This window comes from Noviherbaspirillum sp. (genome assembly GCF_036563305.1).
Lineage (GTDB): Bacteria > Pseudomonadota > Gammaproteobacteria > Burkholderiales > Burkholderiaceae_D > Noviherbaspirillum.
This window is the reverse complement of record NZ_DATCMQ010000014.1, coordinates 172286-282384: the sequence shown is the minus strand read 5'-3', so window position 1 is coordinate 282384 and position 110099 is coordinate 172286. Positions and strand designations below refer to the sequence as shown.

112 protein-coding genes and 1 pseudogene (2 of these 113 running past the window's edge) are annotated in these 110099 nt (G+C 67.0%); 35 read left to right on the top strand and 78 right to left on the bottom strand.

Going from position 1 to position 110099, the window contains the following annotated elements:
* The 4 genes from VIM12_RS14160 to VIM12_RS14145 all read left to right on the top strand — a co-directional run.
* Positions 1-476: the 3' portion of a DUF2938 domain-containing protein gene (locus VIM12_RS14160; RefSeq protein ID WP_331942307.1), read on the top strand. 19 nt of this gene lie to the left of the window's left edge; 476 of the gene's 495 nt are visible here — the last part of the coding sequence; its start codon lies beyond the left edge, outside the window; its stop codon occupies positions 474-476.
* Positions 477-523: 47 nt separating this feature from the next.
* Positions 524-1120 carry a flavodoxin family protein gene (locus VIM12_RS14155; RefSeq protein WP_331942306.1) on the top strand — a complete coding sequence of 199 codons (597 nt, stop codon included), beginning with the start codon at positions 524-526 and terminating at the stop codon, positions 1118-1120.
* Complete coding sequence (locus VIM12_RS14150) at positions 1117-1377, top strand: DUF2798 domain-containing protein (RefSeq protein WP_331942305.1); 261 nt, start codon at positions 1117-1119, stop codon at positions 1375-1377. Before VIM12_RS14155 ends, VIM12_RS14150 begins: the two co-directional genes overlap by 4 nt.
* Before the next feature lie 67 nt (positions 1378-1444).
* A complete protein-coding gene (locus VIM12_RS14145) occupies positions 1445-1636 on the top strand; it encodes a hypothetical protein (RefSeq protein WP_331942304.1) in 192 nt (63 codons plus the stop codon).
* A 56-nt stretch (positions 1637-1692) separates the two neighbouring features.
* On the opposite strand, the gene VIM12_RS14140 is transcribed toward VIM12_RS14145, so the two are convergent.
* Positions 1693-2349: a DUF1028 domain-containing protein gene (locus VIM12_RS14140; protein ID WP_331942303.1), complete on the bottom strand. Its 657-nt coding sequence runs from the start codon at positions 2347-2349 to the stop codon at positions 1693-1695.
* A gap of 456 nt (positions 2350-2805) precedes the next feature.
* On the opposite strand from VIM12_RS14140, the gene VIM12_RS14135 reads away from it, so the two are divergent.
* A complete protein-coding gene (locus VIM12_RS14135; RefSeq protein WP_331942302.1) occupies positions 2806-3159 on the top strand; it encodes a hypothetical protein in 354 nt (117 codons plus the stop codon).
* A gap of 200 nt (positions 3160-3359) precedes the next feature.
* Here the strand turns inward: VIM12_RS14135 and VIM12_RS14130 are convergent, their stop codons facing one another.
* Entirely contained in the window at positions 3360-3602 is a 243-nt protein-coding gene (locus VIM12_RS14130) for a DUF1488 family protein (protein WP_331942301.1), read from the bottom strand.
* 691 nt (positions 3603-4293) lie between these two features.
* Here VIM12_RS14130 and rnk point away from each other — a divergent pair.
* Positions 4294-4698 (top strand): nucleoside diphosphate kinase regulator, encoded by a 405-nt coding sequence (rnk, locus tag VIM12_RS14125; protein ID WP_331942300.1) that lies wholly within the window; start codon positions 4294-4296, stop codon positions 4696-4698.
* Between the two features lie 199 nt (positions 4699-4897).
* Here rnk and VIM12_RS14120 read toward each other — a convergent pair whose 3' ends face one another.
* From VIM12_RS14120 to VIM12_RS14105, 4 genes are all read right to left on the bottom strand, one after another.
* Positions 4898-5263 carry an HPF/RaiA family ribosome-associated protein gene (locus VIM12_RS14120; RefSeq protein ID WP_331942299.1) on the bottom strand — a complete coding sequence of 122 codons (366 nt, stop codon included), beginning with the start codon at positions 5261-5263 and terminating at the stop codon, positions 4898-4900.
* Between the two features lie 210 nt (positions 5264-5473).
* A complete protein-coding gene (locus VIM12_RS14115; protein ID WP_331942298.1) occupies positions 5474-6982 on the bottom strand; it encodes an ankyrin repeat domain-containing protein in 1509 nt (502 codons plus the stop codon).
* A gap of 101 nt (positions 6983-7083) precedes the next feature.
* The gene (locus tag VIM12_RS14110) at positions 7084-7566 is read right to left on the bottom strand and encodes a CBS domain-containing protein (protein ID WP_331942297.1); all 483 of its coding nucleotides are present in this window, start codon (positions 7564-7566) and stop codon (positions 7084-7086) included.
* A 456-nt stretch (positions 7567-8022) separates the two neighbouring features.
* The gene (locus tag VIM12_RS14105) at positions 8023-8718 is read right to left on the bottom strand and encodes a haloacid dehalogenase type II (RefSeq protein WP_331942296.1); all 696 of its coding nucleotides are present in this window, start codon (positions 8716-8718) and stop codon (positions 8023-8025) included.
* Between the two features lie 251 nt (positions 8719-8969).
* Here VIM12_RS14105 and VIM12_RS14100 point away from each other — a divergent pair, with 251 nt between their 5' ends.
* A complete protein-coding gene (locus VIM12_RS14100) occupies positions 8970-10376 on the top strand; it encodes an App1 family protein (RefSeq protein ID WP_331942295.1) in 1407 nt (468 codons plus the stop codon).
* Positions 10377-10437: 61 nt separating this feature from the next.
* Here VIM12_RS14100 and VIM12_RS14095 read toward each other — a convergent pair whose 3' ends face one another.
* Together VIM12_RS14095 and VIM12_RS14090 are read right to left on the bottom strand one after the other, a co-directional pair.
* Positions 10438-11436, bottom strand: a complete 999-nt coding sequence (locus VIM12_RS14095; protein ID WP_331942293.1) for a tripartite tricarboxylate transporter substrate binding protein — start codon at positions 11434-11436, stop codon at positions 10438-10440.
* A 37-nt stretch (positions 11437-11473) separates the two neighbouring features.
* On the bottom strand, positions 11474-11965 hold the full coding sequence (locus VIM12_RS14090) for a DUF3237 domain-containing protein (RefSeq protein WP_331942292.1): 492 nt from the start codon (positions 11963-11965) through the stop codon (positions 11474-11476).
* A gap of 178 nt (positions 11966-12143) precedes the next feature.
* On the opposite strand from VIM12_RS14090, the gene VIM12_RS14085 reads away from it, so the two are divergent.
* Positions 12144-12941: a helix-turn-helix transcriptional regulator gene (locus VIM12_RS14085; RefSeq protein WP_331942291.1), complete on the top strand. Its 798-nt coding sequence runs from the start codon at positions 12144-12146 to the stop codon at positions 12939-12941.
* Positions 12942-12989: 48 nt separating this feature from the next.
* On the opposite strand, the gene VIM12_RS14080 is transcribed toward VIM12_RS14085, so the two are convergent.
* The 5 genes from VIM12_RS14080 to VIM12_RS14060 form a co-directional block, all read right to left on the bottom strand.
* On the bottom strand, positions 12990-14831 hold the full coding sequence (locus VIM12_RS14080; RefSeq protein WP_331942289.1) for an adenylate/guanylate cyclase domain-containing protein: 1842 nt from the start codon (positions 14829-14831) through the stop codon (positions 12990-12992).
* Positions 14828-15688, bottom strand: a complete 861-nt coding sequence (locus VIM12_RS14075; RefSeq protein ID WP_331942288.1) for a hypothetical protein — start codon at positions 15686-15688, stop codon at positions 14828-14830. The genes VIM12_RS14080 and VIM12_RS14075 overlap by 4 nt, the downstream gene beginning before the upstream one ends.
* Before the next feature lie 275 nt (positions 15689-15963).
* Entirely contained in the window at positions 15964-17409 is a 1446-nt protein-coding gene (locus tag VIM12_RS14070) for an efflux transporter outer membrane subunit (RefSeq protein ID WP_331942287.1), read from the bottom strand.
* An 8-nt stretch (positions 17410-17417) separates the two neighbouring features.
* Positions 17418-20579 (bottom strand): efflux RND transporter permease subunit, encoded by a 3162-nt coding sequence (locus tag VIM12_RS14065; RefSeq protein ID WP_331942286.1) that lies wholly within the window; start codon positions 20577-20579, stop codon positions 17418-17420.
* Positions 20580-20594: 15 nt separating this feature from the next.
* Positions 20595-21893, bottom strand: coding sequence for an efflux RND transporter periplasmic adaptor subunit (locus VIM12_RS14060; protein ID WP_331942285.1), 1299 nt, complete (start codon positions 21891-21893; stop codon positions 20595-20597).
* 957 nt (positions 21894-22850) lie between these two features.
* Here VIM12_RS14060 and VIM12_RS14055 point away from each other — a divergent pair.
* The 3 genes from VIM12_RS14055 (at position 22851) to VIM12_RS14045 (ending at position 26998) form a co-directional block, all read left to right on the top strand.
* The gene (locus VIM12_RS14055) at positions 22851-23852 is read left to right on the top strand and encodes a transglutaminase family protein (protein WP_331942284.1); all 1002 of its coding nucleotides are present in this window, start codon (positions 22851-22853) and stop codon (positions 23850-23852) included.
* Positions 23853-23999: 147 nt separating this feature from the next.
* Entirely contained in the window at positions 24000-25181 is a 1182-nt protein-coding gene (locus tag VIM12_RS14050) for a GGDEF domain-containing protein (RefSeq protein WP_331942283.1), read from the top strand.
* A 671-nt stretch (positions 25182-25852) separates the two neighbouring features.
* On the top strand, positions 25853-26998 hold the full coding sequence (locus VIM12_RS14045) for a glycosyltransferase (RefSeq protein WP_331942282.1): 1146 nt from the start codon (positions 25853-25855) through the stop codon (positions 26996-26998).
* Positions 26999-27064: 66 nt separating this feature from the next.
* Here VIM12_RS14045 and VIM12_RS14040 read toward each other — a convergent pair whose 3' ends face one another.
* Together VIM12_RS14040 and VIM12_RS14035 are read right to left on the bottom strand one after the other, a co-directional pair.
* Positions 27065-28006: a LysR substrate-binding domain-containing protein gene (locus tag VIM12_RS14040; protein WP_331942281.1), complete on the bottom strand. Its 942-nt coding sequence runs from the start codon at positions 28004-28006 to the stop codon at positions 27065-27067.
* 326 nt (positions 28007-28332) lie between these two features.
* Entirely contained in the window at positions 28333-28515 is a 183-nt protein-coding gene (locus VIM12_RS14035) for a hypothetical protein (RefSeq protein WP_331942280.1), read from the bottom strand.
* Positions 28516-28889: 374 nt separating this feature from the next.
* Between VIM12_RS14035 and VIM12_RS14030 the strand changes: the two genes are divergently transcribed.
* Genes VIM12_RS14030 through VIM12_RS14020 form a run of 3 tightly spaced genes read left to right on the top strand, consistent with a single transcriptional unit; the run spans position 28890 to position 30473 of the window.
* Positions 28890-29591: a pirin family protein gene (locus VIM12_RS14030; RefSeq protein WP_331942279.1), complete on the top strand. Its 702-nt coding sequence runs from the start codon at positions 28890-28892 to the stop codon at positions 29589-29591.
* A 34-nt stretch (positions 29592-29625) separates the two neighbouring features.
* Positions 29626-30039, top strand: coding sequence for an OsmC family protein (locus VIM12_RS14025; protein WP_331942278.1), 414 nt, complete (start codon positions 29626-29628; stop codon positions 30037-30039).
* The gene (locus tag VIM12_RS14020; protein WP_331942277.1) at positions 30036-30473 is read left to right on the top strand and encodes a hypothetical protein; all 438 of its coding nucleotides are present in this window, start codon (positions 30036-30038) and stop codon (positions 30471-30473) included. Before VIM12_RS14025 ends, VIM12_RS14020 begins: the two co-directional genes overlap by 4 nt.
* Positions 30474-30634: 161 nt before the next feature.
* Here VIM12_RS14020 and VIM12_RS14015 read toward each other — a convergent pair whose 3' ends face one another.
* From VIM12_RS14015 to VIM12_RS13985, 7 genes are all read right to left on the bottom strand, one after another.
* Positions 30635-30898, bottom strand: coding sequence for a hypothetical protein (locus tag VIM12_RS14015; RefSeq protein WP_331942276.1), 264 nt, complete (start codon positions 30896-30898; stop codon positions 30635-30637).
* 71 nt (positions 30899-30969) lie between these two features.
* Positions 30970-31473: a carbon monoxide dehydrogenase subunit G gene (locus VIM12_RS14010; RefSeq protein WP_331942275.1), complete on the bottom strand. Its 504-nt coding sequence runs from the start codon at positions 31471-31473 to the stop codon at positions 30970-30972.
* The gene (locus VIM12_RS14005) at positions 31460-32707 is read right to left on the bottom strand and encodes a VWA domain-containing protein (RefSeq protein ID WP_331942274.1); all 1248 of its coding nucleotides are present in this window, start codon (positions 32705-32707) and stop codon (positions 31460-31462) included. The genes VIM12_RS14010 and VIM12_RS14005 overlap by 14 nt, the downstream gene beginning before the upstream one ends.
* On the bottom strand, positions 32704-33624 hold the full coding sequence (locus VIM12_RS14000; protein ID WP_331942273.1) for a MoxR family ATPase: 921 nt from the start codon (positions 33622-33624) through the stop codon (positions 32704-32706). The genes VIM12_RS14005 and VIM12_RS14000 overlap by 4 nt, the downstream gene beginning before the upstream one ends.
* Positions 33625-33645: 21 nt before the next feature.
* Positions 33646-34443, bottom strand: coding sequence for a xanthine dehydrogenase family protein subunit M (locus VIM12_RS13995; protein ID WP_331942272.1), 798 nt, complete (start codon positions 34441-34443; stop codon positions 33646-33648).
* Between the two features lie 10 nt (positions 34444-34453).
* On the bottom strand, positions 34454-36862 hold the full coding sequence (locus VIM12_RS13990) for a xanthine dehydrogenase family protein molybdopterin-binding subunit (protein WP_331942271.1): 2409 nt from the start codon (positions 36860-36862) through the stop codon (positions 34454-34456).
* Between the two features lies 1 nt (position 36863).
* On the bottom strand, positions 36864-37340 hold the full coding sequence (locus VIM12_RS13985) for a (2Fe-2S)-binding protein (RefSeq protein ID WP_331942270.1): 477 nt from the start codon (positions 37338-37340) through the stop codon (positions 36864-36866).
* A 348-nt stretch (positions 37341-37688) separates the two neighbouring features.
* On the opposite strand from VIM12_RS13985, the gene VIM12_RS13980 reads away from it, so the two are divergent.
* Positions 37689-38723, top strand: a complete 1035-nt coding sequence (locus tag VIM12_RS13980) for an XdhC family protein (protein ID WP_331942269.1) — start codon at positions 37689-37691, stop codon at positions 38721-38723.
* Between the two features lie 31 nt (positions 38724-38754).
* On the opposite strand, the gene VIM12_RS13975 is transcribed toward VIM12_RS13980, so the two are convergent.
* Positions 38755-39600 carry an AraC family transcriptional regulator gene (locus VIM12_RS13975; protein WP_331942268.1) on the bottom strand — a complete coding sequence of 282 codons (846 nt, stop codon included), beginning with the start codon at positions 39598-39600 and terminating at the stop codon, positions 38755-38757.
* 205 nt (positions 39601-39805) lie between these two features.
* Between VIM12_RS13975 and VIM12_RS13970 the strand changes: the two genes are divergently transcribed.
* The gene (locus tag VIM12_RS13970; RefSeq protein WP_331942267.1) at positions 39806-41413 is read left to right on the top strand and encodes a methyl-accepting chemotaxis protein; all 1608 of its coding nucleotides are present in this window, start codon (positions 39806-39808) and stop codon (positions 41411-41413) included.
* Between the two features lie 62 nt (positions 41414-41475).
* Here VIM12_RS13970 and VIM12_RS13965 read toward each other — a convergent pair whose 3' ends face one another.
* Positions 41476-41754, bottom strand: a complete 279-nt coding sequence (locus VIM12_RS13965; protein WP_331942266.1) for a hypothetical protein — start codon at positions 41752-41754, stop codon at positions 41476-41478.
* 152 nt (positions 41755-41906) lie between these two features.
* Positions 41907-42728 (bottom strand): PRC-barrel domain-containing protein, encoded by an 822-nt coding sequence (locus VIM12_RS13960; protein ID WP_331942265.1) that lies wholly within the window; start codon positions 42726-42728, stop codon positions 41907-41909.
* Positions 42729-42984: 256 nt separating this feature from the next.
* Between VIM12_RS13960 and VIM12_RS13955 the strand changes: the two genes are divergently transcribed.
* The 3 genes from VIM12_RS13955 to VIM12_RS13945 all read left to right on the top strand — a co-directional run bounded on the left by VIM12_RS13955 (position 42985) and on the right by VIM12_RS13945 (position 45223).
* Positions 42985-44007, top strand: a complete 1023-nt coding sequence (locus tag VIM12_RS13955) for an Ldh family oxidoreductase (protein WP_331942264.1) — start codon at positions 42985-42987, stop codon at positions 44005-44007.
* A 93-nt stretch (positions 44008-44100) separates the two neighbouring features.
* A complete protein-coding gene (locus VIM12_RS13950; protein ID WP_331942263.1) occupies positions 44101-44667 on the top strand; it encodes an NAD(P)H-dependent oxidoreductase in 567 nt (188 codons plus the stop codon).
* Positions 44668-44674: 7 nt separating this feature from the next.
* On the top strand, positions 44675-45223 hold the full coding sequence (locus VIM12_RS13945; protein ID WP_331942262.1) for a GNAT family N-acetyltransferase: 549 nt from the start codon (positions 44675-44677) through the stop codon (positions 45221-45223).
* A gap of 438 nt (positions 45224-45661) precedes the next feature.
* On the opposite strand, the gene VIM12_RS13940 is transcribed toward VIM12_RS13945, so the two are convergent.
* From VIM12_RS13940 to VIM12_RS13900, 9 genes and pseudogenes are all read right to left on the bottom strand, one after another.
* Positions 45662-46453, bottom strand: a complete 792-nt coding sequence (locus VIM12_RS13940) for a MetQ/NlpA family ABC transporter substrate-binding protein (RefSeq protein WP_331942261.1) — start codon at positions 46451-46453, stop codon at positions 45662-45664.
* 20 nt (positions 46454-46473) lie between these two features.
* Positions 46474-47133 (bottom strand): methionine ABC transporter permease, encoded by a 660-nt coding sequence (locus tag VIM12_RS13935; protein ID WP_331942260.1) that lies wholly within the window; start codon positions 47131-47133, stop codon positions 46474-46476.
* Positions 47133-48140 (bottom strand): methionine ABC transporter ATP-binding protein, encoded by a 1008-nt coding sequence (locus tag VIM12_RS13930; protein WP_331942259.1) that lies wholly within the window; start codon positions 48138-48140, stop codon positions 47133-47135. The genes VIM12_RS13935 and VIM12_RS13930 overlap by 1 nt, the downstream gene beginning before the upstream one ends.
* Before the next feature lie 401 nt (positions 48141-48541).
* A complete protein-coding gene (locus VIM12_RS13925; RefSeq protein ID WP_331942258.1) occupies positions 48542-48817 on the bottom strand; it encodes a DUF5985 family protein in 276 nt (91 codons plus the stop codon).
* Complete coding sequence (locus VIM12_RS13920) at positions 48817-49074, bottom strand: DUF5985 family protein (RefSeq protein ID WP_331942257.1); 258 nt, start codon at positions 49072-49074, stop codon at positions 48817-48819. The genes VIM12_RS13925 and VIM12_RS13920 overlap by 1 nt, the downstream gene beginning before the upstream one ends.
* 1 nt (position 49075) lies before the next feature.
* Entirely contained in the window at positions 49076-49459 is a 384-nt protein-coding gene (locus tag VIM12_RS13915) for a hypothetical protein (RefSeq protein ID WP_331942256.1), read from the bottom strand.
* A complete protein-coding gene (gene otsB / locus VIM12_RS13910; RefSeq protein WP_331942255.1) occupies positions 49456-50232 on the bottom strand; it encodes a trehalose-phosphatase in 777 nt (258 codons plus the stop codon). Before otsB ends, VIM12_RS13915 begins: the two co-directional genes overlap by 4 nt.
* 172 nt (positions 50233-50404) lie before the next feature.
* Positions 50405-52051, bottom strand: a pseudogene (locus VIM12_RS13905) (alpha,alpha-trehalose-phosphate synthase (UDP-forming)); the annotation flags it as partial.
* A gap of 488 nt (positions 52052-52539) precedes the next feature.
* The gene (locus VIM12_RS13900; RefSeq protein WP_331942254.1) at positions 52540-53622 is read right to left on the bottom strand and encodes a mechanosensitive ion channel family protein; all 1083 of its coding nucleotides are present in this window, start codon (positions 53620-53622) and stop codon (positions 52540-52542) included.
* On the opposite strand from VIM12_RS13900, the gene VIM12_RS13895 reads away from it, so the two are divergent.
* Positions 53622-53786: a hypothetical protein gene (locus VIM12_RS13895; protein WP_331942252.1), complete on the top strand. Its 165-nt coding sequence runs from the start codon at positions 53622-53624 to the stop codon at positions 53784-53786. The genes VIM12_RS13900 and VIM12_RS13895 overlap by 1 nt on opposite strands.
* 349 nt (positions 53787-54135) lie before the next feature.
* A complete protein-coding gene (locus tag VIM12_RS13890; RefSeq protein ID WP_331942251.1) occupies positions 54136-54324 on the top strand; it encodes a hypothetical protein in 189 nt (62 codons plus the stop codon).
* Positions 54325-54641: 317 nt separating this feature from the next.
* Here the strand turns inward: VIM12_RS13890 and VIM12_RS13885 are convergent, their stop codons facing one another.
* A complete protein-coding gene (locus tag VIM12_RS13885) occupies positions 54642-54878 on the bottom strand; it encodes a hypothetical protein (RefSeq protein WP_331942250.1) in 237 nt (78 codons plus the stop codon).
* Between the two features lie 1022 nt (positions 54879-55900).
* Here VIM12_RS13885 and VIM12_RS13880 point away from each other — a divergent pair.
* Complete coding sequence (locus tag VIM12_RS13880; protein WP_331942249.1) at positions 55901-57805, top strand: hybrid sensor histidine kinase/response regulator; 1905 nt, start codon at positions 55901-55903, stop codon at positions 57803-57805.
* A 41-nt stretch (positions 57806-57846) separates the two neighbouring features.
* On the opposite strand, the gene VIM12_RS13875 is transcribed toward VIM12_RS13880, so the two are convergent.
* On the bottom strand, positions 57847-58626 hold the full coding sequence (locus tag VIM12_RS13875) for an MBL fold metallo-hydrolase (RefSeq protein ID WP_331942248.1): 780 nt from the start codon (positions 58624-58626) through the stop codon (positions 57847-57849).
* Between the two features lie 89 nt (positions 58627-58715).
* On the opposite strand from VIM12_RS13875, the gene VIM12_RS13870 reads away from it, so the two are divergent.
* Positions 58716-59690, top strand: coding sequence for a GlxA family transcriptional regulator (locus VIM12_RS13870; protein WP_331942247.1), 975 nt, complete (start codon positions 58716-58718; stop codon positions 59688-59690).
* Positions 59691-59815: 125 nt separating this feature from the next.
* On the opposite strand, the gene VIM12_RS13865 is transcribed toward VIM12_RS13870, so the two are convergent.
* A complete protein-coding gene (locus VIM12_RS13865) occupies positions 59816-60208 on the bottom strand; it encodes a VOC family protein (protein ID WP_331942246.1) in 393 nt (130 codons plus the stop codon).
* A gap of 92 nt (positions 60209-60300) precedes the next feature.
* Positions 60301-61143 (bottom strand): archaetidylserine decarboxylase, encoded by an 843-nt coding sequence (asd, locus tag VIM12_RS13860; protein WP_414691790.1) that lies wholly within the window; start codon positions 61141-61143, stop codon positions 60301-60303.
* Positions 61144-61350: 207 nt separating this feature from the next.
* On the opposite strand from asd, the gene VIM12_RS13855 reads away from it, so the two are divergent.
* Positions 61351-61815, top strand: a complete 465-nt coding sequence (locus tag VIM12_RS13855; RefSeq protein ID WP_331942245.1) for a hypothetical protein — start codon at positions 61351-61353, stop codon at positions 61813-61815.
* A gap of 125 nt (positions 61816-61940) precedes the next feature.
* Positions 61941-62435, top strand: coding sequence for a DUF3016 domain-containing protein (locus VIM12_RS13850; protein ID WP_331942244.1), 495 nt, complete (start codon positions 61941-61943; stop codon positions 62433-62435).
* A 200-nt stretch (positions 62436-62635) separates the two neighbouring features.
* On the opposite strand, the gene VIM12_RS13845 is transcribed toward VIM12_RS13850, so the two are convergent.
* The 3 genes from VIM12_RS13845 to VIM12_RS13835 form a co-directional block, all read right to left on the bottom strand.
* Positions 62636-62989: a CzcE family metal-binding protein gene (locus VIM12_RS13845; RefSeq protein ID WP_331942243.1), complete on the bottom strand. Its 354-nt coding sequence runs from the start codon at positions 62987-62989 to the stop codon at positions 62636-62638.
* Between the two features lie 216 nt (positions 62990-63205).
* A complete protein-coding gene (locus VIM12_RS13840; protein ID WP_331942242.1) occupies positions 63206-64084 on the bottom strand; it encodes a PhzF family phenazine biosynthesis protein in 879 nt (292 codons plus the stop codon).
* Positions 64085-64115: 31 nt separating this feature from the next.
* Positions 64116-64526: a DoxX family protein gene (locus VIM12_RS13835; protein WP_331942241.1), complete on the bottom strand. Its 411-nt coding sequence runs from the start codon at positions 64524-64526 to the stop codon at positions 64116-64118.
* Positions 64527-64714: 188 nt separating this feature from the next.
* Between VIM12_RS13835 and VIM12_RS13830 the strand changes: the two genes are divergently transcribed.
* Positions 64715-65608: a LysR family transcriptional regulator gene (locus VIM12_RS13830; RefSeq protein ID WP_331942240.1), complete on the top strand. Its 894-nt coding sequence runs from the start codon at positions 64715-64717 to the stop codon at positions 65606-65608.
* Positions 65609-65656: 48 nt separating this feature from the next.
* On the opposite strand, the gene VIM12_RS13825 is transcribed toward VIM12_RS13830, so the two are convergent.
* From VIM12_RS13825 to VIM12_RS13810, 4 genes are all read right to left on the bottom strand, one after another.
* Complete coding sequence (locus VIM12_RS13825; protein WP_331942239.1) at positions 65657-66373, bottom strand: hypothetical protein; 717 nt, start codon at positions 66371-66373, stop codon at positions 65657-65659.
* Positions 66374-66508: 135 nt separating this feature from the next.
* A complete protein-coding gene (locus VIM12_RS13820) occupies positions 66509-67435 on the bottom strand; it encodes a hypothetical protein (RefSeq protein WP_331942238.1) in 927 nt (308 codons plus the stop codon).
* Between the two features lie 32 nt (positions 67436-67467).
* A complete protein-coding gene (locus VIM12_RS13815; protein WP_331942237.1) occupies positions 67468-68355 on the bottom strand; it encodes a crotonase/enoyl-CoA hydratase family protein in 888 nt (295 codons plus the stop codon).
* 74 nt (positions 68356-68429) lie between these two features.
* On the bottom strand, positions 68430-69407 hold the full coding sequence (locus VIM12_RS13810) for a nitronate monooxygenase family protein (protein ID WP_331942236.1): 978 nt from the start codon (positions 69405-69407) through the stop codon (positions 68430-68432).
* A gap of 542 nt (positions 69408-69949) precedes the next feature.
* Between VIM12_RS13810 and VIM12_RS13805 the strand changes: the two genes are divergently transcribed.
* Positions 69950-71284, top strand: coding sequence for a polysaccharide deacetylase family protein (locus VIM12_RS13805; RefSeq protein ID WP_331942235.1), 1335 nt, complete (start codon positions 69950-69952; stop codon positions 71282-71284).
* Positions 71285-71714: 430 nt separating this feature from the next.
* Here the strand turns inward: VIM12_RS13805 and VIM12_RS13800 are convergent, their stop codons facing one another.
* Entirely contained in the window at positions 71715-73100 is a 1386-nt protein-coding gene (locus tag VIM12_RS13800) for a tetratricopeptide repeat protein (protein WP_331942234.1), read from the bottom strand.
* A 333-nt stretch (positions 73101-73433) separates the two neighbouring features.
* Here VIM12_RS13800 and VIM12_RS13795 point away from each other — a divergent pair, with 333 nt between their 5' ends.
* On the top strand, positions 73434-74684 hold the full coding sequence (locus tag VIM12_RS13795; protein ID WP_331942233.1) for a putative Na+/H+ antiporter: 1251 nt from the start codon (positions 73434-73436) through the stop codon (positions 74682-74684).
* Here VIM12_RS13795 and VIM12_RS13790 read toward each other — a convergent pair.
* The 7 genes from VIM12_RS13790 to VIM12_RS13760 form a co-directional block, all read right to left on the bottom strand.
* A complete protein-coding gene (locus VIM12_RS13790) occupies positions 74681-75979 on the bottom strand; it encodes an MFS transporter (RefSeq protein ID WP_331942232.1) in 1299 nt (432 codons plus the stop codon). The two genes, VIM12_RS13795 and VIM12_RS13790, sit on opposite strands and share 4 nt — an antisense overlap.
* Positions 75966-77012, bottom strand: coding sequence for a MerR family transcriptional regulator (locus VIM12_RS13785; RefSeq protein WP_331942231.1), 1047 nt, complete (start codon positions 77010-77012; stop codon positions 75966-75968). Before VIM12_RS13785 ends, VIM12_RS13790 begins: the two co-directional genes overlap by 14 nt.
* Positions 77013-77143: 131 nt before the next feature.
* Positions 77144-78124: a tyrosine-type recombinase/integrase gene (locus VIM12_RS13780; protein ID WP_331942230.1), complete on the bottom strand. Its 981-nt coding sequence runs from the start codon at positions 78122-78124 to the stop codon at positions 77144-77146.
* Positions 78125-78232: 108 nt separating this feature from the next.
* The gene (locus VIM12_RS13775; protein ID WP_331942229.1) at positions 78233-79258 is read right to left on the bottom strand and encodes an SDR family NAD(P)-dependent oxidoreductase; all 1026 of its coding nucleotides are present in this window, start codon (positions 79256-79258) and stop codon (positions 78233-78235) included.
* Positions 79259-79325: 67 nt separating this feature from the next.
* A complete protein-coding gene (locus tag VIM12_RS13770) occupies positions 79326-79970 on the bottom strand; it encodes an SGNH/GDSL hydrolase family protein (RefSeq protein ID WP_331942228.1) in 645 nt (214 codons plus the stop codon).
* A gap of 360 nt (positions 79971-80330) precedes the next feature.
* Positions 80331-81674, bottom strand: coding sequence for an NADP-specific glutamate dehydrogenase (gene gdhA, locus VIM12_RS13765; protein ID WP_331942227.1), 1344 nt, complete (start codon positions 81672-81674; stop codon positions 80331-80333).
* Between the two features lie 106 nt (positions 81675-81780).
* Positions 81781-82599 (bottom strand): helix-turn-helix transcriptional regulator, encoded by an 819-nt coding sequence (locus VIM12_RS13760; protein ID WP_331942226.1) that lies wholly within the window; start codon positions 82597-82599, stop codon positions 81781-81783.
* Between the two features lie 112 nt (positions 82600-82711).
* Between VIM12_RS13760 and VIM12_RS13755 the strand changes: the two genes are divergently transcribed.
* Positions 82712-83359 carry a universal stress protein gene (locus VIM12_RS13755; protein WP_331942225.1) on the top strand — a complete coding sequence of 216 codons (648 nt, stop codon included), beginning with the start codon at positions 82712-82714 and terminating at the stop codon, positions 83357-83359.
* 96 nt (positions 83360-83455) lie between these two features.
* Here the strand turns inward: VIM12_RS13755 and VIM12_RS13750 are convergent, their stop codons facing one another.
* The 3 genes from VIM12_RS13750 to VIM12_RS13740 all read right to left on the bottom strand — a co-directional run bounded on the left by VIM12_RS13750 (position 83456) and on the right by VIM12_RS13740 (position 85030).
* Positions 83456-84448, bottom strand: a complete 993-nt coding sequence (locus VIM12_RS13750) for an alpha/beta hydrolase (protein ID WP_331942224.1) — start codon at positions 84446-84448, stop codon at positions 83456-83458.
* 97 nt (positions 84449-84545) lie between these two features.
* On the bottom strand, positions 84546-84776 hold the full coding sequence (locus tag VIM12_RS13745; protein ID WP_331942223.1) for a hypothetical protein: 231 nt from the start codon (positions 84774-84776) through the stop codon (positions 84546-84548).
* 74 nt (positions 84777-84850) lie between these two features.
* The gene (locus tag VIM12_RS13740; protein WP_331942222.1) at positions 84851-85030 is read right to left on the bottom strand and encodes a hypothetical protein; all 180 of its coding nucleotides are present in this window, start codon (positions 85028-85030) and stop codon (positions 84851-84853) included.
* 262 nt (positions 85031-85292) lie between these two features.
* Between VIM12_RS13740 and VIM12_RS13735 the strand changes: the two genes are divergently transcribed.
* From VIM12_RS13735 to VIM12_RS13715, 5 genes are all read left to right on the top strand, one after another.
* The gene (locus VIM12_RS13735; RefSeq protein ID WP_331942221.1) at positions 85293-85532 is read left to right on the top strand and encodes a hypothetical protein; all 240 of its coding nucleotides are present in this window, start codon (positions 85293-85295) and stop codon (positions 85530-85532) included.
* A 1-nt stretch (position 85533) separates the two neighbouring features.
* Positions 85534-85953, top strand: a complete 420-nt coding sequence (locus VIM12_RS13730; RefSeq protein ID WP_331942220.1) for a hypothetical protein — start codon at positions 85534-85536, stop codon at positions 85951-85953.
* Positions 85950-88307, top strand: a complete 2358-nt coding sequence (sctC, locus tag VIM12_RS13725) for a type III secretion system outer membrane ring subunit SctC (RefSeq protein ID WP_331942219.1) — start codon at positions 85950-85952, stop codon at positions 88305-88307. The genes VIM12_RS13730 and sctC overlap by 4 nt, the downstream gene beginning before the upstream one ends.
* 103 nt (positions 88308-88410) lie before the next feature.
* A complete protein-coding gene (locus VIM12_RS13720) occupies positions 88411-89148 on the top strand; it encodes an SLATT domain-containing protein (RefSeq protein ID WP_331942218.1) in 738 nt (245 codons plus the stop codon).
* A gap of 325 nt (positions 89149-89473) precedes the next feature.
* A complete protein-coding gene (locus VIM12_RS13715) occupies positions 89474-90388 on the top strand; it encodes a hypothetical protein (protein ID WP_331942217.1) in 915 nt (304 codons plus the stop codon).
* A gap of 20 nt (positions 90389-90408) precedes the next feature.
* Here the strand turns inward: VIM12_RS13715 and VIM12_RS13710 are convergent, their stop codons facing one another.
* From VIM12_RS13710 to VIM12_RS13645, 14 genes are all read right to left on the bottom strand, one after another.
* Positions 90409-90744 carry a hypothetical protein gene (locus VIM12_RS13710; RefSeq protein WP_331942216.1) on the bottom strand — a complete coding sequence of 112 codons (336 nt, stop codon included), beginning with the start codon at positions 90742-90744 and terminating at the stop codon, positions 90409-90411.
* 134 nt (positions 90745-90878) lie between these two features.
* The gene (locus VIM12_RS13705) at positions 90879-92261 is read right to left on the bottom strand and encodes a vWA domain-containing protein (protein WP_331942215.1); all 1383 of its coding nucleotides are present in this window, start codon (positions 92259-92261) and stop codon (positions 90879-90881) included.
* Between the two features lie 28 nt (positions 92262-92289).
* Positions 92290-92844 (bottom strand): TadE family protein, encoded by a 555-nt coding sequence (locus tag VIM12_RS13700; protein ID WP_331942214.1) that lies wholly within the window; start codon positions 92842-92844, stop codon positions 92290-92292.
* A 38-nt stretch (positions 92845-92882) separates the two neighbouring features.
* Positions 92883-93368, bottom strand: coding sequence for a TadE/TadG family type IV pilus assembly protein (locus tag VIM12_RS13695; protein ID WP_331942213.1), 486 nt, complete (start codon positions 93366-93368; stop codon positions 92883-92885).
* A complete protein-coding gene (locus VIM12_RS13690; protein WP_331942212.1) occupies positions 93365-94357 on the bottom strand; it encodes a LytR C-terminal domain-containing protein in 993 nt (330 codons plus the stop codon). Before VIM12_RS13690 ends, VIM12_RS13695 begins: the two co-directional genes overlap by 4 nt.
* A 33-nt stretch (positions 94358-94390) precedes the next feature.
* Positions 94391-95332: a type II secretion system F family protein gene (locus tag VIM12_RS13685; protein ID WP_331942211.1), complete on the bottom strand. Its 942-nt coding sequence runs from the start codon at positions 95330-95332 to the stop codon at positions 94391-94393.
* Positions 95333-95354: 22 nt separating this feature from the next.
* Complete coding sequence (locus VIM12_RS13680; protein ID WP_331942210.1) at positions 95355-96314, bottom strand: type II secretion system F family protein; 960 nt, start codon at positions 96312-96314, stop codon at positions 95355-95357.
* An 11-nt stretch (positions 96315-96325) separates the two neighbouring features.
* The gene (locus VIM12_RS13675) at positions 96326-97693 is read right to left on the bottom strand and encodes a CpaF family protein (protein ID WP_331942209.1); all 1368 of its coding nucleotides are present in this window, start codon (positions 97691-97693) and stop codon (positions 96326-96328) included.
* A gap of 25 nt (positions 97694-97718) precedes the next feature.
* Entirely contained in the window at positions 97719-98918 is a 1200-nt protein-coding gene (locus VIM12_RS13670) for an AAA family ATPase (RefSeq protein WP_331942208.1), read from the bottom strand.
* A 36-nt stretch (positions 98919-98954) separates the two neighbouring features.
* On the bottom strand, positions 98955-99242 hold the full coding sequence (locus tag VIM12_RS13665; RefSeq protein ID WP_331942207.1) for a pilus assembly protein: 288 nt from the start codon (positions 99240-99242) through the stop codon (positions 98955-98957).
* A 14-nt stretch (positions 99243-99256) separates the two neighbouring features.
* Positions 99257-100816 (bottom strand): type II and III secretion system protein family protein, encoded by a 1560-nt coding sequence (locus tag VIM12_RS13660; protein ID WP_331942206.1) that lies wholly within the window; start codon positions 100814-100816, stop codon positions 99257-99259.
* 83 nt (positions 100817-100899) lie between these two features.
* A complete protein-coding gene (gene cpaB, locus VIM12_RS13655) occupies positions 100900-101757 on the bottom strand; it encodes a Flp pilus assembly protein CpaB (RefSeq protein WP_331942205.1) in 858 nt (285 codons plus the stop codon).
* Positions 101758-101812: 55 nt separating this feature from the next.
* Positions 101813-102427: an A24 family peptidase gene (locus VIM12_RS13650; protein ID WP_331942204.1), complete on the bottom strand. Its 615-nt coding sequence runs from the start codon at positions 102425-102427 to the stop codon at positions 101813-101815.
* Between the two features lie 87 nt (positions 102428-102514).
* Positions 102515-102739, bottom strand: coding sequence for a Flp family type IVb pilin (locus VIM12_RS13645; protein WP_331942203.1), 225 nt, complete (start codon positions 102737-102739; stop codon positions 102515-102517).
* A gap of 686 nt (positions 102740-103425) precedes the next feature.
* Here VIM12_RS13645 and VIM12_RS13640 point away from each other — a divergent pair.
* Positions 103426-104373 carry a T3SS effector HopA1 family protein gene (locus tag VIM12_RS13640; protein ID WP_331942202.1) on the top strand — a complete coding sequence of 316 codons (948 nt, stop codon included), beginning with the start codon at positions 103426-103428 and terminating at the stop codon, positions 104371-104373.
* Between the two features lie 34 nt (positions 104374-104407).
* Here the strand turns inward: VIM12_RS13640 and sctU are convergent, their stop codons facing one another.
* The 8 genes from sctU to VIM12_RS13600 all read right to left on the bottom strand — a co-directional run.
* Complete coding sequence (sctU, locus tag VIM12_RS13635; RefSeq protein WP_331942201.1) at positions 104408-105508, bottom strand: type III secretion system export apparatus subunit SctU; 1101 nt, start codon at positions 105506-105508, stop codon at positions 104408-104410.
* A gap of 15 nt (positions 105509-105523) precedes the next feature.
* Positions 105524-106321: a type III secretion system export apparatus subunit SctT gene (gene sctT, locus VIM12_RS13630; RefSeq protein ID WP_331942200.1), complete on the bottom strand. Its 798-nt coding sequence runs from the start codon at positions 106319-106321 to the stop codon at positions 105524-105526.
* Between the two features lie 28 nt (positions 106322-106349).
* Positions 106350-106613, bottom strand: coding sequence for a type III secretion system export apparatus subunit SctS (gene sctS, locus VIM12_RS13625; protein WP_331942199.1), 264 nt, complete (start codon positions 106611-106613; stop codon positions 106350-106352).
* 27 nt (positions 106614-106640) lie between these two features.
* Positions 106641-107297, bottom strand: coding sequence for a type III secretion system export apparatus subunit SctR (gene sctR, locus VIM12_RS13620; RefSeq protein ID WP_331942198.1), 657 nt, complete (start codon positions 107295-107297; stop codon positions 106641-106643).
* The gene (locus VIM12_RS13615) at positions 107290-108534 is read right to left on the bottom strand and encodes a FliM/FliN family flagellar motor switch protein (protein WP_331942197.1); all 1245 of its coding nucleotides are present in this window, start codon (positions 108532-108534) and stop codon (positions 107290-107292) included. The genes sctR and VIM12_RS13615 overlap by 8 nt, the downstream gene beginning before the upstream one ends.
* 24 nt (positions 108535-108558) lie before the next feature.
* The gene (locus VIM12_RS13610) at positions 108559-109077 is read right to left on the bottom strand and encodes a hypothetical protein (RefSeq protein ID WP_331942196.1); all 519 of its coding nucleotides are present in this window, start codon (positions 109075-109077) and stop codon (positions 108559-108561) included.
* A gap of 133 nt (positions 109078-109210) precedes the next feature.
* Positions 109211-109705 (bottom strand): hypothetical protein, encoded by a 495-nt coding sequence (locus VIM12_RS13605; RefSeq protein WP_331942195.1) that lies wholly within the window; start codon positions 109703-109705, stop codon positions 109211-109213.
* Positions 109702-110099, bottom strand: the 3' end of a protein-coding gene (locus tag VIM12_RS13600; RefSeq protein ID WP_331942194.1) for a FliI/YscN family ATPase. 982 nt of this gene lie beyond the right edge of the window; only the last 398 of its 1380 coding nucleotides appear in the window; its start codon lies beyond the right edge, outside the window; its stop codon occupies positions 109702-109704. Before VIM12_RS13600 ends, VIM12_RS13605 begins: the two co-directional genes overlap by 4 nt.

Sequence of the window (110099 nt, the reverse complement as noted above, 5' to 3'; positions counted from 1 at the left end):
TTGCAAGAACCGTCGTCGTCGGAATCGGCGCCACCGCGGTCATGGATGCCTGGCTCATGCTGTTACAGCGCATGGGCATCCAGACGCTCAATTTCGCGTTCATCGGCCGCTGGGCCGGGCATCTGTTTCGCGGCAGGTTCGCCCATGAAGCAATCGGCAAGGCCGCGCCCATCCCCGGTGAACGCGCCCTCGGGTGGCTTACCCATTACCTGGTCGGCATCGCGTTCTCCGGTGTGCTCGTCGGCCTGCAGGGCGCTGGCTGGCTGCGGCAGCCGGCATTGCTGTCGGCACTCGTCCTGGGCGTTTGCACAGTAGCGGCGCCCCTGTTCGTCATGCAGCCGGCGATGGGCATGGGTTTCGCCGCGTCAAGGACACCGGCCCCCTTCAGGAGCCGCGTGCGCAGCATCGCCAACCACGCCGTCTTCGGCCTGGGCCTCTACCTGTCCGCAGTCGTCACCGAATGGATTTCCCGGTGACGACGCTTCCCCCTTTGGAAATCAATATCCTGCATGGAGCTGGAACAATGAAGAAAATTGCCGTGATTTACCACAGTGCCCACGGACACACTGCGCACATTGCCCGACATGTCATGGACGGTGCGGCGAGCGTCCCGAACACCGAAGTGTATTTGCTGGAGGCCGAGGAACTGGCAAAGACCCCTGACGCGCTGGTCGGCTTTGACGGCTACCTGTTGGGATCGCCCACCTACCTGGGTGGCGTGTCGAGCCAGTTCAAGGCATTCATGGATGCGACAGGACGCCTGTGGCGCACGCAGCGACTCAAAGGCAAGCTCGCGGCCGGCTTCACGGTCTCGTCCCTGCCGGCCGGCGACAAGCAGTCGACGCTGCTATCGATGTTCGTGTTCTGCATGCAGCACGGGATGCTGTGGGCCGGCAATCCGATCCTGCCCGAGCAGCATGCCGGCGTGCCGTACGAAGAGGCCGCCAACCGGCTTGGATCATGGGCTGGCCTCATGGCCCAGGCGGCGCACGGCGGCGCGGCGGACGCGTTCACGAAGGGCGACATCAAGACCGCGCGCATGTTCGGGGCGAATTTCGCGGCAACCCTGCACAGGGTCGACGGCGTCGCTCCCCGCAGGCTGCAGGGGGCGGTCGCATGATCCCGGAGAAATACGCAACCTTGCTGTTCGGCGCGATTCTTTCGGGACTGATGTCGCTGCTGGTCTCCGGCATCTCGACGTTCCGCGCCACTGGCCTGTCGGATGGCTTTCCGGCGCTGTGGCTCGCCGCCTGGCTGACCGCCTGGCTGGTGGCGTTTCCGGTCGTCGTATTCGTTGCACCGCTTACCGGCAAACTGGTGCGTCGCCTGACCGCGAAAAGGCATTCCGCTTCGCATCGCCAGGAACAGCGCGAATAGGCGGCCGGCCGCTCTCCCCGATCGCGCGTACCGAAACGTCGACACTCTCCGTCAGGCAAACATGCACATGCTGATTCCCCTCCTTTTCGCGCATGAGCGCCGGGCCTTGCGCGAGGCGCTGCGGCGCGACGAATGCCGGGAGCTGCGGCGCGCCGGATCCGATCCCGCGTGGGCGGACTGGCACAGGCAGAACGCGAGACTGTCACGGCGCCTCGCCGAGCTCATCGATACGGATCCAGAGCCGACCGATTCCGCATGATCCAGCCAGGTATGCCGCGGGACCCGTCGCTCCCGCGGCATGCTGTCGGGCGTAGCTCAGGGCAGCGGAATGTCGCTGCGTTTCGGCAGCGCCAGGACGTTGGGCAGGATTTTTTCACGGTACACCCGGAACAGGCGCTGCAGTTCCCGCATGGGCGCAGGGTGATCGTCTATGCGAATGTCGCACAGCGCGTACTCCTCCGCGCCGAATACCAGGACATTGACCGACCGCTCGCCGTGGGTGTCGCCCCCGGCTTCGTCCCCCCGCAGCAGTGCCAGGGTCAGCCGCTCCGAGAGGTCGAGGTGTTCCGTCTCGTGCATGGACGCCAGCGCCCTTTCCAGGACCTGGGGCCCGGCGAGCCGGTTGCCCTGGACGCAGCAGGCGCGTCCGGACAGATGGCCTGCCCAAGGGATGTTCTCGTCACCGGTCCAGGCGGCCGTGCTCCCGTCCCGGTCCACGATGCCGACCTGGCGCCTGCTCGCTGCGGCGTCGGTCGCGAGGACGCGCTGCAGGGTCTCCATGGCAGGCAGGCCCCGCTCCATCAGGCGCAGGCCGTCGTAGGCAAGGTAGGGATTGGTGCTGGCCTGCGATGCAATCGCCCCGACGCGGGGCACGGCGTGGCAGGCCAGCTTTCCAACCGCCTGCACCGCCGTCGCGGCGGCGACGCCCACCTCCCCTGTGCGGGCACAACGGGCGACGATCGATAAGGTCATGGCAGCTCCGCGGCAAGTAGGCAATAGGATCGCGTGCCGGCGCTGCCGTTCGGAAGCTTGACCGGAATCAGCGGGGCAATGACTTTCGTCTGCATGCACCGGGAATCGCCCGGCCGAACAGTGGCGGGTACCGGCCCAACCGACGCGGCAACAGGTATTGCCCGGGTTCGATCGGGTTACACGCGCCGTCGGGGCGACGGCTATTCTCTCTTTTCACAATCGGCCATCGCATGGGAAGCGTTGCCCGGCGCCCTGTTCGCATTGCAACAGATTGCGCGGCCAGCGACGCCGGCGGCCGGCCCTCCGCAAGTCCATGTCGGACAGTGAAAGTACCTACGGCCGAGAAACATCGTCGGACGGCAGTGTCAATCGAGGAACGGAAGGGACAGGCCCAAGTGGCGTCGCAGGCACGCGCAATGCATGTCCCGGGCAACATGTTCACGACGAGGAGAAACCATGCCAGCAGGAGCCAACCCGAAGCGCGAGCGCGAATACGGCAAGCTCGCACGCCGCTTCCACACGGAGCATCGCTACCCGGGACGCGAGGAGGAAGTTGCCGCGCGCATCGTCAACAAGCAGCGCTCGAGCTACGGCGAATCCAGCGCCGAGAAAAGAAAGGAAAAACAGGGCAAGTCGCCGGACCGTGGCCTGCCCGTCGCCGGTTACCAGAAGCTGACGATCGCTCAGGCCGCCGGAAAGCTCGACGGCCTGTCGGCGGCGCAGATCCGGAAAGTTCGGAACCATGAAAGCCGGCACAAGAACAGAAAGGGCATGATCGCCCTGCTCGACCGCCTGCTGGCGCGTCACTGAGCACATAGCGACGGGAGGCTCCGCTCCATGCGATGGCGCGGCGATTCCCTCGACTCCGGCAGGCATGGCGATCGCCGCTCATGATGTGCCCTTTCGAGGCGGGTGTTCGACCGCCCGCGCGAGCATCGTAGCCGTCCCTTGCGTCGCGGGGCAGCGTCAGGATTGCATTGCCTCGGCCCAGTCACCCCGGAGACATGTGCTCAGTGCAGCATGATCGTGCCCTGCACCCCGGCCTTGATCCGCGCGATGACCTCGCCCTGGATATAAAACCGATTGTCTTCAAGCACACCGACCAGGTCCATTGCCGCGGCGGCGCCGTACCGCTCCTGCAGATGCGCGCGGAAGACCTTGCAACGCCGCTCTGCGCCATCAACGAGCACCGGGAACACAACCGCGTCGTCGCTCAGGTCGTATCTCGACCTGTTTGGAAATTCAATCTCCATGGCAGCTCTCCTTCATACGGACCGTTAAGGACTCAATCTGAAATCTCCTCCGAAGATTGGTTCCGATGTCCGCCCTCGATTCGATCCCGGGCACGAGACAAGATGCACGGAAGAAAAGCCGCGCCTGGCGCCCGGCAGGAGTACCGCAGTGCAATCATCGCCCGCGGGCCCGCTTCCGCACGACGTACCGTGCGGTCCGTCCGGCAGCGGTGCGTGCGTGGGGCACGGATCCGCACGTTGACGGACCGGGCAAAATCTATATACTCGGGACCGTATCTACACTGCCTCTGCCCGCCATCACGTGAACAGCCGCTGCCATTCCATGAATCGCATGCGTTCATCCCCGACCAGGGGAATGACGGGTCTTTTCGCGCCCTTCGTTTCCACCCGCATCCGGCCTGTTGCCGCTGCAACCGGTTCGACCGTGCACATGCGGCACGTCCACTCGTCCACTCGGGACCTCGCCTGCCTCACTTCTGGCTCGGCGAGCACCTGAGAACGCTGCAGATCTCGACGTCCTCCCCGAGCCACACTCCAGCCATTCCACCAGCGCCGTGACCGCACGCAGCGCGACCAATGAAGTAGCAATGTCCCATGGCGCGAAGACGGCTGCCAGCCTTCCGGTTCCAGGACCAGCAAAGAAGGACCATGCGCCGTTCGCCACCCGGCATAACCAACGTGAGAGCAAACAATGCAACCCAAAATTGTCGTATCGATCCGAGACCTCGAGCGCCTTGAAGCGATGGCGGATGCCCTGCCTGCTTCCGCCCCCGGCAAGGATGCCCTTTTGAACGAACTTGCGCGCGCCGAAATCGTGGAAGACGACGAAGTGCCGGCGACCGTCGTGAAGATGCACTCTGCCGTTCGTTTCAGCATGGACGGATCGGGAGAGGAATTGATGCTGTCCCTGGTCTATCCGAATGAAGCCGGCAAGCACCCGGACACGATTTCGATACTCTCGCCGGTCGGCACCGCCTTGCTCGGCATGGCTGCCGGCGAATGCATCGAATGGCCGAAGCCGGATGGCGGCTTGGTGAACGTCCGCATTCTGCAGGTACACGACCCGCTGGAGAGCGCCTGCGATTCGCCGCCCTGATGCGCGATCCCGGCAATGCCGGATGCACGTATTGCTTGCGGCCCGTCGGGGCGGCATTGCAGATGTCGGCGGCTGTCTCCGCAGCTTCTGCTTGCCGCCGGTACCGCCCTGGTTTTACCCCCGCTTCCCAATGAAAAAGCGGCCCTGAGGCCGCTTGATGGTTGATTGCGGGTGGATCCGCTTCGACACCGGCGCCCGTTCAGGCTAGCGCCGGCAACGGCGGCTGCGCGAATCGCGCTTCTTTCATGCCTTGCTGGCGCTGCTTGCGCCGGCGCTTCAGCATCTGTGTCGCCCGGTACGCCGCCTTCCTGACCGCGCAGTCGACAGCGGCATAGAAATTTTCCTCGACGTCCTTGACGACGATCTCGGCGTGACCCGGGATGGATACCGATACCTGGCACAGCTTGTCGCGCCCGCCGCGGGGACCGTTCAGGTCGCTCAGCCGCACGGTGACCGTGGCGATCCTGTTGCGCGCAAAGGAAAACGCGAAACTGATGCGTCTTGCGAGGTAGTCCTTCAGGGAAGGCGAAGTCATGAAGCTGGACGGGCTCAAGTCGATTCTCATGCGTTCCTCCGTATGGAAAGGGCCGGGGTCGACCCAGCATCGATTGTTCCATGTCACGGTGGATCGCGCTCTCGCTTTTACCTGAAGCTTCAATCGAAAAACGCGGTGAATTCCAGGACGGAAGGACCACAGGGAAAGAGAGCGCACCGTGTCTGACGCGCCAGCAACCGCCAGGGCTGCCGGGAGGCGTCGCGGCGCCTCCGCTTCATGTCAGTTGGACGGATTGCCCGGCGACGCAATGCCGTGGCGCTCCCTGGCTGCGCCAAGCAGTGCAGCAAGATCCTCGTCGCCCGCAACCGCTTCGGGCGTATCGCCATCCCGGTCCAGCTGATCGAGCGAGGCGCCTGCAGTCACCAGTTCGCTTGCGACGCCGGCGCAGCCAAACATGGATGCGAAATGCAGCGGCGTGTAGTCGTCCTGGTCGGTCGCATTCACCCTGGCGCCCGCCGCCAGCAGCATCCGCACCACTTCCACGTGCCCTTCCGCTGCCGCCAGATGCAGTGCGCAGCAGCCTTCGTCGTCGCATTTGTTGGGGTCGGCGCCGGCACCGAGCAGCAGATGGACGCCCTGCGCGTCTCCGGCGGCGGAAGCCAGATGCAGGGCAGTCAGTCCGCCATTCTCCGTCGCATCGAGCCTGGCGCCCGCCTGCAGCAGCAGGCGCAGTGCATCGCGCCGTCTTTCGCTCGCGGCGACATGCAACGGCGTGCAACCCTGGTCGTCCCTGCTTTCCAGGTCCGCGCCGGTGTCGAGCAACATCTGCAGCAACGCGGTGTCGTCGATGCCGGCGGCAAGATGCAGCGCGGAGCGTCCGCCGGCGCCCGGGCATGACGGCACGGCGCCGGCATCGACCAGAAGGCGGGCGGTGGTCAGCTGGCCATTGCCCGCCGCGATATGCAGCGCGGTCCACCCGCGCGCGTCCGCTGCGGCGACGTCGCTGCCCGCTTCGAGCAGCGCCTGCGCCACCCCCTGGTGTCCGGCGCCCGCGGCAATCTGCAGCGCCGTCATCCCGTTGGCGTCGGTCGCCGCCACATCGGCGCCCGCACGGAGCAGGCGCTCCACGGAGGTGGCGTGCCCGTAGCGCGCTGCCCAATGCAATGCGCTGTAGCCCAGTTCGTCGCGACAGCGGATGTCACTGCCCGCTTCCATCAGCAGGGCGATGACGTCGTCGTGGCCGTTGCCGGCGGCGAGCAGCAGCGGCGTCATCCCGTACCGGTCGACGTCGGCGACGCCGGCGCCATGTGAAAGCAGCAGGCGAACCACCTCGCCATGGCCGTTGTTGGCCGCCGCATGGAGCGGCGTCATGCCGTCGGCTTCCCTGGTACGGACGTCGCTGCCCGCCTGCAGCAGCAGCTCCGCAATGCCGAGGTGTCCGCCATTCGCCGCATAGATCAGCGCAGTGGCGCCGTTCGCATCCCGGTCAGCCACGTCCGCCCGCGCCGCCAGCAACGCAGCAACGCCTCCCTGATTGCCGAGATTGGCGGCAATCGTCAGCGGCGTGCTGCCGTCCCTGGTCTTGACGTCCGGCTTGGCCCCGTATTCCAGCAACGCCGCCACCGCATCGCCGTCCGCGCACCCGGCGCAACGATGCAGCATGTGCCAGCCTTCCTCATCCACGGCGTTCGCATCCGCGCCCCGGCGCAGGCACTCGCGCACCCCGTTGCCGTTGCACTGGTCGATGGCGTCGATCAGCGCGCCGTTCATCTCATTCGCAGTTTCCATTTCCGACCTGATAGTGTTGATTGAGCGATGGGCAGCGGCAGCCTGCTCCCCCATCATGGGCCCACGCTTCCGCGCGCGGCGACGAGCACAGCTCGCCTGTATCAGAACTTGCCGTCCGCGCTGCTGGTCGCCGCCTTGTGGCCGAGGCTCTGCGCCGTCAGCACCTGCTCGGTCCCGAACGTGTCTTCGATTTCCTTCCGTATTTCCTCGGAAAAACCGGCGACACGTTGCGCCATGTCAGCCATCGTCACCATGCCTTGCAGGCGCATGTTCCGGTCGAGCACCGGCACATGCCGGACCTTGTGCGAAGCCATCAGCTTCGCCACTTCCTCGGACGTCTGATCGGCAAAGCAGCAGGGCGGCGCCTCGGCCATGACGTCCGCCACGAGCAGCGTGCCGGACGCGCCCCGTGCCGCATCGGGGTCGATCGCCTCCTCGGTGATGATCCCGACGAGGTGCCCGTCGTCGCAGACGGGAACCGCCCCGATATCGACGCTCCGCAGCGCGCCGATGACATCTTCCAGCCTGCTTTGCGGCGTGGCAGTGGCCACGTTGTAGCTCATGATTTCCGATACTTTCTGCATATGCTTTTCCTGTGCTGAATATCGCGCGCCACCGGCGCGAAGCGCGATGGTGCCGCTTGACGCCGCCCGGGCGCTGCCGTTCCGTTGCAACTGCAAAACAGATCGCATCGCGTCGCGTCTGCCGCTAGCGGTTTTTCGCCTGCAGAGAACGTTCGCTGATGGTTTGCACGCGCCTGCGCTGCGACGACATTGCCTTTGCCGCTCGCTTGGAGGGAGGGAATGACGACGCTGCGTCCGCTGGGGGAAAGCAGGAAACGGTCCCGCTCTCAAGCGAACTTGCGGAAGAGAAGGATTGCGCGGGCAGCGGTGAGGAGGACGCGGGGAAACCGCAGGCCGCGACGGCAGCGCGCCTTACCGGAGCGACCGGAAAGTGTTGCCGGAGATTGCCGGAATGCAGGCGAGGCCGGCGCCCGGGCTCCCCGCGCGCCCGGTCCTGTCCACCACGGCGGATGCGGGTCAGGCGTCGAGCTGGTCGGCGAGTGCGGTGATGGCACTTGCGTGCAGGGTGTTCAAGCCGTTGTCCGAGACATCCTTGGCGCGGTGGGGACCAAATTCCGCCGGGCGCTGGATATAGGCCGTCTGCAGGCCGCACTTGCGGGCGCCGGCAAGGTCTTCCTGGTGCGCGGCCACCATCATCACCGACGAAGGCGGGATGCCGAAGATCTGGCCGACGCCGAGATAGACCGCCGGATCCGGCTTGTACTTGCGGAAGATTTCGGCCGACAGGATGCAGTCCCATGGCAGGCGCCCATGCTTGGCCATGTTGGCGAGCAGGCCGATGTTGCCGTTGGACAGGGTACAGATCATGTACTTCGCCTTCAGGCGCTGCAGGCCCTCGACGCTGTCCGGCCACGGGTCGAGCCGATGCCATACGTTGTTCAGGTCCAGGATCTGCGCCTCGTCCAGGTTGTCCACCTTGAACCGCTGGAGCAAGTCGCGCAGGATCATCAGGTGCAGTTGGTCCACCGTCGTCCAGCCCAGCTCTCCAGCCATCACGCGCCGCATGGCCTGGGGATAGCCTTCGCGCCAGGCGAGCGCGAACGCATCGGCATCGACCTGGGGGCAAACACGCTTCACCGCCGCCGAAACCGGGCCGTACCAGTCGACCACCGTGCCGAACACATCGAATGCGAGAACTGCGGGTTTGTTCATCCCTGCTCCTTGTCTGGTTGCCGTCGCCGCGGCGGCTTGGGCTACCGGAACGGTAGCATGGAAGCCGGACAAGCGTTGCCGCCGGCTGTCCGTTGGCGCAACCCGCCTTCGTCAGCGATCGACCCGCCGCGATTCATCGTCGCGGGGCTCCCGTTGCGCGCCCTGCCGCTGCTCAAGGATGGCGCGCGACGCCGGAATTCGCTACCCCTGAACGCATCTCATCCCTTGTATTGGCTCCCTGACTGGCGGCGATGACTTTTTTGATTCTTACGAGGAAGGGTTTTGAGGAATGGCGCCGGCAGCCGGGACACAGGCTCGTGGTGAACCGCAACCTGCTCGACGATGCCGAACTGGAAGGCTTGCGCGCCGCCGGGATCGACGTCCATGTCCTGCCGCAACGGCTGGCGCCGGACGATCTCGGCGCCATCGAACGGACGCTGCGCAAGCTGAAGCCGATACAGCACGACGCCGTCTGGGTCGAGCGCCCCGCGGTGCCGCAGCAGGAGGATGCGCCGGAAGCCGCCGCGCGCCCGCCGGCAGCGCGGCCTCAGGCCAGCGCGGCAGCCCGTTACTCGCTGCGGGCGCTCCAGCACCTGAAGCGGCTGGCGGCTGCGGGCGGCAAGGCGCTGGTCATTCCCTACATGGGCTTCGGCACGCCGGACCGGCTGTTCCTCCAGGGACGGGTATTGCGGGACGAAGGTTTCGCGACGCCGCGACCCGATGAAAAGCCCTGGCGCAACATCGTCGAGCTGTCCAAGCGCATCGGCTCGGACGAGGTGCCCGGCGCGCGCCTGCTTGCCCGCTTCGACGGCGTCGAGCAGGAACTGGTGACGGACGCGGGCGGCTATTTCCAGGGTGAGCTGGTCCTGCCGCGCCCGCTGCAGCAGCCCGGCTGGCACGGGGTCGACCTCGAGCTGGTTTCGCCGCGGCCGCGCGGCGCAATGACCGGCGCGGTGGCGCAAGTGCTGGTGCCGCCGCCGACCGCGCGCTACGGCGTGATCAGCGACATCGACGATACCGTCCTGTGGAGCAATGTCACCAACAAGCTGCGCATGCTGACCATGCTGGCGATCAGGAACGCCCATTCCCGCAAGCCGTTCAAGGGGGTGACGGCGCTGTATGCCGCGCTGCGCGACGGCATCGGCGGGGACGAAGGCAATCCCGTGTTCTACGTGTCCAGCAGTCCCTGGCACCTGTACACCCCGCTGGTGGATTTCTTCCAGGCGCAGGACATTCCGCTCGGGCCATTGATGCTCAAGCAGCTGCGGCTGCGCACCATGTTCGGCGCCGGCCGCCATCACGGCCACAAGCTGGAGAACATCGAGCGCATCATGAGGATCTATCCGGATCTGCCGTTCATCCTGATCGGGGACAGCGGCCAGAAGGACCCGGAGATCTACCGCGAGGTCGTCGCCCGGCACCCGGGACGGATCAGGGTGATCTACATTCGCAGCGTCAATCCGGATCCCGAACGCATTGAGGCACTGGACCGGCTGATCGATGAAGTGCGGGCATCGGGTACGCAGCTGGTGCTGGTGCCGGACAGCGAATACGCCGCGGCCCATGCCGCCGCCGAAGGCCTGATCCGTCCGCTGGAGATGCTCGCGGTACGGGTCGACAAGCAGGCGGACGAACGCCAGGCGGCGCCGCCCGCGTAGGACGGGCAGTGCCTGTGGCGGCGGCCGCCCGGCGCCGCCATTGCCGGCGGCAATCCCGACTTTATTCCTGGGCCTTGAATCCCGTCGCCTTGACCACCTTTTCCCAGCGCGCGATATCCTCGCGCAGCAGGCGGTCGAGCTCCTGGCGGTTGCTTCCCGCGACGCGGAAGCCGGCGCCCTGCAGGCGCTCGCGCACCTCCGGCGACTTCATCGCCTCGACGGTTGCGCGGCTGAGCGCATCGAGCACTTCGCCAGGCGTTCTTGCGGGTGCGTGAAGAGCGAACCAGGCGCCGAATTCCACCGAGGGGTAGCCCTGCTCCCGCACCGTCGCGACGTCGGGCAGCATGCTGGAGCGCGCCGGGCCGGAAGTGGCGAGGGCGCGCAGCTTGCCGCCCTTCACGTGCGGCGCGACCAGCGCCAGCGTGCCGAACAGGCCCTGGGTGTCGCCGGCAATGATGCCGTTCATCGCATCACCGGTGTTCTTGTAGTGCACAGGCTCCGCCTTGAGCTGGATCGCGTCCGCCAGCATGGCGATGCCGAAATGGCCCGGTGTGCCGGCGCCGAAGGTGCCCATGAACACATTCTTCTGGGACTTGCTCCAGTCGGCGTATTCCTTCAGGTTCTTCACCGGCAGCGACGCCGGCACCACGAACGCGAAGTCGGACGTGACCAGGTGGCTGACCGAGGCGAAATCATTCACCGGATCGAAGCCGAGCCGGGTGTAGGTGCTGGGGGCGATGGCCATGCTGCCCACTTCGCCCAGCAGCAGGGTGTAGCCGTCGGGTGCCGCCTTGGCTGCTTCGCGCGCCGCGATCAGCCCGGCCGCGCCAGGCTTGTTGTCGACCACGAAGCCTTGCCCCAGACCTTCCTGCAATTTCTGCGCGACCACCCGCGCCACCAGGTCCGGCCCGGTGCCGCTCGGGAAGCCGACCACGATGCGCACCGGCCGCGCCGGATAGGCCTGGGCGAATGCCGCGCCCGTGCCCGCCGCCATCAGCAGTGCCAGCGCGGCTTTCCCCAGCATCCGCCTGCCTGCGTTCAAACGTCCTTGATTTCCCATGTCTGTCTCCTCGCTATTGTCGGTGTATGAAACCTGGTCAGAGCACCAGGAAGACATCGATCCTGGCGGCGCCAGCGGTACGCGCGCCGTGGCCGATGGCGATCGCCGAGTTCAGGTGGCGCCAGCGCGCCGCGCCGGTCTGGAAGGTGATCGCGGTGCGGAAATAGTAGGCGTCGGGCGCGACCGGCTCGCCCGCCGCCAGCCGGCGCATCACGTCGGGAGGGCCATGGCGGTAGCCGTTGCTCTGGATCTCGACCAGCGCGCCGTCCTCGGTCCTGAGCACATAGTGCGCGGCAATATCGAGCGTGCCGTCGGCCCGCTGCAGCTGCCAGTCCACCCCTCCGGCCAGCACCTCGCCGCGCATCTCGGCGCCTTCGACCTCGCCGCCGGTGATCGGCACGTAGCGCCGCTCGCCGTGCGCCGCGGGACCAAGGCTGACGACCTGGTCGACGCGCGCGGTGATGCGGCACAGGTGGCGCAGCGCCGGGGCGGCTGCCGGGGCCTGCTTGTCCTGCGGATGGAATTCCATTAATGTCCCCGTGTAGTCCGAAATCGACCCCGGCGCGACCCCGGCGCCGCCGGGATTCTGTTGCGCCGACTCTATCGAGGGGTTTGTGGCACCGGTTCTTGTGCCTGCCATCATAGAAGCAGCCGCGACGATTGGCTGTCCTCCCCGAAGAGGACAGCCCTTGCCCTGCAAACACCTGATGAACGCGTGGACCCTGGCACAGGAAAGACCGGCCCCCGAGCTGGCGCTCGACGCGCTGTCGCAGATCATTGCGCATATCGGCACGCCGTTATTCCCCTCCCGCGCGCTCACGACGATCAACCGCGCGCTACCCGCCGGGTCATGGAGCGTCTACCGGACAGCGGCGGCGACCCGCCCGGTCTGCTACCTGTCCGACAGCTACCAGCGCGCCGACACCACCGGCCTCTGCTTCCGTGCCTACCGCGACGGCCTGTATCGCGAGGACCGCACCTTCGACGCCCTCGGTGCGGACGAACTCGGCATCCTGCACCTGACGGCGGGCGAGGTCAGGCATCCCGAGCACCGGCGGCTGATCTACGAGCATCACCGGCTGCGCGAACGGCTGTCCGCGGCGCGCCGCGACAGGGACGGCGGCATCCTCACGGTCAACCTCTACCGGCACGACGACCAGCCCGGTTTCCGTGATCGCGACCTGCGGCTGTTCGAGGCGATGGCAGGCGGACTCTTCGCGACGGTCGAACGCCAGATCGCCCTGTGCCCCGGCGCGGCGGACCAGGCGATGCAACGGGACGCGGCGCTCCGGCGCATCGCCCCCGGCATGCCGCCGCGCGAGGTGGAGGTCTGCCTGCGCCTGCTGCGGGGCATGAGCCACGACGGCATCGCCTGCGACCTCGGCATCAGCGCCACTACCGTCAAGACCTACCGCAACCGGGCCTACGCGCGGCTGGGCATCCACCGCACCAATGAATTGTTTGCACTCGTGACAGGCGGCCAGGGATTGCGCGTGCAAAGCTGAACAGGCCGGGGCGGCAGCGCAGCTGCTAGGGCCGGCCGGCCCCGGACATCACGGGCGAAACGCTTGCCCGCTTCCGGCGGAAGCCGGACCCCAGCCGAACACATGCATCGGCGAACGGCCGCGCACGTTCCGCGTGCCGAGGTCGGCCATCCCCTGGGGGAATCCCAGCGCGGCGGCCACCGCGTGCGAGCACACCAGCGGGAAGCCGACGTCCTTGCTCATGCCTTCCAGCCTGGACGCGGCATTGATCGTATCCCCGATGGCCGAGTAGTCATGCCTCTCCCGGGACCCGACGTGGCCGACGATGGCCTCGCCGACGTTGAGGCCGATGCCGATTTCCAGCTCGCGCCCGCCTTCTTCCTGCAGTGCGCGGTTCAGGGCCGTCAGCGCGACCAGCATGCGCTGCGCGGCGGCGAATGCCTTCGCACTCGGGTTATCCATGGACTTGGGGGCGCCGAAGAGCGCCATGATGCCGTCGCCCATGAAGCAGCTGATGGTGCCGTCCTCGGCATGTATCGCCTGCGTGACCGCTTCGAAATACCGGTTGAGCAGGCGCATGACCGCCTGCGGGGGCAGGATCTCGCTCAGCGTCGTGAAACCGCGCACGTCCGCGAACATGACGCAGACCCGGCGCAGTTCGCCGCCCGGTTCGCCGGCAATCCGGCCCGCCAGGATCTCCTCCATCATCTGCGGGCTGACGTAACCCGCGAAGGCGCGGCGCAAACGCCGGCGCTCGCGGATCTCCAGCAGCGACTCGACAACCCAGCGCCCGGACAGGGCCAGCAGCGTCGCGGCGATCGCCGCGGAGGGATCGATGCGCCATCCCGCGTGCAGCATGCCTGCACCGATCCCCAGGATCGCTGCGACGGCAAGGATGCAGGCTGCAACGGCGGGCACCAGCCGCAGCGCGGGGAACCACAGCAGGCCCGCGGCGAGGCACAGCGCGACGGCAGCCGCGGCAGGCGCGGGACGCACGACGGCGTGGTTGACCAGCGTCGAGAGCATCTGCGCCTGGATCATCACGCCGGGCACCTGCAATCCGTTGTCGCGCTCCCAGGGCGCAAGATTGATCGGCTGGAAATGCCGGTCCTCGTAGCGCAACACGCTGCCGAGCAGGACCGGACGCCCCTGGAACGCCGCGCGCAGGGCGTCGTGCTCGCCACGGGCGAACCAGTCGATGACCTGCTGCAGCGGGACGTAGCCGGCGGGCGGCGCGAGCGCATAGCTGATGCCACCCGCGGCCGGCGCCACGCCCATGCCCAACGCCATCCGGCCCGCCAGGCTGGCTACCGGCCGCCCGCCGGCGTCGTGCGTATCCGGCAGCCGCCGCACGATGTTGTCGTCGTCGATGGGGAGCAGCACATAGCCGAAGGCGCCGGCGCCGGCGATGGCGGCATAGGGCGGGTGGATCCTGCGCGCGGCCCCGGTCTCGTCCAGGGTCAGTCCGAGGACCAGCGTCGTGCCGCTGCGCGCGGCGAGCAGGCCCTCGAGCAGGCGCCTGTCATACCCCGGCAGCAGCCAGTCGAAGGAACGGTCAGGCAGGACCACGTCGAGACCGACGACCGCCGGTTGCGCGACGGCCATCGCTTTCAGGAATTCGCCGAGATGCGGATGCCACAGGGCCAGCGGCTCCCTGAAGCGGCTCACCGTCTCTTCATCGATGCCGACCACCACCACCGGTTGGTCCGGCACACGGGGAAGGAATTTCGCCAGGACGCGGTTCTGGAAATCGCGGACGGCGAGGTCGAGTGCGGCACCCGCGCGCGAGGCGCCGAACAACGACGCGAGGAGGACGACGGCGAGGAAGCCGAGCACCAGGGACCGGCGAGGAAGCCGATCCGCCCTGCCGAGGGAAAGGTCGCTGCCGGCGGCGCCCCGGTCCCGGTTCACCGGGACCACTTTGCCCGCAGCATCGCATCCTGCGGACGGGCGGCGGACAAGGCCTTCCACTCGGCCGTTGCCTCGGCGGCCAGGCCGGCGTCCTCGAGCAGCAGGGCGTACAGGAGGCGGTCGGAAAAGCTGGCATCCCTGCCCGGCTTCAACTGGACCAGGCGCTGCCTTTCGCCGGCTGCGCCAAGCGTGAAGCTGCTCGTCACGCGGCCTGCGCCGCCCTCGTCCCCAGGCGCGATGCTCCAGCTGTAGGTCTTGCCGGGGACGAGCGCAACGTCGGGCGGCAAGGTATAGCTTGCCCCGGTCACGCTGGCGCTGGCAAGGACCTGCATATCCTCGGCGCGCAGTTCGAATGCGACCGTGCGGACGTTCTCCGGCAGGTCCCACCGGAATTCGGGCCGGGCGTCGAGCGTCTTCTGGCGCGGCGCGATCTGTCGCAGCCGCTCGCCGGCGCCGCGCATCACCACCGCGCCCTGCACCACCCGCCCGCCCTGGGTGTCGAGACGGCCGCCGGCCGAGGACAGCAGCGATGTCCTGCTGGCGAGCTTGCCATTGCCGGAGAAGACAGGAAGATGGACGCCGACGGCGACGCGGCCGGATCCGATGATGCGGAACTCATGGCCCGATCCGACGTACACCAGGGTCAGGTCCGCGCCCTGCTCGAGGACCAGTTCTGCCCCGGCCGGCAGTTCATCCAGGATGCCCAGGGGCCTAGCGGGCGCCTGCGACGCGAAAGACGCCCTGCCCTTCAGGTCCGTCACCATGGCCACGGGAACGGCCGCTGCGGCATGTGCGAGCGCGCACGACAAGGTGATCCATACGAGCAGCCTGCCGGCGAGATGCCATGGTGAGCGCATCGGTCTTACCTCCCGAGTAGATGAGCGTGTTTGTGTTCCTGATGCCTGCGGGTGCGACGGGCCGCCCGCGCCCCGCGCGCCGCAGCTGACGATCGCAGGCGATGGCATTGTGCATTCCACCAGGAAATTTGTCCACGCGCGGCGGCCGGCAGCCGGGGTCCCGGCATGACGGGAAGCTGTCCTGGCAAGGGGGAAAAAGGCGTGCGCCTGCGGGAACCGGCGCGCGGCTGATCGAGGGCCGGCTTCCGGCCGCTCGCCCGCCGGAGGCCGGCGTTTCAGCTGCCGGCCGGCAGGTCCGTCATTTCGCCACCGAAGACCTTCCACAGCGTGACGCGATTGACCTGCTCGGCCAGGCGCAGGGTGATGAGCGCCTGCTGCGCGGCATACAGGTTGCGCTGCGCGTCGAGCACCGTCAGGAAGTCGTCGGTGCCCGCCTTGAAACGCGCCTCGGAAAGCTGGAAGGTCCTTTCCGTGGCCGCGATCACCCCCTGCTGCGCCGCGATGCGGCGGTCCCACTGGGCGCGGTCGGCAAGCACGTCGCTGGCCTCCCTGAACGCAACCTGCACCGCTTTCTCGTACTGCGACACCGCGATGCGCTGGTTCGCCTCGGCCACGCGCACATTGGCCCGGTTGGCCCCGCCGTCGAAGATCGGCAGCCGTACCAGCGGGACAAAGCTCCAGGTCCGGTTGCCGCTGCCGAAGAGCTGGTCCAGTTCACGGCTCCCGGTGCCGATGCTCCCGGTCAGGCTGATGGACGGGAACAGGGCGGCGCGCGCCGCGCCAATGTTGGCCTGCATGCTGCGCAGATTGTATTCGGCCGCCTGCACGTCCGGCCGGTGCAGCAGCACGGTCGAGGGCAATGCAGCCGGCACCGCGCGCAGCGCGGCGACTTCCTGGGCGTCGGACAGCGTCGACACGGCGGGCAGCAGTTCCGGCGGCAGCGGGCCGCCCACCAGCAGCTGCAGCGCGTTCCGGCCGCGGGCAACCTGCGCCGTATAGTTGGCGACCTCGCCGCGCGCGGCCTCCACCGTCGTCTGGTTCTGGGCAAGCACAAGGCCCGAGGCGGCGCCGAGTTCATGCATGCGGGTCACCAGCGCGAAGGCCTTTTCCCGGCCTTCGAGCGTGTCCCGGGCCAGCTGCAGCCGCGCCATGTCCGCCGCCAGCGTCAGCCAGGCTGAGGCAACGTCGGCGACCAGGCCCAGTTGCACATTGCGCTGGTTCTCCTCCGACTGCAGGAAGGCCTGCAGCGCCGCTTCATTCAGGTTGCGCACCCGTCCCCACAGGTCGATCTCGTAGCTGGCGAATCCCAGTTGCGCCGTGTACTGGTTGTTGACGCCGGCCTGGCCGCCGGTCGAAAGGTCCGCCGCGTTGCGGCTGCGGCCGGCCTGGGCCTGTGCGCTGATCTCCGGCAGCGTCTCCGCGCGCACGATGCCGTACTGGGCCCGCGCCCGCTCGATGTTGGCGATCGCCACCCGCAGGTCACGGTTGTGCGTCAGCGCCAGCGCGACGACGTCGCGCAGTTGACCCGCGCGGATCCATTCGAGGGCGCGGGCCGCATCCAGGCTCTCCGGGTTCGCGACTGCCGGCGAGCCGGCCGCCGCGATCTCGTTGGGCACCGGCAGCGCGGGCCGCTGGTAAACCGGCGCCAGGTTGCATCCGGCAAGCACGCCGGCCACCAGCGCGGCGGCGGCCAGCCGGCGGGACAGGACGATATTCTTCATGGCGGCGTTCACGCTGCGCCCTCCGCGACGGCCGGCGCCGGCTTCGCGGATGCCGGCTTGGCGCTTGCGCGGCTGCCGAACCAGCTTCGCACGACCAGGAAGAAGACCGGCACCAGGTAGAGGCCGAGCACGGTCGACGCCACCGTCCCGCCGAGCACCGCGGTGCCGATGGCGTTGCGGCCCGCTGCCCCGGCACCGGTACCGACCGCCAGCGGCACCACGCCGAAACCGAAGGCGAGCGAGGTCATCAGGATCGGGCGCAGGCGCAGCCGCACCGCCTCCAGCGTGGCGTCGAACAGGTTCTTCCCCTGTTCCTGCAGCTGCACCGCAAACTCGACGATCAGGATCGCGTTCTTGGAAGCCAGGCCGACGGTGGTGATCAGGCCGACCTGGAAATAGACATCGTTCGTCAGTCCCCGCGACCAGGTCGCGAGCAAGGCGCCCACGACCCCGAGCGGCACCGCAAGCATCACCGACAGCGGCACGGTCCAGCTTTCATACAGGGCCGCAAGGCACAGGAACACGAACAGGATGGAAATCGCATACAGCATCGGCGCCTGCGCACCGGCCTGGCGTTCCTGCAGCGAGGCGCCGGTCCACTCGTAGCCAATCCCGGCCGGCATGGTCCTGAGGATGTCCTCCACCACCTGCATCGCCACGCCCGAGCTGACCCCGGGAGCGGCCGCGCCGACGATCTCGTACGACGGGGCGCCGTTGTAGCGCATCAGCTGCGGCGAACCGTAGGTCCAGTAGGTCCTCGAGAAGGCGCTGAACGGCACCATCTCGCCGTTCCGGTTGCGCACTGTCCACTTGCCGACGTCCTGCGGCAGCATGCGATGCGGCGCATCGCCCTGGATGTACACGCGCTTGACGCGGCCATTGTTCAGGAAGTCGTTCACGTAGGTGCCGCCCATGGCGCTCGACAGCACGCTGTTGATGTCGTTGTACGACAGGTTGAGCGCGGCCGCCTTGCGGTCGTCAATTTCCAGCCGCAGTTCGGTGGCGTCGTCGAGGTTGGTCGCGCGCAGCCCGGTCAGTTCGCTGCGCTGACGGGCCTCCGCCAGGAACTTGTCCTTGGCGGCCAGGAGCGCCTCATGCCCGACGCCGTTGTTGTCCTTGATCATCAGATTGAAGCCCGCGCTCGCACCCAGGCCGCGTACCGCCGGCGGCTGCGACACGACGATGCGTGCGTCGCGGATCGCCGCCAGTTCCCGGTTGGCCCGCTGCGCGATCGCCGCCGCCGACTGCTCGGCGCCGGGGCGCTCGCCCCAGGTCTTGAGGCGGATGAAGCCGCGCGCCGAGCTCTGGCCGCCGTCAAGGCCGGCCACCTGGTTGAAGCTGACGACTTCCGGCTGCGCCTGGAAGTAGCGATTGACCTCGGTGAGCACATCCTGCAGCCGCGCGTTCGATGCGCCGGCGGGCAGGTTGACGTTGATGCGCAGGTAGCCCTGGTCTTCCACCGGCAGGAAGGACGTGGGCAGGCGGCCGATGATGAGGGCGACTGCGGCGCAGATCGCAAGGAAGATCAGCAGCATGCGCTTGGTCCGCCGCAGCGCATAGCCGACCCCGCCCTGGTACCGCAGCGCGGCGGCATCGAAATTGCGGTTGAACCAGCCGAAGAAGCGCGCCGGTATGGCACGCCATCCGGTCGCCGGGGCGGCATGCTGCGCCGGCGGCTTGAGCAGCGTCGCGCACAGCGCCGGCGTCAGCGTCAGCGCGACAAAGACCGACAGGGCCATCGATGCCACGATGGTGATGGCGAACTGGCGGTAGATGACACCGGTGGAGCCGCCGAAGAACGCCATCGGCACGAACACCGCCGAGAGCGTCACGCCGATGCCGATCAGCGCCGGGGTGATTTCCGCCATGGACCTGCGGGTGGCTTCCTTGGCCGGCATGCCGGTCTCGTGCATGACGCGCTCCGCGTTCTCCACGACGACGATGGCGTCGTCCACCAGGAGACCGATGGCCAGCACCATGCCGAACATGGTGAGGGTATTGATGGAGAATCCGGCGGCCGACAGCACGCCGAAGGTGCCCAGCAACACCACTGGCACCGCAATTGCCGGGATCAGCGTCGCGCGCAGGTTCTGCAGGAAGATGAACATGACCAGCACCACCAGCACCATCGCTTCACCGAGGGTGTACACGACTTCCTTGATCGAGGCGCGTACGAACGGGGTGGAGTCGGAACTGACGATGTAATCCAGGTTGTTCGGGAAGTTCGGCTTCATCTCCGCCAGCTTGGCCGCGACCGCATCGGACACCGCCATGGCATTCGCTCCGTCGGCGAGCGTGATGCCCAGTCCCGCGCCCGGAATGCCGTTGAGCTTCGAGGTCACCGCCAGGTTGTCCGGCCCCAGTTCCACCCGCGCCACGTCCTTGACGGTGACGACCGCGCCGTCGGTGGCGGTCTTGAGCACGATGTTCTCGAACTGCTCCACCGTCTTCAGCGTCGTGCGCGCCGTGATCGTCGCGTTCAGCTGCTGGTCGTTCACCGCGGGAAGCGCGCCGAGCTGGCCGGCAGAGACCTGGACGTTCTGCGCATTGAGCGCGGCGACGAGGTCCGACGGCATCAGCTGGAATTTCTCCATCTTCGCCGGGTCGAGCCAGATGCGCATTGCATAGTAAGTGCCGAAGACGTTGACGTCGCCGACGCCGTCGATGCGGCCGATCACGTCCACGAGGTTGCTGTTGATGAAGTCGCCGACGTCGACCTGCGTGACCTCGGGATCGCGCGAGAAGAAGCTGTACGTGACGAGGAACTCCTGGCCGCCCTTGTTCACGAACACGCCGCGGGCCTTGACCGCATCCGGCAGCCGGTTGGTCGCCGCCTGCAGCTTGTTCTGCACCTGCACCTGCGCGACGTCGATGTTGGTGCCTGGCGCGAAGGTCACCGTGATGCGGGCCCGGCCGGAGGAATCGCTGGTCGACGACATGTAGATCATGTTGTCGATACCCTTGAGCTGCTGCTCGATGATCTGCGTCACCGAGTTCTCGACGGTCTCCGCCGATGCGCCGGTGTACTGCGCCGAAATGGTCACCTGCGGCGGCGCGATGTCGGGATACTGTTCAAGCGGCAGCGTGAAGATGGACAGCGCCCCTGCCAGCATGATGATGATCGAGATTACCCAGGCAAAGATGGGGCGGTCGATGAAGAACTGTGCCATGCGTTTTCCGCCTCCTTATTTGTAGCTGGAGGCATTGGCGCCGGCATCCGGCGCGACCGCCGGCCGCTTCTTGCTGTCGCTTTCGCCGCCCTGCTCGCGGGTCTCGGCACGGGCGCTGGCGTCGACCATCCGGACCGCGACCTTGTCGCCGGGCTTGATGCGCTGGAAACCGTCCACCACCACCTTCTCGCCCGCCCGCACGCCGCTCTCGGCCAGCCACTTGTTGCCGATGGCGCGCGTCACCTGGACGTTGCGCTTCTCGATCGTATTGTCCGGGGTGACGACCATGATGCTTGCGCGACCGGCGGCGTCACGGATCACCGCCTGCTGCGGGATGAGCAGCGCGTCGCTGGCCAGGCCGGTCGGCAGGCTGGCCTGGACATACATGCCCGGCATCAGGACGTTGTCCGGGTTCGCCACCTCGGCGCGCAGCGTCACGGTCCCGGTGGTCTCGTTGACGATCACACCGGCGAAGCGCAGCCTCGCCTCATGCGGATACTCGCTGCCGTCTTCCATGCGGATCCGGACCTTCATCTGGTCGGCATCGATCTTCTGGTACCGGCCGGCCTTCCAGTCGCGTTTCAGCTGGATGAGCTCGCTGCTGGACTGGGTGAAATCGACGTACATCGGGTTGAGCTGCACGATGGTCGTCAGCGGCGTCGCCTGGTTCGCCGTCACCAGGGATCCCGGCGTGACCGTCGACAGGCTGACGCGGCCGGAAATCGGCGCCTCGATCCGGCTGTATCGCAGGTTGATGCGCGCGGTCTCGAGGTTGGCCCGCGCCATGCCGACATCGGCCTTTGCCTGGAGCGCGGCCGCCTGGCTTTCTTCGTAGGCCTGCCTGCTGATCGCGTCGATCTTCACCAGCTCGGCGTTGCGGCGCACCATCGCCTCCAGCGTGCGCTGGCTGGCCTCGGCCTTGGCCAGCGCCGCCACCGCGCTCGACTCCGCGGCGCGCGGCAGGGCGGGATCGAGCTGATACAGGGGCTGGCCCTGCCTGACCATGTCGCCCTCGGTGAACAGTCGCTTCTGGATGATGCCGGAAACCTGCGGCCGTACCTCGGCGGTAAGAAACGAGCGCGTGCGGCCGGGCAGCACCGTCTCCAGCTGCTGGCTTTGCGGCTGCAGGGCGACGGCACCGACTTCCGGCAAGGCCTTCGCCGCCGGCTTGTCATCCTGGTTACCGCTGCCGCATCCCGCCAGAATCAGCGCAAGCACCGCACCCGACAGCCACGCCTTTGACGTGTGCAGGATGCCGGTACGGGAAGCAGCGAGGAAGAACCCGGCGGAGGACGGCGTGATTTCAATGTTCATTGTCGACAGGTGGATGCGATGGGTGAGCGGTTTGCACGATCCGGCATTCCTGCGGCAGCCGGCTTCGTCGAAGCAGGACGTCCAGTGGAAGCGCCGATGGTCTGATTGATTATGACGGGCGATGCCGGTCCGGGCCTTCCGTGGCCGGCGCCGCGGGAACGGCAGGCGGGGAGGAATCCCGGCGCGGCGGAGTGGCAGGCGAACGGCGCCGCGGCAGGAGCGCCAATGGGGTGGCTGTCCCGCGGTCGCGGATGTTCCGCCTGCGGGCCGCCGCGTTCTTTCTCAACTGCCTCGATGATGCGCAACAGGTCTTCCATTCATGCTCTTGAATGTCCGACCGCTTGTGCTCAGCCGGGTTGAATGCGGAGTGTGTGGAGATGCCGGTCGGCGCGATGGATGCCGTACCGGTCGGGTCCCGCGGCCTTCGTCCACCAGCCGGGCCATGCCAATCCGGCAACAGGGGCTCCGCCTTGTGGCAAGCGGGGAGAGTACCTGCCGCGATCCATGTTTTCAAGGCGCGTATTGTAGCGCCATGTAGCAGCAGGTAGTCCAATGTAGCGGCGCGTCGCGGCGGCTGCTTTGCCGGCAGCGGCGAAAGGATGCGCACCCGCTTCCCACGCCGCCGCCGGGCGCCGGCGCGACCGGCGATCCGTACCCGTCGTTCCTGCCACCGGACCCCGCCTGCAAAGGGATGGTCTGCGGGTCGGTGCCTTCGCTGCAATTGCAGCCGCAAGGGGAACGCCTGCATGAATCTCCCTGCCGCGTGCGCGCCGGCGGCAACCATTGTCAGGATTTCATGTCCTAACTGGTATCACGCATTAAACAAGGCCGGCCGGTCGACATGCCGCCCGCGGACAAGCAATCGCCGCACTCCAGCCGCTGGCGCCCGCCGGAGTCCGTGGCCGGAGGACGGCGCGGCCCGGCCTGGTCGCCAAGAACCAATGAAGAAGGATTTGAATGCAATTGAAGTCTTCCGCCGAGCGCCTGCGCAGGACCCGACATAACCCGAGCGTGCTTCGGCCCGGAAATGAAGAACCGGCCCCCGCAAATGCGCTGACCATTGCCGCAGGATGCGAACTGGTCTATGCCGTCGAGGTTCCTACGTCGATACTGCTGCTGATCCAGCCACGCCCGCATCGGCTCCAGAAGATTCTGACGCAATCCGTCGCTGTCGACACCGGGCTCCCGGTCAGGCGCTATCGCGACACGTTCGGCAACGACGTCCTGCGTACCACGCTCCGCCCGGGACAGAACCGGATCCGCCACGAAGCCGTCGTGCTGGTGCCGGATGCGGCGGACGGTGTCGGTTCCTCGGACTCGGGGGAGCGGATGGACCACCTCCCATTCGAAGTCCTTCGCTACACGATGCCAAGCCGGTACTGCGAATCCGACAACCTGACCGACCTTGCCACGGCCCTGTTCGGGGGCATGCCGCGCGGCGCGGCGCAGGCGCAGGCGATTTCGTCCTGGGTCCACCGGAACATCGAATACCGTTGCGGCGCGGGTTTCCCCCACCTGTCGGCACAGGAAGTCCTGCGGCGCGGCTACGGCGTGTGCCGCGACCTGGCGCATGTGATGATCGCGCTCTGCCGGGCGCTCGATCTTCCTGCCCGCTACATTGCCGGCCACATCCCCAAACTGGACGACAACCGTGCGGAAGACGGCAGCGACATGGGGACGGATTTCCATGCCTATTGCGAGGTCTACCTCGGCGGCCGCTGGCTGACCTTCGACCCCCGCCATGACCGGCCGCTCAAGGGAAGGATCAAAATCGCGCAGGGCATGGATGCGGTCGATACCGCCATCGCGACGATGTATGGCACGGTCCGGACGCTGGAATACCGGGTGTGGTCGAGGCAGGTCGATGCCGCCGTTGCCCAGGCCGATGGCGTGCCGCTCGCCGATGCCTGTGCGAACGCGCCAGGACGCCCGGCCGACGCCCATCTGGCAACAAGCTGAGCCGGCCTGACGCCCGTGCCCGCCGCAGCACTCGCGGGCATTCCCGGGAATGGGAATAGTCCCGCTGGCTGCGGTATTCCGGCAACTTCCGGTTTCCTTCATGCAATAGCTGCGCTATGCTGGCGTGTCCTCAACACTTTGCCCGCCATGTTCAGCACGAAGGAAATCCTCCTCATTTCCGCGCTCCTGTGTTTCGTCATGTTTCTCGTGATGTACGCATTCCGCGGGAACGGCATTCGGGGCACAAGCGAACTGCTGCTCGCCAATGTGCTGGGGATGTGCACCTTCGTCCTCTACGCCTTCGGTCGGGAGCTGCCCGACTGGATCGCCTACGAGGGGGCCAATGCGTTCTATGCCGCGGCAGGCGCCGCAGCCTTCGTTGGCTACCGGCGCCTGATGGGCCGCGGCGTTTCCCTTGCAGCGGTCGCCGTCACCGTCGTGCTGATGACCGCGTCGATCTGGTTCTTCCGGCATGTCTGGGATTCCTTTGCCTGGCGCTCCGTTGCGGTGTCGCTCTACCAAGCCGGGCTCGCCGCCGGCGTGGCGCTTGCGGTCGCGACCGCCCATCCACGGTACCGGCCTTCGACCTACACACTGGGCTTCATCCTGTCGATGTGCGCGGCGATCGGCGTCGGCCATGCATACCGGGGCGCCCTGTTCATTTTCGGCGGCAGCGTTCCCGGCTCGCTGCTCGAGCCCTCGGGCTGGAATCACCTCTTCCTTGCGGCGGGCGCCTTCTCCCTGCCGGTACTTACCCTCGGCGGCCTCCTTGTTGCGCATCGCGAGATCGTGACCCTTGCGGAGCATGCCGCAAACCGCGATTTCCTCACCGGCGCCTGGTCGCGCCGCGCATTCTTCGAGGTCGGCGAACGGGAAGTCGCGCGGTCGGCGCGGAACGGCAGGCCAATGAGCGTGCTGTTGCTGGACCTGGATCGCCTCAAGGAACTCAACGACACCCACGGCCACGCCGCAGGCGACCAGGCGCTGTGCGTCTTTGTCGACACCGTGTCCAGGGGAATCCGCGACATCGACTGCTTTGCCCGCCTGGGCGGGGACGAGTTCGCAGTGGCCCTTCCCGAGACCGACCTCGCCGGTGCCATCCTCGTGGCCCAGCGCCTGCGCGCGGATATCAACGACCGGATGAAGGTGCCGGGTTGGCCGAACGTCACCGCCAGCATCGGCATCGCGCTGCTGCGTCCCAGCGAGACGCTCAATTCCCTGCTGCATCGCGCGGACCGGTCGCTGTATGAAGCCAAGGCCGCGGGCAGGAATCAATTCGTGGTCGAAAACATCGTCGTGCCGTTCCGCCCGCATTCCGCCAGCGCGTGACCGGCATGTGGCGCCAGGCAATACCGCACGCCCGGGCACGGCGACTTTCCTTCCGAACCCGGTTGCGGGACTGAAACCAGGGGCCTGCCGGTTCCGCTATCGAGCCTGCAGACGCGAGCAATGGTCGACGCCGCTTGCACCCGCTTTTTCAGCGCTGGCCGGCAATATCACGGCATCTAGATCTCGTCCCCGATCAGGCCTTTCGGCAACTCCTCCAGCGGCGCGGGCGCCGCTTCCCATTGCTCGTACAGCATATCGGCAGTTGTGTGATCCATCATGGCTTTGCTCCTTTTTAACATACCGGCATCAGGAAGCAGATTGCGTGCCGCACCGCACAATGCGTTGCTGGCCGCCTCTACATTGGGCTATCTTGCCAAGATCGCGGCAAGAATGCTGCGATGCGCAAGAATTACAACCCCGTTGGTAACATTGACGCGCGCGCCATTCGGCTGCTCTTGCCGCAAGGGATTTTGCAAAGCGGGGTTGCGCACGAACCGGTCGCACCGGTGTTCCTCGCCGTGCACTGCTTTTCCAGCCGGTACCGGAGCGACGCAATCCTACGCAAGAGGAACGCGCCTGCCGCCAGCGCATCCGCATGGCAAAGAATGAACAAAGCGGAGGCCGCCCCCTCAAACCTTTGCCAGTTCGTCAACCATTCACGCAGGGGTTTTATGGATTCAATCGTTGTCTTTTCCCATTTGCGCTGGGACTTCGTCTATCAGCGTCCACAGCACCTGCTGTCCCGTCTTGCGAAGCATTTCCGCATCGCCTTCATCGAAGAGCCCGTCCATCAGCCAGGAGAGGCGACCCTCACCACATACAGTCCCATCCCGAACGTCACCATCTACCGCCCCAACACGCCCGTACCCGAGCCCGGCTTCGCCGACGAACAGCTGCCGGCTCTCCGAAAACTGCTGTCGACCATCGATGCGGCGCGCGGTGCGCCGATCGTGTGGTTCTACACCCCGATGGCCTTGCCCCTTCTGGATCTTTTCCAGGCGTCGGCGGTGGTCTATGACTGCATGGACGAACTCGCCTCCTTCAAGAATCCGCCGCCGCAGCTGCTTCCCAGGGAAGACCAGCTTCTCGCGCGGGCCGACGTGGTGTTTACCGGCGGCGCGAGTCTCTACCGGGCAAAAAAGGACCGCCATCACAACGTGCACTGCTTCCCGAGCAGCGTCGACGTCGCGCATTTCCGGCAGGCGCTGGACAGGAACAGCGCGCACCCCAGCCAGGTCGACCTGCCCCGGCCGCGCCTTGGCTACTATGGGGTCATCGACGAACGCCTGGACCCGGAGCTCGTCGGCGCGGTGGCCGCCGCCCATCCCGACTGGCAGATCGTGCTGGTCGGGCCCGTCGTCAAGATCGATCCCGGGATCCTGCCGAGGATGAACAACATCCATTACGCAGGACAGCAGTCCTACGCCGACCTGCCGAAATTCCTCGCCGCCTGGGATGTCTGCCTGATGCCGTTTGCGCTCAATGCATCCACGCGTTTCATCAGTCCGACGAAGTCGCTCGAGTACATGGCCGCGGAACTGCCAATCGTCAGCACGCCGGTGCAGGACGTGGTGGACTCCCACGGCGACGTGGTGGAGATTGCCGCGCAGCCGGAACAGTTCATCGCGGCGTGCGAGAAGATGCTCGCGCTTCCTGCGGCCGACATGCTCAACAAGGTCCGGACCATGCGGGCAAAACTGGCCCGCACCTCCTGGGATGCGACCGCCGAGGCGATGCGGATGCAACTGGGACAGGCAGGCGGCACCGTGCGGCAGTCCCTCGGCGGCGCGTCGGCCGGCAAAAGTTCCGGCCACTGACAGCGGCTGCCGGGAACAACGATGCCAGGCGCCCGGTGCCGCCACGCCTCGACGCCCATTGCGTCGTCAGTGCGGGCGGCGCGTTTCGTCAAAACGCGGGAGCAAGGTGGCGAAGCGCGCCGGATCCGCGTACCGCTTCGCGCGTTGCAGCCACCACGCCAGGGCGGCGCCCTCTTCGCCGGTACGCCAGGCAAGATGGAATGTTTCGGGCGGCTTCGGCTCCTCCACCTCGAGGGCGACCAGCGCGCCAGACGCCAGCGCGGCGCGCGCGCACTGGACCGGAAGGAACCCGACGCCGAGGCCGGACAACTGGAACAGGTACTTGGTGTGCATGTCGGGAACGGTCAGCGTGTCCTGTCCCCACAGGAGGCCGATGGTCCTGGCCGGGCTCCTGCGACCTGAATCGGCGACCGCAACCGCGCGATGACGATGCAGGTCTTCGCGCCGCAGCCGCCGCCCGACCGATGCGAGCGGATGAGACGGCGCCACCGCGAAGACGAAATCGATACTGCCGAGTATCGCAGTCTTGTATCCTCCGCCCGCCGGCCCGTCGCCGGCCGCCCCGACAAGCAGGTCGACCCGGCGATCGAGCAGGGCTTCCCAGGGCCCGGTCAACGCCTCCTGGGCCACCTTCAGCCGGGTGTATTCCGCGGCCGCATAGAACGCCGCGATGTCGTCGCCGAGCGCCGCGGGCGACAGCAGCGAATCCATGCCGATGGCGAATTCGGTTTCCCAGCCCGAGGCCACGCGCCGCACCCGCGACTCCAGGTCGCCCGCGGCGCGCAGGAGATGCCGCCCCTCCTTGAGCAGCTCCTTGCCGGCGGGCGTGAGGGTGACCTTCGGCCCTGACCGCACAAACAGCGCGACACCGAGGTCCTCCTCCAGCTTGCCGACTGTATAGGAGATGGTCGACGGCACGCGGAAGATCTCCTTCCCGGCCGCAGAAAACGAGCCGAGCCGGTCGATGGCGTCAATGATCTGCAGGGCTTCGAGCGTCAGTTTCAGCATGGTGGCGGCAAGGTGGCGGCATCCCCGGCACCGATCGGGGCGGCGGGTCGCGCCATTGTAGAGCATGCTCCGCATGCGGCGTGACGGCCTTGAGATGGCGCCCCGGAAGTGCGCCGACCACGCGGACGTGTCCCCGCTCACCTGAAGCCGACCGTCCTGCGGCGACGCCGCGGGTCAATCGTGGCCGGCACCCGGCAGGTCAGGCACGAGGAAAGGCGGGTGTTCCGCGACGCGCACCTTGTCGCGGATTTCCTCGTACCGCTGCGGCGCCAGACGGCGTCATGCAATCGTCCTTTTCCAGGCGTGGGAGCCCGGGCCGCCCCCTCTTACTTGCTCTCGTCGTCAAGCTTGTGTCCCAGGTACGCGAACTGGGGATCGGCCGCGCGGGTGATGCCGCAGACGGGACAGGTGATCACCCCCGGGGTCACTCCCGGCGCGAAGGCCGGATTGCACTGCTCCAGCATGTATGCCTGTCCGCATCCGGCGCATTTTTCGACACGAAGCGACATGAGTCTCCCTGTTGTTTTTGTTTTATAACGGAACGCCTCCTACGGTACGGCCAATTCGCCTTCAGAGACATCCCATGACTATGGGATATGTCGCGCCCGGCAAGCTTGGCATCCGAAACATCCTGCTCCCCGCGTCGTCCGTGCTGCACCGCGCGCGTCCGTGACCATCCCGACGCCGCCAGTGCGATTCGCCCTCCGACAAGCGATTGTCGAATTTTTCGAATATTAGAACGGAATCTTTCCGTTTTTCCCACGCGGGTATCCTTGCCATAATGTCCCTGCTGACCGAAGAACGGCGGCGGGAAGCCGAAAGCGACCGAGAAAAGGCGCGGCACGGCTATGTCGAATAAATTGTATTAAACCAGGAGAAAAACATGCTCGAAGTCCGTAAAAGCACCGAACGCGGCGCCGCCAATCTGGGATGGCTCGACTCCCGCCACAGCTTCTCCTTCGGCGAATACCATGACCCGCGTCACGTCGGCTTCGGTCCACTGCGCGTCATCAACGAGGACAGGGTGCAGCCTTCGCAAGGCTTCGGCACGCACGGCCACCGCAACATGGAAATCATTTCCTATGTCCTCGATGGCGCGCTGGAGCACAAGGACAGCATGGGCAACGGCTCGGTGCTGCGGTACGGCGACGTGCAGCGCATGAGCGCAGGTTCCGGGGTGCGCCACAGCGAATACAACCACTCCGCCGCCGAGCAGGTGCATTTCCTGCAGATCTGGATCGAGCCGAACCTGCAGGGAACGGCGCCGTCCTACGCCGAACGCCATTTCGACACCGCGTCGAAGAAAGGCCGCCTGCGCCTGGTCGTTTCTCCCGATGGACGCGACGGTTCGGTGCCGGTGCTGCAGGACATGTCGATGTTTGCGTCGATACTGGACGGGGAGGACCGGGTGGAACACCGGCTTGCACCCGGCAGGATCGCCTACGTGCACGTGGCGCGGGGCGAGGTGGAGGTCAACGGGGTCGCCCTGGCATCCGGCGACGCGCTGAAGATCAGGAACGACGCGCTGGTCACGCTCGGCAATGCCCGGGCCGCGGAGATCCTCCTGTTCGACCTGCCGCAATGAATGCCCGGCGCGAAGCAGATCGCGCCGGATCAACATGAACAATGCTGTCGACAAGGAGAAGAACATGGAAGTCAGAGTGCATCGTGGCGAGGGAAAACTGCAGCATGTGATCGAGATGGGGACCCACAGGGTGCTGACGGACGAACCCGTCGAACTCGGCGGAGAGGACACCGGCCCGGCGCCGTACGACCTGCTCGCGGCGGCGCTGGCGGCATGCACGGCGATCACGGTCACCATGTATGCGCGTCGCAAGAGCATGGACCTGCGGGACATCGACGTCCGCGTCGGGCACCGGCAGCAGGATGGCGTCTTCATGCTCGAGCGGCGCATCAGCTATCTCGGCAACCTGAGCGCGGACGACAAGCAGCGCCTCGACGTGATCGCGGAGAAGTGCCCGGTGCACAAGACGCTGTCGGGACAGATCCGGATCGTCACGGAGGCGCGATGAACAAGGTCATGGCGCCCGCACACGCGACCGATCCGGAAGGCCCGGCGACGTCGGCCGCGCCTGCTGCGCTGACGCATCTCACCGTCCGCCTGCGCGCGCTGCACAAGGCGCTGCTCGCCGTAACGCGGCAACGATACGAGGCCGAATGGGGTCCGGTGGACAACGGCGGCTTGCTACAGCTGCTCACGCGTCATCCTGATTTCCGATGGCTGAATGCGCTGACGGTATTCATGGCCGAAGTCGACGCCTTGCGCGACAGGGGAAGTGCGACCGATGCCGAGGCGCGCGGCATGATCGCGCGGGCCCGCGCCCTGTTCTGGCCCCAGGGACGGCAGGAGGCCGCGTTTGCCGTCACCTACCGGTCCTTGCTGCAGGATGCGCCGGCGCTCGTGTTGGAGCATGCTTCGCTGAAGCGCTTGCTCGAGGCAGGTTGAAGCGGTCCGGGGCGCGGGCCGCGCCGCCGCGCCGCACCAGGGTGTGTTTGCGTAGCGTCGCGAGCAGGCCCGGATTTGCGCGGAGGAGCGCACGCGTACGCGTGGTACGCGGAGCACCGCAGGCGCGAAGTCGGGTCGCGCGGCAGCTTGCCGGACACAGCCTAGCCGAACGCGGGCCGCTGCACGCCATCCGTCTGCTTGCAGCTGGGACAGGTGATCACGATGCCGCCGAGGACATTGGCAAGGCTCTTCTCGGCCGCGCCTTCCGTCGCGGCCCAGGTCTCGCCGCACTGCAGGCACTGCACCATGGCTGTGGTCACGGCCTTCTGATCGCTCTCGGCGGTACCGTCCTGCCCTCTCTCCCCGGATGGCATCTCGCGCATCTGCACATCCCAGACCTTGAATCCTTTCGCTTCGCCTGTCATGTCCTGTCTCCTTGTCGTGCGGTGAGTGTGCTTTCTGCGGCAAGGCCTGCCGGCGCTTTCCCGCCCTGCCATCAGGGCGGCGAGCCCGGTCCCGCGGGAAGGCCCGCGGACGCCTGCCCGCGCGCCGGAGCCGCGTCCCCCTGCAACTCCCTGGCGAAATTGGCGAAGAAGTCGTTCGCCATCTTGTTCGCGGCGCCGTCCACCAGGCGCGAGCCGATCTGGGCCAGCTTGCCGCCGATCTGCGCCTTCGCGGTGTAGGCCAGGCTGGTGGCGTCCCCCTCGGGCGACAGGCGGACCTTCGCCTCGCCCTTGGCAAAACCGGCCATGCCGCCCTGCCCCTCGAAGTTGATCGTGTAGGATTCGGGCGGCCGCATGTCGAGCAGCTGGATCTTGCCGGCGAATTTCGCATTCACCGGGCCGATCTTCACGGACATCGCGACCTTGTACTGGTTCTCGCCGTCCGGTTCGATCGCCTCGCAGCCGGTGATGCAGGCCTTGAGCAGTTGCGGATCGTTGAGGGCGGCCCAGACCCGGTCCGGGTGGGCGGGCACGATCTGCACGCTAGACATTTCCATGGCGGACTCCGAGGTGAGGACTTCGATTGGCCGGCGCGGGGCGCCGGTCGCCGGCGGCGCCCAGCAACGCGCCGAGACGGGTCAGGCTGTCAAGGTCGTGGGCGGGCAGGAACACATCGACATGCGGCAGCATCGCGCGTATCCCGGCGGGCTTCGGCGCAAAGCCGGCGAAACGCAGCAGCGGATTGATCCACAGCAGCCGGCGGCAGGACAGGTGCAGGCGTTCCATCTCCGCGCCGAGGCCCTGCGCATCCTCGCTGTCCAGGCCGTCGGTGATCAGCAGCACCACGGCGCCCTGGCCAAGCAGGCGACGCGACCAGCAGCGGTTGAACTCCTGCAGGCAGGCGCCGATCCGGGTACCGCCGGCCCAGTCGGCCACCTGCGACGACACCTGGCCGAGCGCGACATCGACGTCGCGGTCGCGCAGCGGGCGGGTGATGTTCGACAGGCGCGTGCCAAACAGGAAGGCGTGCACCCGGCCGCCTTTGTTGGACAGTGCATGCACGAAGTGCAGCAGCATGCGCGAATAGCGCTCCATCGAGCCCGAGATGTCGCACAGGACTACCAGCGTTGCCTGCCGCCGGCGCGGCGCCCGGTGGCGCAGCGCAACCAGGCTGTCGGGACAACGCACGCTGTCCCGCAGCGTGGCGCGCAGGTCGACATCGCGGCGACGGCGCGAGGGCCGCGCGCGGCGGGCAGGGATCTCCGGCAACGGCATGCGCAGCGATGCCAGCATGCGCCTGGACTCAGCCAGTTCCTCCGCGCTCATCAAGGCGAAGTCCCTGGACTGCAAGGCCTCGCGCGGCGACATCGTCATGGCCGCGTCGAGCGCAAGCTCGGGCGGCAGTTCGTCGACCCGGGGGACGGCGCCTGTCGCGCCCGGCAGCAAGGCTTGCGCAATCCGCGGCGAGACCGGCGGCTTCGCTGCCTCCGCTGCGCGCACCCCGCTCAGCAGGTCGCGCAGGCCGGCCGTGCGGCGGTCGCCGGCGGGCGTGCGCCAGAACAGGTCGAATGCCTGGTCGAACAACGCCTGCTGCTCGCGGCGGACGACCAGCACCGTCGACAACGCATGATAAAAATCATCACGGCGTTCCAGGCCGACGGCCTCCAGGGCCTGCAGCGCGTCGAGCACGCCTGCCGGCCCGATCGGCAGGCCGGCCTTGCGCAGCACGCGCGCGAAATGCATGACGTTGTCCGCGAGCCGGCCGCGCTCGGGCATGGCGGTCGTGTTCACGGCTGCCCCGCCACGTCGCCGCGCACGCCATCGACCAGCTGTGCCACGGTATCCGCGTCCAGCCGTGCAATGTCGTCCTCGTACTTCAGCATGACGCCCAGCGTTTGCTGCACCGACTCGGGATCGAGCGCGGTCTTGTCGAGCACCGCCAGTGCCGCCGCCCAGTCGATGGTCTCGGACACCCCCGGCGCCTTGTACAGCGCCATCGCGCGCAGCCGCGCGATGAAGGCGACGACCTCGCGGCTCAGGCGCTCGGCGGCGTGCGGCGCCTTGCGCCGCACGATGTCCAGTTCGCGCTGGCGGTCGGGATAGTCGACCCAGTGGTAGAAGCAGCGGCGCTTGACCGCGTCGTGGATCTCCCGGGTACGGTTGGAAGTGATCACCACCAGCGGCGGCCGGGCGGCCCGGATGGTGCCGAGTTCGGGGATGCTGACCTGGTACTCGGCGAGCACTTCCAGCAGGTAGGCCTCGAACGGTTCGTCGGCGCGGTCGAGTTCGTCGATCAGCAGCACCGGCGCACCGTCGCCGCTGCTTTCCAGCGCCTGCAGCAACGGCCGCCGGATCAGGAAGCGATCGGTGAAGATGCCGGCCTCCAGCGCGTCGCGCGATGCCTGCCCGGCCGCCTCGGCCAGCCGGATTTCGATCATCTGGCGTGGATAATTCCATTCGTAGACCGCGTTCGCGATATCCAGACCCTCGTAACATTGCAGCCGCACCAGCCGGCGCCCCAGCCCCGCCGCCAGCGCCTTGGCGACCTCGGTCTTGCCGACGCCCGCCTCACCTTCGAGGAACAACGGCCTGCCCATGGCCAGCGCCAGGTACAGGGCGGTCGCCAGGTGGCGCTCCGCGACGTACTGCTGCGACGCCAGCAACTGCAGTACCTCGTCGACGGAAGACGGCAGGCTATCCAAGCGCATGTACCCGCGGGCCGGCCCGCATCACTGCAATGCCCGGACCACCGCGCGCGCGGCGAGCACCGGGATCAGATGGGCACGGTAGGCGGCGCTCGCATGCAGATCCGTGCTCAGGCCGTCGGCGGGTATCCGCACCGCCTTCGCGGCGTCCGGGGTGAAGTCCGCCTCCAGTGCCTGCTCCAGCGGCGTCACACGGAAGGCGCAGCCGGCGCAGCCGGTTGCCGCCACCCGTACTGCACCCTGCCGGTCGCGGCCGACGAAGACGCCGACCAGCGCAAAGCGCGAGGCCGGATTCTCGAACTTGAGGTAGGCGGCCCGTTCGGGGATCGGGAATTCCACCGCGACGATCAGCTCGCCGGGCTCCAGCGCGGTCTCGTACATGCCCTTGAAGAAGGCGTCCCCGGGAATGCTGCGGCGGTCGGTGCGGATGACGGCACCGAGTCCGAGCACGGCGGCCGGATAGCAGGCGGCGGGATCGTTGTTGGCAAGTGCGCCGCCCAGGGTGCCAAGGTTGCGCACCTGGAGGTCGCCGATGCCTGCCGCCATGCCCGCCAGCGCCGGGATCGCCCGGGTCACGTCGGCGGCCTGCGCGATCTCGGCGTGGCGGCTGCCGGCGCCGATGACCAGCGTTTCTCCGTCGCGGCGGATGCCGCGCAATTCCTCGATGCCGTTCAGGTCGACCAGGGCGGCAGGCGACGCCAGGCGCAGCTTCATCGCCGGCACCAGGCTCTGTCCGCCGGCCAGCGGGCGGGCATCGGGATTGGCGAGCAGGGCGACGGCTTCGCTCACGCTCCTGGGGCTGTGCAGTTCAAATGGATACATGGCTTTCTCCTTATGCCGGCCGCACGGGCGCCTGCCGGGTTTCCGCCTGCGCCGCACGAATGGCGTTCCAGACGCGCTCGGGCGAGGCCGGCATGTCCAGGTGGGTCACGCCCAGCGGCGCGAGCGCGTCGATCACGGCATTGATCACCGCCGGCGGCGAGCCGATCGCGCCGGCCTCGCCGCAGCCCTTGGCCCCGAGCGGATTGTGCGTGCAGGGCGTGACCCGGTTGCCGACCCGGAAGGAAGGCAGGTCGTCGGCGCGCGGCATCGCGTAGTCCATGTAACTGCCCGACAGCAGCTGCCCGCTCTCCCGATCGTAGACGCAGTTCTCCAGCAGCGCCTGGCCGATGCCCTGCGCCAGCCCGCCGTGCACCTGGCCTTCGACGATCATCGGGTTGATCACGCTGCCGAAATCGTCGACCGCGGTCATCGCCGCCACTTCCACCTCGCCGGTATCGGGATCGACCTCCACTTCGCAGATATGGGCGCCGGCCGGGTAAGTGAAGTTGCCCGGATCGTAGAAGGCGGTCTCGTTCAGGCCCGGCTCCAGCTTGTCGAGCGGATAGTTGTGCGGCACATATGCCGCGAGCGCGACCTGGGCGAAAGGCACGCTGCGGTCGGTGCCCGCGATGGTGAAGCTGCCGTCCCGGAACTCGATGTCGGCGGCGGAGGCTTCCAGCAGGTGGGCGGCGATCTGCTTGCCCTTGGCTTCGATCTTGTCGAGCGCCTTGACGATGGCCGACCCGCCCACCGCCAGCGAGCGCGAACCGTAGGTGCCCATGCCGAACGGCACCCGCCCGGTATCGCCGTGCACGATGTCCACCTGCTCGAACGGAATGCCGAGCCGGGCCGACACGATCTGGGCGAAGGTGGTCTCATGCCCCTGGCCATGACTGTGCGCGCCGGTGAACACGGTGACGCTGCCGGTCGGATGCACGCGGATCTCGCCGACCTCGTACAGGCCGGCGCGGGCGCCGAGGGCGCCGGCGATGTTGGACGGCGCCAGGCCGCAGGCCTCGATGTAGGTGGAGAAGCCGAGGCCGCGCAGCTTGCCGCGCTGCCTGGCTTCCTCGCGCCGGGCCGGAAAGCCGGCGACGTCAGCCAGTTCCAGCGCTCCGTCCAGGCAGGCATGGAAGTCGCCGATGTCGTACTGCAGGGCGACCGGGGTCTGGTATGGAAAGGTGGTGATGAAGTTACGCCGCCGCAGTTCGACGTCGTCGATCTTCATCTCGCGTGCGACCGCCGAAACCAGCCGTTCCACCACATAGGCGGCCTCCGGCCTGCCGGCGCCTCGGTAGGCGTCGACCGGCGTGGTGTTGGTGAACACGCCGTCGACCTCGGCATAGATGTGCGGCGTACTGTACTGGCCGGCCAGCAGCGTCGCATAGAGGATGGTCGGCACCGAGGTGGAGAACGTCGACAGGTAGGCGCCGAGGTTGGCGACGGTATGCACCCGCATCGCCAGGAACCTGCCGTTCCCGTCGACCGCCATCTCGGCCACCGTCGCATGGTCGCGGCCGTGCGCGTCGGAGAGGAAGGACTCGGAACGTTCGGCGGTCCACTTCACCGGCCGGTTGATCTTCTTCGATGCCCAGGCCAGCGCCACGTCCTCCGGGTACAGGAAGATCTTCGAGCCGAAACCGCCGCCGACGTCGGGCGCGATGACGCGCATCTTGTGCTCGGGCAGGCCAAGCACGAAGGCGGTGATCAGCAGCCGTTCCACGTGCGGGTTCTGGTTGGCGACATACAGGGTATAGCTGTCGTCGGCGCGGCTGTAGTGCGCGAGCGCCGAACGCGGCTCGATCGCATTCGGCACCAGCCGGTTGTTGGTCAGCTCGATGCGGGTGAGGTGATGGGCGCTGGCGAACGCCTGTTCCACCGCCGCCTTGTCTCCCAGCGACCAGGTATAGCATTTGTTGCCGGGCGCGGTCTCGTGCAGTTGCGGCGCATCGGCCTTGAGCGCGTCCCGCGCGTCGACCACCGCCGGCAGGGGCTCGTAGTCGACCTGGATCAGTTCGGCCGCATCCTTGGCCTGGAGGTAGCTGCCCGCGATAACCAGGGCCACCTGGTCGCCGACATGGCGTACCTTGCCCTGGGCCAGCGCCGGATGCGCCGGCTCGTTCATCGGCTTGCCGTCGACGTCGGTGATCAGCCAGCCGCACGGCACGCCGCCCACCTTGTCCGCGGCCAGGTCTTCGCCGGTCAGCACCGCGACGACGCCGGGCGCGGCGCGGGCGGCGCTCGCGTCGATCGCCCGTATCGCCGCATGCGGATAGGGCGAGCGCAGGAAATACGCATACGTCTGCCCGGGCACCTGCACGTCGTCGGTGTACCTGCCGCTGCCAGTCAGGAAACGGTAGTCTTCCTTGCGGCGCACCGAGGCGCCGATGCCGGTTTCGCGTTCCGAGGGAGCGTTCATGTCAGGCTCCCTGCATGTTGGCCGCGCCCACCTGCACCGCCTTGACGATGTTGTGGTACCCGGTGCATCGGCACATGTTTCCCTTGAGCTGTTCGCGCACTTCGTGCTCGGAGGCGGCCGGATGCCGCTTGACCAGATCGATCGCGCACATGATCATGCCCGGGGTGCAGAACCCGCATTGCAGTCCATGGCACTCCTTGAAAGCGGCCTGCATCGGATGCAGTTCGCCGTCGGCGCCGGCCACCCCTTCGATGGTCGTCACCTCGGCACCCTGGCATTGTGCCGCCAGCACCGAACAGGATTTGATAGCATTGCCGTTGACGATCACCGTGCAGGCGCCGCATTGGCTGGTGTCGCAGCCGACGTGGGTTCCGGTGAGCGACAGGTTTTCACGGATGAACTGGACCAGCAGGGTGCGCGGGTCGATTGCCGCGCTTGCCGGACTCCCATTGACGGTCATGGATACCTGGATTGCCATGCGATTACTCCTCTCACGAAATGCCGTTGGGTCAGGCGCGGGAGCAATAGCCGCAGGGGCAGAAAAGGGACACCGCGACGCGCTGCGATGCGGCAGACGTCGGCGTGAGGCTTGTCTCCGTTATTTGTCCCGATAACCGGCCGCTCGCCATGTCATCGAATTTTCTAAGTCGCAGTCGGCCCTGTGGGCTGGCAGTGCCAAACCAGCGTACTTCTGCCGCGCCGGATATCTTTGCGGAAGGTCAAAGGAGCCCTGAAACCGGGGCATCAGAATTTCCGCAGGAGCCGGCACCGCAAGGTTGCCCGAAGGCCTGTCCACCACAGCGCGCTTGTCCCGGGAGTACACCGCATGGATAGCATCGACCTGGAAGTCCTGAAGCGCTGCGAACAATGGCTCGCCCAGGGACGGCGCTGCGAGCTGGTCACCGTCGTCAGGACCTGGGGCTCCAGTCCGCGCCCCGAGGGCGCGATGCTCGCCATCCGCGACGACGGCCGCGTCGTCGGCTCGGTCTCCGGCGGTTGCATCGAGGACGATCTGATCGAACGCGTCCGCCAGAACGGCATCACGCGCGACCGCCCCGAACTCGTCACCTACGGCATCACCGCCGACGAGGCCCATCGTTTCGGCCTTCCGTGCGGCGGCACCATCCAGCTGGCCGTCGAGCCGCTGACGGCCGCCAGCAGGATTCCCGAATTGCTGCAAAGGCTTTCCGCGCGCGAGCTGGTTGCGCGCCGCCTCGACCTGTTGAGCGGCGAGGTCACGCTTGGTCCGGCCGGCCCGGGCATGCACCTGCAGGTGTCCGCCACCGCACTGACCACCGTGCACGGGCCACGCTGGCGCCTGCTGATCATCGGCGCCGGCCAGCTGACGCGTTTCCTCGCCCAGATCGCCGTCGGCATGGACTACCATGTCACCGTGTGCGATCCGCGCGAGGAATACCGGACCGGCTGGCAGGTCGACGGCGCCGAGCTGGTGCATGCGATGCCGGACGACATTGTGATCGAGATGCGGCTCGATGCGCGCAGCGCGGTGCTGGCCCTGACGCACGACCCGAAGCTGGACGACCTGGCCCTGATGGAAGCGCTGAAATCCGATGCCTTCTATGTCGGTGCGATCGGCTCGCGCGTGAACAACGCCAGGCGGCGCGAGCGCCTGAAGCTGTTCGACCTCGACGACGCCCAGCTGGCCAGGTTGCACGGGCCGGTAGGCATCTATATCGGCAGCAAGACACCGGCCGAAATTGCGATCTCCATCCTTGCGGAGATGACCGCCGCCAAGAACGGCGTGATGCTGCCGGCCGAAGTGCGGGTCGCAAACGCGAAGAACGGGAACCGTCCGGCCGCGCAGGGGGCGGCGGTGCCGGGCGACGGGCCCGGCGCCTGACGGCGCAACCGCAGGGGCCTCCTCGGACCGGTCAGGGCCGGCTGTCCGGCGCGGGTTGCCGTACCGTACGCAGCCATTCGGTCGGAGCCATCCCGTATCGCGCCACGAAGGCACGCGTGAAGGCGGGCTGCGTGCGATAGCCGACGATCGCCGCAACTTCCTTGACCGCTTTCCCTTCCACCAGGCACGCCTGCGACAGCGCCATCCGCCAGCCGGCGATGTACTCCGCCGGCGGCACGCCGACCACGGAGCGGAAATGGTTGGCAAACGCCGTCCTCGACATGTGCGCCTCGCACGCCATCTCCTCGATGCTGTGCTCCCGCTCGGGATGGTTGTGAATGCCGGCCAGGACCGGCGCCAGCCTCGCATCCCAAAGGCCGGCCAGCACGCCTGCCGCAATGAGATCGTGGCGCAGCGCGTGGCGGACAAGATGCACGATCAGGATGTCGCAAAGACGGTCCAGCACCAGCCGGCCGCCGATCTCCACATGCGAGGACTCCTCGAACATGATCGAAAGCACCGACGACAGCCCCGGAGCCTCGTCCAGCCGCAGCCGCATCACCGGCGGCAGCGAGAGGGCGACGGGGTTGCGTTCGGCGTGCCGGAAGCGCACGTCGGCGCACAGAAGTTCCGCCTTGCCCCCGGGAGGCACTGCCAGCCGGTGGTCGACGGGGCGTGGATAGAAAACCAGCTCCGGCCCTTCGACCTGCAATACCGAACCGTCGGGATGATGCATGGCGACCTGGCCGGAACGCACGAGGTGGAGGTGGCCATGACCTTGCGCTGCCTTGAGGAGGTTCTCCCCGCAGAACGGCCCGCGAAAAAAGAGAGCGGCGTCAAAGCCGAACCGGGGCAGCAGGGAGATCAGTTGATCCATGGCAGGCAGCTTGCGCCGCGTTGTACGAAGGGATATGCGTTTTGTACGCCCGGGTATGCGATTCGGGAAAACACGGACCGACAGACAGCGGAACGATACTAACATTGCCGCCAGGAATCAGAGCCAGAATTTCACGCTGTGCTCGACGCGTTAAAACCGTCTCTTTCGCACAACCCTTCATTGCCGACTTGATAACAAGAACATCATGGAAACGCCATCGCAGATGAAACTGGGAATGAAGCTTGGCCTGGGCTTCGCCATCGTCATTTTCCTGATCCTTGTCGTGTCGGTGTTCTCGGCACTGCAGACCCGGAACATCGAACAGATCTCCAGGGAGCAGAACAGGGTCCGGACCGAGAAACTCGAACGCCTCTACGTGATGCGGGAGGCGCTCGGGCAAACCGGCCTCGCGGCCCGCAACGCGTATATCTTCACTGACGAGGCGGAGGCCAGGCGCGAGCTCGACCTGCTGGACCAGCAAAAGGCGATCTTCCTCGATGCCCTTGGCGCGCTGACGCCGCTGTTCGCCGGCGACGCCGGCTTCGACAAGGCGCGCGCCGACCTGCTGACCATGGCGGAGGAGCTGAAACGGCCGCGCCGCTATCGCGAGGCGGGGAACATGGAGGAATTCGGCAGGTTCCTCGTCACCGAATGCAGCCCGCTGCGACGCCGGATCGTGACGGAGATCGACGAGATCCTCAGCGCGGTGCAGAAGTCCTATGCGGAGAACAGCAAGGCCGCCGACGCGGCGGTGACGCGCGCCGGGAACATCATCCTGGCCCTGTCGGCCCTGGCCACCATGCTGGCCATCGGCATCGCCATCGCCATCACCCGCGGCCTGCTGCGCCAGCTTGGCGGCGAACCGCAGGCGGTGACCGAGATCGCCGCCCGCGTGGCCAGCGGAGACCTGTCGGTGAGAATCGACCTGAAACCGGGCGACACCGGCAGCGTGATGCATGCGATGCAGCAGATGCGCGACAGTCTCGTCCGTATCGTCAGCGAGATCCGCGAAGGAACAGACGCGATTGCCTCGGCATCGGGCCAGATCGCCAGGGGCAACATGGACCTGTCGGCACGCACCGAGCAGCAGGCCAGCTCGCTGGGCGAGACCGCGACCTCGATGGACCAGCTGACTTCCACGGTCAGGCAAAACGCCGACAACGCGCGACAGGCCGACGCGCTTGCATCGACGGCCTCCGACGTGGCAGTCAGGGGCGGCGCGGCGGTGGAACAAGTGGTCGAAACCATGGGTTCGATAAGCGAGTCGGCCCGCAAGATCGTGGACATCATCGGCGTCATCGACGGCATCGCTTTCCAGACCAATATCCTGGCCCTCAACGCGGCGGTCGAAGCGGCGCGCGCGGGCGAACAGGGCCGCGGTTTCGCGGTCGTGGCCACCGAGGTGCGGACACTCGCCCAGCGCAGCGCGAATGCGGCGAAGGAGATCAAGGCGCTGATCAGCGACAGCGTCGAAAAAGTCGAGGGCGGCAGCCAGATCGCCGACGCCGCCGGCAAGACCATGACGGAGATCGTCGCCAGTATCCGGCGCGTGACCGACATCATGAGCGAGATCTCGTCCGCCACCCAGGAGCAGACCGCCGGCATTGCACAGGTCAACATCGCCATCGGCCAGATGGACAACGCCACCCAGCAGAACGCGGCGCTGGTGGAGGAGGCAGCCGCCGCCGCCAAGTCGATGCAGGAACAGGCCGGCGGCCTCTCGCGGCTGGTCGGGGCATTCAAATTCGACGGTGCTACGGCTCCGGCGTCCAGGCAGGCAAATACGCGGTCGCTGCTTCCTGCACCGCGCTGAGCGGGCGGCGATCAGGAGCGCCGGCAACGGCCGGCGCAAGCGGCCGTCGCGGGCATGCGCAGTCAGGACTTGCCTTCGCCGCGCCGCCCCTTCAGGAACAGGATGATAGCGGCCGGGGTATGCACCAGGCCAAATCCGATGAGGAATGCCAGGACCTGCGGCAAGCGGCCGACAACGTACGCGCCCGCGGTCAGGCCGAAGCCCACGCCGACCAGGGCGAGCAGCCCTCTTGTCAGCGCGACTTTCGCACGGGTGTTGGCGAAGGCGGCGATCCGCACCTGCGCAAAGATCGTCACGACGACCAGCAGCAGTGCCGCCGCGATTTGAAACAGGATGTCCATGCAATTCCTCCGCGCCATGGCCGGGTGCTGTCGGCCTTTTGCCGCGACGCCGCGCTTGTCCCCCGTCTGCCCGGGGCGCATGCAGCGCCCCGGTTTCCACGGGAAGGCGCCGAGGCGCGGCGCTGCCTGCGCGGTCCGGTCGCGGTCCCGGGTCAGCCCGCGTGCGGACGCCGCGGTTCCGCAGCGGCAGGACCATGGCCGGCGCCGCGGTAGATCTCCTGGAAGTCGTCCTCCGCCGGCGGGTGTGCCGGATCGTATTCCGGACTGTGCTCGACCTGGTCGCGGGTGAGATCGAGTACCAGGCTGCGCTCCTCCCAGCTCACTTCCTTCACCCTTGCCGGCGAGACCAGCACCTTTCCGCCGGGCCACCAGCTCTTCGTATCGACCACGATCAGGCGGATGGACCAAGTCTGCTCGTCGATCAGGAAATCCGCGACGCGACCGAAGTAGTCGTCGGCCGCCTGTATCCCGTACCCGACCACCTCGTCCTTGCTGCGCAGATGGGGGTCGGCGGCGGCAACGCCGTCCGCGGCTTGTTCCGGCAGATCCTCCTGCGCCTGGTCCTGCGCATCGTCCTGCAGCATGACCGGCGGCCGGGCGGTCGCGATCTCCATCGTGGGCACGGCGGTATAGCCCCAGATGAAGGGACCGGTCCAGTAGTAGGGATAGCCGTAGTAGTTGAAAATCGCGGCTTCATGCTGGCGCGCCACCGGCACCGCGCTGTCGATGCCCGGGCTGTCATGCACCTGCTGGCGCGTCAGGTCGACGGTGACTTCCGCGCCTTCCCAATCGACCGCAATGACGGCGTGCGGCGAGATGAGGACCCGCCTGCCGCCCATCAGGCCGCCTGTATCCACCTCAAGGAAACGTACGGTCCAGTGGCTGTCGTCGAAGTAGATGTCCTTCACGCGGCCCAGGTTGCCATCCCGTGCGCCGATCACGAAGCCGTCCAGCGTCTTCAGACTATGCAACATTTTCCCCTCCTTGAAAAATGGCCTGCCAGCAGGGTAGACCGCAGGCGTCCACTGCAATTCCCGGGATGAAGACAGCCCGTTTTGCATGCCGGCATCCCTCCCGCCACGGCCGCTGCTGCACGTCGAGCCCGGCGAAACCGGGCCGGGCAGCATCCCTTGCGCCGCGCCCGCGCGAAACTGGAAATTTGGCTAACATGGCGTCGGTGCGCATGCGCACGGCTTCAACCCGCTTCCCGCTTCCAACATCGCTGACCGAATGACCTCCACGCCGACCCCGACGACCATTCCCCCAAAGGACTTGTACCAGCTTGCCGAGCGCGCCCTTGTCGCCAGCGGCGCTTCACCCCTGCAGGCCGCGGCGACTGCCCGGGCGCTGGTGGCGGCGGACACGCAAGGCCTGGCCTCGCACGGCACCTCCCGGGTGCAGATGTACGCGGCGCACCTTCGGCATGGGCGGGTGGACGGCAAGGCCGTGCCCGCGCTGGTGGCGCAACGCCCGGCAGCGGTGCTGGTGGACGCCGCTGACGGTTTTGCCTTCCCGGCATGCGAACTGGGCGTGGACGAAGCCATCGCCCGCGCCCGCCACGCCGGGATCGCGATTGCCGCCATTACCAACAGCCACCATTTCGGCGCGGCTGCCTACCACCTGGAAGCCGTCGCCGCAGCCGGCATGGTCGGCCTTGCGATGGGCAACTCGCCGGCCGCCATGCCTTTTGCCGGCGGCAAGCGGCCCATCTTCGGCACCAATCCGATCGCCGCCTGCTTTCCCCGGCAGAATGCGGCGCCGCTGATGATCGACCTGTCGCTGTCGGAAGTCGCCCGCGGCAAGATCATGGTCGCGGCGCAGCAAGGCAAGCCGATTCCGGCCGGCTGGGCGCTCGACAAGGACGGCCGGCCGACCACCGACGCGCAGGCCGCGTTGCAGGGATCGATGTTGCCGGCGGGCGGCAACAAGGGGGCAATGCTGGCGCTCATCGTCGAGCTGATGGTGACGTCGCTCACCGGCGCCAGTTTCGGCGCCGAAGCGGACTCTTTCTTTGTCGACGCCGGCAACCGGCCCCGCCTCGGCCAGGCCTTCATCGCCATCGACCCCGGCGCGCTGGCCGGCACGGCGACCTATCACGCGCGGCTGGAGGCACTGCTGGAAGCCATGCTGGCCGACGAAGGCGTGCGACTGCCCGGCGCCCGGCGCCAGGCGTTGGCGGCGGAAGCCGAGGCGCAAGGCATCCCGGTCGCTGCCGCGACCCTGGAACAATTGCGGCGTATCGCCGCAGGCTGACGCCGCACCGGAACGGGAATTGCATGCACGGCGCGACAGGCGCCGCACCGCTGCCGGTCACCGGGCTTCATTCAACACAAAGGCAAAAGCACCATGGATAAAACAATCGACGTTGCCGTTCTTGTCGGCAGCCTGCGCAAGAAATCCTTCAACCGCCTGCTCGCAGGCGCCCTGGGCGAGCTGGCTTCGCCCTCGCTGGCGCTGCGCATCGCTGAAATCGGCGACCTGCCTTACTACAACGAGGAACTGGAGGAAACGCCGCCTGCCACCTGGCAGGCGTTGCGGGAGCGTATCGCGGCCGCCGACGCCGTCCTGTTCCTGACCCCTGAATACAACCGCTCGGTGCCGGCCGTGCTGAAGAACGCGGTCGACGTCCTGTCCCGCCCATACGGCAAGAGTGCCCTGACCGGCAAGCCCGCCGCGGTGATCAGTTCCTCGCCCGGCGCACTGGGCGGTTTCGGCGCCAATCATCATCTGCGGCAATCGCTGTCCTGCCTGGGCGTGCGCACCATGCCGACGCCGGAAGCCTACATCGGCGGCATCGGGTCGATGTTCGATGAACAGGGCGCGCTCAGCAACGCGGGAACCCGCGACTTCCTGCAGAAGTTCATGCAATCGTTCGGGCAGTGGATTGCCATGACTGGCAGCAAGCGCGCGTGAAGGGCAGATGAGGGGATCGCCTGCTACCGCCAAGCCGGCGCCGGTCTTCCATACGGCGCGGCTCGTCGCGCGCCACTGGCAAAGAAACGACCTTGCTGCCCTGATGTCTGTCTACGGCGATCACGACGCGATGCGCTGGGTCGGAGAAGGACGCGCCCTGACGCGCGCGGAGGGCCTGCAATGGCTTGAGGTCACCTTCGCGAACTACGCAACGCGGGGCTACGGCATGTACGCGCTGGTGCTGAAGGAGACCGGTGCGGTCGTCGGCTTCGCCGGCATCGTCCACCCGGCCGGCCAGCCGCAGCCGGAGGTGAAGTATGCGTTCCTGCGCGACTACTGGGGTAAGGGACTGGCAACGGAAGCAGTCGTCGGCCTGTTGCAGCATGCCTTCGCGCGCCACGGGCTGGCGGAAGTGATGGCAACCACCGCCCCCCAAAACCTCGCTTCGCAACGGGTGCTGACGAAGGCCGGCATGCAGCGCGGCGCGCTCGCGTCGAACGATGACGGCACCGCGACGCAGTACTTCTACTGGCGCGCGCCCGCGCTGCCGGATTGACGTTCCCCGGTCATTGCCGGCCAATGCGGTACCGGAATGTTTCATGCAACGCGATCCGCACGGACGCGCGCATGCCGCTTGTCCGATCCCGGCAGCGCACGGTGCCTTTCCCGCTGGCCGCAGTGGCTGAAGGCCACGGGCGGCCGGTCGTTACGCCGGCTGCTATGCCCGCAGCACTGTGTCGGGCGATACTTCCGACCATGCGCTGGCGAGTGATGCGCGCCTTCACACCTGCGGTACATGCGCATGCATGGCACAGGCACCCGTGGGACAGGCATTGTGCATGCGTCGCTACCGGGAATGCTGATCCTGGACAGATCGCGAAGAACTTCCCCTGCCAGTCGGGCAACATGGTGGGCGGCAACGTCATGTCCGGCAGGGGATGCCGCCTTGCATAGCCGGCACCGCGGCAGCGGCGCCGGCATCTGCGGGTGACGCTCAGAACGCCGGCACCACCGCGCCCTTGTACTTCTCTTCGATGAACTTCTTCACTTCCGGCGAGTTGAGGGCGGCAGCCAGCTTCTTGATGGCGGGACTGTCCTTGTTGTCTTCCCGCGCGACCAGCAGGTTCGCATACGGCGACTTGCCGTCTTCGATGAAGAGCGAGTCCTTGACCGGATTGAGCTTCGCCTCGAGTGCATAGTTGGTGTTGATCAGCGCCAGGTCCACCTGGTTCAGCACGCGCGGCAGCGTGGCTGCCTCCAGTTCGCGGATCTTGAGGTTCTTCGGGTTCGAGACGATGTCCCTGCGGGTAGCCGACACATTGGTCGAATCCTTCAGCTTGAGCAGGCCCTGGCGTTCCAGCAGCAGCAATGCGCGGCCGGAGTTCGACGGATCGTTGGGGATGGCGACGGTGGCGCCCGCCGGGATATCCGCAAGCTTCTTGTGCTTCAGCGAATAGCCGGCGAACGGCTCGACGTGGACCTTCGCGACCGGGACTTCGATATCGTTCTTGTGGCCCTTCTTGAACTCGTCGAGGTAGGGCTGGTGCAGGAAGAAGTTGCCGTCCAGGCGCTTTTCATTGACCTGCACCGCGGGTTGCACATAGTCGGTGAACACCTTCACCTGCAGGTCGACACCCTGCTTGGCGAGTGTCGGCTTGACGAATTCCAGGATCTCGGCATGCGGCACGGGGGTGGCGGCAATCGCGAGCTTGTCGGCCGCATGGGCGGCAAGCGGCTGCAGCAAGTGCAGGGAAGTGGCGAACAGCAGGGCAAACTTGAAGCGCATAAAAACTCCTTCTTGAAAAATCATTTGCGTGTAAAACGGCGCACCAGCCGGTCGCCGCAGAACTGCAGCAACTGGACAAGTACGACAAGGATGGCGACCGTGACGAGCATCACGTCGGTCTGGAAGCGCTGGTAGCCGTAGCGAAGGGCAAGGTCGCCGAGGCCGCCGCCACCCACCACGCCCGACATCGCGGCATACGAGACCAGGGCGATGGTGGTGACGGTGCCGGCCGCGAGCAGTCCCGGCAGCGCTTCCGGCAGCAAGGCATGGATGACGATCTGGTGCGTCTTCGCACCCATCGCCTGGCAGGCCTCGATCACGCCGCGGTCGACTTCGCGCAGCACGTTCTCGACCAGTCGGGCGAAGAACGGCGTGGTGGCCGCGACCAGCGGAGGGATCGTGCCCTCGACGCCGAGCGAGGTGCCGACCAGGACCACGGTCACCGGGATCATCACGATCAGCAGGATGATGAACGGCAGCGAACGCAGCACATTGACGGCCAGCGACAGCACCGCGTAGAGGCCGCGCTGCTCCAGCAGCTGGCCGCGTCCCGTGAGGAACAGCAGCACGCCGAGCGGCAGGCCGAGCAGCACGGTGAATGCCAGCGAAACGCCGGTCATGGTCAGGGTGTCGAGGGTGGCCTGCCCGATGTCGAACCAGTCGATGTTGGAGAAATCCATCAGCGCACCACCTCGCACTGCACGTCCAGCCCGCGCAGCAGCGCGAGCGCCTGCGCCGCCTCCGCGTCGTTGCCGCCGATCTCGACCAGCAGCTGGCCGTACGGCGTGTCCTTGATGCGCGATACCGAACCTTGCAGGATGGTGATGCCGGCCCCGCAATGCGCCGCGACGCGAGTGAGGATGGGCTGGTGCACCGCGTCGCCGGTATAGGTGAGCCGCACCCTGGTGGCGCCATCGGCGGGCAGGGCTGCCAGGCTGCCGTGGTCGTGCGTGGTCTCGGCCACCAGGCTGCGCGTCGCCGGGTGCCGCGGATGCAGGAATACCTCGGCGACCGGCCCGGACTCCACGATCTCGCCGCCCTCGATCACGGCGACGTGGTCGCAGATGCTGCGGATCACCTCCATCTCGTGGGTGATCAGCACGATCGTGATGCCGAGGCGGGCGTTGATGTCGGCCAGCAGGGCCAGTATCGACTGCGTGGTTTCCGGATCGAGCGCAGAGGTCGCCTCGTCGCACAGCAGCACCTGCGGGGCGTGGGCAATGGCGCGGGCAATGCCGACGCGCTGTTTCTGTCCGCCGGAAAGCTGTGCGGGAAACTTGTCCCGGTGCTCGCGCAATCCCACCAGGTCCAGCAACTCGTCCACGCGGTGCGCGCGCTGCGCGCGGCTGTAGCCGCCGGCGAGCCTGAGCGGAAACGCGATGTTGTCGGCGACGGTCTTGGCGTAAAGCACGTTGAAGTTCTGGAACACCATGCCGATGCGCTGGCGCAGGCGGTCGAGCCCGGGCTTGTCGAGCGTCGTGATGTCGTTGCCCTCGATCCGGATCGCGCCGCTGGTGGGCCGTTCAAGCAGGTTCAGCGTGCGCAGCAGCGTGCTCTTGCCGGCGCCGGAGCGGCCGATGATGCCGAAGATCTTCCCGCGCGGCATATGCAGGTTGATGTCGCGCAGCGCGCGGACCGACCGGCCCGCGACGCGGTAGTCCTTGTTGAGGTGTTCGATGTGGATCACGTTGCTGTTCGGTCGGCGGCTTGCGCCCGTTGCGGCCGGAAAATGCAGAAGCGTGCAAGGGTAATGACAGAAGCGCCACAACGGAACTAAGCATTTCTCATTTGCTTATTGGCAGCACCACCAACACCCGGAATGGAAGAACAACATGCCGTTTTCGCCGAACAAAGCACGGCGTGGCCAAGGAGAAAAAGAAGATTATTCCGAACATCGGCAGGCTGCGGCCTGCCGCGACAATGGCGCAGAAGGACAGATGGGAACGGTCGGCGGGTCCGCCGCGCCCAATGCGCGGCGACGCCGGCCGGCTGGGGACGCCGCCGGGAAGTGTACGTCAGGCGCGCCGCATGCGTTCCCGCATACTGTGACATGCCTGGTCCGGTCGGGCGCATGCGCGCGCTGCGAACCTACTCGCCTTTCCTAGCCGGCGCCCGGTTCTTCAACCAGATCCCCACCAGGATCAGCGCGTAGGATGCGAGGCGAAGCAGATAGACCACGTGGTCTTCACCGCCGGCGTCGCCATGCACGGGGTTGCCCAGCAGGAGCCGATTGGCGCCTTCGATGAAGAAGGCCAGCGAGAAGCACAGGAACAGGCGGTCGCGCGTGCTGCTCCAGAAACGGAAGAAGAACAGCGCGACGATAAACGACGCCGTTGCGATGGCGCCGACCAGTATGTCATTCATCAGTCTTCCTCCCAGATCAGGCCGTGCAGTATCGGTACCAGGGCGATCAGGGCGCACGCCAGCCGCCAGGTGGTCAGGTCGTTGTCCGGGAAGACGAAGCGGTCGACGATGACCAGCATGTTGTTCACGGACAGGATGGAGAAGGTCAGGCCGCTCCACAGCAGGAGCCGGTATCCCGATGCCGCGTAGGTGCGCAGGAGCAGGACGGCGCACAGCAGGGAGGTCAGTGCGCACAACGCATGGATGAATGGGGCCATGTCAGGAATCCTTCCGCAGCTTGAAGGCATCCGAGAAATGCTGCGCCTTCTTGCTTGTCTTCGCGTGGATGAGATTGGTCACGCCGACGAGGTTGCGCGCGTAGGCCTCCCGCACCGATGCCACCAGTCCCCGGATTTCGTCGGAGCGCGGCGCATAGTGAAAGACGCCTGTTGCGGCTTCCGCGGCGAATCCCGCCTCGTTGAGCTGCACCAGGAGCGCGGCGGCGGCGCGTTCTGCCAGGTAGAGGCGGCGCGCCAGCCTGCCGGCGTCCCACGGTTCGTTCTCCGCGGCCTGCAGCAGCAGCAGCGCCTCGAGAAACGGAACCGATGGTATGGACGTCAGCACGAAGCGTTGTACAAGGTCCGGTATCTCTTCAGATTTCATACACGTTCTTCAATTTTTCGCCGTTCGCGCACGTCGCCGAGTATCTCGATCAGCACATCCAGGAAGCCGATGATCCCCGCGGGGTCCTGCAGGTAGAACTCGGCGGCGGTCGCCGGATCGTCTTCGATGCGTACGCCCAGGAGGTCGGCGTGCGGCAGGCCGAACACCGATTCATCGGTGAGGTCGTCGCCGACGTAGATGGCGGATGGCGCCGCGGTGATGCCGCGCAGCGCGGTCAGGGCCGTCCCCTTGTCCGGCGCGTCGGCCGGCAGGATATTCAGGACGCACTTCCCGCCGACCACCTTGGCCTCCGGCACCACCGACAGGAGCAGCCGGCGCAGCCCCTTCCCGGTCGCCACCGGATCATCGGCATGCCGGAAATGCACGGACAGGCTGTAGGTCTTGTCCTCTATCCAGATCCCCGAACCCCAGCCGCCGTCATCCAGCGCCCGCTGCAGCGATACGCGCCAGCCGGCGCACTGGGCGGCGTGGCGATTCGCATGCTGCTCCTGGCCCGGTATCCCTTCGGCGCCGTGATTGCCGACCACGAAGTCGGGGAAGAAATCGAGGCGCAGGCCGATATCCTCGACCGAGCGCCCGGTGATGACGGCGACCGGGGCGCACTCGCCGAGCGCGGCCAGGCGGCGAAGGACCGGCGACGGGATGCAGGCCAGCGTCGGGTCGTCGGCGATCGGTGCGAGCGTGCCGTCGAAATCGAAGGCGCAGAGCGTCCCCGGTTTCGCGAGTTCGCGCAGCCTGTCGATGCCATCCATGAAAAAGGGTCTCGCCATGCTCACCCCGCCCGGCGCAAAGGCGCCCGCTGATGCGAATCGATGCGCTGCATGACGCGTTCGCGCCGGCGCAGCCGCGCGGCATCCAGGAGCATGCGGCCGCCCACCGGTAGACGTTGAAGTCCCTGACCAGCGCGCGCATGCTGCGCATCCGTTCCCGCTGCTCCGCGCATGGCATGGTCAGCGCCTGGCGCAGCGCCGCGGCGCCCTGTTCGACATGATAGGGATTGACGATCAGCGCCTCGTGCAGTTCGCGGGCAGCCCCGGTGAACTGGCTCAGCACGAGCACGCCCTGTTCGTCGTTCCGGGCGGCGACGAATTCCTTCGCCACCAGGTTCATGCCATCGTGCAGGCTCGTCACCATGCACACGTCCGCCGCGCGGTAATAGCGGTCCAGCTGATGGTGTTCGTGATGCTCCGCCTTGAGCACGATCGGCACATAGTCGCCTTTCCCGAAGCGCTGGTTGATCCTGGACACGAGCCCCCGCAGGCGCGCCTCGAATCCCTGGTACTCCTCCAGCGAGGACCGTGTCGGCGCAGCGACCTGCACGAAGGTAAACCGGCCGATCATGTCGGGATGCAGTTCAAGCAAGCGCTCGACCGCCTGGAAGCGCTCGAGAATTCCCTTGGTGTAATCCATGCGGTCCACGCCGATGCCGAGGAGGTGATCGGCGGGCAGCGCCAGCTCCTTGCGTACTGCTGCGCGGCAGTCGGTCCGGCTTCCTTCGCCGGCATCGTCCTCCGGCCAGGCGATCGAGATCGGGTAGTCCTCTACCTGCGTCAGCTTCCCGCCGTGGGAAATGGTCGAGGCTTCCGTCTCGATGCGGGTTTCGAGATAGCGGTCCACGGTCTCCAGGAAATTCTTCCGGTGGAACGGCGTATGGAAGCCAAGGATGGTGCTTCCCAGCATGCCGGCCAGGATCTCCTCGCGCCAGGGGCAGATGCCGAACGATTCCGGATTGGGCCAGGGTATGTGCCAGAACGTGATGATGGTGGCGCGCGGCAGCACGTCCCGCACCATCTTCGGCAGCAGCGCGAAGTGATAGTCCTGCACGAGGATGACGGGGTCGTCGGTGCGAGCCTCCGCGACCACCGCGTCGGCGAACCGCTGGTTGACCCGGACGTACTGCTCCCAGTCCGACGACCGGAAGACCGGCCGGACGTGCGCGATATGGCAGAGCGGCCACAGGCCTTCGTTGGCGAACCCGTAGTAGTAGCCCTGCTCTTCCTCCTTCGACAGCCACACGCGCCGCAAGGTGTATTCCGGGTCGCCTGGCGGGACCTGCACCCGGCCGTTCCGGTCAACCACCTTGTGGTCCGCGTTGCCGCTGCCGTGTGCAATCCAGGTGCCGGAACAGGCGCGCATCACCGCCTCGACCGCCGTCACCAGGCCGCTGGCCGGCCGGCTGACCTCGATGCCGGCAGCGGTCTCGCGGTGGATGTAGGGTTCGCGATTCGAGACGACGAGCACTTCGTCGCCGGCAAGCTCGCCGCGCAGCAGCGCGCGCAGGCGCCCGGCGGTCCACGCCTGGGAGACGTCGCCGCTGTCGCGGCGCTCGCGCCGGTATGCCTGCAGCAATGCCCGGAGATCGCCGACCAGCGGACTGACCTCGGGCGGGGGGCGGGAATCGGAGGACGGCAGGAGCTCGCCGCGCAGCAGTCCCCTGACGCCACTGATCCAGCCGCGCCAGCTGAGATGGGCGACCACGACCGTGGTCAGCGCGACCACGGCGCCAAGCAGGACAAAGAAGGCGATCACGTATTTCTTCGTGTCGGCGCTGCGCCGCTCGATGAAACTCATGTCGTGCACCAGCACCAGCTTGCCCAGTCGTTCGCCGTCCCGCACCAGGTCGCTGCGGGCGACATGGACCGGGCCCTGCGGCAGTCGCACCAGCGCGTCGCCCGTGCCCGTGTCATCGGAACCCGACGTGCAGCCCAGGGTTGCCGGCCAGGTGGAGGTGGCGTACTGCGGACGGTCGTTCAGGTTGCAGTACGCCATCGCGTAGAGGCGCTCGTCCTTGACGGCCCTGGCGAACAGGTCGTCGATTCTTTTCCGGGAGCCCGCGGCCACGCGATCGAGCAGGGGCTCCTCCAGTGCGCTGGCAAGCAGCCGGGAGCGGATGTCGAGATCGCGCACGAACCACCGCAGGGTCAGGTTGTCGAGCAAGGGCACCACGACATAGGCGCCGAGGGCGAGCACCAGCGCGAGCGGCGCGACGAACCGGAACGACAGGCGGGTCCACCGCGGCGTCATGTGCTTCCCTCCTACGGATGTCATCCGCATGCCCTTCAGGCCGCCAGCTTGCCGGCCTGCCCCGCGCTCTCCTGCGGTTCCGCGAGGTGGGTGACATGCACCATCCGTCGCGGGTAGGCGAAGGAGACGTTGCGCTCGCGGAGCACGGTGAGCAGCGCCAGGTTGATCTCCTGCTGAATGTCCATGTAGACGTTGTAGTCGGCATCGAGGACGTGGTAGACGACTTCGAACATCAGGCCGCTCTCGCCGTAGCCCTTGAAATGCGCCCTGTCGAAGCGGGTCTGCAGATAGTCGGCCGAGACGATCTCCATCAGGGTTTGCGGCAGCCGCTCGACTTCCTGCTGCGGGGTCTCGTAAGCGATGCCGAACTCGAACACCACCCGCCTTTCCTGCATGCGCCGGTAGTTGCGAATGCGGCACTTCAGCAGCTCGGCATTGGAAAAAACGATCTGCTCGCCGCTGAGGCTGCGCAGGCGCGTGGTCTTGAGCCCGACATGCTCGACCGTGCCCATGTAGTTGTCGACGATGATGAAGTCGCCGATGACGAAAGGCTTGTCGAGTGCGATGGATACGGATGAGAAGACATCGCCGAGTATGTTCTGCACCGCGAGGGCAACGGCGATGCCGCCAATGCCGAGGCTCGCCATCAATGTCGTGATGTTGAATCCCAGGTTGTCGAGCATGACGAGCGCGGCGGTCGACCAGAGCAGGATGCGCCCCGCCAGTCCGGCCAGCAGCAGGTGCGTCGCCGTGGCGGGATCGGCGGTGCGCTGCCGCGCCACCGCGTTGCCAATGGCCACGGAGATGATGCGGCTGCCCCACAGCGCGATCTGCGACACCAGGATGACGACCCACGCGTAGTTGATCCATCGGTCCTGCATCGGCGACAGCTTGATCTGGCTGACGCCTGCAAGCAGAGCGACGCCGGTGAAGAAGGGCAGCCGGGTGCTGCTCACGACCTGTTCGGCATAGCGCAGGATGTGCAGGCGTCCGCTGTCCGCCAGCCTCTGCAGATGGCGCAGCGCAAACGCCTTGAGCAGCAATAGCGTGATGAGGACGGCCAGCGCGGCGCAGGCGGCCAGCGCGATGTCGTAGCTTAGGAATTCTGGATAGTTCAATGCTCTTCCTGGATCAGTCGGCGCTGCGGCGCAGCCGCCTCGGGTCGGACCTGGCAGCGGACTGCCGCCGCATGTCGTCCTTCACTTCGGCGTGCGCCGGTGCGCTGTCGGTTGCAATCAAGGTGCGCGATGCCGGGGAGCCCGGCATCGTCCACTGGCGGTGAAATCCCGCGCGTCGTGTTCGGGCCCATGGCGGGATATCCGCGCGATGCGGTTCGCACCGGCGCCCTCCTTCCCCACGCGTGGCAAAGACCGTTCAAGGTCCCGAAGGGCTCGCACTCTACCGATTTTTTCTTAGAACAAACTTAAGCCGGCACAGCAAGCACCTTCAGGCCACCTGCTGCGGCGCGCGCCCATCCCTGTCACCGGCCAGGCAGCCCGGGCGCCACCACGCGCTTGTCCGCCCTTAAGCTTCACCTAATGTTTCAGGCGTAAGTTCAAGCACCTGCCGGGCCGCATGCGGGACAACGCGGACAGGCAAGCAAGATCATCGATGAAGAACAGGGAGGAATCATGGCATTGACTTTCGACGAAAGCGGTTTGCCGCGTTGCTGCGGCGTCGGCCTCGTCCCCGGCGAGCCATATACCGCGTGTCAGGTGTGCGCGGGACGTTTCGACACCCAGATGCTCGTGGGCGAGATCATGAAGATCCGTAGCGCCGCGCGCGACAGGTCGGACAGAGACGCACGCGCTGCGGCGTAGAACGACGGAAGGAAGGACGCGTCACGATCGCCGCCGCGCGGGATTCGCGTGGCCCAGATCCGCAAGGCCTTAACGAGGCTGTGGCACGGCGCGGGCGGCGGTCCCGGGTGGTGGCGCGTCCCGGTAAAGCCGGTCACGCAGACACGCGTGGCGGGGCGCGCTCCTGGTGCTCTCCACCGTTACCGCATGCACTCGCGATCGCCAGGACGGCAGCGGGATACCTGCAGCCACGCGCATCGAAGGCCCACTCTGCCGCTGCGCAGCCGATCGCAGCGCCGGCATCCACGGCAAGCGAGCAGACGGAAACCCTTGAAAACTCAGGCGTCGCCACGCCGGTCCTGCGGATCCGGCGCGCGTTTCTCGGGCGGTTGTGTCACCGCAGGCCTGTCTCCCTCTCCGGCGGGCCGTCCGAGCCCTGCCCCGCCCGCATCGTCGAGCGGGCGTCCGGATGAGATGGCGGTACTGACGGAAGCAGGCGCACCGCCACCCACGGCGGCGGCCCCGCCCTGCTGCTTGTCCGGCTTGTCCAGCTTGTTCGTTTCGTTGCTCTGCATGTCCGTCTCCTTTTCAAGGCGCAGGACCGGCATCGGTCCCCAGGCCGATGGACAGTGCACGGCCGGAAAAGATGCATACATGCCGTGGCGCGCCCGCCGAACTTTCGGGCTTGCGCATCGCCAATCCCTACCGCAAGACACGACGAAAGGAATCGTCTCGTCCATTGCCGGCCCTGCCGCGAGACGGCTCCGATACGACCAGCGCAAGTGAAGCCGCACGCCGTCGAACCCCGCGCAGCGGGGCATGGACTTCCCTTTCCTTCAACCATCCCTTGCTTGTGCCGCCGCCATGGGTGGCCAACGTCAAAAGGCTTGCACGTACACCGGTCCGTCTTGAGGGCGCCGTACTCGCCTGCATGCGCGGGCAGGCCGACGCCAACTGGCAACGCGCGGTATTGCTGGACGAGTTGCGCCGGCTGGACATGCCCGCGCTGGTCGTACGGGGCCACAGCGCCCTGGTGCTTCCATACTGGCAAGCCGACGCGGCGGCGGCACGCCTGCGCAGGGCCGGGTGGTCCGGATGTCGTCTTGCGGGCATCTGCCGCATGTCGACCGTCCGGGCAGGTTCATCGCTGCACTGGAAACGTTTCTGCGGGCGCAGGAACTGCCCCGCTGAAGCGACGTGGCTGCCGGCAGTGCGGACCGGGTCGCGGCATCCCCCACCGGCATGCCGCAAGAAGCATATGACCGCCGTTACATCGACGCCGCGTGGCGGCAACGCTATACTCCGCCTTGCGCCCGGGCATCGGCCCCGCTTCGTCGGGCCCGACATCCGCGGCGCCTTACTTCAACTCCCTGAGCAGGGCTCCATGGCGAAGCTGCAGACGGTCGCGTTCCCTCTTTTTCAAAGTGCCGGCTGTCGCCGTCGGCGTTGCATCCCTGCCCGCCCGCGGGCAGGCTGCGGCGACGGACCGTGTTGCGCGCAAGCGCCGGCGCCGCAGGCAGCCGGACCGGGGAGATGGCAGCACCGGATGACGATGGCGTCGTTCCGCCGCGTCCGCGCCCGCGGCGTCGCCTGATCCATGGACCGCGTGCAGAGCAGCCGGACCGACGCCGGCAGGCAGGTCGAAAGCGAGCGCATCCTGGCGACGGAAAGCCGTCTCGGCGCAGCCAGCCAGGACACCGATGCCTTGCATGCCGGACCGGGGCGCAGGCTCCTCGACGCAGGCATGCAGCTCCTGCTCTTCCGGCCGGGCGCACAAGCCAGGCTTGTGCCGCTCGCCGTCCAGCGCGTTCAGCTGGAGCTTCTCCTGGAAAAGACCGGGCCGCTCCGCATCCTGTCCCCGCTCCCGTTTGCCACGCCGCTCGCGCTGCTCTTCCACATGCGCTGGCCATCGTGGATGACCATCGTCTGGGTCCTGGCCTTTTACGCGGCGAGCATCGGCTGCTACCTGCGCCGGAGGAAACTGGAGCGTCATCGCCCGGTGCCCGACGGCGAAATCGCCCCGGTGTTCCGGGGACGGGTCGTCGACATCCTCCTGCTCGGCACGATGTGGGGACTGGGACCGTGGATGCTCGATCCGCACGGCGACACGGCCTACCTGGTGCTCACGTCCATCTTCATCATCGGCGCGGTATCGCTCGGCTCGGCGATCGTGTCGACACACCGGCAGATCATCGCCGCCTTCACCATCCCGGCCGCGTCCGGCATGATCACGGCGTGCGCCTGGTTCGGCGGCCCGATCGGCTGGCTGCTGGCATTCTGCCTGACGTTGTACCTGCTGATGACGCTGACATGGACCTACCAGCAGGCGGACCTGCTGGAGGATTCGCTGGTCGTCCGCTTCGAGAAGGAAGCCCTGGCACAGCAGCTCGAGAACGCCAGTCGCGAGAAGACCCGCTTCCTGGCGTCCGCAAGCCATGACCTGCGCCAGCCCCTGCACGCGATCTCGCTGTTCACGGCGACCCTGGAGCGCGCCTCCCTCGTCGGGCCGCACGCCGAAACCGTGACGCAGCTCGCGCGGGCGGTGCAGGTCCTGAACCACTCGCTGGAGACCATGCTCGACGTGTCGCGCCTCGACGGCGGCGCGGTGCAGCCGCGCATCAGCGCCCTGCATGTCCACGCGCTTTTCCTGTCCATGCACAACACCTTCGCCGGCCGCGCGCAGGAGAAGGGGCTGCAGCTGCGCCTGCGCGCGCCGGGCAGCCTGGTCGTGCTCAGCGACGCGCTGCTGCTCGAGCGATTGCTCGGCAACCTGGTCGACAATGCGATCAAGTACACGCGCACCGGGGGCGTGCTGGTGGCCGCCCGGACAGGGGCCGCGGCAGGCCGCCCGGGGCAGGTCCGCTTCGACGTCATCGATACCGGCATCGGCATCCCTGCCGAACAGCATGAGCTGGTGTTCGAGGAGTTCTATCAGCTCGGCAATCCGCAGCGCGACCGCACGGTCGGGCTTGGTATCGGCCTTTCCATTGTCAGGCGGCTGTCGGATCTGCTTGCGCACCCGATTGCGCTGAAGTCGCGCCCCCGTCGCGGCACCTGCTTTCACGTCTGGGTGCCGCAGGGAAGTGCCCCGGGCACGCCACGGGAAGACGCGCGCACCCGGCCCGGCCAGCCGCCGCCGGCTCCGGCCACGCTGCCGCGGCATATCCTCGTGGTCGACGACGAGGCGGACAGCCGGCGCGCAATGGCGACCCTGCTGGCCGCCTATGGCTGCGAGGTCAGCACCGCACGCGACCTCGAGCAGGCGGAAGCGCTGCTGCGACAGGCGTCATTCGAGGCGGTGATCGCGGACTACCGGCTGCCTGGCGAGCGGAGCGGCCTGGATTTCCTGGAGGCGGTACGCCGCGCCGCACCGCACCTGCGCACCCTGCTCGTCACCGGCGAGACCGCGCCGCAGCGCATCGCCTCGATCAAGGCCAGCGGCATCCGTTGCCTGTACAAGCCGGTGCGGGCGCAACATCTGCTGGAAGCCCTCGCTTCGTAGCGTCCGGACGCGGCCCGCGGCGACCCGGGGCGGCCCGCTGCTCAGGCCGTGAATTCGAGGGTCTCGCCGTCGGCCGGCACCAGCAGGCGGCCGTGCAGTCCCGCCGATGCCGCCGCTGCCGCCAGGGCGGTCCGTTGCACCGGGCAGTGGCTCAGCGCCTCCAGGTGATTGGCGAGCGTGATGCCGCTGCAGGCGCGTGCAAACGCGATGACGTCGTGCACGCCCATGATGATCTCGTGTCCGAGATCGAAGCGGGCGCCGCCGGCAGGCACCAGGGCGACGTCGGGCCGATGCTGTTCGACGAAGCGCCGCACGGCGGGCGTGAGGATGGTATCGCCCGAAACATACAGGCTCGGCTCTCCCGGGAACTGCATGAAGTAACCGACGCCGTGCTCCATGAACAATCCGACGGCCCCGGTGCCATGCACGCATGGCACCGTCCTGATCTGCCCGTTGAGAAATGGATGCGGCTCCTGGTGATCGGCCGCCAGCGGCACGACGTTCAGTCCCCGCTGTCGGAGATAGGCGGCGTCGTGCGGCGTGCAGTGCACCGCGATGGCGTGGCTGCGCAGCCAGCGCTTCCCCGCGCGGTCGAGATGGTCGAAGTGCCCTTTCTGGCAATGCGTGATCAGGCAGTCGGTCACGGCGGCGAGCAGGGTGGCCGAGTTCTCCGGCAGTTCCACGATCGGATTGCGTTCCCGGCGGCCGAACATCCTGAGCGGTGGCAGTGCCCGTTTCGGCGCCAGCATCGGGTCGACGAGGATGCGGTGGTCGCCGACGTCGATGATGGCAGTGGCATTGCGAAGCTGGGTGATTTTCATGATGGTTCTCCTCGATGTCCGGCGCATTGTGCGCCGGCGGCGGCGGACATAGAATGGCGGCATACGACATAATCCATCCAATTCCTGCCATGGCTCCAGCGCGCCCTTTTCGCATCGGATTGCTGCTCTACCCGTCGTGCATGCCGTCGGGACTGTTCGCCTTTGCCGACCTGCTGCATGCGGCGAACCGCCGGTCAGGCGCAGCCCTCTTCGAGCCGGTCTTCGTGGCGATGCGGCCGGGACGCGTCGCATGTGCACACGGGCAGTCATTGGAAGCGGCGGCGGCGATCCGGGCCGCCGCGTTGCAGGCGGTATTGATACCGGGCTTCTGGGCCGAATCGCCGCAGCAGGTCATGGCGGCACTGGAAAGAAACCGGCCGCTCGCAGCGGAACTCGCAGGGCTGCCCAGGAACGTGATGACCTGGAGCTATTGCACGGGCGTCGGCCTGGCCGCTGCATCGGGACGGCTGCAGGGGCAGGCGGCGACGATCACCTGGTGGCTGGCCGACCTGATGCGGCAGGCATTCCCCCGCACGGACTGGCAGACGGAACGTACCAGCGTCTGGAATGCCCGTACCGCGACGGCGTCCGGTGTCGGCGGCCATCTTCCGCTGGCACAGTCACTCATCGAGAAGCACCTCAGCGTGGACGCCTACCGCGAGCTGACAGGCCTGATGGTTCTGCCGCGTCCCGAGCGCACCCACCGCGTGTTCCAGGAGATGAGCCTCGTCGCCGAGCCGAACCGTTTGCTCCAGAAACTGCACGCTGTCGTCGAGCGGATACCCGCCGCCGATCTGTCGGTTGCCCGCCTCGCCGGCGAACTGCACACGACCGAACGCACCCTGTCGAGAAAGGTCAGCGCCGCTACCGGTACGCCGGTGGGCCAGTACGTGCGCAGCATCAAGCTCAACCAGGTGAGCGAACGCCTGATCCACACCAGCGCGCCGGCAAGCACGATCAGCATGACGCTGGGATTCAGCAGCGATGCGAGCATGCGGCGCATGTTCAAGGCGCTGACCGCGATGACACCCGGGGAGTACCGGCAAGCGTTCGGTCGCGCCTGATAGCGGCGGGTGTCGGCCGGAATTGCGCCGGAGGATGTGCGGAGATGGATGCGTGGAGGACGCCGGATGCTGCTCACTCGCTACTTCTTGAGTAGCGCGAGCAACAGACGGAAAGGACGCTGACGCTAGGCCGGGTCGTGGCACACCACGCAGATCTTGTTCCCGTCAGGGTCGTTGAAATAGGCCGCGTAGTAGTGCTCGTGGTATTCGGGTCGCAGGCCCGGCGCGCCCTGCGGCGTGCCGCCTCGCGCCAGCGCTGCGTGCCACACCCTGTCGACCGTTGCGCGGTCGGGCGCCAGGAACGCGGTCATCTGACCGTTGCCCGGCACATGCGCTTGCCGGTCGTATGGCGCGCCGATCAGGAACAAGGGCCGCGGTCCCGGCTGCGATTGCCAGCCGGCCCAGGGGCGCGTGCGGTCGCAGAAGCGCAGCGTGCTGCCCAACGCGTCCATCAGCGGCGCGTAGAACGCGAATGCACGTTCAAAATCGCCGACGCCGACAAATACATGTGAAAACATGAGCCTCCCGAAAGTCGCTTCGGGCCGCCCCGATGCGGAATGCAGATACTTTCCCTCGCACGTGCGCAGTCGCGACGCGGCGGCCCGGCCGGCTAGCGCGTCGGCTTGTGGCCCATCGCCTCGCCCATCTTGATCGCAGCAGTGGCGGTCCAGGCGGGATTGAACTCCAGCACGCCGCGCGGGAACAGCATCACGACCGTCGATCCGAGCAGGAAGCGTCCCATCTCCTCGCCCTTCTTGAGGAGGATCTGCTCCTTGTCATAGTGCCATTCGCGGATCTTGCCGATACGGGAGGCATTGACGACGCCATGCCAGACGGTCTGCATGCTGCCGACGATCGTCGCCCCCACCAGCACCAGAACGAAAGGACCGAATGCCGACTCGAACACGCATACCACCCGCTCGTTGCGGGCGAACAGTCCGGGCACGCCGCGCGCGGTCGCCGGGTTGACCGAGAACAGCGCCCCCGGCACGTAGATCATCCGCATCAGCCGGGCATCGCAGGGCATGTGAATGCGATGATAATCGCGCGGGCTCAGGTACAGGGTCGCAAAGCTGCCGTGGTCGAACAGGGCGGCCAGCTTGCCGTCGCCGCCCACCAGCGCGGCGGTGGAGTAGCGATGGCCCTTGGCCTGGAAGATCTGGTCGTGCTCGATGGTGCCGAACTGGCTGATGGCGCCATCGACGGGGCAGACAAAATCGGCGTCCGCCAGCGGTCGCGCGCCCTCGCGCAGCGCCCGGGTGAAGAACTCGTTGAAGCTGCGATAGCTGGCAAGATCGGAAACATGCGCCTCGTCCATGTTGACGCCGTACTTGCGGGCGAACCAGCGGATCAGGTGAGGGGCCATGCCGCCCTGGCTGCTGGCGAGGCGTCCGGCAAACCGGGTAAGGGCGAGTTTGGGCAGCAGATATTGATGCAGGATGGAAAAGCGCACGGCTGGAATGTCTTTCTGATCGATAGATGACAGCGATTATATCTGCACCGATCCGGCTGTCCGCCGCCCGCCGGCGCCGCGCGGCTGGCCGGACCGGGCGCGCGCCGCCACGGGACCGCCCGACTTCCACTAACATGGGGCATCGACAACAGCCGTCGTCAGCAGGAGCAGAAAATTCTCCGCCAGATCGTCACTGCCGCAGTTCGCATGCCCAGGGTCGCCGTCGCCGTTGTGCTGGTGGCGCTGGTGGCCCTGTCCGCCTCCCTCACCTATGCTGGCTTCCTGGTTGTCGGGACGGTCTCCCACTACCTGGGTACCGGCCGTTTTGCCGCGGGCCTTCTCCTTGGCGCGCTGTTCGCCCGGCTGCCGTACTTCAGCCAGGGAAAATTCCGCACCGTCGGGATACTGCCTTCGCCGGCCCGGCGGCCGCTGATGATTGCCCTGCTTGCCTTCTGCCTGCTGCATTTCCTCTACCGGGGCGCGTGGATGCCCACGCTGTTTCTTGGTTTCGCCACCGCCTTCCTGCTTGCCGCCCCGTGGGCGCGGAGGAAGTTCGTCGCGCGGGCGATGGCATTACTGTTCGGATCGGCCGGGCAGCCGGGACAGCCGGCGCGGCGGGACAACCCCGAAGAGACCGTCATCGACGTGGAATTCCGGGAGAAGAAGGATTGACACCGACGCCGGCGCGTCGAGTCGTTCGCGTCTCCGGAATTCGCAGGCCTGCCCGGCGTCCAAGTGCGAGGGCCGGCCATGGCCGCGACGCGCTGCCGCTGCGCCCGTCTTTCCCGGAGACCGACATGCCGACGTTCTCATTCGCCCGTTTCATCCAAATTGCGGCCGGTACCGCGCTGCTGGCCGCGTCGGCAGCCGCCGGCAGCGCTGTCTCCGTGCATTTCGAGAACCCCGCACAGTACACCGACGCCAGCCTGGGCGCGGGCCAGGCCGCCGAACCGCGGGTGCTGGCCATTATCGAGGACCATCTGCAGAACCTTGGGCAGCGCTGCCTTTCCGGCGACGCCGCCCTCGAGGTCCGGGTGCTCGACATTGACCTCGCCGGAAGGCAGCAATGGTCACGACAGAACCTGCGCGTCATGCGCGAAAGCGACTGGCCGCGCATCGATATCGCCTACGCGTTGCGGCGCTCCGGTGCCGATGTCGCCGCCGGGCGCCAACAGGTCAGCGACATGAACTACCTGTGGACGGGTAGCGCGGCAGCACGGTCGGACACCCAGCCCATGCCCTACGAACGCGCCATGCTTACCCGCTGGTTCAATGCGCGGTTCTGCGGCTGATGGTGCGCAGGCGGCGGCACGGCCCCGGATCTAGCGGGGGATGCAGGCCGCGGCACGTGCCGTGTCCCGCAAGGTACCGCCGGCAGGCAGTCCCGCCGCAAGCCTGGCGCGCGAAGCCTGCGCGTTTTCATCCGCTCCTGCCCTGGTCTTCCGCCAGCCGTTTGCGCTCGACGCGGCGCCCTTCCTGCACATCGAAGCACTCAACGGCTGCGCGAGCGCCCGTCTCCTCCGCCCATGTAGCGCGGGTCCGGGGCGACGTAGGCGACAACCGGATGGTCGAGCGTACCCGGCGGCGCGACCCGGTCCAGGTCGACAGACTGCACGCCGGCGGCGACATTGAATGCCCAGCTGAAAGACTTGTCGCCGACCACGAAACGCACCATGTCGCCGCCGGTGACGCGGACCGAGCGGGTGTCGGGATGGATGACGATGGTTTTTTGCGCCGCGGTGACGGGAATGGGCTGGCCAAGCAGGCTGACAGGCACTTCTGCCGGGCGGTACGCACACCCGGTGAGCAGGCCGAAGGCAATGAGGCAGGCGGATAGGGTTTTCATGACGAACGGTTCTTGCCTGAAAAGATGATGATGTTTTTTAGACTCATCGTTCATGGCGCGGGTTCATGGAGCCGGCCTCGACGTCATCGTTGCGTCACGGTCCGCAGGCGAATGGGTGCGGCGCGTGGCGACGGGTGTCGCTCCCGTTCACCGGCATTGCACCGGTCCGCCGGCCGGACCGGCGACGGGCGGCAACCTGACCGCCGGTCATGCGGATCAGGGAGCGATTTCCACGGCAAGCGTCCTCCGCAGGCGCGCCTCGCCGCCGACATACAGGCTCGCGATCCGATGCTGCGCCAGCTGCAGGTCGACCATGATGCGCGACGGCGAAGGCGGCTGCATGTACGCGCCCTGCCCGATCAGGAAGGCATGGCGGCGCAGGCCGAGCCGATCGTACAGGTAGCAGGCCAACGGGCCCGCCGCCATGCCGGTCGCCGGTTCCTCCGGGATGCCGTAGCGCGGCGCGAACATGCGCGCCGACGCTGCGACCTCGCCCCCGCTCTCGGCAAAAACGTAGTACCCGATCAGGTCGAGCGCTTCGCTGACGGCGGCGATCGCGTCCTGGTCGGGCGCGAGCTGCGCCAGCCGCGCCTCGCGGTCGAGATGCACGATCAGGAAGCGGTTGCCGGTGCTGCAGACGACCGGTTGCGTCGCCAGCCAGCCGCTGTCGATGCCGAGGCTGCCGACGATGCGATCGACGCCGGCCGCCGGCGGGAAGGCCAGGGCCTCGGTGTAGGTCGGGGCAAGCTGCTCCATGAACGGACGGCCGCCGCGGATCGCGACGCGGCGGATGCCGTCGATGGTTTCCTTGGTCAGCAGTTCGCCCTCCACGGCGCCGGTCTGCTGGAGGTAGCCGAAGGCGGCGATGGTCGCATGGCCGCAATGGGCGATCTGGCGGGACGGCGTGAAGAACTCGAGCTTCACCGTCGCGATCTCGGAGCGCGACACGAAAGCCGTTTCCGACAGGCCGACACGCGCCGCGATGGCCAGCTTCTGCGCGCTGTTCAGGCGATCCGCCTGCAGCACGACCCCCGCGGGATTGCCGCCCCCGCCGTCGCGGGCGAAGGCATCGACGATATGTACGCGCTGTTCCATGGTTGTCCTTTCGATGCTGGTGGGCGGTGCGTCAGGCGACCGCGGGCTTGACGGCCAGCTCGCCGTCGCCGAGCAGGAAGTGTACGACCGATGCGGCCATCAGGAATACCGGGTACTCCCAGCCGCCGCCGGTTGCCGTAAACACCCAGCCGTTCGCGGCATGGATCCAGGTGGCGCCGGCGAGTACCGGGAGCAGCCCCAGCGACACCCAGCGGCCGTGGAAACCGACGAGGATCAGTACGCCGCCGATGGCCTCGGCGAGCACGATCGGCAGCGCGAGCACGGCGGGCAACCCCTGGGACGCCATCCAGCCGGAGAAACCGGCGAGGCCGAAGGTGAACAGTTTCAGGACGACCGAATGCGAGAGCCACATCGCGCCGAGCGCGACGCGCAGGCCGAGAGCGGCGAGAGAGGAAGACTGGGACGGGAAAGACGATTGCATGGCGATGCTCCTTTGCTTGAGTAGATGTGTGCGGCGGCGGGGCCGTCGCTTCCTGCCGCAACCTCCGTACGCCGGGGGCTGCGGTAAAGACATGGTAGGGATTGCAATTTCGCCGCACAATTAGCAAAATGCGCAGAAGCATCCTGCAAATTTGCAGGACTATCCCCGGACAATCGAGCGGAGCCGTCATGGAGTGGACCGATCTGCAGTACTTCCTTGCCGTGCACGCAAAGCGCTCCGTCGGTGCGGCGGCGGCGACGCTCGGCGTCAACCACACGACGGTGCTGCGGCGCCTGGCGCGGCTGGAGCAGGAGATGGGCGTGGTGCTGTTCGAGCGCCTGCCGGGCGGCTATGCGATCACCGGGGCCGGGGAGGAGCTGGCCGCCCATCTCGCCGGCCTGCCGGAGCAGATCGACGCGGCGTCGCGGCAGGTCATGGGGCTGGACCTGGAGATCCGGGGCGCGATCCGCGTGACGGCGGCCGACACCGTGTTTTCCGCGCTGCTGATGCCGTATCTGCAGGAATTCCAGGAGCGTCATCCCCACGTGCAGCTGCAGCTGATGATGAACAACGCATTCTCCAACCTGGGCAAGCGCGAAGCCGACATCGCGGTGCGCGGTTCGAACCGTCCGCCGGAGAACCTGATCGGCCGTCGGGTCGGCATGATCCGCACCGCGCCCTACGCATCGAGGGCCTACCTCGCGCGGCAGGATGCGGGAACGGCATGGGCACGGCATGTCTGGATCACGCCGGATGAATCGCTCTCCCACCTCGAACAATATCGCTGGGTGGCCGCGAACGTGCCGGCCGATCGCGTCCGCGCCCGCATCGACAGCCTGGTCGGAATGGTCGAATGCGCACGGCGCGGGATGGGCGTGGCGATGCTGCTGTGCCCGCTGGCCGACGTGCACGAGGACCTGGTGCAGCTGGCGCCGCCGCTGCCCCTGCTCGACACGCAGATCTGGATACTGACGCACCCCGATGTCAAACGGGTGGCGCGCATCAGGGCGCTGAATGATTTCCTGTATGAGAGGCTGAGCATCGATCCGCGCCTGGTGCACGACGGCGGCGCGCGGCGATGAAATGAAAGGACGGCCGCAGGCGCTGCCGGCCTGCTGCGCGAGACGGCTTCAGCTGCCCTTGGGACGCGCGCGGGCCACGGCATCGCGCTGCGCGTCCGGCATGGCGGCCAGCGCCTCATCGAACATCGATGCAACTGCGCGGTGCGTGTCCGGCCGTTTGTGCTCTTCCTCGACCTGCCGCTGCACCGCATGCCGTATATCGGCGAAGAGCGCCGCCCCAAAGCCGGGATAGCGCGCCGGCAGCGATGCCAGGAAATCCCGCGCGGCCGCATTGCGCTGCTTCCGGTGTTCTTCGCGGCGCGCCTCGAACACGGCGGCGTCCTCCTTGTCGAGGATGTCGAAATGGCCGGTCTTGTCGCGGTCGATGTCGGCGGCAATCATCTCCGCGCACTTGGCGGCGATGTCGAGGGACAGCCTGGACTTGAATTCGGCCCCCGCGTCCGGATCCGACCGCAGCAAGGCAAGCGCATCCTCGGCCGAGTCCTCCTGCAGCGCCGCGCCCAGCCGCGCCGCGCGTTCCTGCGCATCCGTTTCGAGCCCCGCGGCAAGCACGCCGGTCGCGCACTCGACGCCGTAGGCCTGGAGCGCGGCGGCGGCCGCGCGCTGTTCCCGGGACAGCGACGTCTCCCTGCTATTGCGCAGTCCGCCGATTGCGGATTCGGGCGCGGAGGCATCCGCCACCACTGCCACCAGCGCGGCAACAATCTCGTCGGCAAGCGCCGACTGGTCGACCGACTGCAGCGTCTGTCCGGTATCCGTTCCCATGTTGCCCTTCTCCAAAGTGCAGGCCGTTGCGCCCGATGTCGTATTGATCGGCAAACCATCCTTTGGTTCTGCCGCCGGCACCCGGAGAGCGGCGCCCGTCACCGATGCGTCGCGAAAGCAATGCATGCGGGCGCGTTACTTGGCGCCGCCGCGCGCCGTCTCGTAGCCTGCGTAGGAATGCTTGAGGGTGGCATGGTTGAGCAGCATCTCCGCCTTGAGCCGTTGCCCGGCGGCGTCGAAGATGCGGGTCCGTACCCAGTAGGATTCGGTACGCTTGCTTTCCGACAGGGCCACGATCTCGCGGCGGACCAGGTAGTCCTCGCCAACGAACAGCGGCCCGTCGACCATCCGGATCTCCTGGTCGGCAAAGAGGCCGACCACCGGCTGCTTCACCGGGAATGCCGCCTTCGGGCTGCTGTACTCGGCGAGGACGCTGACCATCTCCAGGGGAATGATTGCCCGGCCCCACGGCGAGGACGCAGCGTCCGCATACCACGGCGAACCTTCTGTGATGCGCGCAAGTTTCTCTGTGAGCGAGAACGGATAGAGCCGGCCCATGTGCTGGTCGGCGTCCATGCGCACCCGCTCTTCCTCCGCGCCGGTCATGCCGACGTGAAGATCGGACAGGATCACCAGCTTCTCCGGCGGGCGCAGCTGCGCCATGCGTTCCTCCAGCAGCGTCGCGCCATGATCCGGGCCGAGGCTGGCGCTGGCCTCCAGTACCGGCGTGCCGTCCGCTTTCTCCGCCCATGCCCTGGCGCGGTTCGCCCCCGGTGAGGGAAGCGCGACGAAAGCCCGTACCGACTCGCCCTCGACCACCATGTTCTGGAAGTGCGCGGAGAAGCAGCCGCGTTCGAACCACGCATTGCCCCACAGGTGGGCCAGCAATGGAACGAACTGGCTGAAGTGCGTCGGCCCTTCGATCGGCCCGGCGCGGAAACCCAGCTTCTCGGCCATGGCGTCGTCGTGGATGGAAGTGTGGCCGCTGTACTCCTGGTCGGCCAGCATCTGGCGCGGCTGCCGCAAGGGCCCGCAAAGGGAAAGAGGGGTATCGAAGGACATGGGCATCGGCTATGCAGGCGGTTGAAGAAGGCTTACTCGAAGGGCGGTTCGTCCCACCAGGGGAAGAACGGCGGCATGTCGGACGAGACCTTGTTGGGAAACGCGGCCGGCCGCTTCTCCAGGAAGGCGGTCACGCCTTCGCGCGCGTCATCGGACTGGCCACGGGCCTGGATCGAGCGGCTGTCGATGCGATGGGCGTGCATCGGATGCGGCGCCGCCGCCATGCGCCACAGCAGCTGGCGGGTCAGCGCGACGGAGACCGGCGCGGTGTTGTCGGCGATTTCCCGCGCCAGGGCCTGCGCCGCGGGCAGCAGCGCATCGGGTGCATGCAGCGAGCGCACCAGCCCGCGGGCAAGCGCCTCCTCGGCACCGAAGACCCGGCCGGTCATGCACCACTCGAGCGCGGTCTGCATCCCGACCAGTCGCGGCAGGAACCATGACGACGCGGCTTCCGGCGTGATGCCCCGCCTGGCAAAGACGAAGCCGAACCGGGCCTCGGTGGACGCCAGGCGCACGTCCATGGGCAGCTGCATGGTCGCGCCGATGCCGACCGCCGGCCCGTTGATGGCGCCGATGACCGGCTTCAGGCTCTGGTAGATGCGCAGTGTGTTGGTGCCGCCGCCGTCACGGTACACGTCGCCGACCTTGAGCGATTCGCGCGAGAGGTCGCCGGGGTTGGCCTGGCGGTCGAAGGTCGCGCCGCCCGACGACAGGTCGGCGCCGGCGCAGAACGCGCGTCCCGCGCCGGTGACGATCACTACGCGCACGTTGTCGTCCGCATCGGTCTCGTCGAACAGCGCAATCAGCTCTTCCCGCATCTTCGCGTTGTAGGCATTGAGCTTCTCGGGCCGGTTCAGCGTGATGGTGGCAATGCCCTGGTCCACGCTGTAGAGGGTAGTTTCAAGAGTCGGCAACGGCATGATGTCTCCAGTTGTTGTGCGGTTGTGTGGCGCCAGCCGCATGCGGCTCGCTGCGTCCGTATCCGAGGCGAGGCTCAGGCGTCCAGCGCCGCGGCCAGCCGGCTGCGGATCAGGCCCTCGGCTTCCGCCATGATGCGATCGACGAGTTCCTGCACCGTCGGCACGTCCCGGATGAGGCCGGCGACCATGCCGCACGACCACGCGCCCGCATCCATCTCGCCATCCTTCATGATGCGCGGGTAGACCCCGGCAACCTCGTTGGCGATGTCCTCGAACCTGAGCGAGGCGCCAAGGCTGCGCTCCTTCTCCAGCAGCCGATCCACCGCCGCGTTGGCCAGCACGCGTTCGGTATTGCGCAGCGGGCGCATGACGAGGCGGGTGTCCAGCTCGCTTGCGGCGACGATCGCCTGCTTGACGTTTTCATGCACCGGGGCCTCCCTGGTGGCGATGAAGCGCGTGCCCATGTTCATGCCCTCGGCGCCCAGCGCCAGCGCGGCCACCAGCGAGCGGCCGTCCGCCATGCCGCCGGAAGCGACGAAGGGAATGCGCAGTTCTTCCGCCGCGCGGGGCAGCAGGATGAAATTGGGCACGTCGTCCTCGCCTGGATGCCCACCGCATTCAAACCCGTCGACGCTCACCGCGTCGCATCCGATCGCTTCCGCCTTCAATGCGTGGCGCACCGACGTGCACTTGTGAATCACCTTGATGCCTGCCTCCTGCAGCGCAGGCAGCCACTTCTGCGGATTGTTGCCCGCCGTCTCGACGACCTTCACCCCGCCCTCGATGATGGCCTTGATATAGCCCGGGTAGTCGGGCGGCGTCACCGCCGGCAGGAAGGTGAGGTTCACGCCGAAGGGCTTGTCGGTCATCTCCCGGCAGCGCCGGATCTCGTCGGCCAGCGCCGCCGGGGTACGTTGCGTGAGGGCAGTGATGATGCCGAGGCCGCCCGCATTGGAAACCGCCGCCGCCAGCTGCGCGTAGCCGACGTAGTGCATGCCGCCCTGAATGATGGGATGCCGGATGCCAAACAACTCGGTGATTCTTGTCTTCATGGATCCTCTGACGAAAGTGGGTGCCGGTGATGCAGGTGCCGCGGCGCGGCGGGTTCGCCTGCTTCTGACGCGAGCCGGGGGCAGAACCGCCTGGACGATCTGCCTCCGGTGTCGCCGCCCAACGGGGCGTCGCCCATGACCGGGTCTGCGGACGCGCGCCATGTTGCAAGGGTTTGCCGCCGGGGCTGCCCGAAGTGCGCGTCAAGCAGCAGTCCGGGCGGTGCAGTCTTCGATGCGCCTCGCACCGAACGCAGTTCTTCTGTGCAAAACGCGGTTTCATTATTGACCTTCCTGCAAGCGAGCGTCAAGCCTGGTTGCCGCCCATGGCCGCCTTCCACCGAATTTCAGTTCCGCAAGGCAAAACCGGACTTCAACCAGGTTTCGGGCGCGACGCTTCCACTGCACCGCGCATTGCCCTCCCTTCGCTTTCCCTTGCACTCGCTCAATCGTGGGCCGGCGGCAGTATCGCGCGCGTCAAATCCACCCTTGTAACCCATCGTTACATTTGGATCTTCCAGTCAATCTTCTTTCAGAGCACCAGCATGCCCACTCGCCAACCCCTACTTCATGGTCTGATCATCGCGTTGGTCGCGAGCCTGTCCGCGTGCGGCGGCGGGGGCGGCGGTGGCAGCGACAAACCAAGCACGATCACGCCCGTCACCCAGACATCGCCGGACCCCGCCCCATCCCAGGGGTCGCAGCAGCCCGACGGGAACGCCAACCCGGACCAGGGCGGTGACGACAAGCCGGATACGGGCGGGAATCCGGGAGGGGATCCCGGCAACGGATCCGATCCGGGGAATGGCTCGGATCCGGGCGGCGGTTCGGGTCCTGGCAACGAACCCCCTCCCGACCCGGTGCCCGACCCAGTATGCAAGTCCACCATCGACAAGTGCCTCGACCTGAGCAAGGTGGGCATCTCCCGCTACAAGTCGGGCAAGAAGGCGGCCGCCTCCTATACCTTCGATGACGGCTACCGGACAAGCGACAGGATCGCCACGATCTTCGAGGAGGCGGGGCTGCGCGCCACCTTCTACATCGTGCCGACGACCGTCGAGGCGACGACCAGCTGGGAGTTCTGGCAGGGGATCATCGCCAAGGGCCATGAGGTCGGCAACCATTCGATGACGCATACCATCGACATGTCGGATCCGACCCTGACCGACCAGGTCCTGGAGACCGAGATCACCGAGGCGCAGAAGCTGCTCGAGCAGAAGCTCGGCACGCGTCCGCTGACCATGGCCTTCCCCTGGCACCACTACACCCCGAAGGCCCTGGAGATTGCCAGCAGGACGCACTTCTCCGTGCGCAAGCTCGATATCGGCGAAAGCAACTACGCCTTTGCGTTCTTCGACCTGGCCCACGCCCCGACGCTGGAGGAGGCGCTGGTTGACGCCAACACGCAGCTGTCGCAGATGGTCGACCAGGGCGGCTGGCTGGTCGCCGGCGGCCACGGCGTCGACGGCGACGGCTGGAGTCCGGTCACCTCGCAATTCCTGAAGGACCATCTTGCCTTCGCCCGCCAGTTCGAATCCAGGCTGTGGATCGACACCTATGCAAATGTCGCGCGCTACCGCACCTGCCGCACGCAGCTCGCGGCCGAGGTCGTGGCGTCGTCCTCCACCAAGGTCATCGTCGCCCTGCAGGGTCAGTACGACGCGGCGCTCTGCACCGAGCCGCTCACCGTGGCCATCCCGGTGAAGGATGCGCTGACGGGCGGATTCAAGGTCAGCGACCGCCACGGCGCCGAGCTGCCGGCAAAGGTCGTCGGCGGAAAGCTGCTCGTCAACGTCCGGCCGGGCGAGGAAGTGACGATCGAGGCGGCGTCGCAGTCTTCCGCCCTGCGCAAGGCAAGCACCCTGTCGAAGCTGCGCTAGGCAATTCCTGCCGGACAGGCAGAGCGCGCGGCCAGCGCACTGGCGTGACCGTGGCCGGGCTTGTGCCCGGTCTTCGGCAGTTCACGATCTGCGTGCGCTCGTGGCCGGCAAGCGATGCGAGGAGCGCCGGCCAATGAGCATCGGTCGGCCGAGGGTCTCTTCAGCGGCGGGCATACAGGAATCCGGGCCCTTGATCTGTGCGGGGCCGGTCATTCGTTCGTTCCAGTGAAGCTGCCGGATCAGCCTGCGCGGCTGCCTTCCCGGTCGTGCAACGCAGGATTTGCGCGCCATGGCAGTGCGATGATTATGGATGCCCTGCAGGAGAAGGCGTCGGTCGCGGCCCTCCCCTTGACCGCTGCGTCAATGGAAAATGCATCGGCTGCAGATGTACGCACGGCCGCACCGACCGGCATGCAAGCACCGTCACGCATCACGGGCCCGGCATTTGCGCCTTGACCCGGGCAAGAAGGTCGGAGGCCCGGGGATGACCAAGCTTCACAGCCGATTCAATCTGCGCTATCGCTTCTCCGTATCGCTGCAGGTACGCGAATATGCTCCCCAGGTTGAATGCAATGCTCGGCTCGTCCGCGCACAGTTGTTGGGCACGCAGATACGCGGCGATGGCGTCGTCAAATCGCTCCAGCTGTGTGAGGGCCACTCCTTTCTGGTACCACGCGGAGAACATTTCGTCATCGAGGTCGGTTGCGCGGTTGAAGCATTCCAGCGCCGCTTCGTGCCTCCCGTCCCATCCCAACGCGATCCCCTTGCAGCGCCAAAGCTCTGCCGAAACCTGCCCCTCGCCCTGCAAGCTGTCGATGGCAAGCAGCGCCGCGCTGAACTGCCTGGTGTGCATCAGACGCTGCACTTCATCCATGCTCGTGCCGGCTGCGTGCTGCGGTATCGTCGCCGGGTCGACCTCCAGCCGAACCCTTTCCAAGGATTTGGTGTTGGGGACCTTTCTCATTTCGTAGAAGCGGACTTCATTCGGAATGCATTCCCGAGCGAGGCCGATGTAAAACGCGCGGCGCTCTTGCGGGCAGCGAAGGCCAAACGTGATTTCGGTTATCGGCGCCGGCCAGTCGTATGCCCCGCCGATCGGCTCGATGTAGCGCCATTCCTGCTCGTACTTCCACTCCGGCCCCTTGGTGCTGACGGCCGCACGCAGGGATGGATCGGAAAATGCGAGCCGGCTAGCGGTGCTGACGGCACCGCTGTTGTCCAGGGATAGTGTCAGCGCTGCTATAGGCTGCTCGCTGAACTCCGGCACGCCGTTGCCATATTCGACCCGGAGGCAGCGCTCGACATCTCCCAGCGCGCTACCGTCGGTTATTTCGAAGCCCAGGCAGATGCCTTTATGATCATCTGCGTAGTGCGCCCACATCAGCGGCTGGTCCGGCACCTGCGAAAGGCTGAAGATACCTACGGCGGACAACTGTTCGCTTGTGGACGCAAACATGCTGTCGGGATCCGAGGGCGGGTTTCCGCACTTCTTCTGCATGAAGTTTCTGAATTTCGCGTACGCGCGATCAAAGTCCTTCAGGTTCTTGAATTCTTGCAGCAAGCGCCTGGTTTCCTTTTTCTGCAAACCGAAGAAGGCCGTGCCTGACTTCGTGCTGTGTAAGGCGGACAGCAGGAAACCGCTGAGCTGCGCTTCTTTCATTTTTCGAACTTGCGCCAGCCGGAACGCGGCATCGACCGCCTGCATTTCGCACTCGAACGGGTCATTCAGCCCGGCGGCCGTGGATAACCAGACTTTCCTGGTCCTGAAGATCTCCGCGGTGTATTCGGTGTCTGCGCGATACTTGTACAAATTCATGTTCGTTCTTCTGTGGCTGACCGACTTCATCGGGAGTCGGGGTAAAAACTGTTCGATCGTCAGGAATGGATGCGCGCAGTGATTCCGGCATGAAGAGCGCGACGGACATCCCGTACGGGCCGGCCCGACAGCGCGCCATGCGGGTAGCGCGGCAATGCCTCCGGCGCTTGCGATGTCGCTGCAGCAGGACGGCGTGGCTTCGCCCAGATGGTATCAGTTGCAGTGGAACGGGCCATACCGAGAACATGGCATCCCGCCTGCACTCATCCCCGCTTAAGCCACAAACGCTATGATGCGTCCGACAACCGTCTATCGCCTCTCCCGGAGAACCTATTGGAAACCATCAACGTCGTCGCCGCAGTGCTTTTTGCCTGCGCCCTGATCCATACCTTCGCGGCAAAGACCTTCGACCGCATCGCCGACCGCAGCGACCGCCATGCCGGCCTGTTCCACCTGCTGGCGGAAATCGAGGTCGTATTCGGGCTCTGGGCATTCATCCTGCTGGTCGCAATGGCCTTCCTGCAGGGCGGCGAGCAGGCGATCGCGTACGCCGAGTCGCGTCACTACACGGAACCGCTGTTCGTCTTCGTCATCATGGTGGTCGCGGCCTCGCGCCCTGTGCTGGCGGCGGTCAAGTCCCTGATCGCGGTGATCGCACGGGCAGCGCCGGCGCGCAATGTGGTTGCGCGTACCTGGCTATGCCTGGCGCTGGTGCCGCTGATCGGCTCCTTCATCACCGAGCCGGCGGCGATGACGCTTGCCGCGCTGATGCTGGCGCCGGTGGTGTTCCGGCAGGGCATACCCGAGTGGATCAAGTATGCCGCGCTCGGCGTGCTGTTCGTGAACGTGTCGATCGGCGGGACGCTCACCTCCTTTGCCGCGCCGCCGGTGCTGATGGTGGCGGCCAAATGGAACTGGGATACGTCGTTCATGGCGGCCACCTTCGGCTGGCGGGCGGCGCTCGCCGTCGTCATCAACGCCACCGCGGTCACCATGCTGCTGCGACCGCACCTCGCCGGCGAGGATCCGGTCGCGGACCGGGAGAACAGCGAGCGCATGCCGGCCTGGGTCAGCGGCGTCCACCTGCTGTTCCTGCTGGGCGTGGTGGTGTTCGCCCACCATCCGGTGATTTTCCTGGGGTTCTTCCTGTTCTTCCTCGGTTTCACCCAGGCCTATCCGCAGTACCAGAGTCCGCTGATCCTGAAGGAAGGGCTGCTGGTCGGCTTCTTCCTGGCGGGCCTGGTCGTGCTCGGCGGGATGCAGCAGTGGTGGCTGCAGCCGATCGTGTCCAGCCTGGAGCCGACCGCGATGTTCTTCGGGGCAGTCGCCCTGACGGCCATCACCGACAATGCGGCGCTGACCTATCTCGGTTCGCTGATCGAAGGCCTGACCGACCAGGCGAAGTACATGCTGGTGGCAGGCGCCGTGGTCGGCGGCGGGCTGACCGTCATCGCCAACGCGCCGAATCCTGCCGGTGTCGCCTTGCTCAGGGGCGGCTTCAACGACGAGTCGGTCGGCCTCGGCGCGTTGCTGCTGGGCGCCCTTCCGCCGACGTTCGTTGCCGGCGTGTTCTTCTTCATCTAGGTAGCGGGCGTGCGGCCCACATCGGCAACCGCAGGCATGCCCGAGGCCAGGAAGGCAAGCAGGACGATCGCCACCAGCGTCGCACCGCAGGCAAGGAACAGCACCGGCAGGCCGACGCTGCGCATTGCCCATCCGGTCACCGAGGAGGAGATCGGCGCGATGCCCATGAAGATGAACATGAAGAGCGCCATGCTCCGGCCGAGCATCGCGGGAGCGACATAGCGCTGCAGCCAGGTGAAGATCACGACCTGCAGGAAACCGCCGAGCGCGCCCACGGCAAGCAGCAGCACGACGCCCTGCCAGGTGGCACTGATCAGGCCGAGCGGCATGAAGAGCAGGCCGACGGCGGCGTCCAGCGCGAGGATGGTGGTGCCCAGGCTGCCGAGGCGAAAACCCGGGCGCAGCGCGGAAAACGCCATGCCGATCAGGGTGCCGGCGCCGAATGCGCCGGCCAGCATGCCAAAGGCGCTCGCGCTGCCGCCAACCTCGCTTGCGAGCACCGGCATGGCGACCTGCACCGGGCCGGTGATGAAGAACGCGACCGCCGCCCAGTAGCAGAAGCACACGCGCAGGCTGTTGTCCCGCCAGCAGTAGCGAAGTCCTTCACCGACCGCGGCCCAGACCGGCGCAGCCTCCCTCGCAGGCGGCGCGACCGCGGCAACCAGGGGCGTTACCCGCGAGAGCGTCCAGGCAGACAGCGCGAAAGTCGCGGCGTCCAGTGCGAAGGCGATGCCTATCCCGGCGAGGCCCGCGCGGTCGGCGGCGCCTGCCGTTGCCAAATCGCCGAATGCGGCGATCAGCACGCCGGCCAGCAGCGGCCCCGCGAACAGCGCCAGCTGCCGCACGCCGGACATCAGCGCGGTCGCCTGGCCGAGCAGTTGCGGCGGCATGACCGTGGGCAGGATCGATGTGGCCGATGGCAGGCTGAATGCGCTCGCCACGCCGATGGCCAGCGCAAGCGCATAGACAATCCGCAGGTCCGGCTTGCCCGCCAGGGTGAGCGCCGCCAGCATGGCGAGCAGCAGGACGCAGGCGTACTTGGACAGCATCAGCACCTGCTTTGGCGAGTAGCGGTCCACCAGCGCGCCGCCGAGCAGGATGAGCAGCGCGCGCGGCACCCCCATGACGGCCAGCACCGTGCCCAGCACCAGCGGGTCGCCGGTCAGCTGCAGCACCAGCCAGGGAAGCGCGATGAGGGTGAACTGGTCGCCAAGCTGCGATACCAGCGAGCCGGCGAACAGCCAGCGGAAGTTTCTGTTGCCGAACAGCCGGGGCGGCGGGTTATCGTTTTTCATGTGAAGTGTTCTTTCCTTGCGTTCTCAGGTGGGCGATGCTGGCGCGGACCAGGCCGACGGCAGCGTCGTCGATGCCGAGTCCGTTCATCAGCGCCGGTTCGCGGGCATTCACCGCCAGCACCTGCTGGTGCAGCCCTTCGTCGATGCCCCAGATGGCGATGAACAGCGCCAGCCAGCGCCGGGCGAGGTCCAGGGCGGCCGGATCCAGCGGATCGGCGCCCTGCTCCTGCAGTTCGCGGGCCTCGGCAAACAGCGCCGGCCACTCCACGTAATGGCGCAGGAACGGCGCGCGCGCCTGCGCGACGGCCGCGCCGCCGATATGGCGTTCATAGAGACTGAAGCGGAATTCCGCCGTCGCGCGCGTGATGTAGTCCAGCAGCGCCGCGTCGATCCCGGTGATGAATGGCACGTCCGGCTCCTGCTGGTGCAGCTGGTGCACCTTGTGCATCAGGCGCGCGTCGCTGCCCATCTGCTGCACCGACAGGGCGATCCAGCGCTCGGCCAGCGACAGGACACGCGCACTGCCCGGCGTTTCGCCGGCATCCATCGCCTCCCGCAGCTGTTCCCTCAATTCGGCAAAGCCGCGGTCGTGCCCGCCGCCGTTGCGTTGCAGCCGGGCCAGCTCCTCCGGCGTGAAGTAGCGGTCATAGAAGTTCATCATCGCCAGCGTCGCCAGCCAGTCCTCCAGCACCGGTTCTTCCTTCGCCCGAATATGGTCGCGCAGGGTCGCGAGCCGGCCGCGCAGGTCGGCGGCCCGCGCGAGTTGCCGGTCGAGCGCGACGATCTGCTGGTCGATCACGGTCTCCAGCTCGGCGCCGCCGCCGTCCAGCAGGGCAGCAACCTCTGCCAGCGGGATGTCGAGCCGTCGCAGGGCCTGGATGCGGTGGAGCCGGGCGACGTCGCCGCGGTCGTACATCCGGTAGCCGGCGCTGGACCGCGCCGACGGGCGCAACAGCCCGATCGCGTCGTAGTGGTGCAAGGTGCGCACCGTCAGCCCGGTGCGCCTGGCGAGCTCGCCGATTTTCAGAAGCATAGGGTTCTCCATTTGGGAGAAGCATAAAGCCTCACACCACGTCAGGGTCAAGCAGGTGCTGTGCCGCGGCGTCGTGGGGTCGTGGGGTCGTGGGGTCGGGGCCGGAGGCCGGCCAGCGGCCCGAGTCGCGCCTATCCCTTGCGGTTCTTCGGCAGCAGGTCGGTGTAGTACCGGGTCGAGCGGTCCGCCCGGTGGCCGAGGTATTCGCCCACCAGGGCGGGAGCGGCGCCGGTCTCGAGCTGCCGGATGGCGAAGGAATTGCGCAGGGTGCGGGCGCCGCGTCGCTTGACCAGGTCCTCCGGTATGCCGGCCTCCGCCAGCACCGCCTTGACCTGCCGGTAGACCGTTGCCGGATGCAGTCCGCCGCCGGTCGGGCCGGCCGGGAAAAGCAGCTTGCCGGGCAGCGGCAGCCCCTCCCGCGTCGCGCGCCACTGCGCGAGGATGCCCGCCACCTGCGCCGACACGCGGGTCCTGTGCATCCTGCCGGCGCCGGCGGGATAGACGTCCAGCAGCAGGCTGCCGTCCTCCTGCCGCGCGCCGACGCTGTTGATCGGCAGGCGGATGACTTCGCTGACCTTCAGGCCCCCGCCCAGGACCGCGGCGATCATCGCCCGGCTGCGCTGCGCCTTCCAGCCTTCGCCCGACGGCAGCGCGGCCAGCACCGCGTCCTGCTGCGCCTGGCTCAGCCACATGGTCTTTTCATTGCCTGCGCCGGAGCGGGTCGGCTGGCGTATCGCCAGGCCGCGCGCGGGATTGGCTTCCATCATGCCGATCGAAGCCAGGTGGTCGAAGGTCCGCTCGAGCAGCTTGATGTAGCGGTGGCGGATGCCCTTGGTGAGCGCATTCGTGTCGAGGAAGCGGCGGATGTCGTCTGCGCTGACGGCCGGCAGCTGCTTCGGCGGCCGTCCGTCCTCGGGCACGAGCACCTCTCTCGCGAATTTCGAGAACATCGCCCGGTAGACCCGTACCGAACTGTCGCGCAACTGCTGCCTTTCGCCGCGCCGGTTGACCGCAAATGCGTCCGAGACCAGCCAGGCCGCGAAGGCCTCGGTCGGCGCCGCGTTCCAGATACGCGGCGTGTCGAACAGGGATGAAGAAGTCGGATCAGCCATCCCGCAATGGTAACCCAGGCGTGCTTCGCGCTCATGTCCGTGCGCATGTTCGCGCACATGCCCTGGCGCATGCAGGACCTCGGGGCAGCTTGCTTTCCGACCGGCGCGCTACGGCTTGCGTGCCTGGTCTTCCTCCATCCGCTTGCGCAGGCCGCCATCGACCCCGACGCCTTCCGCCATCGGCTTGTGCACCGCGCCGGAGCCGGGCGACATGGGCGGCGCCTTCTCGAACTGGTACTTGTGGACGATAGTGGCGGAAATGCGCTCCGTCAGGTCGGGAAAGACATTGTGGGAAGCAACCGCGGCCGATGCCTTCCAGCCTACCGGCACTTCCTCGCGCGGGTTGACCGAGGCCCAGACGATCGCGTCCACCACCTTCTCGGGACCGTCCATTGCCGGCATGCGCGGCGCATGGCCGCTGTGATTGGCGGCATGGTCGAAGAAGGGCGTGTCGGTAGCCCACGGCATGACGGTGGAAACGAAGATCTTGTCCTGCCCCGCCAGGCGCAGCTCTTCATTGAGCGCGCGCCCGAGGTTGATGACGGCGCCCTTCGACGCCGAGTAGGACGCATGGTAGGCAAGCGGCGATTCGCTTTCGACCGAGCCGATGTTGACCAGCGCGCCGTAGCCCTGCTTGCGGAACTGGCGCAGCGCCGCATGGCTGCCGTAGATCACGCCCTTGACGTTGGTGTCGATCATGCGGGCGTGGTCTTCGACCGGGACGTCCTCGAAACGGCCGATGATGCCGACGGCGGCATTGTTGATCCATACGTCGATGCGGCCAAAGCGCTCGATCGCCGCCGCGGCGAGCCGCTGGACATCCTCGGGCTTGCCGACATCGGTGGTCACCACCAGCGGCATGCCGCCGGCGGACCGCACCTCCGCCTCGACCTGCTGCAGCACCTCGGTCCGCCTGGCGGCCAGGACGACGTTGGCGCGCATCGCGCCGAGCTTCTGGGCCACGCCCCTGCCGAAGCCGCTCGACGCCCCGGTCACGACATAGGTCTTGTCGGCAACCTGCGCCTGTTCGTCCGCGCGCAGCTGGTGGCCGGCGCATCCGGCCAGGTGAATCGCGGCCAGGACCAGCAGCCATGGCCGACAGTTTCTCAGGAACGGTACGATGGGAAATGGCATTGTGCACCTCGTCTGCTTGAGTGGAATGATGTGGAGGCGTCAGGGTGGCGAGAAGCGCGCGCAGGGGTCATGGCAGCGCCCCCATGATGCGTGCGCCCGTCCAGTCGCTTCCGGCGGGTCCCGCGATGGCGCGGACAATGGCCGCTGCGATCTTCGCGCCGCCCCGGCTCGACGGCTCGATCGGGTTTGCATAGTCGGCCGGCTCGCTGCAGATCTGGCGCAGGTCGAGGACGGTGAGGCCGTTGCGGATGCCGACCCTGATGATCGCGTCGTTGAACGCCGCAAGCGCCGTGCTCACCGCCTGCTGGTATTTCGCGTCGGGAAAATTGCCGTTGTAGATGGTGCAGATGGTCAGCGGCAATCGCCGGCGCAGGCAGGCGTCTGCCACCTTCCTGTAGCTGGCCTCGAATCCGGCCGCGGTTTCGGCGAGGACGGTCATGGCCTCGGCAACGGTGCCGACGCCGGCGCGCAGGATATGTTGCGCGCCGAGCGCGTCGTTGCCGCCGACGCTTAGCACGAGATGGGTGGCATCCCCCGGCAAGCGCGTCAGCTGGGTGTCGATCCCGCGCGTCGTGGCGCCGTCGACTGCGAGCAGCGTCCCCTTCCATCCCGCCGGCAGCCGTTCGCGGACCTGCCGGATGACGTCCGGCCCGCCACCGGTATAGCTGCCGTTGTCGAAGATGGAGTCACCGAGAAGGACGATGTGTGCCATGGAAGCGAAGGCGTCCGGTACGGCAAGGACAGCCATTGACTGCACAAGAAAGGATCGGCGCGAAACATTCATGCTGCACGGAACACCACGGTCCGCGGCCGCCACGCCGGGAACGGGTCGGCTGTAGACAGGTACGGGTTTACCTCTGCTTTGACCTGCTCTTTGACCAGCGGTGTCGCTTGCCGTTCGCCGTACGCTTGCCTGCACCGGCGCGGCGGATGCCTTGCCGGTCGGACGGACGCACCGGGCAGGCAGCGCCGCGATGACGGTTGCCGGACGGCGGGAGGGGAATGGGAAACAGGAATACTGGCGGATGGGGCGCCACCCGCGCCCGTGGCGGGCGCGGGTGGTGGCGCGGAACTAGATCACGCCCTGCGCCAGCATCGCGTCGGCGACCTTCACGAAGCCGGCAACGTTGGCGCCATCGATATAGCTGACGCTGCCGTCGGCGCGCCGGCCCTGTTCCAGGCACGCGGCATGGATGCCCTTCATGATCTGCAACAGGCGGGCATCCACCTCTTCGCGCGGCCAGGACATGCGCTCGGCGTTCTGGCTCATCTCCAGCCCGGAGGTGGCGACACCGCCGGCATTGCTGGCCTTGCCCGGCGCATACAGGACGCCGGCCGCTTCGAACGCCTTCGCGGCCTCGATGGTGGAAGGCATGTTCGCGCCTTCCGCGACGCAACGCACGCCGTTCCTGATCAGCGTCGCCGCGTCGTTCGCATCCAGCTCGTTCTGGGTCGCGCAAGGCAGGGCGATATCGACCGGCACGTGCCAGGGCCGGACACCGCTCTCGAAGCGCGCGCCGGTGCGCTGCGCATAGTCGCTCACGCGGCCGTAGAGATGGTTCTTCACGTCCATCAGGACGGCAAGTTTTTCCGGAGTGAAGCCGTCTTCGTCGATGACCGTCCCGCTGGAGTCGGACACCGTCACGACCCTGGCGCCGAGGGCCATGGCTTTCTCGACCGCATATTGGGCGACATTGCCGGAACCGGACACGCTCACGCGCAGGCCGGCAAACGACAAACCGCGCGTGTTCAGCATCTCCTCGGCGAAATACACGGTGCCGTAACCGGTCGCCTCCGGCCGGATCAGCGAACCGCCGAAACTCAGTCCCTTGCCGGTGAACACGCAGTCGGCGCGGTTGCTCAGTTTCTTCATCATGCCGGCCATGTAGCCGACCTCGCGCCCGCCCACGCCAATGTCCCCAGCGGGCACGTCGGTATCGGAGCCGATATGCCGGAACAGCTCGCTGACGAATGCCTGGCAGAAGCGCATCACTTCGCCCGGACTCTTTCCCTTCGGGTCGAAGTCGGAGCCGCCCTTGCCTCCTCCCATCGGCAGCGTGGTCAGCGCATTCTTGAAGGTCTGCTCGAACGCCAGGAACTTGAGCACGGACAGGTTGACGGAAGGATGGAACCGCAGGCCGCCCTTGTACGGACCGATCGCCATGCTGTGCTGGATGCGGTAGCCGCGGTTGACCTGCACGTCGCCATGGTCGTCGATCCAGCACACCCGGAAAATGATGATCCGTTCCGGCTCCGTCAGCCGGTCAAGCAGGCCATGGTCGGCATACCTCGGATGCTTGTCGATGAAAGGCCAAAGGCTCTCCATCACCTCGGTCACGGCCTGCAGGAACTCGGGCTGGCCGGGATTGCGGTCTGCCACGTGCTGCAGGAACTGATGTACGGATGCGTATTTCATTTTGATCTTTTCCTTCACGTTGAATTCTGTGCCGGACCGATTGTCGCACGGGCAGCCGGGCCGCTTCCACTCCGGATGCGGATGGCGGCACCGCCATTCCGGCCGGTCATTCCGGCCCTGCCTCCTCGCGGCCGGAAAACAGCGCACGCGGCGTGGCGCCCATTTGCTCGCGAAAAGCCGCGGTGAACGCCGACATGCTTTCGTATCCGCAACTGAGCGCCACGTCCGTCACCCGCATCCCCTGCTCCAGCAGCGGCAGCGAAGCGAGCAGCCGCGACCGCTGGCGCCAAAGACGAAAGGTCAATCCCGTCTCCTGGAGAAACAGCCTGCTGACGGTCTTTTCCGATACGCCAAGCTGCGTGCTGAAGTCATAGAGCCCCTTGCGGCACTCCGGGTTCTTGTGAAGGTAGACGCACACCTTGCGCAAACGGCGGTCCGCCGGCCACGGCAACGTCAGCCCGATTTCGCGCGCCGCGGCGAGCTGGTCGAGGAGCACGGCGACCAGCCTGCCCTCCGGACCGCCTTCGTCATACTCGACCGGCAGCTCGCCGAAGGCGCGCACCAGCTCCCGCAACAGTGGCGTGACCACCAGCACGCGGCATGCCGCGCCCTGGGCCGGGAGCATCGCCGAGGCAATGTACAGGCTCCGGATTTCCGTGTTGGAAGCGCAGCGCACGGCATGCGGCATTCCCGCCGGGATCCAGACGGCGAACAGCGGGGGCGCCGCATACCGGCCCGCGGCGGTCGTGACCTGGAGCAGCCCCTCCACCGCGTACGAGAGCTGCACCCAGGGGTGGGAATGCCGCTGCCCGATGGCGTGGTTCGGCAGCCCCGCGGCGTGTCCGTAGACCGGGCGCGGCAGGGCGCGCAGCGCCTTCAGCGCGGCGAATCCGGCATCCGGATTGTCCTTTTGGCGATGATCCATATCCTTTTGGCGTTAAACCTCATCCGACGGCTACGGTAAGGTATTTGCCGGACCGGTGCAACAAGGCATCGTGCAGCGCAACGGCGACCGGCGGAGATGAAGAGGAGGAGAGATGAACGATTTCGCGCGCAGTATCCCGCAACTCCACCTGCCATGGAGCGAACCCGGTTTCGGCGCCGCCGGCCTGCTCCGGCGCTACTTCCTGCACCGCCGCATCTGCCGCGCGGCCCTGCCGCTGCTGATCGTGCGCAAACCGGTCCGGAGCGAATACAAGCGCGTGCTGGTGCCGACCGATTTTTCCGCAGGCGCGCGCGAGGCGGCGCGGCTTGCCGCGCGTGCCCCCGCGACGGCGCAGGTGACCATGCTGCATGCGTACGGCTGCGATGCCCGCGCCGGCCGGCTGCACGGCGTGCGCCAAGCCCCCGCGGCGCAAGCGAAGCGCCGGCAGGTGCATGCCGCTGCGATGACGCGCATGGATCATTTCCGCAACGCGCTCAACTGCGACCGCCTGTTCCTGTCGACCGCCGTCCATTTCGGCGCGCCGCTGCAAGTGATCCCTTCCTATGCGGCGCGCATGCAGGCCGACCTCGTCGTCATGGCGTATCCGTGCGTATCGGGCTTGCTGCCGCACGACGCGACTGACATCCTGGACCGGCTCCTGCAGTCCACGCATTGCGACATCCTGCTTAGCTGCCCTCCTCGGCGCCGCCCTGCCGCCCTGCGTTACCGGGGACAGGCGCTGACTGCAGCCGAGCGCTGACGCCGCGCCTGTTGCGCTTCCGCTCGCAGACGCGGGGTTTCCGGCTCCCGCAAAGATTGCAGATCGCGACGTCAGGCGGGAGCGGAAGCAGCGCGCCTACGGGTTGCCGGAGACCACCTGCTGGACGTCGCGGGTCCGGATCCACGCCCCGATGGCCTGCATCGTCGCCTTTTCGCGCCCGACGAAACCGTGCGCCGAATAGGCCTGGCACGGCTCGCCCCGCGGCTCGACAACGCCCTCGACCGTGATCAGGGGGATCCTTCCGCGCTGCTTGTCGATGCTCGCATGGCGCGTGACGTCGCACGGGTCATCCTTGTGGTGCACGAACAGCTGGGGCACGCCGGCGACCGCCCAGTCGAACCCCGCCATCGCTGTCCCGTGGCTGTTCCGGCCTGGTCGCGGGTCGGTGAACGCGGCGGCATGGATGGCGCCGTCGATTTCGGCTCCCAGGGCTCTTGCCAGGAACGCCGTCGATACCGTCCCATAGCTGGTGCCGAGGAGGTAGACCTGCCCGGCGCCGAGTTCGCTGCGGACGAACCTGACGAGCCGCCCGATATCCTCGGCGTGCTGCGGGGAGCTGCGGTAGGCGTCGCCGCATGCCGTCCTCTGGTCGACGGGACAATCGACCAGCACCGTGAACACATCCTCGGCATTCAGGTGGCGGCGCGCACGGACAAGGAAATTCCCTCCCAGGTCGAAGGCCGGCGAACCGCCCTCGTTCCTGATCCGCAGGATGCCGGGATAACCCGGAAACAGAAGCACGGCGGTGGCCGGCATCGCGTCCTTGCGCCTGCTGACGACCACATCGAGCTGCGTTCCCCGCGGCAGCGGGATGGCATGGTGAACCTCGACCAGCCCTTCGCTCGCGAGGCCTTGCGCGGCGGCGGCCGTTACCCCGCAGGCCAGCAGCCCGGCGGCTGCCATCGCCCGCGTGACGGCGCCGCATGCACGCGCCATCCGCATGCCCGCCGCGCGTGCCGCCCGGCCGGACGCCGACACGTCGCACATCCGGCGGAAAGCACGCAATGGCGTGAACCCCGACCCCGCGTCCAATCCACGCGCCGGCGACTGCCCGATGCGTCGTCCCATGTCCCGCCCTCCAGTCCTGAAAGAGGGCAATGGTAGCCGACCGGCCGCCGGCGGTCATTCGACGACGGCAGCGGCTCGACGCGCGTCCCCTGCCGCCCTACTGCACGTCGCCGGGAGGGCGCATGCCCGGCAAGCATGCGCCATTGCCGGTGGCCTGCTGGAGATCCCTGATCTTTTCCGCCTTGGACAGGCGGACCAGGGCGCGCAGCGCTTCCCTGAACATATGCCGGTTCTGCGGGTTGTCCTGGCTGGTATTGGCCAGGGTAAGCGCCTCCACGATTTCATCCGACGTCACCGTCTTGCCCTTCACGGCCGATTCAATCCGCATGTCGTCTCCTGTCATCTTCTTTGCCTCCTTTCCTGTGTCGCCGGCGCATGCGCCGCGCCTCTGTCGCGGTTGCGTCAGATGCGGATGCCGGCGGCGCGGGCGACATCGCGCTTGATCTCGAGCGCCTTTTCCATCTTCGCCAGTCGTACGAGGCCGCACAGGGCTTCGCGCAGGAGCTGCTGGTATTGCGGGTCGCTGCTCATTGCATAGCCGCTGACGAGCGCCTCCACCAGCAGTTCCGTCGCCGGTTTCATTCCTACCCATCCGTGATGCCGCTCCATGTTTCCCTCCCCGCCGCTCCCCTTTCGCCATGGGTGGCGACATCCGGAAGATAGTTCTGTTCAGTTACCGGCGGCGTTCCGGCGCCGCCTCGAAGGGGCGTCCCTTGCGCGCGTATGCAGGGAACGACCCGCAAAAAATACCGGAGGCGATAACGAACCGTCCAATTCCGTTCGTTACTAATGAGAACCAGCTTACCGGGTCGACATGTGAATTACGTTTACGAGAGGACGTGCGATGGCCGAGAAACAAAACAACCCGACACTCGACGCGCTGCAGCGCTACAACCAGGACTACGAGGAGGTCGGCCATGGCATCCAGGATTTCTTCGCAATGCAGGCAGCGGGTGAAGAGCCCGATCCCGCCGCGTTCGCCCGCCTGCTGGAAGCCCAGTCCATCATCAAGTCGGCCATGCAGGCGCAGTTCAACCTGCTGCAGAAGCCGCTGAAGGTCGTTCTGAACGAATCGAAAGGCTAGCGTGCTGGACCGCGAGACCGAGGAATGGCTCGATGGGTTTGCATTGGCGTCGCCCGTGGCGGTAGGGGACATCGAGGTGTGCCTCACCGTGTTTCCGACCGGCGCAATCCTCGATGCCTGCGTGTTCAGGGACTGCACCGACGCCCAGCTCCTCGACGCGCTGAGGATGGGCTTTCGCGGCGCGCTGGAGTTCGAGGCAGGCTACAGCGTGTCCCGGGATTCCGCCGCCTTGCACCTGAGCCAGTGGCTGCCGGGCGTCGGCGGCTGGCTTGAGGCAGCCGAACCGCTTGAACGCATCCTCAACCAGGTCGATACGATCAGGGCGGGCGTCAATCCCCTGCCTCCGAAGGCGACGATCGATCCCCTGCAGCTGCGGGAGGAGCACCGCATGCGCATGAAACTGTCCAGGAGGGGCGGATGAAACACGGCACCCGCATGCGGCGTGCGGCCGGCGCGGCCTTGCTGAGCTTTCTGCTCGCCGCGACCGTGCCGGCGGGCGCCGCCATACCGAGCAGCTGGAAGGATACGGGCTTCTCCATCGACGCCACCGGCCTCACGCTCGGCCAGGTGTTCGAGGAGTTCGGACGCGTGTTCGGCGTTCGCCTGTCCGTCAGCCTCGGGCGCGACGCATTGATGAAGGGGCGCCTGAAGGCCGACAACGGCATCGACTTTCTCGACCGGCTTGCGCAGCCCTACAAGTTCCGCTGGTTTGTCTACAGCGACACGCTCTATATCGTTCCGCGTGACGACAATGCCTCGATGCGCCTCGAGGTCGGAGAGGACGCGGTGCAGGACGCGAAGGATGCGTTGATCGGCATTGGCTTGTTCGATCCGCGGTTCGGATGGGGCGAATTGCCCGACGAGGGCATCGTGATCGTCAGCGGCCCGCGCGAGTATGTCAACCTTGCCCGCGCGATCCTGCTTCCGGAGGACAGGAAGAACGCGCTCAGGGGCAGGCAGGTGATGGTATTCCGCCTGAAATACGCCAGCGCGATGGACCGCGTCATCAATTCGCGGGGGCGCTCGGAGGTCATCCCCGGCATCAAGACCATCCTGACCCGCCTGATCGCCAGCGGCGATACGGGTGACAGGACCAGCGATGCGCGCGCCTCGCTGGACACGGACAGCAGGAAGCGCAGCCGCGCGCCCAAGGTTGGACGCGGCGGCGCGCGCGAGATCGGACCGGGTCTGTTTGGCGCGCCCGGGCAGGCCGGCGCAATGGAGCGGAACGAGGCGGCCGATGCGGAAGACCCGGAACGGGCAAGCCGCGCGAGGATGCAGGGCGGCGATGGCCGGCCCCGGATAGAAGCCGACCCCTCGCTCAATGCCGTCATGATCTACGATACGCCGTCGCGCCGCGATCTCTATGCGTCGCTCATCGAACAGCTCGACGTGGAGCCGCGCCAGGTCGAGATCGAGGCCCTGATCGTCGACATCGACCGCAACAAGCTTGCCGAGCTCGGCGTGGAGTGGGGCGTGCGCAGCCCTGGAGGACGCGTGACCTCCCGCATCAACAGCACGGCGGGCGAATCGCGCGGCATCGAGCTGCCGCTGCCTGGCTCGACACTGCTCATCAGCAATGCGGCCCGCTTCTATGCGCGGCTGAAGGCGATGGAGGGCAACGGCGAAGCCCGGGTGCTGGCGACCCCGACCGTCCTGACGCTCGACAACGTGGCCGCCGTGCTCGATCTGAGCCAGACGCGGTACATGCCCCTGCTGGCCGAACGATATGCCGACCTCGCCGACGTGACCGCAGGGACGATGTTGCGGGTGATCCCGCGCCTCATCGGCGAGGTCGACGCCACCCGCGTTCGCCTGGAAGTCGATATCGAGGACGGCTCCCTCGGCGACAGCACGGCCAGCGCCAACGTCACGCGCTCGACCATCAGCACGCAGGCCATCGTCGATCTGCAGCAGACGCTCGTGATCGGCGGCTACCATGCCGAGTCAATGGGCCGGGAGCAGAACAAGGTGCCGCTGCTCGGGGATGTGCCACTGGTCGGCAACCTGTTCCGGAGCACCTCCGAAACCTACGGCTCGCGGGAACGCCTGTTCCTGATCACCCCTCGCCTCGTGGGCAGCGGCGGCACCGGAGCTTCCCGGCATTCCAATATCGCGGACCGGCATCCGGGCGCCATCGCGCAGGCGCGCACCAGGATCGGCGAACTGCGTCCGTCGCAAGTGCCTGCCGCGGTGGCAAGCGCAGGACCGGCACGGTCCTCGGCGGCTGGCGCCGTGATGGAAGACTCGGCGCGGAACCATGCAGTCCGGGACGGGAGCCCGCCGCAGCCGCCTGCGACCGCCCGCATTGACGACAGGGAGCGGGCAGACAACGGGCGGGCGACGCCTTCCGGCGCTGACTCCCCGCCTTACCTGGCCAACCACCAGGAGGCTTTCTCCTCCGGCAGCGTCTTCAATCGCAAGGCGCCGACGTCGGCGATCCCCGGGCCTTCGGCAGCCGCCTCGCCGGTGCCGCCCGTGCCTGTTGCGCCGGCAGCATCCGCCGCATCCCGGGTGCATCCGGCGCCGGCATTCGCGCCGCCGTCCGCCGCGCTTCCTCCATCGGTGCCGAATGACAAGGCAGGCCGCACGGCGGCAATACCTGCGTCCGCCGCGGCGGCAGTATCCCCGGCGCCCGGCAGGCCGGCGCACAGCGTCCCCCATGTAAGGAACGCGGGCACGCCCGCATCGCCGCCCATCATCGGCGCGGTCGATCTTGCCATGGCGGACGGACGCTACCGCAGCAGTCCCCTGCCGCCTCGGCCAGGACGATGACCGGTCGCGCTGCACGCCAGGTTGCCCGATAAGACAGTGGCCTGAACCTTTTGCGCAGGAGAACCACCCATTGCTTTCTTGCGACCCGCTGAAGGAGCATCGATTGAATCCGCCATACAACCGAGTCAACGACCTGCTGGAACGCATCGATACCGCGGCCGCCTCGCGCCACGAAGCCAGCGAACGCTATGCGCTGCACCAGAAGCTGTCGTTGTGCACGGTCGCCTACCTGGCGCTGGCGCTCGTGCTGATCCCCCTGGTACAGGCCCTGAACATCCCGACGGGCATTGCGCCGGTTTACCTGTTTGCGGCCGAAGCCGTCATCGCCGTGCTGGTGCTGGTGTACGGCCTGCTGATCGGCGAAGAGAAATTCATTGCGCAGGAGACCGCCATGCGCGACAGCGCGTTCGAGCTCGAACGACTGGGAGATCGCGTCGTCGCGCGGCAGAAGATCTCCGACGCGGACTACGCCGCGCTGACCAAGGAGTACTTCGACATCCTCGACAGGTATGCCGCGCACCAGCCTCTCGACTACTTGCTCACGCTGTTGAAGACCAGACCGGAAGTCCCCGGCCAATGGCCATCCTACCTGTTGCTCTGGGTACGCGCGCAACTGCTGCGGCTGTGCCACTACCTGCACTATGCGTTCGGGCTGGCATTCACGGTACTCGTCTTCGGCACCCTGCTGGGTGGGATCGGCCAGCATGTACGCCGGCCGGCGCCGGACCTGCACCCGGGAGCAGTATCGGACAGGAGCGCGGCTTCCGGTCCGCAGGCGCCAGGGCGCGGCAAGCCGCTGATCCTGTCGACGCATTGCGCCGCCTGTCCGGGCCGTCCGTAAGCCCGGACGTGCCCGCGCGACCAATGTCCCGGCGCCTCTTCGGCCCCGGACCGGCGCATCGCAGGCGCGCCCCGAGCCATCGACGCGCGCCCGTCTTCCATGGGCCGCGCGCGCCGCATTCCGACGGCGCTGCGACCGCCGGCGGCGGGCGCTGAAACACCGCTTGTTCAAGCGCGCCGTGTCCCGACAGCCCTGTTGTCGATGCACACCGGACTGACGAATTTTGAGTTTGCTGCGCAATCGGCTGGGCTAACATCGTGCTCGATTGACAAAACTATCCATGCCGCGTCCGCGAGCATGCAAAAACCCTGGAGAAGTACGACCGATGCCGCCCCAAATCCCGCCTGTTCCGCCGGCCGGCCCACTGCCGGCGGACGATTCATCGCCCGGCACCCGCAGTCCGGCGCATGCCGACGGCACCCACAATGCGCCACCTGCCTCGCCCTCGCCTCCGCTTTCGACGACTGCTCCCGGCCCCAGACACCTGAACAACGCGCGCGATCACTTCACCCGGCTGATCGGGGTGACAGGCCACCGCCTGGACAGTACGGCCAGTGCCCGCGAGCTGGAGGCCATCTGCAAGCCGCTCACCCGGGTGATCGACGTCAGCAGGGCCGCCGCCGGCAAAGCGGTACGCGCACGGCTGGAAGCCCTGCTCTCGCGAATTGCGCGCACGATGCGTCCCGGCGTTGCGCCGCTTGCCCCCGCCGACGTCGCCGCGAGCCTGTGCGATATTTTGCAGGAGATCGAGAATATTCCCGCTGTGGCGAAGGAGGAGTCCCCTGTCTTCGCGGCGGCCCTCCGCGACATGAAGGACAGTGGCGGCAGCACAAGCGAAGCATCTTCCGCGTCCGTCAACCTGTACGACGTGCTGGCCGTCATGGCCGCCGCCAGCGACATGGCGGCCGATCGCGATGGAACGGTCGCCATGACCAGGGTAAGTACACGACTGCGTGACTCGCCACCTGTCCACCGGCAACTGCGGCAGTCCGCCTTCGGCCAGACCAATGCATCGGCGACGGTGAAGTCGACGGAAACCAGCTATGCGCTCGTCACCCTGCTCGAGTTCGAGAATTTCAATGCGGTCGGCCGGGATTCGCGCCTCGCCCCGTTGTTTCAGCAGCTGTCCCATGTCGACATGCCGCGATTGGCGCCCGTGCGGAGCCTGGTCGGCAACCTGGTGGAGATGATCATGGAAGGCGACGACCCGGTGCCGCCCGAGGGCGAACACCGTTCGTAAGACCGTCGCTTCCACCGCGGCTAGACCGCCTCGGGCTCGACCGGCGGTCCGCTGCCTTCCGCAAGACGCTCCGGCGTCCCTTCCTCCACGACCTGGTCATCCCTGGCCACAAGCCGGTACTCGACTTCGATCTTCATCAGGGCGGCCCCGTATTCCTCCAGTTGCGCAACCAGGGCGAGCAGGACATCGCCCTGCGCCACGGCATCGAATTCCGTCGCCGCATGCTGCAGCTCGAACGGGGCGAGAATCTTGATCGTCTTTTCCACGGCATCGTCGAATCCGTCGAGCGTCCGGCCCGCTGGAACAAGGATCGAATACTCAGGTATGGTCTTGCTGTTGTAGACATCGATCTTCATCGCAATTCCCTTTCGTGTTGTGCAGTTACAGGGTCGCGCCACGGTGCTTCCCGCTTTCCGGGTGCTCGCCCATCAGTTCTCACCTTGTACTAAGTCGCATTCCGGCTGCCGACGGTTCCAGACGGAGGCAAGGCTCATCGTGACAGGCGCAGGATCTCCGAAGCCAGCATCGAGAAGCAGGGCTGGAGATCATCGGCAGTGGCGGCGTGACAGTAAGTGCCGCGCGGCTGAGCGGCGCCGGCGGCCCGGCAGCGCGCGGGTGCATCGTCGGTGTTGGCCATGCACTTCAGGAGGTTCTCTCCCGTATCGTCCGGCGCCGCGTCCGGGCCCGTCGTGTTTCTCAACAGCGACCCGAGGCCAAGCGTGAACACACGGATTCCCTCCGCGCGCGCACGCGCTGCCATTGCTTCCGGCAGGTTTTTTGCCGCCCGGTTGATGTTGACGTAGGCGGCCTGCGGCGTGGACGTGTCGCTGGTGACCGGCCTGGGCAGCGATGTCACCAGCGGGAATTCGCGGTCGTCGATGCCGTGGGCGTTGTACCACGGCGGGATACCGTCCTCGGCAAGGCTGCCGGCGATGCCGCTGCCCTGGAAGCAGCTTCCGGGCAGGACGGTGTCCTGTCGCGCGGGATCCCACAGCCCGCCCGGCCGCCCGACCGCGCCGCCGTCGTCGGTGGTGAGGGAGCCGGCCCGCCCGCAGGCGGTCGCGCCCGCAAGCCTGAAATGCGAGGACACGGTGTTGGGCGATCCATCGGAGAAGAAGACGATCACCCGCAGGCTGGAGCGGTCCCCGGGGGCGATCCTGTTGAGCTGGTCGCGTCCATGCCAGAATCCCTCGGCGGAATTGGTGAAGCCGCTGAACCGGTAACCGGCGATGGCAGCGCGCAGGGCCGCCCGGTCGAACCCGCGCATGCGTCCCGTGCGTATCGGCACGTCCACCTCCGCGCCGGTGGCGAAATGCGCAAGCGAGACGCGGTCGGAAGTCGGGCTGAACCGGTCCAGGAACCCGGCCGCATGCCGCCTTACCTCGTTGGCGACGCCGGACATCGAGCCGGATGTGTCGACGACGAACGCCATGTCGACATCCTTGCGGATCGCCTGCGCCGAGGCGACCACGTCGAGCTTCTCGAATCCCATCGCCTGCATGAAGGTCACCGGCACCACGGCGCGGGCGTCGACATCCACGGCAAGACGGCCGGGAACCGGGTCGTCGAAGCGCACGGTGACGCCGTCCAGGGTGCGGGTGGAGCCGAGATAGCCGGGCGGATAGTTTGCAAGGAAGAAGCGCGTGGCCGCGGTCACCGCCTCGGATCGCTGTTCCGCCTGGTTCATCCCGCGGGTCGCAGCCCGCGCCCCGGCTACCGCCGCGGCATCCGCCGCGGCGTTCAGGCGCGCCCGCACGAGGTAGCCGATCCCCGAGTCCACCGCCAGGCCCACGGCGCCGACGAGCATGACGAGCGAGATCGCGAATACGATGAAGACGTTGCCGGCCTGTCTGCCGCGTGTCGTACACGTCATGGAAGCCCCTTCAGGTCAGATGCCGATTTCACAGCAGCGCCATCGCGTAGAGGCGCGGGTCGAGGCGCGGCATCCCCGGAATCCGCAGAAACTCCTGTCCGGCGAACAGCAGCGGAAGCCGGTAGAACACCTCGACCACATGCACCACGTCGCCGTCGTTCAGTTCACCGCTCATGACGTCGACGGCCGGCGCTGCCGCGGGCGGCGGCAAACCCTCGCAGGCGCCGCCCGCCCCCCAGTACGATCCTCCCGTGCCGCATTCCCAGACGCCGCGTTGAGGCGAGTAGCCGCCGTTCACCCACCGATGCTGGCCAATGACGACACTCCTGGTGGCACCGCCGCCCGTGCTCCTTCCGAGCACCTTCGTGATCCGTATCATCCCGTTGCCGCGCATGTCCAGCGGCGACGCGGCCGCCGCCAGCGCCTCCAGCAGCGACTGCTCGTCCTGCACGGTGCGCGAGGCAAGCTGCGCCCCTTCGCGCGCAATGCTGACGGCAACGATGTTCGCCTGAATGATGCGGGCGACGTCCGCGACCGGGAACGCCAGCAGGATGAGGACAGGCAGGCAAAAGAGAAACTCCACGGACGCGCCGCCGCGGGACCGATATGGTGCGCGCATGGTCAGAAAGCCTCGTTGCGCATGGTGGTCGCCACGCTGAACCGGTACGTCCCGTCCTGGAAGAACGGTTTCAGCAACGGCGTCATGACCGGCCAGGCGCAGTCGATCTTCAGCACGAAGACCTGCCCCGGTTCGCCGAACAGGGATGCGTAGTCCTGCGCATTCCTGCCGTACGCCACGCCGTTCACCACCGGCCGCAGGCGTTCATACAGCCCCATGGAACTCGCTCGTATCCTTTCCAGCACCGCGACGTGCCGCTGCGGCCGGGCGGCATCGGGGTCGAGGTCGCTCCTGCCGGTGACCGCATAGCGGGCTGCCTCCCGTGTCACATGCTGCATGGTGAGGTTCACCCAGAACAGCACGCACATCTCGACGATGCCGCACAGGAAGAAGAACAGCACCGGCGCAACAAGGGCGAACTCGACGACCGACGCGCCATGCTCTCCCCTGCGGCCGCGGGGTCGGCGGGACAAGGCGGCGCGGCTCATTGGCTTGCCAGCACGCTGGACGACGGAAACGCCTCGGCTGCCTTTCTTCCCAAGATCAGGCGGATGGTCGGCGCGCCGGCCTTGCCGCCGTGATCGTCATGTTCAACCAATGCGGGCATCGTGACCATGGCCCCGCCAAGCGCACGCGCTTCCTCGCGGCGGCCCGGCGGGTAGTAGATGACGTTGCGGCGCTGGGTGTAGGGCTTGAGACCGACGATGGCGGAAACAGCGTAACCCTGCGCCTGCAAGGCGGCCGCCAGGTTCTCCGCGACGCGCGTGTCCCGCGTCCCGTTGACGATCGTGATCGTGGTCGCCGTCGCCATCGCCTCCTGCACGCGTTCCCCGGTATGGCTGGCCGAGGTCACCGCGGCGGGCTGCGGCGCGGCGACGACCGTATGGGCAGCAACCGCTGCCGGGTCGGGCAGCGCTGTCGCCGTGGCTCCCGCCACCGCTTCCGGCGGTAATTGGGACGTGGACGCCATCCGGGCGCCCGTGCCCGGCCCGGCGATGCTGGCGGTCACCAGCGCCAGGTTGCCGCTGGCGCGGGCGTGCCGGGGTTCGAGCTCGAGTGCCCGCCGCAATGACGCAACCGCGAGGGCGTACTCCTTCTTCAGGAAGTATGCATAGCCAAGATTGTTATGGACGTACGCCAGGCGTGGATGCGTCTCGAGCACGGCAAGGAACGCCGCCACCGCCTCGTCCAGCCTGCCCTCGGCGAGATGGATGGTGGCAAGCGCATTGCGCGCGTCGGCATGCGCGCCGTCATGCAACAGCACGTGACGGTAAGCGTCGGCGGCAAGGTCTAGCCGCTTGCTCTCCTGATAGCGGCGACCGAGGCTGTACCAGATGGCCAGCGAAGGCTGGGAATGCCGCACGGCCATCACCGGCTCCACCCGTATCGCGGTGTCGGAGGAGGACGGCGGCAGCGAGCACGCCTGCAGCAGCGGAACGCAGCAGGCGGCGGCGAGAAGCGACGGACAGCATTTCATGACGATCTCCCTGTTTCTCTTGTTGCGGAAGGGCTATTGGCCGCCCAGTGAAGGCAGCAGCACGCGACCGATCCGGATGAACGACGGTCCCAGCATGATCAGGATCAGCGAGGGGAATATGCAGAACACGAGCGGCATCAGGAGCTTCAGCGCGACCTTGGCGGCGCGTTCCTCGGCGCGCTGCCGTCGGTGCGTGCGAAGATGCGCCGAATGCACCCGGAGCGAGTCCGCGACACTGGTGCCGAACTGCTCGGCCTGGATCAGCATCGCCACCAGCGCATCGACGTCGCCCACGCCCGTGCGGCGTCCCAGGTTGCGCAGGGCCTGCTCCTTGCCCTGTCCCGCACGCAGCTCCAGCGTCATCAGTTGGAGCTCTTCCGCGAGCGCCGGGCAGGTGCTTTCGATCTCACTTGCGACCCGCGCGAACCCGGCGTCGATGCCGAGACCGGCCTCAATGCAGACAGTCAGCAGGTCCAGCGCATCCGGCAAGGATTCGAAGATCGCACGCTGGCGGCGGGCCACGGCCAGCGCAAGCAGCACGTTCGGCAGATAGAAGCCGGCGGCAGCCGCGACCAGTGCGGCGACCAGCAGGATGCGCCCCGGCAGCGCCACCCCGGCCAGCACGCAGGCCAGCCACAGCATCGCTGGAGCGGCGAATGCCAGCACGGTCTTGGCAGCGAAGTAGGCGGAGAGGACGTCGCTGTCCCGCAGGCCGGCATGTTGAAGGCGTGCACGCAGCGAGGAGATGCCCGCGCTATCGGCGGGGGCGGCCAGGCTTGCCAGCGGGTGCGTGCCGCGGGCCAGCCTGGCGACCCACTCGCCGCTGCGTTCGATTGCCGGCGTTGACGACGGCGCCCGCAGCGCCTTTAGCCGCCGCCGTCCGGGGCGCGACAGCACAAGCTGGGCCAGCAACATCGATGCAGCGAACACGGCGACGAAGACCGCGCACAGGTAGAGGATGGAAGTGTCGGACATGTCTTGGCTCCTGATTCTTGCGCTATACGCGGATGCGGATCACCGCGCGCATCCAGACGATGCCGGCGACCATGAGCACCAGCACGGTCATCAGCATCCTGCGGCCGCCGGCGTCCTCCCACAGCACCTGCATGAAACCGGGATTGATCAGATGCAGGACGGCGCCCAGCGCAAACGGAAGCACGCCCAGGATCCAGGCCGACAGGCGGCCTTCGGCCGAATACACCTTGACCTGGGCGAGCAGCTTGAGCCGCTCGCGCACGATGCGCGCGATCGTGTCGAGCAGGTCGGTGAGGTTGCCGCCCGTCTCGCGCTGAATCTGCACCGCGACGACAAAGAAGCCGATGTCCGTCCCGGGCACGCGTGCCGCAAGGTTGCGCAGGGCTTCCTGCATGGGAATGCCGTAGTTCACCTCGTTGTACAAGGCGCGAAATTCATCGCCGAGCGGCGCCGGCACCTCTTCCGACGCGAGCTTCACCGACGGCAGGAACGCATGTCCGGCCCGCAATGCGCGGCTGATCAGGTCGAGCGCTTCCGGCAGCTGTTGTTCGAGCAGGGTGCGGCGCGCAGCTGTCCTGCGCAAGACGTGCAGGGCAGGGGCGGCGCCCGCGAGCAGCGCGGCCAGCGCCGCAGTGCCTGGACCGGCGCCGAGCAGGAGCAGCAGCGCGAACACGCCTCCGGCCACGAGCGCCGTGGCCGCGCACAGGCGGGCCGGCGTCAGGCGTACGCCTGACTGCAGCAGCCAGCGGGTCATCCAGGCCGGCGCCGCCCCGCCGGCGCGTTGCAGGGGCTGGTCATCCGTGCCGGGCCGGTCGGCGAGCGCAGCGGGGATGGCCGGCGTCGCCGCCGGGATACCCAGGCGACGCGACAGGCGACGGGCATGGGTGCCGAAGCGGGTGCTCCACCAGATGAGCAGGCCTTCGACAAAGAGCGCTGCGGCGATGAAGATCGCACATGCCGTGGCCAGGAAGAGGAAGTCCATTTCGTGCTCCGTCAATTCGCGGCGTCGTACAGGCGCGCAGGATCGAACATGCCCTCCGCCAGCGCGACGCCAAGCGCCTGCAGGCGTTCGGTGAAGCGCGGCCGGGTGCCGGTCGCACGGAAATGCCCGAGGACCGCGCCGTCGGCGGCGACGCCGGTCTGCCGGAAGCCGAAGATCTCCTGCATCATGACGGCCTCGCCTTCCATGCCGGTGATCTCCTGGATGCTCACCACCTTGCGCTTGCCGTCGGACAGGCGGGCGATCTGGATGACGACGTTGACGGCCGACGCGAGCTGCTGGCGGATCGTCCGCAGCGGCAGGTTGGCGCCGGCCATGCTGAGCATGCTTTCGAGCCTGGTCAGGGCATCCCGCGGCGAATTGGCGTGCAGCGTGGCGAGCGAGCCTTCGTGGCCGGTGTTCATCGCCTGCAGCATGTCCATCGCCTCTGCGCCGCGCACCTCGCCGACGATGATGCGGTCGGGCCGCATGCGCAGCGCATTCCTGAGCAGGGCCCGCTGGCTGACCTCGCCCTTTCCCTCGATGTTGGGCGGACGCGACTCCAGGCGAACGACGTGGCGCTGCTGCAGCCGCAGTTCGGCGGTGTCCTCGATGGTGACGATTCTCTCGCGGGGGCCGATGAATCCGGACAGCACGTTGAGCAGCGTCGTCTTGCCGCCTCCCGTTCCGCCGGAGACAAGGATGTTGAGACGCGCCTTCACCAGGGCCTCAAGCAGGGCGGCCATCGGTGGCGAAATGCTCCGCAGCGCAACCAGGTCGTCGATCGTCAGTGCACCCGCGCCGAAGCGACGGATAGACATGACCGGCCCGTCCACGGCCAGCGGCGGGATGATGACGTTGACGCGCGAGCCGTCGGGCAGGCGCGCATCGACCATGGGACTGGACTCGTCGACGCGACGCCCTGCGCCAGAGACGATCTTGTCGATGATCTTCATCAGGTGCGCGTTGTCGTTGAAGCGCACGCCGGCGTCTTCCAGCTTGCCGGCGCGTTCGACGAACACGTGCTTGTGCGTATTGACCAGCACATCCGATACCGACGGGTCGGCCATCAGCAGTTCCAGCGGCCCGTACCCCAGCATCTCGTGCAGGATGTCGCGCACCAGTAGTCGGCGTTCCGCCTCGTTGATCGCAGCGTTACCGGAACTGAGCACGCCCTCGATCAACTGCCGAAGCTCGCTCTTACGCTGCGATTGCGGCAGCTTTTCGATGGCCTTCAGGTCGATCTGTTCGAGCAGGGCGAGATGGGTGCGCAGCTTCAGTTCCTGGTACGCCAGCGCATCCTTGGTCCCGCTTCCGGGCGCGGTTGTTCCGGTTTCGGCGGCACCGTCGACGGCGCCTTGCAGCAAGCTTCTGAGTGACATGGGCTCTCCTGTTCGGGATCCGGTTTCAGGCGCGTGCCGGCGCCTTGCGGAACTGCGTTGCGCCGGACCGCCAGCCGAGGGCCCGGGCGATCCAGCCGGGTTGTCCGTCTGCCTGGTCGTCGGACAAGGACGCGCTCCAGTCCCGCAGCGCCCTGGAGACGGGACTGCGCGGCGCGAGCGTGCCAATCGGGACACCCTGGTTGATCGAGGCAGCAACGGCTTCATAGTGGTTTGGTATGGCTCTTGCGATCTTCCTTCCCAGCGCCGCCTCGACATCGCCGAGGCTGAAGTCGCCGGCGCTGCCGCAGCGGTTCACGATGTACCCGACCTTGTCCATGTCGTAGTCCAGCCCCTGGAACAGCGCGGTTGCGTGGCGCGCGCCGCGCACGTATGGCACGCTCGGCTGCAGTACGGCGTAGATCCTGTCGGCCTCGTCAAGCGCCCTTATCGTCAGGGGATCCACCGAGCGGCCGGTATCCAGGATCAGAAAGTCGAATTCGCGCCGCGCGAGCGCCAGCAACTGCCCGATGTGTTCTGCCCGCGACTGCACCGCGGCCGCCGGGTCTCCAGGTGCCGCCAGGACCGACAGGCCGGGCGCTACCCGAGACAGGCAGGCGCCGAGAAACGCCGGGTCCAGGCGATGGATGCCGGACAGTACGTCGGACAGGGTGTGGGTCGGCTCGCCTTCGGCCAGGTAGACATAGGCATCCCCCGATTGCGTGTTCAGATCGAACAGTGCGACCCTCACGCCCGGACGGTTCGCCAGGGCGTGCGCGAGATTGCAGGCCAGGAAAGTTGCGCCGCTGCCGCCCTTGCAGGAAGCGAAGGCAAGTACCCTTGCCTGGCCGGCACGCAGGCTCGCCGATCTCCGGCTGACGCGGGCAATGGCGCCGGCGAGGTCGCCGGCGCCAATGGGCAAGGTCAGCACCTCGCGCACGCCGACCCGCATGGCCTCGATCAGGAAGCCTGGCGTCTGCTCTTCGCAGACGGCGATGACGGGGACTGGCGGGGCGCCGTCCAGCATCGACTCCAGCCGGGCAAGCGCCGGGGCGGCCTCGCCGCAGCAGTCGACGATCAGGATGCTGGTGGCGCGCAAGCCGGCGTGAAGCGATGCCGTGCCGGCGCTGTCGACGACCTCGACCAGGTTGCCGGTCTCGCGCAGTTCGCGTTCAATGCCGCCCAGGCGGTTGCCGTGCGAGAGCAAGGTGATGTGCAAAGTAGTCATGCTCGTTTCCGTTCGTATTCCGGGTTGGCGTCGGTGCTACTGCACGCCGCCGCCCACGCCGATGGTGAAGACGTTCTGCTGCGGCGCCGGCGCGCTGAAGGATTTTTCATACCGCGCCATCGCCTCTGCCGCCGCCACGCCGTCCAGGGCCGGGTTGTCCGGGTTGCGGGAAGCGTCGGGATACGCGGTCTGGTAGGCCTTCAGGGTGGAGAGACTGCGACCGAAACTGCGATCGAGATTAGGCGTCGTCGGCGCGCAGGCCGTGGCGCCAAGCAGCACGGCGGCGACGGCGAGCACGCGGGATGGAAAATGGATGGTCTTCACGTCTGTCTCCCTGTTCACTTGAGTTCTACGCCAGTCGCGGGCGCGCCCGTGTCGGCGCCCCGGGCGGCCACCTGCGCGGACGGACGGATCGGCAGCGCGCCTTCCATCCGGCCGTGCAGGAAAAATTCATCGCGCCCGGGTTCGCTGAAGTAGTCGGTGGGCAGCGGGTATTCCGCCGGCAGCGGCTTCACCAGGCGCGGGGTCACGATGAAAACCAGCTCGGTCTTGTCGGACTGGAAGTCGCTGCTGCGGAACAGCGCGCCCAGCATCGGCACTTCGCCGAGGACCGGAAAGGCCTTGATGCTTTCGGTGACGTTGTTCTTGATCAGCCCGCCGATGGCGAAGCTCTGCCCGTCGAAGAGCTGGACGGTGGTCGCGGCGCGCCGGGTGGTGATCAGCGGCAGCACCGCGTTGCCACCCAGGCCGGAGGATGCGATGCCGACGCCTTCGCGGGACAGCTCCGACACCTCGGGAGCCACCTTGAGGTTGATACGGCCGCCGTCGAGCACCGTCGGGGTGAACCGCAGCCCCACGCCGAACTCCTTCTCCTCCAGCGTCACCTTGCCATTCGCATCCTGGGCCACCGGGATGAAGATGCGACCGCCCGCAAGAAAGCTGCCGTCCTGGCCGCTGATGGCCATCACCGTCGGCTCGGCAAGTATCTTCACCAGGCCGTTTTTCTTCTCGGCCTCGATCTGCAGCAGGTCGTTGCCTTTCTCCAGGCGCAGGCCGCCATTGCCGCCGCCGGCGAACTTCGACAGCAGTCCCATGGTCCAGCCGCCTTTCGACGAGGCGGCCGAGATGCCGACGCCGAGGCTGTCGAGCAACGTCCGCGAGATCTCCGCCACTTTCACCTCCAGCATCACCTGCTGCGGAGCACCGACGGTCATCATGTTGATCACCCGATCCCGGCCGGCGCCGGTATCCTGCGCGCCCTGCTTGCGCACGAAGGCGCGGGCGACGGTCATGATGCGGTCCACGGCGCCCGGTCCCGATACCATGCCGCCGAGGATCAGCGAGTCGGCCGCTGCGCTGACCGTGACGTTCTTCTCATCCGGCAGCAGCGCCTGCAGGCTGGCGCGGACCGCAGCCGTATCGATCCCGACGCTGACTTCCACCACGGCGCAGCGGCCCTCCTTGTTCTGGAACATCAGGTTGGTCGCGCCGACCTGCTTGCCGAAGACAAAGAACATGTTGCGCGGCGCGGAGGAGACCAGGGGCTCGAGCTGGACGACCTCCGGGTCGCCGACGGCACGGAGCCATGCGGGCGAAGGCAGCTTCAGCTGCTGCAGGTCGATCACCCGGGACTTGCCCTCGGCGACGCTCAAGGCCGTCTCGTGATGCAGTTCGCCGGTGCATACCGGCGGATGAAAGGATGATGCGGTTTTCTGCTGCTTGCCCGGCTTGCTGTCGGCGCCGCCATCGCTGGCCGCTGCCGCTGCCTGCCGCTCCACCGCCAGCGCGGTCCCGGTCCCGATCAGCACCGAGGCGGTGACGATGACGGTGCAGGCCAGCCTCATGCCGTGGCGGGTAGCCTTGCGGCTGCACTGGCGCCGCTCGCGGATACTGTTCATGTTCTCTCCCTGATTCAAGAATTCCGGCTGCGCCGCCGGTCGTCCATGCCGCCGTTCATCCGGCGTGCTTGCGGCGTCCAACTTCAGTAGCACTGTGTGATGCGGCCCGACGCGGTCATCACCTCCCCGCATTGCCTTGCCCTGGCGGACGTCCCGGGCCGGGTCTCGACCTTCCGCGCCGCAGGTGCCGGCGGGCCGGCCTTGCCCGGGCGCGTCGCCTCCGGCGCGGCCTTCGCGCCGGAAAGCAGCGTCTGCTTGGTTGCGCCCGTCGTCGTCGCAGGCGTCATGTCGATCTGGTTGCGCAGCACCAGCGACAGCTGCCCGACGCTGCGCGCCAGGTCGAGCTTTTCCGCCTGCTCCGGCGTGACCTCCAGCGTCACCGCGTTGACGACTTTCGGCCGGGTGTCGTTCTGGCTTGCCTCCTGGGCGACCGCCAGGACCAGGATCCGCTCCAGCACCAGCTTGGAAACGCTGCGGTCGGCATGGTCGCCGGTCGGTTTCTCGGCCTGCGTACTCACCAGGATGTCCACATAGTTGCCGGGCAGGGCGAAACCGGCGACGCCCACCACGTCGTTGACCCGTACCGTCATCGCGCGCCTGCCTTCGCCGACCACCGCCGACAGGCCACCGGTGGCGCCTGGCAGGGCAAGCTTCGACTCCAGCAGCGGTTCGCCGCGCTGGACCGCTAGCCGGGTTACCCGCGTATCGAGTTTCCCGAGGTCGACGAAGGCGCCTGCGGGTACGCTGCCCGCCGGCCATTCGGCGAGCTTGACCATATCCGCAGTGAGGCGCGTGCCGAGATTGATATCGGTGGCGGCCACGGCGATCCGGCTGGTGCCGAGACCGGTCCGCGCTTGCATCCACTGCGACGCAAGGACAACGGCGGCCAGGGCGGCGGCGCAGGATATGCCGATCATGATTCCGGCTCTTGAGACCTTCATATGCTTCTCCCTAGTTGTACAGACAAGGCTGGCGGCGCCTTTCTCACCATTCCGTTCATGCCGTCACGCCCGGCATCCATGCTGCGTCCAGGCCGGCCAGTCGCATCGCAACGCAAGCCAGCGTCCCCGCCGCGATCGCCAGCGCATAGGGCATGCGACCGGCCGACCGCGGCATCCGTACCGGCACCGGCAGTTGGCGCAGCGCGAGTTTGAATACGCAGGACATCAGCATCGCGTGCAGATTGGCCGCCAGCAGCGGCAGGCTGCGGCGCCGCAGCGCTTGTGCCAGCGCCAGGATGCCGCCGAGGACAAACGTCGCAAGCGCGACCCCGACCATCATGTGGGGCCCGAGGAAAGCGCCCACCATCGCCATTAACTTCACGTCTCCCGCCCCCAGTGCGCGCAGCAGGTACAGCGGCGCCAGGAGTGCCAGCCCGACGCCCGCCCCCGCCAGTGCCGACCAGAACCCGAGGGCGCCTGGCAGGACGCTGGCAAACCCGAACCCCTGCGGCAGCAAGGCGTTGCAGCCAAGGCCGACGCCGATGCCCGCGAGTACGAGGTGGTTCGGAATGCGGCGCCGCCTGCTGTCTTCCCATACTGCCGCCGTAAGCAGCACGAAGAGGATGGAGAGGACTGCTGCGGCTACTGCCGCCGGGGTGAGATCGGTCATGCGCTGCTCCGCTGGTTGTCGTGGTTGCACCGTGTCGATTTCCTCCGTGTGTGCCGCGGGCGGCTTGGCGCCCGCGGGACCTCACGCTCAGGATAGGGCCGCGGCGCAGGTGATCGTGTCATCGCTGCCCAAGCGCTCGGCGATCGTCTTGAAGGCCTGGCATACCTGGCTGCCGACGGCCGATACGGCGACGACGACCACGACAGCGATCAGTGCGGCGAGCAGTCCGTACTCGACTGCCGCCGCGCCTTCCTCGTCCCGCATGAACTGCATGACACCCCGCTTGAATCCCGACCAGATATTGCTATCCATGGTGTTTCCCCCTTGACGCTAGATGAATAAACCTGTTGAACAGGGTCTTCCGGCCCTTGCGCATGCCCGCGGCGGAAAGACCCTCCGACGAGACCATGGCGCGGCCCGGCTCGATACAGAAGCAATCACCAGTCGCCTAGAGCGGGTGCGCGTGCCGCGCCCCTTCGCGCAGCGATATACCTTCGTGCACTAATGTGATCTGGTTCCTGTTGATTACTTACTCTTGGGTGGCGCGTAAAACCGGACAGTTCCATTGATCCCCGGAACAATTTGAGGCGCGGGAAGCGAGGCCGGCGGCCGCCGCCTACGCCAGGCCGGAACCCGATTGCCCGACCCGCCCACCTATTGCCGGTGGCCGTGCCGCGCGCCGCGACCGCGACAGCGCGGCTCCATCCGTACTCTCCCTTCCTGCGGAGGTGCCAATGATCTCTTTCCTGCCGGGCGTCCCGGATCGCGCCGGTGCCGGGGTACCCGATGTCGGTGCGGTATCGGATGCCTCCCCGGCGCCGGCCACCCCGTCTGCCGCCAGCCCCCGCGGCGCGCCACCCGCGGGTCGGTCCGCGCCCATGGTCCACCGGGCTTCGTCGCGGCCGCCTTTCCTGCAACTGACGGCCGCCGGGGCCGGGACAGCGGCCCCGGTGGCAGCACCGCCGCCGGCGGTCCCAGCCGATGCGGACGCGCACCCCATGCGGACGCTGCGGCAGTTGGCTTGCGCCACGCTCCGGAAATTGCAGGAGAAGCCTCCGGCGCAACAGTCGCTGGCCAAGGCGCGGGAATACGCCTATCTGCATTACATCTACTTCCCGCTCCCACTGGAGCAGGTGAGAACGCACCTGTTGCAGCGCACCGAAAGTCAGCAGATGGCGAGCATGTACAGGCTGGCCCGCCTCGCGGAGCAAGGCGACCGGTTCGTGCGCACATGGTCGGAGACGGCCATGCAGCGCGGGCGGGCGGTCACGCCCCGCCAGGCGCTGGCATGGATGGAAACCAGCCTGGACGGCGGCATCTGCCTTGACCGCCTGCTCGGCGACTCCTTCGTGCTGCTGCCGGCAGGCGTCGACGTCGCCGCTTCCCCCGCCATCGACAGCCGGCTTTCCATCCATGTGAAGGAAGCGTTCGCGGATTTCCTGAGCGAGGTGCTCTTCGAATTGCTGTCGCGTGGCGAAGCCGGCGTCTCACACATCAAACTGCTGGGAATAAAGCGTTGGCCGGTCCGGACGGAGACTGCCATCGTCTACCTGCCGGAAGCGGTTCCGCAGGAGGCACGACGGCTGGCGACAGGGATAGACGACGCATTGCGCCGGAAGATCGATGCGCCGCCGGGCGCCGGCTTCTACGCTGCACCGCCGCCGGGGACGCAATGCATCACGCCCGGCATTGCCTATTCCGAAACGGCGCCCGGCCACGCCGCGGTGATGAGCGCCGGCCAGTCGCGCGCGGCCGTCGTGGCCGCCGCCGTATGGGACACCCTGACCGCTGGCGCGGACCTCGACGCCGCATTGGACAAGCAGCTGGCCGATGCCGGCTATGCCATTGCCAATCCGGCGTTCGTGCAGCGCCCGGACGACGCAGGCGGCGCCGTCGCGGAACGCGAGGCAGCACTTCTGGGCGCCGCGCCTCCCCGCACCGGTTAGCCGGCTCCGCGCGCACCCCCGTCCGTAGACCGGCTCACGGCGCAGCCGGCGGGTCGCCGTATTTTTCCAGCTCGATCAGCGTCCCGACCTGGTCCATCGTCTTCAGGTAATGGATCACTGCGTAGACGTAGGCAACCGGCTCGTAGCTGCTCTGCGGCACGACCATGTTCGCCCTGCAGGTGGCATACAGCGTGCGGGCCAGCCAGACGTGACGAATGACAGGGATGCCATGGTCCATTGCCCGCCGTACCATCGCCGCCGCGACTTCGTCCCTGCCCTTTGCCACCACCGTCGGCACCATCGCCTGGCCGCTGTCGTAGTACATGGCAACCGCGAAGTGCGTGGGATTGACGACGACGGCATTGGCCTTCTCGGTCTTTGCCACCGGATCCTCGTTCGCCCACTCCCGTGCCAGCTGCTTGCGCTTGCCCTTGATCTGGGGATCCCCTTCCATCTCCTTGAACTCCTGCTTGAGTTCCTCGTCGTCCATCATCATCTCCTTCCGATGGAACATTTTCTGGATCGCAAAGTCGATGATCGCCATGACCAGGCACAGGATGATGGCCACATGAAACACGTTCTTCAACAACGTGATGAACGCGAGATAACCGTCCTTCGGCGCACCGCTGGCGAGCTGCACGATGTTGGCGAGCTCCGCGTGGATGGTCAGGTAGATGACGAGCGCGATCAGGCCGGACTTGATCACGGTTTCGATCAGCTCGACCAGCTTCTTCCACGAAAAGATGTTCTTGAAACCGTTGACCGGGTTGATCTTGTCGAATTTCGGCGTGATCGGCTCGGCGGCGAAGAGGATGCCGAACTGCCCCCAGTGCGATGTCACGCTCACCACCGAACAGACTACGGCGCCGATGAAGAACACGACGAGCAGGATGACCGTGGCTGCCTTGCCGGCCTCCGCCAGCGCGAGATGAAATGGCTGGTTGACCGCGGCATGACTGAATTCCATCAACGACATCAGCGCTTCCCGCCAAATCCCTTCGGTGGCAAACAGGATCTCCCCGACGACGAGTACGTTGACGACACGGGAAAGGTCCTGGCTCTGCGCGATCTGGCCCTTCTCTCGCGCCTTGTCCAGCTTGTGTTCCGTCGGTTCGCGATTCTTGTTGTCGGCCACGGCCGGCTCCTTCCGCTACGGCCGGGGCGCCGCCTGCATGAGGCTTGGGGCCAGCTCAAGCAGGCGGGTGAAGTCGCCCGCGATATGGTGGAACAGCGTGGGCCAGTACACCAGGAGGATGAACAGGCCGACGAGGGTCTTGACCGGCGCGGACGCAAAAGTCACTTGCAGGTTCTGTGCGAAAACCCCGATCAGCGCAAAACCGAACTCGATCAGCAACAGGGGCAGGATCACCGGCGCGCCGTACACGACGATATGCACGAAGAGGTCCCCGAAGCGCCGGAGCACCACGTCGAACTGGCCCGGTTCAAAGGGCGGCGCAAGCGCGTGGGCCGGCCACGCGCCGTAGCTTTCGATCAGAATCCGGATGAGGGTGACGAACAGCCCGGCCTGCACCATCACGATGACGGCAGCCTGGATGAGCGCGGCACCGACGGTATTGGCATCGCGATCCACGGCCGAGTTGCTCGCCGGGGTAGGGATGGCGGCACGCTGATTGTCGAATACCGCGCCGATTGACTGGAGCACCCAGAACGGGATCGACATCAGCGTGCCCAGCAGCAGCCCGATCATCGCCTCCTTTCCCGCAAGCGCGATCCCGAGGACCAGGTCGGGCGGCTGCATCCGTACGGCGTAAAAGGTGGGAACGACCGCGGGCAAGGCAATCGCCAGGGCTGCCGCACGCTTGGCCATCCCGGTCAGGACACTGAGTCCCAGTCCCGGCAGGATGGTGAGGCAGACCAGCACCCGGGGCGCAATCAGCGCCAGCGCGATCACCAGCGCCTGCAGGTCGAGATGGAAGGAAGAAGGCATCGGTCCCCGTGATCCGGTCGACGGGGTATCAGCGCCCGGCCAGCGGGATCATGGCGAGGCCAAGCTCCGCCAGGCGGATCATCTCGACGCCGATCCATCGTCCCATCAGGGTCAGTGTCACCGCCACCGCCGCCAGTTTCACCACATACGGCAGCGTCTGGTCCTGGATCTGGGTGACCGCCTGGACGAGGGAGACCCCCAGGCCGAGCGCGGTCGCGACCAGCAGCGGCGGCGCCGAGAACAGGATGCTCATCCAAAGCGCCTGCTGGAAGTAGTGAAGGGTATCGGCCATGTTTCGTCGTAGGTCTGTTCGTCCGGCCTACGCGTATGAAAGGGCAAGCGCATTGAGCAGCTTCGCCCATCCGTCCACCAGCGTAAACAGCAGCAGTTTGAGTGGCGTCGTGATGGTCTGCGGGGAGACCTGCTGCATGCCCATCGCCATCAGCAGGTTGGAGATCAGGAGATCGATCACGATGAAGGGAATGTAGATCAGGAAGGCGATTTCGTAACCGGTCTGCAGCTCCGCGGCGACGAATGCCGGCGTCAGCACGACAGGGTCCGTGTCCTTCGCATCCTTTGCATATTCCTCCGGCCACAGCTTGCGCGCGGAAGCCAGGAACAGCTCTCGCTGCTCCGGCTTGGTAAAGCGGATCATGAACTGCTGCAGGGGCTCGAACGCATGCATGGCCTGCCCCAGGAACGGCTGCCTGTCCGGATGCCCCGACCGGCTCTCCACGCTCGTCACACGCCTGCCGATCTCCTGCATCGTCGGGGCCATCACGAATACACTGACGACCAGCGCCATGCCGTAGATTGCCAGCGTGGGCGGCGCCTGCTGCACGCCTATCGCGTTGCGTAGCACGATCAGCACCAGCGAGATTTTCAGGAACGACGTCGTCGTGACGATCACCAGCGGGATGAGCGACAGCAGCCCGATCAGGACCGCAAACGAGACGACGTCATACTGGCTACTCATGCTCGTCACCCGCATGCCCCCATTCCACGATGCGGATGCCGAGCTTGCCGTCGACCGAAACCAGCTCTCCTCGGCCGAGACGATGGCCCGAGGCGACGATGGCAACGGCATCCGGTGCGCCGCCGTGGATGGGCAGGATCGTCCCCGCCGCCATGGAGCGCAACTGGCCGAGCGTCGCCTGGAAGCGTCCCATTTCGAACTGCAGCACGACAGGAACAAGGTCGTGTGACTGCGGCGCCGGCGCCTCGGGCTTCCGGCTCGCCCCCTTGTCCTGTTCCCCCTGATTCTCCCCCGACCGCGATCCGTCGGGAATCTCCTTCTTGTCCTCTCCCACTCTCTGCTCCTCGGTGTTGGCGCCGGCTTCGGGACGACTGGCGCGCGGCGTCCGCCCCTCGGCCGGCAACGCGACTTGCGGCCGGGAGGAAAGCCGCGGCGGCGGCCCACGCTCGACACCGGTGACTTCCAGCAGTCCCGGCCATACATGGCGAATCCTGGCGCGGATCCCTCCCAGGGAAATCACGCCGTTTCCCATGAGGTCGAACGACGGCTGGTCGGGTACGATGACGTCGCCGGGCGCCAACGTCGCGAGGACGGCGGCGGGCAATGTGTGCCGCGCGACGGGCACCGCACGTTCAATGACCAGCGAGGAAAACCGGTCTGCCTGCGCCTGCTGGCGTTTCCAGCCGGGGGCCGACAGGAGATGCTGCAGGGTTCTTGCGTCCGATCGCAGCCAGGTGCCGAGCACGTGGCCCGGACTCGCCAGCGTTACCCTGACGAACACGGGATCGTCGAAGCTTGCCGTGGATGCGCGGTCGATGCGGTCCACGCCCGCCAGCGGGCCGGTCGCGAGGCGACGCACGAGCACCGACTGCAGCCAGATCCATTCCTCGTCCGGCACGTCCTCCGTGCTGCCGCAGTCGATCCCGGTCAGCGCGCGCAGGAACCTCGTCGCGTCATACAGTTCGGCCCGCCCCATCGGGCCGGCGAGCGCCATGACATCGACGCGCTCAGCGGTCGCGCCCTCCTGCGCGAGCGTCACGGTAATCAACGCGTCGAGCCCTGGGAGCGCAATGCTGCGGCCACCGCCGATCAGTTGCGAAAGCGCTGCATATGCGCTGCTGACATTGGCGAGGACAATGTCGTCCATCGGTACGGCGCCGACCGATGCGGCCGCCGTCCGCGCTTGCGCACCATCGCCCGAGCCGGCACGTCCATCTTTTTCTTCAAAAACAAGCATGTTCAGGATTCCTGCACGGTGGCCTCATACCACGGCGATCTTCACGTTCCTGTGCATACGTCGTTTCAGGAAGCCTTCCAGTTCCATTTGGTTACTACGTATCCTCGCCGCCATTTCCGCGCCCTGCGGCCGCAGCAGATAGGCGAGCACGGTCGGCAGGCTTTCGACGAAGACGTCGACCTTCCCGCCGCCGGGCATCGTGACCTCGAATTCCTGGTCGCCGGGGTCCGCCGGCAGCGCTGCGGCCAGGGCGAGGTAGTCAAGGTCGCCCTGGGATGATGCTTCGGTACTGTCCACGCCGGCGCCGGCACGCGGCCACGCTGGCGGCGAGCCGCCGGAACCGCCATGGGCCGGCGAGTCGAACCTGCCGTCCAGCCGGGACGTTTCGGCGCTCTCCGCGGCCCCGCGCATGTCGTCCGGGTCGGGACCGCCGCCAAACCGCCCGCCCGACCGCTGGCGGTCCATCCCCGGCGCGCCGGTCGCCGGGGCCGCGTCCAGCGCCGCCAGCCGCCTTGCAATCGCTGCCTGCTGCACGGCGTACAAGGCCGCAAAGATCCTCCTTGCATTTCCATTCACGACGGGTGGCGATCCCGACGGCGTTGAAGGCGAAGGGCCGCGCTCCGCGTCACGAAGCACGAATCCTGGCGATCGCCGGTCAGGAATGGGATTGGGCATGTCAGTCGTCGCCTTTTTGCTGTCGCTGCCGGAGCTCCTGCCTGAACATCTCCAGCTTCTCGTGCTGGCGCTGGGCCTGCTGCAGTTGCAGGCAGGCGGCGAAGTAACCGCTGCGCCGGAGCCTGCAATGCGCAACAGCCTCCTGGCAGTCGAGATAGCGCTGTGCCGCGATCTCCTTCATCCGTTCGTAAATGGTCTTCGCACGCCGATACTGGCCGCTGGTGATCGTCATGCCGATGAACTCTTCCCTGGCGCGCTGCCAGTATTCCTTGGCCTCACGCTGGGCCTCGCGACGACGTTGCTTCAGGTCGCGCAGCGCCATGCGTTGCCGGCGCCATTCCGCCTTCGCCCGCATGCGCTCCTGCTCGTAGCGCTCGACCCGTTGCCTGCGCAGTCGCTGCAGCAGCACCAGGTTCCTGTCCTCCGCCTTCGGCTCACGGATTTCCGGCGCCTCCCGTCGCGCGGTCCGCCGGCCTGCCTCTTGCGCCCGCATCATTCGAAGCGCGCGAGGCTGCCGAGCGTCTCCCGCAGATCGCAGACGACGCGCGTGTCCTGGCGCAGGAACGCAAGCTGGTCGGGCCGCGCGCGGATCGCCTCGTCGGCGAGGGGATCGCTGCCCTGCTTGTACTCGCCGAGGCGAATGAGAAGCTCCATCTCCTGGTAGCGCGCCATCAGGTCGCGGAACCGCGTCGCGGCCCGAAGATGCTCCTTGCGGGCGACATTGCTCATCACCCGGCTGATACTGGCGAGGACATCGATTGCCGGATAGTGCCCCTGCTCCGCGAGCTTGCGCGTCAACACGATGTGACCGTCAAGCAGCGATTTCGCCTCGTCCCCGATCGGATCGGAAGGATTCTCGCCGTCGACCAGCACGGTATAGATCGCGGTGA

What these genes read in the sequence shown, in the direction of transcription:
- VIM12_RS14155 (WP_331942306.1), top strand. Translation starts at nt 524, where the DNA reads ATGAAGAAAATTGCCGTGATTTACCACAGTGCCCACGGACACACTGCG.
- VIM12_RS14150 (WP_331942305.1), top strand. Translation starts at nt 1,117, where the DNA reads ATGATCCCGGAGAAATACGCAACCTTGCTGTTCGGCGCGATTCTTTCG.
- VIM12_RS14145 (WP_331942304.1), top strand. Translation starts at nt 1,445, where the DNA reads ATGCTGATTCCCCTCCTTTTCGCGCATGAGCGCCGGGCCTTGCGCGAG.
- VIM12_RS14140 (WP_331942303.1), bottom strand. Translation starts at nt 2,349, where the DNA reads ATGACCTTATCGATCGTCGCCCGTTGTGCCCGCACAGGGGAGGTGGGC.
- VIM12_RS14135 (WP_331942302.1), top strand. Translation starts at nt 2,806, where the DNA reads ATGCCAGCAGGAGCCAACCCGAAGCGCGAGCGCGAATACGGCAAGCTC.
- VIM12_RS14130 (WP_331942301.1), bottom strand. Translation starts at nt 3,602, where the DNA reads ATGGAGATTGAATTTCCAAACAGGTCGAGATACGACCTGAGCGACGAC.
- rnk (WP_331942300.1), top strand. Translation starts at nt 4,294, where the DNA reads ATGCAACCCAAAATTGTCGTATCGATCCGAGACCTCGAGCGCCTTGAA.
- VIM12_RS14120 (WP_331942299.1), bottom strand. Translation starts at nt 5,263, where the DNA reads ATGAGAATCGACTTGAGCCCGTCCAGCTTCATGACTTCGCCTTCCCTG.
- VIM12_RS14115 (WP_331942298.1), bottom strand. Translation starts at nt 6,982, where the DNA reads ATGGAAACTGCGAATGAGATGAACGGCGCGCTGATCGACGCCATCGAC.
- VIM12_RS14110 (WP_331942297.1), bottom strand. Translation starts at nt 7,566, where the DNA reads ATGCAGAAAGTATCGGAAATCATGAGCTACAACGTGGCCACTGCCACG.
- VIM12_RS14105 (WP_331942296.1), bottom strand. Translation starts at nt 8,718, where the DNA reads ATGAACAAACCCGCAGTTCTCGCATTCGATGTGTTCGGCACGGTGGTC.
- VIM12_RS14100 (WP_331942295.1), top strand. Translation starts at nt 8,970, where the DNA reads ATGACTTTTTTGATTCTTACGAGGAAGGGTTTTGAGGAATGGCGCCGG.
- VIM12_RS14095 (WP_331942293.1), bottom strand. Translation starts at nt 11,436, where the DNA reads ATGGGAAATCAAGGACGTTTGAACGCAGGCAGGCGGATGCTGGGGAAA.
- VIM12_RS14090 (WP_331942292.1), bottom strand. Translation starts at nt 11,965, where the DNA reads ATGGAATTCCATCCGCAGGACAAGCAGGCCCCGGCAGCCGCCCCGGCG.
- VIM12_RS14085 (WP_331942291.1), top strand. Translation starts at nt 12,144, where the DNA reads ATGAACGCGTGGACCCTGGCACAGGAAAGACCGGCCCCCGAGCTGGCG.
- VIM12_RS14075 (WP_331942288.1), bottom strand. Translation starts at nt 15,688, where the DNA reads ATGCGCTCACCATGGCATCTCGCCGGCAGGCTGCTCGTATGGATCACC.
- VIM12_RS14070 (WP_331942287.1), bottom strand. Translation starts at nt 17,409, where the DNA reads ATGAAGAATATCGTCCTGTCCCGCCGGCTGGCCGCCGCCGCGCTGGTG.
- VIM12_RS14065 (WP_331942286.1), bottom strand. Translation starts at nt 20,579, where the DNA reads ATGGCACAGTTCTTCATCGACCGCCCCATCTTTGCCTGGGTAATCTCG.
- VIM12_RS14060 (WP_331942285.1), bottom strand. Translation starts at nt 21,893, where the DNA reads ATGAACATTGAAATCACGCCGTCCTCCGCCGGGTTCTTCCTCGCTGCT.
- VIM12_RS14055 (WP_331942284.1), top strand. Translation starts at nt 22,851, where the DNA reads ATGCAATTGAAGTCTTCCGCCGAGCGCCTGCGCAGGACCCGACATAAC.
- VIM12_RS14050 (WP_331942283.1), top strand. Translation starts at nt 24,000, where the DNA reads ATGTTCAGCACGAAGGAAATCCTCCTCATTTCCGCGCTCCTGTGTTTC.
- VIM12_RS14045 (WP_331942282.1), top strand. Translation starts at nt 25,853, where the DNA reads ATGGATTCAATCGTTGTCTTTTCCCATTTGCGCTGGGACTTCGTCTAT.
- VIM12_RS14040 (WP_331942281.1), bottom strand. Translation starts at nt 28,006, where the DNA reads ATGCTGAAACTGACGCTCGAAGCCCTGCAGATCATTGACGCCATCGAC.
- VIM12_RS14035 (WP_331942280.1), bottom strand. Translation starts at nt 28,515, where the DNA reads ATGTCGCTTCGTGTCGAAAAATGCGCCGGATGCGGACAGGCATACATG.
- VIM12_RS14030 (WP_331942279.1), top strand. Translation starts at nt 28,890, where the DNA reads ATGCTCGAAGTCCGTAAAAGCACCGAACGCGGCGCCGCCAATCTGGGA.
- VIM12_RS14025 (WP_331942278.1), top strand. Translation starts at nt 29,626, where the DNA reads ATGAACAATGCTGTCGACAAGGAGAAGAACATGGAAGTCAGAGTGCAT.
- VIM12_RS14020 (WP_331942277.1), top strand. Translation starts at nt 30,036, where the DNA reads ATGAACAAGGTCATGGCGCCCGCACACGCGACCGATCCGGAAGGCCCG.
- VIM12_RS14015 (WP_331942276.1), bottom strand. Translation starts at nt 30,898, where the DNA reads ATGACAGGCGAAGCGAAAGGATTCAAGGTCTGGGATGTGCAGATGCGC.
- VIM12_RS14010 (WP_331942275.1), bottom strand. Translation starts at nt 31,473, where the DNA reads ATGGAAATGTCTAGCGTGCAGATCGTGCCCGCCCACCCGGACCGGGTC.
- VIM12_RS14000 (WP_331942273.1), bottom strand. Translation starts at nt 33,624, where the DNA reads ATGCGCTTGGATAGCCTGCCGTCTTCCGTCGACGAGGTACTGCAGTTG.
- VIM12_RS13995 (WP_331942272.1), bottom strand. Translation starts at nt 34,443, where the DNA reads ATGTATCCATTTGAACTGCACAGCCCCAGGAGCGTGAGCGAAGCCGTC.
- VIM12_RS13990 (WP_331942271.1), bottom strand. Translation starts at nt 36,862, where the DNA reads ATGAACGCTCCCTCGGAACGCGAAACCGGCATCGGCGCCTCGGTGCGC.
- VIM12_RS13985 (WP_331942270.1), bottom strand. Translation starts at nt 37,340, where the DNA reads ATGGCAATCCAGGTATCCATGACCGTCAATGGGAGTCCGGCAAGCGCG.
- VIM12_RS13980 (WP_331942269.1), top strand. Translation starts at nt 37,689, where the DNA reads ATGGATAGCATCGACCTGGAAGTCCTGAAGCGCTGCGAACAATGGCTC.
- VIM12_RS13975 (WP_331942268.1), bottom strand. Translation starts at nt 39,600, where the DNA reads ATGGATCAACTGATCTCCCTGCTGCCCCGGTTCGGCTTTGACGCCGCT.
- VIM12_RS13970 (WP_331942267.1), top strand. Translation starts at nt 39,806, where the DNA reads ATGGAAACGCCATCGCAGATGAAACTGGGAATGAAGCTTGGCCTGGGC.
- VIM12_RS13965 (WP_331942266.1), bottom strand. Translation starts at nt 41,754, where the DNA reads ATGGACATCCTGTTTCAAATCGCGGCGGCACTGCTGCTGGTCGTCGTG.
- VIM12_RS13960 (WP_331942265.1), bottom strand. Translation starts at nt 42,728, where the DNA reads ATGTTGCATAGTCTGAAGACGCTGGACGGCTTCGTGATCGGCGCACGG.
- VIM12_RS13955 (WP_331942264.1), top strand. Translation starts at nt 42,985, where the DNA reads ATGACCTCCACGCCGACCCCGACGACCATTCCCCCAAAGGACTTGTAC.
- VIM12_RS13950 (WP_331942263.1), top strand. Translation starts at nt 44,101, where the DNA reads ATGGATAAAACAATCGACGTTGCCGTTCTTGTCGGCAGCCTGCGCAAG.
- VIM12_RS13945 (WP_331942262.1), top strand. Translation starts at nt 44,675, where the DNA reads ATGAGGGGATCGCCTGCTACCGCCAAGCCGGCGCCGGTCTTCCATACG.
- VIM12_RS13940 (WP_331942261.1), bottom strand. Translation starts at nt 46,453, where the DNA reads ATGCGCTTCAAGTTTGCCCTGCTGTTCGCCACTTCCCTGCACTTGCTG.
- VIM12_RS13935 (WP_331942260.1), bottom strand. Translation starts at nt 47,133, where the DNA reads ATGGATTTCTCCAACATCGACTGGTTCGACATCGGGCAGGCCACCCTC.
- VIM12_RS13925 (WP_331942258.1), bottom strand. Translation starts at nt 48,817, where the DNA reads ATGAATGACATACTGGTCGGCGCCATCGCAACGGCGTCGTTTATCGTC.
- VIM12_RS13920 (WP_331942257.1), bottom strand. Translation starts at nt 49,074, where the DNA reads ATGGCCCCATTCATCCATGCGTTGTGCGCACTGACCTCCCTGCTGTGC.
- VIM12_RS13915 (WP_331942256.1), bottom strand. Translation starts at nt 49,459, where the DNA reads ATGAAATCTGAAGAGATACCGGACCTTGTACAACGCTTCGTGCTGACG.
- otsB (WP_331942255.1), bottom strand. Translation starts at nt 50,232, where the DNA reads ATGGATGGCATCGACAGGCTGCGCGAACTCGCGAAACCGGGGACGCTC.
- VIM12_RS13895 (WP_331942252.1), top strand. Translation starts at nt 53,622, where the DNA reads ATGCTCTTCCTGGATCAGTCGGCGCTGCGGCGCAGCCGCCTCGGGTCG.
- VIM12_RS13890 (WP_331942251.1), top strand. Translation starts at nt 54,136, where the DNA reads ATGGCATTGACTTTCGACGAAAGCGGTTTGCCGCGTTGCTGCGGCGTC.
- VIM12_RS13885 (WP_331942250.1), bottom strand. Translation starts at nt 54,878, where the DNA reads ATGCAGAGCAACGAAACGAACAAGCTGGACAAGCCGGACAAGCAGCAG.
- VIM12_RS13880 (WP_331942249.1), top strand. Translation starts at nt 55,901, where the DNA reads ATGGACCGCGTGCAGAGCAGCCGGACCGACGCCGGCAGGCAGGTCGAA.
- VIM12_RS13875 (WP_331942248.1), bottom strand. Translation starts at nt 58,626, where the DNA reads ATGAAAATCACCCAGCTTCGCAATGCCACTGCCATCATCGACGTCGGC.
- VIM12_RS13870 (WP_331942247.1), top strand. Translation starts at nt 58,716, where the DNA reads ATGGCTCCAGCGCGCCCTTTTCGCATCGGATTGCTGCTCTACCCGTCG.
- VIM12_RS13865 (WP_331942246.1), bottom strand. Translation starts at nt 60,208, where the DNA reads ATGTTTTCACATGTATTTGTCGGCGTCGGCGATTTTGAACGTGCATTC.
- VIM12_RS13855 (WP_331942245.1), top strand. Translation starts at nt 61,351, where the DNA reads ATGCCCAGGGTCGCCGTCGCCGTTGTGCTGGTGGCGCTGGTGGCCCTG.
- VIM12_RS13850 (WP_331942244.1), top strand. Translation starts at nt 61,941, where the DNA reads ATGCCGACGTTCTCATTCGCCCGTTTCATCCAAATTGCGGCCGGTACC.
- VIM12_RS13845 (WP_331942243.1), bottom strand. Translation starts at nt 62,989, where the DNA reads ATGAAAACCCTATCCGCCTGCCTCATTGCCTTCGGCCTGCTCACCGGG.
- VIM12_RS13840 (WP_331942242.1), bottom strand. Translation starts at nt 64,084, where the DNA reads ATGGAACAGCGCGTACATATCGTCGATGCCTTCGCCCGCGACGGCGGG.
- VIM12_RS13835 (WP_331942241.1), bottom strand. Translation starts at nt 64,526, where the DNA reads ATGCAATCGTCTTTCCCGTCCCAGTCTTCCTCTCTCGCCGCTCTCGGC.
- VIM12_RS13830 (WP_331942240.1), top strand. Translation starts at nt 64,715, where the DNA reads ATGGAGTGGACCGATCTGCAGTACTTCCTTGCCGTGCACGCAAAGCGC.
- VIM12_RS13825 (WP_331942239.1), bottom strand. Translation starts at nt 66,373, where the DNA reads ATGGGAACGGATACCGGACAGACGCTGCAGTCGGTCGACCAGTCGGCG.
- VIM12_RS13820 (WP_331942238.1), bottom strand. Translation starts at nt 67,435, where the DNA reads ATGTCCTTCGATACCCCTCTTTCCCTTTGCGGGCCCTTGCGGCAGCCG.
- VIM12_RS13815 (WP_331942237.1), bottom strand. Translation starts at nt 68,355, where the DNA reads ATGCCGTTGCCGACTCTTGAAACTACCCTCTACAGCGTGGACCAGGGC.
- VIM12_RS13810 (WP_331942236.1), bottom strand. Translation starts at nt 69,407, where the DNA reads ATGAAGACAAGAATCACCGAGTTGTTTGGCATCCGGCATCCCATCATT.
- VIM12_RS13805 (WP_331942235.1), top strand. Translation starts at nt 69,950, where the DNA reads ATGCCCACTCGCCAACCCCTACTTCATGGTCTGATCATCGCGTTGGTC.
- VIM12_RS13800 (WP_331942234.1), bottom strand. Translation starts at nt 73,100, where the DNA reads ATGAATTTGTACAAGTATCGCGCAGACACCGAATACACCGCGGAGATC.
- VIM12_RS13790 (WP_331942232.1), bottom strand. Translation starts at nt 75,979, where the DNA reads ATGAAAAACGATAACCCGCCGCCCCGGCTGTTCGGCAACAGAAACTTC.
- VIM12_RS13785 (WP_331942231.1), bottom strand. Translation starts at nt 77,012, where the DNA reads ATGCTTCTGAAAATCGGCGAGCTCGCCAGGCGCACCGGGCTGACGGTG.
- VIM12_RS13780 (WP_331942230.1), bottom strand. Translation starts at nt 78,124, where the DNA reads ATGGCTGATCCGACTTCTTCATCCCTGTTCGACACGCCGCGTATCTGG.
- VIM12_RS13775 (WP_331942229.1), bottom strand. Translation starts at nt 79,258, where the DNA reads ATGCCATTTCCCATCGTACCGTTCCTGAGAAACTGTCGGCCATGGCTG.
- VIM12_RS13770 (WP_331942228.1), bottom strand. Translation starts at nt 79,970, where the DNA reads ATGGCACACATCGTCCTTCTCGGTGACTCCATCTTCGACAACGGCAGC.
- gdhA (WP_331942227.1), bottom strand. Translation starts at nt 81,674, where the DNA reads ATGAAATACGCATCCGTACATCAGTTCCTGCAGCACGTGGCAGACCGC.
- VIM12_RS13760 (WP_331942226.1), bottom strand. Translation starts at nt 82,599, where the DNA reads ATGGATCATCGCCAAAAGGACAATCCGGATGCCGGATTCGCCGCGCTG.
- VIM12_RS13755 (WP_331942225.1), top strand. Translation starts at nt 82,712, where the DNA reads ATGAACGATTTCGCGCGCAGTATCCCGCAACTCCACCTGCCATGGAGC.
- VIM12_RS13750 (WP_331942224.1), bottom strand. Translation starts at nt 84,448, where the DNA reads ATGGGACGACGCATCGGGCAGTCGCCGGCGCGTGGATTGGACGCGGGG.
- VIM12_RS13745 (WP_331942223.1), bottom strand. Translation starts at nt 84,776, where the DNA reads ATGCGGATTGAATCGGCCGTGAAGGGCAAGACGGTGACGTCGGATGAA.
- VIM12_RS13740 (WP_331942222.1), bottom strand. Translation starts at nt 85,030, where the DNA reads ATGAAACCGGCGACGGAACTGCTGGTGGAGGCGCTCGTCAGCGGCTAT.
- VIM12_RS13735 (WP_331942221.1), top strand. Translation starts at nt 85,293, where the DNA reads ATGGCCGAGAAACAAAACAACCCGACACTCGACGCGCTGCAGCGCTAC.
- sctC (WP_331942219.1), top strand. Translation starts at nt 85,950, where the DNA reads ATGAAACACGGCACCCGCATGCGGCGTGCGGCCGGCGCGGCCTTGCTG.
- VIM12_RS13715 (WP_331942217.1), top strand. Translation starts at nt 89,474, where the DNA reads ATGCCGCCCCAAATCCCGCCTGTTCCGCCGGCCGGCCCACTGCCGGCG.
- VIM12_RS13710 (WP_331942216.1), bottom strand. Translation starts at nt 90,744, where the DNA reads ATGAAGATCGATGTCTACAACAGCAAGACCATACCTGAGTATTCGATC.
- VIM12_RS13705 (WP_331942215.1), bottom strand. Translation starts at nt 92,261, where the DNA reads ATGACGTGTACGACACGCGGCAGACAGGCCGGCAACGTCTTCATCGTA.
- VIM12_RS13695 (WP_331942213.1), bottom strand. Translation starts at nt 93,368, where the DNA reads ATGAGCCGCGCCGCCTTGTCCCGCCGACCCCGCGGCCGCAGGGGAGAG.
- VIM12_RS13690 (WP_331942212.1), bottom strand. Translation starts at nt 94,357, where the DNA reads ATGAAATGCTGTCCGTCGCTTCTCGCCGCCGCCTGCTGCGTTCCGCTG.
- VIM12_RS13685 (WP_331942211.1), bottom strand. Translation starts at nt 95,332, where the DNA reads ATGTCCGACACTTCCATCCTCTACCTGTGCGCGGTCTTCGTCGCCGTG.
- VIM12_RS13680 (WP_331942210.1), bottom strand. Translation starts at nt 96,314, where the DNA reads ATGGACTTCCTCTTCCTGGCCACGGCATGTGCGATCTTCATCGCCGCA.
- VIM12_RS13675 (WP_331942209.1), bottom strand. Translation starts at nt 97,693, where the DNA reads ATGTCACTCAGAAGCTTGCTGCAAGGCGCCGTCGACGGTGCCGCCGAA.
- VIM12_RS13670 (WP_331942208.1), bottom strand. Translation starts at nt 98,918, where the DNA reads ATGACTACTTTGCACATCACCTTGCTCTCGCACGGCAACCGCCTGGGC.
- VIM12_RS13660 (WP_331942206.1), bottom strand. Translation starts at nt 100,816, where the DNA reads ATGAACAGTATCCGCGAGCGGCGCCAGTGCAGCCGCAAGGCTACCCGC.
- cpaB (WP_331942205.1), bottom strand. Translation starts at nt 101,757, where the DNA reads ATGAAGGTCTCAAGAGCCGGAATCATGATCGGCATATCCTGCGCCGCC.
- VIM12_RS13650 (WP_331942204.1), bottom strand. Translation starts at nt 102,427, where the DNA reads ATGACCGATCTCACCCCGGCGGCAGTAGCCGCAGCAGTCCTCTCCATC.
- VIM12_RS13645 (WP_331942203.1), bottom strand. Translation starts at nt 102,739, where the DNA reads ATGGATAGCAATATCTGGTCGGGATTCAAGCGGGGTGTCATGCAGTTC.
- VIM12_RS13640 (WP_331942202.1), top strand. Translation starts at nt 103,426, where the DNA reads ATGCGGACGCTGCGGCAGTTGGCTTGCGCCACGCTCCGGAAATTGCAG.
- sctT (WP_331942200.1), bottom strand. Translation starts at nt 106,321, where the DNA reads ATGCCTTCTTCCTTCCATCTCGACCTGCAGGCGCTGGTGATCGCGCTG.
- sctS (WP_331942199.1), bottom strand. Translation starts at nt 106,613, where the DNA reads ATGGCCGATACCCTTCACTACTTCCAGCAGGCGCTTTGGATGAGCATC.
- sctR (WP_331942198.1), bottom strand. Translation starts at nt 107,297, where the DNA reads ATGAGTAGCCAGTATGACGTCGTCTCGTTTGCGGTCCTGATCGGGCTG.
- VIM12_RS13615 (WP_331942197.1), bottom strand. Translation starts at nt 108,534, where the DNA reads ATGCTTGTTTTTGAAGAAAAAGATGGACGTGCCGGCTCGGGCGATGGT.
- VIM12_RS13605 (WP_331942195.1), bottom strand. Translation starts at nt 109,705, where the DNA reads ATGATGCGGGCGCAAGAGGCAGGCCGGCGGACCGCGCGACGGGAGGCG.